The organism is Vibrio sp. qd031 (assembly GCF_002100145.1).
GTDB lineage: Bacteria > Pseudomonadota > Gammaproteobacteria > Enterobacterales > Vibrionaceae > Vibrio.
In genome coordinates this window covers 57,672-149,041 of the sequence record NZ_JXQD01000008.1, presented here as the reverse complement: position 1 = coordinate 149,041, position 91,370 = coordinate 57,672, and the positions used below count along the sequence as shown (strand labels likewise).

The following is a 91,370-nucleotide window of genomic DNA, read 5'->3' as shown; positions in this document are numbered from 1 at the left end:
GTTGATAGGCAGGGTGTGTAAGTGCTGTGAGGCATTGAGCTAACCTGTACTAATTGCCCGTGAGGCTTAACCATACAACACCCAAAGGGTTTTGATTGGACTCAAATAAGAATATTGAATGTGTGGCTAATTGGTTTTCATCTTTTTTAGAAAAAGATAAAGACAAAAACTTTTAAATAGCTTTCCGAATTATTAATTTTTGCTTTTGGCTTTTTTCGAAAAAGCTGAAGACAAATAAGAGATTTTTCTCGATGACCATAGCATTGTGGACCCACCTGATTCCATGCCGAACTCAGAAGTGAAACGCAATAGCGCCGATGGTAGTGTGGGGTTTCCCCATGTGAGAGTAGGACATTATCGGGATTTAATATCATTGTACTGAAGCACGTTAAGATAAGACTTTATTGCAATAACAATTTGTGGAGAGATGGCTGAGTGGTCGAAAGCACCGGTCTTGAAAACCGGCAACCGTTAATAGCGGTTCTAGGGTTCAAATCCCTATCTCTCCGCCACTATTCAAAACCCCAGCAGAAATGCTGGGGTTTTTGTGTTTTTGGGGAGTAACCTCCTCGCTCGACACCCTAATACACATCTTAGTTTCCTATGTCACTCGAAGCGACAATTGAGTGCTCTTTAAAAGCCACCTTAGTCGAACGGACCTATTCCTTCTGGATTCGCTACCATGAGGTTTAACGCTGTCGCGTAAAACCGCACGGTATCGAGGTAACGTCGCACAATATCGACTTGATACCGTCCCGTTTTGCGCTAGCGAAACGTAACGGTAGCAATGCGTAACCACCAGATTGGTATGAAAAAACCTAATGTATAGACATAAAAAAACACAGCCCAATGGCTGTGTTTCTCTAGTTAACTTATGATGCTATCGCGTTAACTAGCATCCACTAAAGCCAATGCCTTTTGAGCGACTTCATTAGCGGCATTGGTAAAGTTCTGCTTATGCAGTGCATCACTTAAATAAGCGTAATCCTTGGTATCACTTCGCACTTTAAGTGCCGTTTCAAAGGCTAGCTGCGCAGCACTCCAATCTTCCTGATGCAAGTGCAATTGACCCAGCGCACTGAAAGCATCGGCTTGCTCAGGATGCTTAGATGTGTACTTTTCTAAATCCTTGATGATTGGATGACGATCTTTGAGTTGTAGCTCCGGAATGAGCTGAAATAGAGCCGGTTCAGGGTGCTTAGCGATGGTTTCCTTAATTAAGGTGTAAGCTGTACTGTCGGCATGTCGCTCGATCAGTTGACGTACAAAGGCCTCAATGAGTACAGGATCTTTGCGCTGTTTGCGTGGCATGCTGTCCCAATATTTAATGAGCCCATTCGTGCCCTCTAGGTTCGCCACATCTTTCAGCTTTCCACTTTGTGACAGTTGAGTCAGTCTCAATTGTTCTGGTTGCTCGAGTAGATGTTTTTTGTCCAGTGATGGCAACAATTCATACAAGGGCTGCCACAGTTCTAGTTTCACGTAGCACTGTTTAATTAACTTGAGTAGTACTGGATTATCGGGATACGTATTACGTAGGGTGCTTAATACATCAAACGCGTTTTCGTACTCTAATACACTGATGTGTTGCTTGGCCTTAGTTAGGCCGACTGCCAATGTTGAATCAGGTTGCTCTGAGGCCTTTTCCAAGTGCTTATCTCGCTCGGGAATCTTGCCTTGAGCGTGTGCCGCTTCTGCAGCCACTAAATAACACAGCAGAGGCTTATCGTGATGGTTAGACCAACGGGTCACTTTCTTTTCTGCGGCCTTCCAATCGCCTTCTACGAGCTTAATGATGCCTTCGTTTGTATAGCGGCGTGCTCGTTTAAGTTTGCGAACACTGAAGTAGTTCCATGTTGCGCTGGTATAGCGAAATGATTTCTTAACTAGGGTCTCTACTAAGAACAGCAAGGCGAGCAAAATAATCACCAGGATCACAAGCGTAGTCACGCTCATTTCTAGTGTTTTATCCGCGATTGATATCAGCACATAACCTTGTTGACCCGAAAATTGCGTTCCTACAAATAGGCCGGCCGCTAAGATCGCAAATAGGAATAGAATACGTATCATGATGCCTCCTTGCTGCCTAAGGTAGTCACGTCTTTACGTAAACGTACGCGGATGATCTCTTCTAAGATCGGTTGAGTACTAAGTTTGCTTGGATACTCGATGGAGACATCTTGATCTAAGAGTGCTTTAACTTGTTTTTGGAAGCTTTGAACTTTGGCATCATCTTGCGCAAAGTATACCGCAGACCACTCCAGAACTGTGTCGATTGACGTTCGATACAGCTCATCTTGCTCTTGATAAACACCTCGGATCGCGGTTTCAAGCTTCGCTTTGGCATTCTCGCGCAGATAGAAGTGCTGTTGAGGTGACAGCAAAGGTACGGCGCTGCCATCACGGACTCGATAGGTGATGAATTGATCTGAAAACGCTTTTAATGACGACATTAGATTATCTTGCCAGTCGGTAATGTCACTGGAGACTTCTTTAATGGCAACTTCTTCGGCTTCCGGTACAACTGCATTGGCGAGGGGCAAGGCGTCGATGGTTTTTTGCAAACTTATCAGTTTAAGAACCAGACCATCTTTATCATAGACGGGGGTCGAGCGAAGCTCGGTTAAGTCGTCATTAATGTGTTGTCGTAATTCAGTCAAGCTAGGATCGTTTAAGGCGGCAATTCGTTGGTCCGCGCTTTCCATTAAGTGCGTCGCAGTAACGACATCGTGTTCTAAGTGAAGCTTGCTAGAAGCTAAATTGACTAGGTAATCAGCTTCTGCCAGTAACCAGTCGTTAGGACGGCGACCTTTTACGTCGGTGACGGCGGACTGCAACGCTTCAATGCTTTGCTGCTGCTGCGTTTGCGTCACTTCTACTCGGCTGACCATTTCAGATGTTTGCGCGGTAAGATCTTTACTCGCGTCATTCACCGATTGACTCAGTTGTTGATTATTACTGGTAATCGAGTTTTTGATTGTCGCTAACTCTTGGCTCAGTTGTTGGTTTTGCTGTTGCAAGTACCAGTAGCCGTATGCCGCGGTTAAGATCGCGATAATCAGCGCAACCCACGCAATCTTGTTGCTAGGCTGCTTTTGTTTGTCTGCATCAGGCGTCTTAGGCTTAGGCTGTGATTTAGGTTTATCAGCTTGAACCGATGAGGCGTTTGACTGGTCTTTATTTGCGGTGCTTTTCGGTGATTCCTTTGCCGGAGTGGTGTCTTTCTCGGTTGTTTTGGCATCTGAAGCGGACGTCGGGGTCACGTCAGTGTCTTTGGGCTCGGAGGCGTTTGTTTTATCCGTCATACAGGAGTCCTATAGTGATTCAGCGAGCAATGTGCTGCAACAAAGTTTGGTTATCGGCTTTATGAGTTATGATTATTTGGTTAAAGCCATAATGCTGTGCCAATTTACTTATCCTAGCGCTAGTTACAAAAAGTTGCCGTGATTGCAACCAAGCTAATTGATCTAGATTGGCTTTTTTTATTAACAATTTCAATTGTTCTGCGCTGGTAACAACCAGCTTTTCTACACCTTGAGCTTGCCAGTGTCTAAAGTGAGACTCGCTATCCCATACAACAGGGTACCTTTGGTAGCTCTCTATGTATGAGACATGAGCGCCTCGGCTGGTTAATGTTTTATACAGTAATTCCCGCCCACTATTACCGCGTAAAATAACTATAGAGCGCCCATCAACACTGCGCAATTTAGGGTGACTTAATAAATGTTCGCTGTCTTCGATAGTGGGATGCAGCACCGGTTGCTTGGTAAACTGTTGCAAACAGTACGCGGAAGATTTACCCACTGCCATGTAACAAGCAGAGGTTGGCCAAGAAGAATGGTGAGTGGTTATCCACTCATTGAGGAACATGGATGCTGGCTTGCTGACTGAGATGATGATGTCGGCTTGGGACAGTTGTTCGATGCAACTCTCAGACAATGATGTGGACTGGGAAAACTCAATCAGCGGAAAGGCGATAGCCTGTATGCCTTGCAAAGCGAGCTGCTGCGCTAATTCGTTGGCCGCTTGTTGCGGCCTTATGATTAGCACACTCATTAATTACGATTCCTGTTCGTAAAGTCGAGTCAATATCTCCCTTGCACCTTCATCGAGTAGCCGATTGGCAAGAGCCACACCTAATGATTCGCCTTGTGATTTCGGGCCTGAAATCTCACCACGAACAATCACGCTGCCATCGGGTTCACCAACCAGGGCGCGCAAGTGTACGGTGTCGCCATCGATAGTAGCATAACTGCCAATAGGGACCTGACACCCCCCTTCTAGAGTTAAGTTCATTGCTCTCTCACACAATACACGCTCAGTCGTTTCTTGATGTGATAATGGAGCGAGCAATGCCAATATACGCTCGTCATCTAGGCGGCATTCAATACCTACCGCACCTTGCCCCACTGCTGGAAGCGATTGCTCTGGTTCTATAAACGATTGAATTCGCTGTTCTAGTTTAAGGCGCTTTAGACCTGCGGCGGCCAGAATGATAGCGTCGTATTCCCCAGCATCAAGTTTGGATAAACGAGTGCCTACATTACCTCGAAGCTCTTTAATAATAAGGTCGGGGCGTCGTTCTTTGAGCTGACATTGTCGGCGCAAGCTACAGGTACCGACTGTCGCTCCTTGAGGGAGTTCCTCTAAGCTATCAAAAGTATTTGAGACAAATGCATCGCGCGGGTCTTCACGTTCACAGATTATTGCTAGCCCAAGGCCTTCAGGAAAGTCCACTGGAACGTCTTTCATTGAGTGAACGGCGAGATCGGCGCGGCCTTCGAGCATCGCGACTTCAAGTTCTTTCACAAACAGCCCTTTGCCGCCCACTTTGGCTAAAGGCGTATCCAAAATGATGTCACCCTTAGTGACCATGGTGACCAACTCAACATTAAGTTGAGGGTGATGCTTTTCCAGTTCTGCTTTAACGAATTCAGCTTGCCAAAGAGCAAGAGGGCTTTTTCTAGTCGCAATACGGACCGTATTAGTCGAGTGAGGCATGATGGTTTGTATGGTCAATTAGGTTGGTTTTATCCTAACATTCAGAGCAAGAAAGTGTACTTTTTCAGAGCTTTGTTGCGGCGTTTTTTGAGCAATAGGCTTAGCCAAATGATCTAGTGTGATGTGGATCTCAAAAACTACTTGAGTCTATGCGGTGCTTGAGGCAAGATGATGCCCGACTTTAAGCACGGATGCTCGAGACGAATTCTTTACCTGATGGCTAAAAAGTGTTACATTTGTCACGTTTTCATGGTCAATTCGGTGGAGGTTTATTCAACTTTGGCGTTTTGGCCCAGATAGGAAATACCTTTGCAGTCATTCACTAAAAGCATGATTCATCGTTTAGACTTGCTGAACGAGCAACGCGTTGCTCGTGCGCTTGCGTTGATGGACACCAGTGCGCAAAGAGTATTCCACCTTATCCCAGCACTATTTCACTATCAACACCCTGCATTACCAGGCTTTGTCGACGGTGACACCCCTTTTGGTATTCCAGACTTTCAGCTTGATGAGACAGCTCAACAGTTGCTTGATTCTTTGGTTGTCACCGATAACACACTTAAAGCGCATAATGAAACTCAAGTCCTAGGTCTTTACACCATGGGCAGCACATCATCTATTGGTCAGTCTACGACCAGTGATATTGATGTATGGGTGTGCGTGTCATCGCTAATGTCGTCAGAGCAAAAATCGCTACTCAGTCATAAGTGTACATTGTTGTCTCAATGGGCTTCAGAACAGGGCGTAGAAGCAAGCTTCTTTGTTATGGACGAAATGCGTTTTAAGGCGCAACGTTCAGAAGCAATGACCGGCGACAATTGTGGCTCTAGCCAACATATACTCTTACTCGACGAGTTTTATCGCTCGTCTATGCGAGTTGCAGGCTATCGATTGTTATGGCAAGTCGTTCCACCAGAAATGGAAGAGTGCTACGACGACTATATTCAGCAGTTATGCGACAGTAATGCCATTGATTGCAGCAAATGGATTGACTTTGGTCGATTAAACTCTATTCCAGCTGAAGAATACTTCGGCGCCAATTTGTGGCAACTGTACAAGAGCATCGACTCTCCATTTAAGTCGGTTCTCAAAGCTATATTGTTGGAAGCGTATTCTTGGGAATACCCTAACACTCAGCTTTTAAGCCTTGATTATAAGCGCCGATTCTTCGCTCATGAGCCAGATCTGTACAGCATGGATGCCTATTATCTAATGCTAGAAAAGGTAACGCGTTATTTAGAGCGCACTGGCGATCACACCAGACTTGAGCTTGTTAGACGCTGCTTCTATTTAAAAACCAAAGAAAAAATCACGCGTGAGCCGGAATCTGGCTCAGTGGCGTGGCGCCGTAAAGCTCTGAAAGAGCTAACCGCTCAATGGCACTGGCAACATGACACACTTGAGTGGCTAGACAATCGACGCAGTTGGAAGGTAGAAGACGTTAAAAGCATGCATCATCAGTTGCTAGAAGCCTTGATGCTTAGCTATCGAAACCTTATCCAGTTTGCACGTCGTAACAAGATAACCTCGGCCATTAGCCCGCAAGATATCAGCATTTTAGCCCGCAAGTTGTACGCAGCGTTCGAAGCCTTACCGAGTAAAGTGACTTTGTTGAACCCTCAGATCGCGACCGACTTACACGAGTCTGATTTGACCTTCATCCAAGTGAATCCGGGCACAGTAAACAAACATGGCTGGTACCTTTACAAGCAACCTTTAATTGCGGATCGCATCATTGGCCAACCTAAGATTGCGCATGACGAAAACCTCTCTAAAGTGGTCGCTTGGTCATTCTTTAATGGCTTAATTACGGAGTCCACTCGTCTGCACTCGGTAGTCAAATCGTCCGACATCGATATTGATAAGTTTTATCAGATGGTCAGCGATCTAAGAAACACCTTTTCGCTTCGTAAACGAAGAGCGACGATGGAAGCGTTGGCCAGCCCATGTGAAATTAGCCAGCTAGCACTGTTTATCAATTTTGAAAACGACCCAACCAGTCGTTTAAGCAGTAAAGACGCCAAGCTTGACCCACGTAAAGTGGATGTCTTTTCGTATGGCAAACAGAAGCAGTGTCTTATTGGCAGTGTCGATGTGGTGTATCGCAACTCTTGGCATGAAGTTCGGACAATGAGTTTCAAAGGTGAGCACAGCTTGCTTGACGCACTAAAAATGCTGCTAGGAAAAATGCACCAAGGTGCGATTCCTCCAGAATCATTGGATGTATTTAGTTACAGCCAGAACCATCGCAGCCTTATACGAAATTCGGTCTATCAGCTGCTTGCTGAGTGTGTTCGTCTGCGTTTGCAACCGGTGGAAGAGAAAGCGCAACGTGGCTACAAAACAATCGGCTTGGGCCAGCAGCGTTATGGACTGTTTTTCGAACGTCGAGGGGTCTCTGTACAAGCTCTCGTTGGCGGCGTCGATTTTTACCGCTCTGTGGCTGACCAAAAACTGAATGGCTCACTGTTTACCAAAATGGATCGCGATCAGTCGTTCGAGCTGCCACACGCTATCGAAACGTTTGCCAGTGAAGGGTTGATTCAGTTTTTCTTTGAAGACACTAGCGATGGATTTAACATTTATGTGCTAGGTGAGAAGAACGAAGCGGAAGCGTATCATCAGCTTACTGATAAGCGCACAGATAAAAGTGAAGTCATTGCATCAATCAATCAACACTACACCGACATCAACAATGACGGTGATGTGAGTATGGCTAACTTCAATCTACCTCAATATTACCAAATCATTCACCCTGAACAGGGCGAATGTTATGTGGTGCCTTATAGTACGGACTTTGAAATAGAGTCTAGGCCCTCACAAGCCGTTGGTTTGTAAGGCTACTCTGGCCAGTCTATTGGCTCATCAGCGTGTTTAACACACTCTTGCTTCACCAATTCAATGAGCTCCAACCCTGACTTTGAACAAATCCAAGCGTCCGACTGCAATGAAAAATGATAGCCTCCCGATTTGGACGCTAACCAAATTTCTCGCATGGGCTCTTGCTTGTTGATCACAATCTGACTGCGGTCTTCAAACTCAAGCGTAAGCACGTTACCCGTCGCTTCATAATCGATATCGGCACCCGATTCATCGATCATTTCTTCGATTTGGGTCAGCAGTGCATCCGCTAATTGGTGAAATTCACTCTCCTTCATGCTTTGTCCTATTGCTTTTCTTAATGGTGGTGCGATTATAAAGGCACTATATCACTGAAAAACAATATTGAATATCAGGCCAACATGAGAAAACTGTACATCATTGTCAGCTTAGGGTTGATGATAGGGCTTACTGGCTGCGGCCAGACAGGAGCGCTCTATCTGCCTGACGACACACAACAATCGCAACCACAACCAGATTAAAGGACAAATCGTTTGGACTACTTCAATTATCAGCAGGACGGTGAATTGTGGGCCGAACAGGTACCCTTGCGCCAAATTGCAGACACCTATGGCACACCAACTTATGTATACTCGCGTGCAACCTTAGAACGTCACTGGAACGCGTTTGATCGTTCCGTGGATGGGCACCCTCATTTAGTGTGTTATGCGGTTAAGGCTAACTCCAACTTAGGGGTGCTAAATACGCTGGCTCGTTTAGGGTCGGGGTTTGACATTGTTTCTATGGGGGAGCTTGAGCGTGTACTTGCCGCCGGTGGTGACCCTAAGAAAGTAGTGTTTTCCGGCGTAGGTAAAACGGAAGACGAAATGCGTCGCGCTTTGCAACTTAACATTAAATGCTTCAATGTCGAATCTGAACCTGAACTGGAAAGGCTGAATAAAGTCGCCAGCGAAATGGGGGTTCGCGCGCCAATTTCATTGCGGATTAATCCGGACGTTGACGCTAACACTCACCCGTACATATCCACAGGGTTGCGTGACAACAAGTTTGGAATTGCCTTTGATCGCGCACCAGAGGTGTATGCGTTTGCTCACGGATTACCGTCACTTGAAGTGATGGGGATTGATTGCCACATTGGCTCGCAATTGACCGACTTGGCACCGTTTATCGATGCAACCGACCGACTATTGGGCTTGATAGACAAGCTACAAGCCAGTGGCATTGCAATCCGACATTTGGATGTTGGTGGTGGTTTGGGCGTGGTGTATCGTGATGAGTTACCGCCGCAGCCGTCTGAGTACGCGAAAGCCTTACTGTCTCGACTGGAGAACCATCCCGAGCTTGAGCTAATCTTTGAGCCTGGGCGAGCAATTGCTGCGAACGCTGGGGTGTTGTTGACTAAAGTTGAGTTTTTAAAACACACCGAGCACAAAAACTTTGCCATTATTGATGCAGCAATGAACGACTTGATGCGACCAGCTCTCTATTCCGCTTGGCAGGATATTGTGCCTGTGGCCCCAAGAAAAGGCGAAGCACACACTTATGACTTAGTCGGCCCAATATGTGAAACGGGCGACTTTATTGGTAAAGACCGTGAGCTGGTACTGCAAAATGGGGATCTATTGGCAGTGCGCTCTGCGGGGGCGTATGGCTTTGTGATGTCATCCAACTATAATAGCCGCCCACGTGTCGCGGAAGTTATGGTGGATAAAGAAGCGACTCATTTAGTTCGTCAACGCGAAACACTTTCCTCTTTGTGGGAACTCGAATCGATTTTACCGGAGTAATGCGTCGTAATGCACTTTCACTTTTCTAAAATGCACGGACTGGGTAATGACTTTTTGGTGGTGGATTGCATCACCCAAAACGTGTTTTTTTCCGCTGAACTGATTAAGCGAATGGCCGATCGCCATACTGGCGTCGGGTTTGATCAGTTACTGGTGGTTGAAGCACCGTATGATCCTGAAACTGACTTTCATTACCGGATATTTAACGCCGATGGCAGTGAAGTGGAGCAGTGTGGTAATGGTGCGCGTTGTTTTGCGCGTTTTGTGACCATGAAGGGCTTAACCAATAAACGAAGCATTAAGGTCAGTACCAAAAAAGGCAAAATGATACTGAATTTAACTCAGGACAACTTGGTGTCTGTGGATATGGGGGTTCCCGAGTTCGAACCGAAACGCATCCCATTTAATGCAAAACAGAAAGAAAAAACCTATATTTTACGTACTGGTGAAAAGACTCTGTTTTGCGGTGCTGTATCTATGGGTAATCCTCATGTTGTCACCACAGTTGAGGATATTAATACCGATGATGTCAGCGTTTTAGGGCCAGAGCTCGAGTCACACGAACGTTTTCCAGAACGAGTTAATGCGGGTTTTATGCAAGTCATCGATCGCAAGCATATTGCACTACGAGTGTATGAACGCGGCGTAGGCGAAACTCAAGCCTGTGGCAGCGGTGCATGCGCTGCGGTGGCCGTTGGCGTTATTCAAGGACAGCTCGACAGTGAAGTGAACGTTACTTTGCTGGGGGGTGAGTTGACCATTAAGTGGGAAGGCGAAGGGAAGTCATTGTTTATGACTGGCCCTGCTACCCACGTTTATGACGGACAGATAAGCTGCTAATCATGAGTCGAGTTAATACACAAAACCAACCCCAAGAGCCTCTGAGTACAGAAGAAACCGATCTTGTTGTGGCTGAGTATCTTGAACAGCACCCCGGTTTTTTTGAGCGTCACCCAGAGCTGCTAGAAAGGTTGAATATACAAGCTAAAGACACGGGTACGGTGTCGTTGTCTGGGATCCAGTTGCAACGACAACGTAAGCGAATCCAAGAGCTTGAAGAAGAAGTGACGGACCTCATGTCTCTCGCTTCGGCTAACGACAAAACCTTCAACGAGTTTATGTCGCTGCAGCAACAAGTATTGAGTTGTGAGCGTGGCAGTGACGTGATTAATGCGATTGCGACCAAAGCACGCGATCTCAAGCTGACCGCCCATGTGGCACTTGTCGGCAGCGAGCATTTACCACTTTCGGCAGAAAGCTGGCATCGGTTTCAGCAAAATAATCTGCACGGTAAGTCAGCGTACCTTGGTCGATTGAAACAAGGGGATCGCAGTGCGTTGTTTGACACGCTTCCTTCCTCGGTGATCCCAGAGCTGGGATCCTACGTGATTTTGCCATTGGATAAGGCGGGTTTACAAGGGTGCTTGGTGTTTGCAAGTGAAGACGGTGGGCACTTTAGGCCAGAACAAGACACGCTGTTTTTGCGTCACTTAGCATTAGTGACTGCCCACATGCTTGCCGACCTACCGTGGAAGTAGCCGGTGACTAGGGCTAATGCGCAAGCAATGATGTCACATCAGTGGGTGACATCATTTCTTGAGTATCTCATCAACGAAAAAGGCTACAGTCCCCTAACTCAAGCCAACTATAAAACTCAACTTAATGCGATCGCAACGTTAAGTGATGAGTTGGGATTAACGAGCTGGGAACAGTTGGATGTTAATTGGATAAAACAGTTGGTGGCCAAAAGCGCTCGTAACGGTCTTTCGAGTCGTTCTATTGCCCTTCGATTGTCGGCACTTCGCAGCTTCTTTAACTATTTAATGCTCACCGATCAAGTCACTGTGAACCCAGCCCAAGCGGTCAATGCACCGAAACAATCCAAACCGCTGCCCAAAAACCTAGACGTCGATGAAGTGTCTCAGTTGCTGGAGGTTAGCGACAACGATCCCCTATCTATTCGTGACAGAGCGATGATGGAGCTGCTGTATGGCACTGGAATGCGCCTCAGTGAGTTGGTGGGCCTAACAGTGAGTCAAGTGACGGATGGTCGCGACGAAATTCGCTTGCTCGGAAAAGGCAACAAAGAGCGAATGGTTCCCTTTAACGGCGAAGCGAAACGATGGGTGGATAAGTGGCTAACTGTGCGCCCACAACTGTTAAAGACGCCGCAAAGTGCGCTGTTTTTGTCTAAGCTTGGTCGACAGATCTCTACACGCCAGGTGCAAGTAAGGTTAAAAGAGTGGGGCCTAAAGCAGGGGGTGACCAGCCACATTACTCCCCATAAACTGCGTCATTCGTTTGCGACACATGTATTGGAGTCCAGTCAAAATCTGCGGGCTGTTCAAGAATTACTAGGCCACGAAAACCTGTCTACGACGCAAGTATACACGTCCTTGGACTTTCAGCATTTAGCGTCTGTCTATGACAGCGCACATCCTAGAGCAAAGCGTAAAAAGACCGATCAGTAATTCGGCCTGTCACAATGATTATTGGCACACCATAGAAGGCACTTGCTATGAAGTTTTACCGCTCTTTACCTCCTTTAACGGCCATCACTTTCGATTTAGACGATACCCTCTACGACAATCATAGCGTTATGCTTCGCTTGGAAGCTCGCTTTCTTGAGTGGCTAAACGACAATGCCGCACAGATGAGGCGATGGGACCGGATGCATTGGCGAGTATTGAGAGAGCATGCTCTGCGACGAGCACCATCACTAAAAAATGATATGACCGCACTTCGTATTGCTACGATTGAGGCTGGGTTATCAGAGCAAGGCTATACTAAGTCTCACATTGATTCGATTACGACTGCTGCAATGCAGCGTGTGTATCAATGGCGAAATGAGGTTGAGATTTTACCTTCAACACATGACGTGCTCTCCAAGTTAGCTAAAAAGTACCCCTTGGTGGCAATTACAAATGGTAATGTAGACTGTCACGCTATAGGACTCAGTCATTATTTTGCTTATACTTTCAGTGCGGGACCCGATGGAGTGGCTAAGCCAGAACCACACCTGTTCAACAAGGCCGCGAAGGCGCTCAGCTTAAACCCTGAGGGTATTTTACATGTTGGTGATCACTTAATTAGCGATGTTGCGGGTGCCAATGCTGCAGGGTTTAAGTCAGCCTGGCTAAACACCAGTAATCGTAGCTTACGTCACTCGCTGAATGTTGAGAGTCTACCGGATATTGAGCTTAGCGACCTTCGTCTGCTACTTTCGTTGTAATTTACGTGATTTCGACCTAAGAAATCGTTTGCGTAAGGCGAATCTGGTAAGCTTTTCTTGGAACAAAACGGATAATCAGGCATAGTTATAGTATATCATACTGATAAGAGTCACCATGCATAGTCGATCACTAATATTTCAAAGTATTCATGAGCTTAATGAGCATTTAGAGCAGACTGTGATCCACAGAGATGCAGATTATCTCGTTCAGCTTTTTGCTGCATGTAGCGCCGACCAAGCCAAACAGTACTCATCTGCGTTAAAAAGCGCGATCCCTAACGCCGTCATCGTTGGCGCAAGCGCTCAGTTTACAATTGCGCAAGGGCGCACGCTTGAGAAACAGTGTGTTGTGCACATCACTCAGTTTGATACAAGTGAGCTCTTCGCCTATCACACACCGATAATGGACGATATTGTCGATACCTGCAGTGATATTGCACCGATGTATCGTCGACACAAAGATCGAAAAGCGCTTATTGGTTTTGCCGATAGTATCAATGCAAATGACTACCCGCTGTTTTCTCAACTCACCCGCAATGAGCCAATGTTACCGATCTCTGGTGGTGTGTCACATGAGGTGGATGGAGAAAGCTGGGTATTGCTCAATCAGACCACTTACCAGCGCCACTTAGTCACTGTGTTGCTATGTGGTGAGCAACTCAGTGTTGAGCGTCAGTGCTTCACTGAATGGCACCCAATAGGCCGAGAGTTTGAAGTTACAGAGGCTGAATTTGGGCGAGTGTATTCGCTGGATGGACAACCACCTCTTCATTTTTACAAAAAATACCTCAATCAAGGCCACCCTGTAGCCTATGAGGTCGCTCGTGATTTCCCGCTACTTAAGAATACTCAGTCTGGTCAAGATACCTTCATCCCAACGTCAATATCGGCCGATGGCAGTATGGACTTTATCGGTGAGTTGAAACAGGGGGATCGAGTTCGATTTTGCTACAACCACCCCAGCTTAACTCTAAACCAAGTTAATGGCGCAGTTAAACAACTCAAACGATTTTCTCCGCAAGCACTATTTGTTTATAACTGTCTGTCGCGTCTAGACTTTATGGAAGGGGACGAAGAGCTAGAAGTGTTTGATGACATTGAGGGAGTAAAGGCGCAGGGTTTTTTCTGCATGGGGGAGTTTTTTTATACTGCGGGTCAGCACAGCATTATGCATCACTCTATGACGTTACTCGCGTTGAGTGAAAGAGAAACCCCGTTAATCTCTCAGTCTTTGATCAGTGAACAAGCTCAAGAGAAAAAGGAAAATCTTCCACCGCTCTTTTCTCTCATTAAAAATGCATTGGATGATGTCGATACCATGCAGCAGCAGATGGAGAAGAGACTAAAAGCACAATCTGATTCACTGCTGGCCAGTTACCGCATTGACCCTAGAACTGAGCTGCCTAACCGCACCGTTCTAAAGCAGCGCCTAGAGCAATTTACAAATAACGACCACCTTATATCGGTCAAAGTGACGAACTTCCCGCAGGTAAATGAAAAGTATGGCTATGAGATCGGCGACTTACTGCTAAAAGAATTGACCGCACACATTAAACAAACCATCGCTCAGCACGTTCCTAACGGAGGGGTGAGTTTATACAGCCTTGGGATCGCAGAGTGGGCGCTGGTGTTTAACTCTCAAATGAGCCAAGAAAAAATTAAAGAATATTTTATCGGCTTAGCGGATTACACAGAAAAAATAAATTTCGAACCAGTAGGCCTGCCTGAAATGGATTACCTATCGGTTTCGGTTCGCGGTGGCTTGATTTCAAGAGATAATTTCCCGGTAGATTCACCGGACGAGCTGCTGTTGAAGTCGATAGAATCGAGACGGTTTGCCACAAAAAATCACCAGTTTATTGTCAGTGCCAATGAGCTACGCAGTGAAGAACGCCAACGACAAGAAGAGTTTGGTTGGCTCAACAGCGTGAGCCGCGCGGTTCAACGGAAAAATGTCGTCTCTTACGCGCAAGGTGTGGTGAGTGTTGAAAGCAATCAACTGGCATTTTATGAGTGTTTAGTTCGTATAGAGGAAGAAGGCAAAATTATTATGCCTGGGCAATTTCTGCCTGTGATTGAAGGGACGCACCTGTATGCTCGATTGAGTCATCAGATGATCAAAGAGACCTTTCGACATATGCGTAATCGCACCGAGTCGTTTTCGATAAACTTGTCGCCGCAAGATATGCTCAGTAACCGCACCATGTATTTACTAGAGCAAGAAGTCGCGCAGCTTAAAGACCCATCGCGATTTGGTGTGGAAGTGTTGGAGACAGAACAGATCAAAGACTACAATCGAATGCGTGAGATTTGCGATCATTTTCGCGCTATGGGTGTAAGAATTGTGGTGGATGATTTTGGCTCCGGGTATTCCAATATCGATGAGATCATCAAGTTAGAGCCGCATATCATTAAGGTCGACGGCAGTTTGGTCCGCAATATCGATCGCGATCCAAAGCAGCGTGCTATTACAGAACAACTGGTGAACCTATGCCGGGTGTTTAATGCCCAAACGGTTGCCGAGTTTGTCCACAATAAACAGGTTGCCGACATTGCAACCGATATGGGATTTGACTTCCTACAAGGCTTCTATTTCTTTGAGCCAAAACCTACTGAACTGATTTAACTAAGATCTTAGAGCGTGACCGCTTCGGTCTGCTTGATAGGCAGCAAAATAGTACTTCATCGAGTGAGACAGAGCGTGGGCTTGTTCCGTCTGGTTATGCAGTTTTAAAAGTTCAATGCCGATTTCACAGGTGCAGACGCTATTGGGCTTTTGATTGCGTCGCAACGTAAACTCGCTGCTGTGTTCCAATTCCAAGTGAAAGGTTGGTAGAGCCTGCAACCAAGGACTTTGACGCCACATTTTACCGGCTTCCTGCCACGTAGCATCCAATACAATATACAGTGTATTGGATTGGGTAAGGCTTGGTGAGCTTACCGGTTGGCTATTCGGTGTAGGAAACAGTAACACGGGATTAGCGTGGTTGTTTATAGCCTCTAGCAGTTCAACAGGCGGCGTACGCCTATCCCAAGTAAACGATGCACATCGTGTCAGTTGCCATTGCAGCAATTTAGCGCTGTTGGTGGCACGAGCTAACTCATTGGGGTGCTGGATCAACAACAAGTCAAAATGATTGTCTAGTGGCGTCATCATTGCGCACACACATTGATGACGCATCCCACATTTTGGACAAGTCATGACAAGCCCTTATTGGTCGCTGTAGCGATCGCTGAAATCAACATTTGAGCCCACTATTGCGGCTTCTTAAACAGCACAATACCACCTTGTTGCAGTGGGTAGGTCGTCCCATTGACGGTCTCTTGTTGCGTCGAAATTTGATCACCGCTGCGAGTAAACACACGTTGTGCGACCAGTCGTTGTCCTTGGTGTGAGGTACTCACCACTTCCACTTGATTCGCGCTTTTTGCTTGCCAATATCCGAGTTCTCGAGTGCTGGCGCTGCCATCTGAATAGTCATACTGCGTGATTGCGCTATGATCGGGGTACAGCGAAACATTGATGGTAAAACCGAGGCTCTCTGTACTTTGCGCCGCATAGTCCCCGTACCATTGCGTGTCTAACGGTTGGTTACTCGGAATGACGCACCCTTGTAATGTCTCACCGGAGATTTTGGCTTGGGCTTGCCAGCCATAAAGAGAATCACTCATAGCATCGCGGCACCAACCGCGAGTCAGTGCTAACTCACCCTTGGGTTGGTCAAAGCGAAAAGTCGTTTTGTTCTGAGATGAACGGACCTCTGCAATTGGAAAGGTTTGAGCCTCAGAGCCCATTCTTTGATAGGTAATGAATTCGTTGTCCCATTTCATGATCCAGTTAGGCTCGTTACCAATTGCTCTGGCCGGTTGGGGCGATTGATTGCAGCGCTGTGGGTTTTCTGCCGACACTAGGTTGGCAGCCGTGACTTTAAATTGAGCAGGAAAGTCTGTGCTAAGCACGGCTTGGCCTACGGGTGCTAATACACCTTCTAGCTCCGCATACAATGGCTGATAGGGCTCACGAGTCAGCAGCTGCAGCTCTTTTGCAACCTCAGGTGCCAAAGAGACCCAGTACTGCTGATTAGAGCCACAAGGTTGGAAGCTTCGCATTTCGTGGCCTATCACCAACTGCCCTCGCAATATAACCAAACTGTCAGCAGTAGACAGTGCGTCTGGGGCGACATCAGATTGAGTCACGTTGGTTAAACCGCTAGAGGAAGACCCAGCAGTAGGTGGTGTGCTTTGAGAACACGCACTGAGAACGGCGATGGCAATAACGGGAAAATAGTAACGCATTAGCTTCCTACAGACATTCAATTTCAATATTGTGTTAGTTTAACAGGTGATCCGCTAAATAGTGAGCAACAGCGTCATCAGCGTGGCTGCCAATCACCTCGTTAACAGGCAGTGCTTGTTTTACTTTTGGGTGAGAGGTCTGCATCACTTTGCCGTGCTTCGCCATACTAAGCATCTCAACATCATTCATCCCGTCACCAAACGCAATACAGTTGTCGAGTGAGTAGCCTAGTGACTGCGCAACGGCTTTTAACGCTTCACCTTTTGATACTCCGCTTGCCATCACTTCTAAGCATTGTGGCGTAGAAAATGCGACTTCAATGCGTGCACCAAACCGTTGGTTTAATTGCGTTTCATAATCGACTAAATGGTCATGATCATTGTGGGTAAAGAAGAGCTTAGCAATACCTTGGGTTGGCGCTGCCTGTTGCTCGAACACCTTGTAGGAGTACCCGGAGTCCTTATGAAACTGTTTGAAATAGTCAGTTTCTTGGTTGATCATCCATTGGTCATCTTTATAGATATGAACCACGGTATCGGCGTCGTTCTCAAATAAATCCACGATAGGTTGAATCAAATCTGCGTCAACATCTTTGCTGTACATCAGTGCGTCGTTGAGGTCATGGACGCGAGCGCCGTTTGAGGTGATCATGTGTGCAGGAATCCCTGCGGTTTCTCGGATCGACGCGACATCGACATGATGGCGGCCCGTCGCGAAAATAAAATGAAACCCTTGAGCGTGAAGCTGCTTTAATATCTGTTTGGTGTACGCAGATAACTTATGATCCGGCGCCAATAAGGTGCCATCGAGATCCGATGCAACAATGCAGATATTTTCTAAATTGGGAGTAAGAGAAGTCATAACTAGGCCTTGAGTAGCAACATCAAAGACCTAGTTTACTCTAAAACGCCTGACGCAAAGAGGGTAAAGCGTCATTTCCTCTTTTGTGTGTCTAGTCAGCGGTGTCAGTGTGGTGTTCAAACCACTGCAGTACTTCATTCATCGCCTGATTTCGCATTTTGTCTGCTTCAACTAGCAGTTCGTGGCGAGCCCCTTTAATGACGATCATTTTTGTGGAGGCTGGTGCGTGAACCATAAATTGAGCATGGGCTCGATTGTCGACGACCAAATCTTCTTCGCCCTGCATTATCAGCAGCGGTAGCGGAATCTTCGCTGCATTCTCAACACACAACTTGGCCCCATCCATCGCTTGCCAGACCCAGTGCGAGGTTGGGCCACCCATCTGTATCTGCTCGGTATTTAGGTGCAGTTCATCGGCCCATTCATAACGCACTTTTGAGTGACTTAAGGTGTTGTTCTCAAAAGGTTGAGGGTCAAAGCCAGATTGCCCTACAGCGTAGTGCGTCGTGGGGATGAGTTTTGCCATCCATTTCGACAGACCTCGCGCGATAGGCTTGAGAGCTGCAGGCAAATAGATACCAAACATTGGCGCGCTTAGTGCCGCAGCGTTGAATGCCGAGCAGTCGTGAGTTTGCAAAAAGCGTGTTGTGATAGCACCGCCCATTGAGTGCCCAAGCAAGAACCTTTGTTGATAGCCGCCAAGGTCGAAATGATCGATCATGTTGCTGAGATCTCTAACATAGTGGTCAAAATCTTCAACATGGCCCATTTGAGCGTTGTGTGCGACTCTGTCTGAAAGGCCTTGACCACGATGATCAAATGAATAGACATCGTACCCTTGTTGAAACAGGTCAAAAAACAGTTCTTGATATTTGAGTACGGTCTCAGTGCGCCCATTCACCATCACAATGGCTTTGCTGTGTTTTGGCGAGGTGAATTTTACCCAATATAGATTTTTGTTTTCGATGGCTGGTAAAAAGCCCTGTTCGCGGGCGGCCCAGAACTCGGCGATTGGGCCTTGCATTTGACTGATAAATTGCGCTTCTTGTGTGAAGTCCTGAGAATGATCCAGCGACATGGTAAGCAAATCCTTTTCGTTTTAACGGCAAGAGCATATCATTGTCACCATTAAAGAAACATGAAGGATATCAAGATGACACTTTCTGTATGGCTTGCGTATGTGGCAACAGCGATCGTTTTTAGTCTTGCACCAGGCTCAGGTACGGTCAACTCCATCTCTAATGGCATTAACTTTGGTGCTCGCCGCTCTCTCGCTGCCGTCGCGGGACTTCAAGTTGGATTAGTGTGTCATATTGCATTAGTTGGTGCCGGCATAGGGGCGTTGGTGGCCCAATCGGCAACCGCGTTTACGGTCATTAAGTGGGTTGGCGTCGTCTATTTGGTGTGGCTTGGCATCCAAAAATGGCGAGAAACCAGTGGCATGTCAGTCACCGATAGCCACGAACAGTTAAGCTCAACAACGCTTTTTCGTCAGGCTGTACTCGTTAACTTGACCAACCCTAAGTCGATTGTTTTCTTGGTTGCGCTATTTCCGCAATTTATCGATCCCAGCCAACCGCAGTTTGTTCAGCTACTCATTTTAGGCGTAACCACGGTTGTCATCGATGGTGCCGTTATGATTGGCTACACGACGCTTGCCTCGCAGTTACGTCGTGCTGTTCAGTCGCCACGTTGGATGCGCTCACTCAACCGAGTGTTTGGGAGTATGTTTATTGGCTGTGGAGCCTTACTTTCTTTGGCGAAAAGCTAACTTTTTCTGCACGTTTGTTTACGGGGGCACCCTCTGCCCCTTTATGAACTCTTTGTGACAATCCTCTAATTTCTATTGACAAACCCCCCTTAATATCAGATATATACGCATATCCATATATGGGGGTATTTCTGTGTTACCACACCAACTGTTTAAACTTCTGTCAGACGAAACACGGCTACGCTGTTTGCTTTTAATTGCGCAGCATAAAGCGCTGTGTGTCTGTGAGCTGACTGCTGCGCTCGGAGAAAGCCAGCCTAAGATATCAAGGCACTTGGCCCAGTTGCGTCAATCTGGCGTTGTCACGGATGAACGACGTGGGCAGTGGGTGTATTACCACTTGTCTCCACACCTACAACCTTGGCAGGCAAAGGTGATAGAACAATTACACCAAGCGGATGATCTACTGGCGAATTATCAAGATGATCATCAGCGCCTAAACAATATGGCCGATCGGCCTTGTCCCTAATAGTTTTTAAAGAGATCTGATTATGACGATTAAAGTAGGTATTAACGGTTTTGGCCGTATTGGTCGCCTTGCAATGCGCGCAGCGTTTGATTGGCCAAATGTAGAGTTTGTACTGATCAACGATGTTGCTGGAGACACTAAAACTCTTGCGCACCTGTTGGAGTTTGATTCTGTGCAAGGTACTTGGTCTCACCCAGTACAAGCGGATGGCGAGTATATGATTGTGGCTGGCCAAAAAATAAAAACCACTCAGCAGCGTAATATTGACGCGGTGGATTGGTCAGGATGTGATGTGGTGTTAGAAGCGACAGGTGTGCATCGCAAAACTGAGTTTTTGCAAAAGTACCTCGATCAAGGTGTTAAGCGAGTGGTTGTTTCAGCACCGGTTAAAGAGGCTGGAGTAGCAAACATTGTTGTCGGTATTAATGATGACATTTTTGATCCAGCCCAGCATCGTATCGTAACGGCAGCATCATGCACGACTAACTGTATTGCACCTGTCGTTAAAGTCATCAATGAGAAATTGGGCATTGAGCAGTCGTCATTTACGACCATCCATGATTTGACCAACACTCAGACAATCTTGGATGCGCCGCACAAAGATTTACGTCGTGCCCGCGCGTGTGGAATGAGCCTTATTCCTACCACAACTGGTTCGGCGACAGCGATTGTAGAAATCTTCCCTGAGCTTAAAGATAGAATTAACGGACACGCTGTTCGTGTGCCACTGGCTAATGCGTCACTCACAGACATTATTTTTGACGTTAAGCGCGATACAACGGCGGAAGAAGTGAATGCCTTGCTTGAAGAAGCCTCTAAAAACGAGCTGAAGGGTATTCTTGGCTTTGAAGGTCGTCCTTTAGTATCGATTGATTATCGTGGCGATCAGCGCTCTACCATCGTTGACGGACTATCTACGATGGTGGTTGGCAGCCGCATGGTCAAAATTTACGCTTGGTACGATAACGAGATGGGCTACGCCACTCGTACGGCCGAGTTAGTTGTTAAAGTTGGATTAGCGGATAAATAGGAGTTTTTATGACACACCCTACATGGCAACTGAACGTCGATGACGGCGCACTTATTTTAACGCCTTGTCCAGGTACTAAAGAGTTGGATCTTGATGCATCTCTGGCACAGCTTAAGCAAGATGGTGTCACTGTGGTTGCCACTGCATTGAGCCACGAAGAAATGAACAGTAAAGGCGTGAGCTCATTAGGTGAGCAAGTTAAAGCACTCGATATGAGCTGGTTGCACTTACCTATAGAAGATGACTGCGCACCCGGTGACAGCTTTTCTCAGCAATGGGCAGACGCTTCGCCAGTGATTCAACAAGCGTTGAACAACGGTGAAAAGGTGGCGATGCATTGCATGGGCGGTTCAGGCCGTACTGGACTGCTTGCCGCTAACGCTTTGCTCGAGCGTGATTGGCCATTGGCTAAAATCAAAACCGATGTTCAAGCATTGCGTCCAGGTGCATTCACCAAACCAGTTCAAATCGACTACGTCGATACGCTGGCAAAGACCTTTAAGTAGTAACCAATAACACAGTGGGGCTATAAGTAATGAGTTTGGCGAGTTTAGATCGTAATATCCGCCAGTATATGTTGGTGACGTTCAACTATTGGAACTTTACCATCACCGATGGTGCACTACGCATGCTGGTGGTGCTTTACTTTCATGACCTAGGCTATGGCACTTTAGCGATTGCCTCACTGTTTCTGTTTTACGAATTCTTTGGGGTTGTGACCAATTTAGTGGGCGGATGGTTAGGTGCTCGCCTGGGGCTTAACCGAACGATGAACCTTGGACTGGCGATGCAAATTGGTGCGCTGCTGATGTTGGCAGTGCCTAATGCTTGGTTGACGATCCCATGGGTTATGGCTGCTCAAGCCTTCTCTGGCATTGCCAAAGATCTCAACAAAATGAGTGCCAAGAGTGCCATCAAATCGTTGGTGCCCAATGACCAGCAAGGGGCACTTTACAAGTGGGTTGCTATCTTAACCGGTTCTAAGAACGCACTGAAAGGCGCAGGCTTCTTTATTGGTGGTTTGCTGCTGAGCGTTATAGGGTTCCAGTACTCTATGGTGCTTATGGCTTCAGTGCTCGCCTTGGTGTTTGTTGGTAGCATCATTTGGCTAGAGAGCGATTTAGGCAAAGCCAAAAGTAAACCAAAGTTCAAGCAACTGTTTTCAAAGTCTGACAGCATCAATGTTCTCTCACTTGCTCGCATGTTCTTGTTTGGGGCGCGTGATGTCTGGTTTGTGGTGGCTCTTCCGGTATACCTTGGTACGGTATTTGGTTGGGAGCACTTATGGGTGGGAGGATTCCTCGCTACATGGGTCATAGCCTATGGTTTCGTTCAGGGCTTTGCGCCTAGAATTACCGGCAGCTCTCGTGGCAAAGTGCCAGACGGTGCTGCAGCGATGGGCTGGGTTGCCGCGTTAGCACTGGTTACTGGCTTGATCGCTTACTCTGTCCAAATCCAATGGCACCCTCAATGGATTATTGTGATTGGGTTGCTCATATTTGGCGCTATTTTCGCGGTTAACTCTTCGATTCATTCTTACTTGATAGTAAGTTACGCCAAAGGCGATGGTGTCTCGATGGACGTTGGGTTTTACTATATGGCCAACGCGATGGGACGCTTAATTGGCACCGTACTCTCTGGGTATTTGTTCCAAGTTGGTGGATTAAGCTTGTGTCTTTGGGTCTCGTTTGGGTTCCTGGTGACAACAACCTTAGTCTCCATAAAATTGCCACGACACGATCACTAGCCGCTAAGCATAGTTGTGCAAGGCAATATAGGCTCTGTCAGAAATATATGGTAATTTTTTAGGTACTCTCCGATTTACGACTGGCCTTATGAAACAACGAGTGCTCTTTTTTGATCTCGCCCGCTGCGTGGCAGCGGTTGCGGTGATCGCAATCCATGTATTGGCTCCATACCGACATCAGCTTGGCGACATTCCATTTAATGAATGGTTTTTTGCCATTAGCGTCAACTCTGTAAGTCGCTGGGCCGTACCTGTGTTTATACTTATTACCGGCGCCCTGATGCTGTCGGATACTCGGCCCTTTGATCTCAAATATTATGTGGCTAGGCGCTTAGGCAAAGTACTGATCCCATTTGTAATGTGGTCGCTGTTTTACGCATACCTATCGGGTTGGAGCATTAATGGCTTCGATGCCGGTCATGCAATGGAAGTGGCAAGCAATGGACTCACTCATTCCACCTATTACCATTTGGGCTTTTTTTACTACTTCATTCCACTCTATTTTGTGATCCCATTCTTCCAATGGTTTGTGAGACGCTTTGACGATGCCGCACTATATGCAATTACAGGGATCTGGCTGCTCACTACTTTGTTGTATTTACTGCGTATAGATGGACCTTGGAGCAATCAGATGTGGCTCTATTCTGGTTTATTGCCTTTGGGGTATGTTTTGTATCAAAAGATCCCTGTAACTCAAAGCAGCGTCATATTGCTTCTCTGTGCGGGAATGCTTTCGTTTGCGGTGACTATTTATATGGTCGCTACGATGAGTCTAGAAGCCGACAAGTACAGCTTTGGTCGATGGTTATCGTATAAAACATTAAATACGATCGTGGCTGCGAGCATGGTATTTATATTATGCCGATATTTTGGAGAAGGCCTTAGCCAAGGTACCAACAAACTCGTAGGATTCATCAGTAAACACAGCTTAGGGATCTATATTTTACACCCGATATTTTTATGGCCAATGAAAGAGATGGGTTGGTATCAGGGGCATCCAGTGTGGGTGATCCCATTGTGGGTAGTGATCAGTGGAGCACTCGCGCTTTCTTGCAGTTGGTTATTGTCTCGATCGTCTAAAACGCGTTGGCTGCTACCTTAACGCGTAGGGTTTAGACGTTGTTGCGTTACTGTTTGTGGCGGGAAAAGTGAATGAACTTGCCACCTTGGTAGGTGAGTTCACCTTTGTCGCCAGGGGATAGTGCGTGGTAATAGTGAACGCCAACTTGAAACTCACGCTTAGGTCCCAAGCGTCCTTTTTGCACATAGATCCAGTACTCTTTGTCTTCTTCGCCGATAGCTGCATCGTCTATATCAACACTCTGTTTATCGATGACGACGACTGTTGCGCACTGTTCTGGTGCTTGCTGTCCAAGTATGTGTTTTTGATAGAACCGACTGAACACCCAAAGTCCCAAAGCAATCAATAGAGCTATGGCAACAAGAAAGTATAGAGGCACGATGCTGCTCCTCGCTGGTAGTGAGTATTGCCAGTGTAATTGTCGTGTGATCGAGAGAAAAGAGTCGATGTGAGCTTTTTGCGGAACTTCTGGCGACTTCACATTCTAATAGGTTAAAATCAATACAGTTTTATTTTACTGCCGCAAAAGCGTGGTATTCTAAAATGCCAATGACAACAAAGGAGTGCTTATGTCAGACATTGAACTTGTAGTGAGTCGATCTCGCCGACTTGAAGCGCTGCTTAAATCTCAGTTTCATGCGGAAGGAAAAGGCTTACATCAGCTGATTAATAGCGTTGAAGAGCGCTTACCGCACGATATCATCAAAAAACTTCGCTATATCGCTACGATTCGCAATAAAGTGGTTCATGAAGAGTACTATACATTGGACGACCCAGAGGCGTTTAAACAGGCTGCTCGTGAGTGCGAGAAAGAGCTGACGCCAAATAGTGGCAGAATCATTTGGGGAGTAGCCATCGCCCTGGTGATCCTACTTACCGGAGCCGCGCTAGTCTTTTATTATAACAATTGGCACGCCATCAAACTTGATTGATGCAGATAATTGACTCATTACGAAAAAGGGGTATGCCATGGCATACCCCTTTTTCGTAATAGGCAGTAGATTGTTCGCTAAGTCGATTAGACCAGTGCTGGAATACTCATGAAACCAATGGTCAGAACGATCATTACCAATCCTTTAACTTGTGATTGTGTCATATATCCTCCTGTAGAATTTTTGTGCGCTGTATAAAAAATACCTAATACGGTTAAACTTTGCAAGCTTTTATTTGATTTTATTGATAATCACTCATAAATTGGGTTTTAAAATGATATGCAAACGTTTGCTTTTTCGTTGTTTGTTTTTTTATTGGCATTTAAACTGTTGATATATAATGTATTTAATAGGTTGTCTTTAAGTTTGGTGGGGTTGTGAGTCTATTTGGTTCCTTATGTGACTGAATGGTCTATTTATGTGGGTTATTTTTCTTGTTATTGATACTAACTCGCAACTAAAGGTGTCAAATTTCAAACTTGGGCCTATTTGTGTGGAGAAAGTAAGGTTAGTCGATAGAATTGATCACTAGCCTTTAAAATTGGCTTTTCGATTTGTGGTGAATTTTAACTGTATGTTTTTTAATGATTAAATGTGGTTATTTATTTGGGTTAGGCACGTTTTAAATGAGCTGTGTTTGCCAATTTCAATAGTTAGTCAGTGCTTATAGATAGATTCTGGGAAGTCAGAGAAGTAGCTGAATTTTTTTATGGTTATACCGGTTGGCTCAAAAATAATGAGATATTGATCAATCCTAAGTACAAAAGCGGTGAATGCTTTATCGAGCTTCACTACACTAGGCGACCTACAAGCATGAGAACGTCACAGTGATTTGGATTTTTTATATTCTATTCGCGCTAGCTCAAATCGTTAGTAATAATCGCAATAGCGCAATTGGTGGGTTCAGCCTGTTGGTCATGACCCCTTCACTGATCGTTACTGCGCTATTGGTTACCCCTGAAGCGTTTTCAACGTCTGCACCATTGTTCTGGGTTATTACCGCTTTGCTGTTTGGCTACTGTGGAGAGTGGGTGTTAAAGCTCAATGATTCAGCGGTACCCTCTATGTTTCTCCTGCACACCATCGCTTACATCTGTTATAGCAAAGCTATTTGGATGCAACTCGATACTATGGTTAGTTGGTGGTTGCCTATTGTGGTGATAGCAGTTGCTGTCATAGTGATCCTGCTATTACTTCCTGTATTGGATAAAGTGCTACTGCCCGTAATTATAATGGGGATCATGATGTTGCAGCTGTTGTCTGTGTCTGCTCAAGTATGGTTATCTGAACCCAGTTTGCAGCATGTGTTCGCCATGATCAGTAGTGTGCTATTCATCCTAGCGGGACTCTTTTTCGCGATTTCAAAAAATCCTTATGTCGCGCATCAGCGCAGGTATTCACGTTTAACCATGACATGCTATTGCTGTGCGCAATTGGGCATGGTGGTTTCACTCGTTTAGAGTCATTTTCAATCGTTAGTGGCAGTGGTACACTTCGCGCATATTAAGTATGAGGTTCCTATGACACACACCACATTGTCCAGTCTACATGGGCATACGATATTGAAAAAACTGACAGAAACTCCGATGACGTTGAGTGAGCTCAAATCTTGGCTCGATGGCGAGTATGGATCGTCATATCAATTTCACACTTGCAGTCAAGATAGACTGTCGTTTGACGCGATCATTACTTTTTTCCAATCACGCGAAAAAATTGTTGAAGTAGACGGTAAGTGGCAAACCCAAGCGCATCGAGTGTGCAACCACTAATTTAAACAGCAATTTACGACGCCGAGTCTGGGAGAGAAGAATGGACATATTGTCAGCTGCAACCATGATGTTTTTGATCATGGATCCACTGGGCAATTTGCCTATTGTCCTATCCATCCTAAAACACCTCGATCCCAAAAGACGTCGTAAAGTGTTAGTTCGAGAGCTATTATTTGCTCTTGCGATACTCATGTTGTTTTTGTTCGCTGGGCAATCAATCCTTAAGTTTTTAAATGTACAACCAGAAACATTGAGTATTTCGGGTGGTGTTATCCTTTTTGTTATTGCCATTCGAATGATCTTTCCTCAACCCGGAGGCGTTGTATCTCTGGCGGCGGGTGAGGAACCATTTTTCGTCCCCATGGCAATCCCTATGATTGCTGGCCCTTCAGTGATCGCTTCAATCCTATTGCTCTCCAATCAATATCCAAATCAAATGCTTGAGCTATCTTTGTCGGTGTTTCTCGCTTGGTTTGCGACCTTTATTATTTTGATGTTCTATAACTTTTTCCATAAGTTGCTGGGTGAACGCGGCCTGAAAGCCATCGAGCGACTGATGGGGTTACTACTGATTATGATCTCCACGCAAATGTTGCTTGACGGCGTAAAAAGCTATCTAGGTTAGGTTTATAATAATCCATGCAAAGTATAGCTCTGCACTACAGGGTGTTTCGTGGTGTTTATTGCTGATTAATAGTGCCATTGCTAGTTATATGGGTCTGTATTTTTGTATTTGGTAGGGTTTGTTTCTAAACTGTTACTGGCTTCAGGTGAATGGTTATGCACATTGCATTTACGCCTAAAAACGGCCAATTAGCGTTGTAACTAGAACCTCGATCACAGCGTAAACGTTTGCTTTTTTGCACTTCAGAATAAAAATTCATGAAAACCTACGAATCAAGCATCAATCGTGCCTAAAATCTGTACAAATTTAACTTTTTAGCGATTAAATGTTGCTTTTCTGTGAGTTATTTGCCAGATTGTTCTGCCATAGATAAGAATCAGAAACTATTCTGACACAATTATTAGTTGCAGACAGAGCAGGAAGCTGCCGGCAGTAGAGGTCTGGTGCATGTCACTATTAGAAGTAAAAAACCTTCGGATTGAATACCCGTCGCGTCATGGCGTTCTCGCCGCAGTAAAGTCGTTAAGTTTCAACATCGAGCGAGGGGAGATCGTGGGTGTTGTTGGTGAATCTGGTGCGGGTAAATCGACAGTAGGAAATGCTGTGATTGATTTGCTGAGCCCACCAGGGCGCATTGCCAGTGGCGATGTGTTTCTTGACGGTGAAAAAATATCGGGACTCACCCCCGAGCAGATGCGCAGCGTTCGAGGGTCAAAAATAGGGTTCATTTTCCAAGATCCTATGACCTCGCTAAATCCATTATTTACTGTCGAGCATCAGCTAACCGAAACCATTCATGCCAATATGAATGTCTCGCAAGACGAGGCGTATCAACGCGCCCTTTCTTTAATGAAGCAAGTTGGCATTCCGCAGCCTGAGAATCGTTTAAAACAGTATCCCCATCAGTTTTCTGGCGGTATGCGTCAGCGTGTGGTTATTGCGATTGCGCTTGCTGGCGAACCCGACCTGATCATTGCCGATGAGCCGACTACGGCACTAGATGTATCCATCCAAGATCAAATACTGACACTGATCCGTGATTTATGTATTGAAAATAATGTCGGTTGCATGCTTGTCACTCACGATATGGGAGTCGTATCTAACGTAACCGATAAAGTCGCGGTTATGTACCGTGGTGATTTGGTTGAGTTTGGTCCAACAGCGAAAGTGCTTGGCGATCCAGACCACTCTTATACCCGTAGTTTGATTTCTGCGGTTCCACGCTCTGACGCAAAGCTAGACCGTTTTCCATTGGTCAGTTACATCGAAGAAGCAACAGAAATGGAGCCTCTAGATGTGAAAAACCACTGGTTAGGACAAAGCCAGGACGATCGTGAGTACACGGGCCCATTGCTTAATGTAGAAAACGTGAGTCTTCGTTTTGTCACCAAAGATTCTTTGTTTGAAAGTCGTCGCGAATATGTGCAAGCGTCGAATGACGTGAGCTTTGAAGTGCACGAAGGTGAGACATTCGGGTTAGTCGGTGAGTCGGGTTCAGGGAAATCGACCATCGCTCGTGTTATCGCGGGACTCTACGAGCCTAATGAAGGCAAAGTCACCTTTGAAGGCATTGACATGACCGCGCTTAAATCTGAAAAAGAGCGTCGTCCGTTGCGTCGTCAGATGCAGATGGTGTTCCAAAATCCGTATACGTCAATGAACCCTCGAATGAAGATCTTTGACATCATTGCTGAGCCAATTCGATTCCATAAACTCACTCGCAATGAAGCCCAAACCCGTGAAATCGTGAACGACCTGCTTGATCATGTTGGGTTGGGCCGTATGGCCGCGGTGAAATATCCACACGAATTCTCTGGCGGACAGAGACAACGTATTTCCATTGCTCGCGCATTAGCGACTCGTCCACGTCTTTTGATTTGTGATGAGCCAACGTCTGCATTGGATGTATCCGTACAAGCGCAAATTCTTAATTTGTTGAAGGATTTGCAAGATGAGTTAAATCTTACCATGTTGTTCATCAGCCACGATTTACCGGTTATTCGACAGATGTGTGACCGAATTGGGGTGATGAAAATGGGGACCTTGCTTGAAGTTGCGCCAACAGAAGCGCTGTTTGAGTCTCCACAGCATGAATACAGTCAGCAACTTATTTCGTTGATGCCTGAATTTAAAGGGCTACGTAACGAAGACCCAATTACTGAATCTGCTGCCGTTTAGCAGGTTTGGTGAGCGCGTGAGCGCATTAAAAATTACAGAAGCAAACACAACTAACAGGGAAGACATTCCCGCATAAGGAGTTATGCAATGAAAACCATTAAGAGCAAAATTGCTTTAGCACTGGCTACAGCTGGTCTAGCATTTAGCGCTGCAGCAGCAGATATTACAGTTGCTTACGATGCCGATCCGGTATCATTAGACATTCAAGAGCAGCTATCGGGCGGCATCATACAGCTTGCTCACATGACGTTTGACCCATTGGTTCGTTTTAACGCGAGCATGGAGTTTGAACCTCGTTTGGCTGAATCTTGGGAACGTGTCGATGACACCACTATGCGTTTTAACCTGCGCAAAGGCGTTAAGTTCCACTCTGGCAATGACTTTACTGCTGATGACGTGGTATGGACGTTTGACCGTCTTAAAAAGTCTGCGGACTTCAAAGGCATCTTCGCTCCACTCGTATCACTGACTAAAGTAGACGATTTCACGGTTGAGATTAAAACCGATGGCGTTTACCCATTGGTAGAAAACGTTGCGACGTACATTTTCCCAATGGACAGCAAGTTCTACACAGGTACTGACGCAAACGGTGCTGACAAAGGCGATATCGTTAAGCACGGTAACTCTTTTGCATCAACCAACTTGTCTGGTACAGGTGCCTTTAAAGTGGTCTCTCGTGAACAAGGCGTTAAAGTTGAATTTGAACGTTTTGACGGCTACTGGGATACAGCATCAGAAGGTAACGTAGACAAGCTAACGCTTGTGCCAATCAAAGAAGACGCAACACGTGTTGCTGCACTTCTCTCTGGCGACGTTGATATGATTGCACCTGTAGGTCCAAACGACTACAACCGTATCGAAAGCGCGAAGAACGTAGACCTGTTCACTATGCCTGGTACTCGTATCATCACGTTCCAAATGAACCAAAACAGCAACCCTGCACTTAAAGATGCGCGTGTTCGTCAAGCGATCACATACGCTATCAATAACCAAGGTATTGCTGACAAGGTTATGAAAGGCGCAGCAACAGCGGCAGCTCAACAGAGCCCTGTAGGTTACGCGGGTTACAACGATGCACTTAAGCCTCGCTTTGACCTAAACAAAGCTAAGATGCTGATGAAAGAAGCCGGTTACGAAAACGGCTTTACGCTAACTATGATGGCGCCAAACAACCGTTACGTAAACGACGACAAGATTGCACAAGCTTCTGCTGCAATGCTGTCTAAAATCGGTATCAAAGTGGACCTTAAAACTATGCCTAAAGCACAGTACTGGCCAGAGTTTGATAAGTGTGCTGCAGACATGATGATGATCGGTTGGCACCCAGATACAGAAGATTCTGCAAACTTCACTGAGATCCTAGCGATGACTCGCAATGCGGAGACAGGTAAAGGTCAATACAACTGTGGTTACTACTCTAACTCTGAAGTTGATGAGCTAGTAGAAATGTCTAACAAAGAGACTGACCTTGCTAAGCGTAGCGACATGCTGAAGAAAGTTGAGCAAATCTTGTTCGATGAGGCAGCGTTTGTTCCTCTACACTGGCAGGATCCTTCTTGGGCTGCGAAAAGCAACGTTGATATTAAACCAATCATCAACGGCATGAACTTCCCTTACTTTGGCGACCTAGTTGTTAAGTAATGGACTGGCTGAATAAGCCAAAAAATAGGTAATAAAAGGGGGAACTCGGTTCCCCCTTAATTTGCCAAGTTAGTGAATAAAAGTTTAAAAAGACACTACGTCGTTTTTTGGTGCTTAGCCTTTTTTCAGTCGGGTTAGGTGCCATTTTTAAGACTGAAATTATTCTCAGATTGAAACACAAAGGGGCAAAGGAATGTTTTCGTTTCTGGTCAAACGCCTATATCAGGCGCTGATAGTGATGTTTGTGATCAGCTTGGTGGCCTTTGCCATTCAAGACAACCTAGGTGATCCATTGCGTGAGTTGGTTGGTCAATCCGTTTCGGAGGCTGAACGTCAAGCATTGCGTGATGAGCTGGGGCTTAATGATCCCTTTATAACCAAATACGCACGATTTTTAGTTAACGCAGTGCAAGGTGACTTAGGCACTAGTTACACCTTTAAACGTCCTGCGGTCGATGTCATTCTAGATAAACTCCCTGCTACGCTGGAGTTGGTTATTGGCGCGACAATTATTATTGTCGTACTGTCCATTCCGCTTGGGGTCTACGCGGCAATTCATCCAAAAAATTGGTTTACCAAGTTTGTTATGGCGATGAGTTCAGTGGGTATATCGATTCCTGTATTTTTAACCGCCATCATGTTGATGTATGTATTCTCCATCGAACTCGGTTGGTTCCCGTCCTATGGACGTGGAGAAACCAGCGATATTCTTGGCTGGGATTCAGGCTTCTTTACCTACGACGGCCTTATGCACTTGGTTCTGCCAAGTATTGCTCTCGCGTCGATAATGCTGCCATTGTTTATCCGTTTAGTTCGCTCTGAAATGTTAGAAGTGCTCAGTTCTGAATACATCAAGTTTGGTAAAGCTAAAGGCTTAGCGCTGAATAAAATTTATTATCAACACGCGCTGAAAAATACCATGCTTCCAGTGCTTACTGTCGGTGGTGTGCAAATAGGTACTATGGTGGCGTACACCATTTTGACCGAGACAGTATTCCAGTGGCCAGGAATGGGCTTTCTATTCTTAGATGCGATTAACCGCGTAGATACGCCACTTATTACTGCGTATGTTATTTTCGTTGGCCTTATTTTTGTCGTAACCAATACCATTGTCGATCTTCTGTATGGGGTGATTAACCCAACCGTGAATCTAACCGGAAAAGGAGCCTAATCATGGAACACGCAGTAAAAGCTCCGAGTCGCTGGGAACGTTTTAAGAACTCTGATCTCGTGTACTACTTCTTACGAGACAAAGTGGCGATGTTCAGTGCCGCCGTATTTGCCTGCTTTTTGATAATGGCATTGTTTGCTCCAATCCTGTCGCCGACCGACCCTTATGATCTCAGCTCGATTGACATTATGGACTCCGAGCTTCCACCATCTTGGATGGAGTATGGTGAAGAGCGCTTTTTGTTGGGTACCGATGAGCAGGGCCGTGACATTTTCTCGACCATTCTCTATGGTTCACGACTGTCGTTGACCATTGGTTTCCTTGCGGTGGGCTTGCAGCTCATCTTAGGCATCATTATTGGGTTGTCGTCTGGCTACTTTGGTGGTCGAATCGATAGCTTTTTGATGCGCTTTGCGGACATTCAGCTGTCGTTTTCAACCATGATGGTGGCAATCATTGTCTCAGCGATTTTCAAAGCGAGCTTTGGTAGTGAGTTCTACAGTCAATACGCAGTTATCATGTTGGTAGTGATTATCGGCATTGCGGAATGGCCACAGTATGCGCGTACGATTCGCGCCTCAGTATTGGCAGAGAAGAAGAAAGAGTACGTAGAAGCGGCTCGCGTGATGGGTTTTAAAGCCCCACGTATTATGTTCCGTCATATTCTGCCAAACTGTTTGTCGCCCATCCTAGTAATTTCAACGGTTCAGATAGCTAACGCCATTATGTCGGAAGCGGCGCTGTCATTCCTAGGCTTAGGATTGCCAGTAGAGCAGCCGTCATTGGGTGCCCTAATCAGTACTGGCTTTAAGTACATTTTCTCTGGTGCTTGGTGGATCACGGTGTTCCCTGGTGTGGTACTCATCTTGTTGGTGCTGGTGATTAACTTACTGGGTGACTGGCTCAGAGACGCATTTAACCCTAAGATTTACAAGGGTTAGTCAACAAAATTAAACAATAAAACCGGAAGCATATGTGTTTCCGGTTTTTTTATATGTAACGAAGTGGAACCATCAGTTTGGCGGATGTGGTATGTAAATTGTATAGCTGAGGCAGATATTACAAAGAAAGAGTAAGGAACTCGGATGTACAGAGCACTGCTCTGCCTTACAGCATTTTGGTTAGCAAGTGGCACTGCTCAAGCCAATGTAGGACAGTTTTATTTCGAATTTGCCAATGAAGATAAAGGGTCAATGACCAATGCATCAGAAAATATATATGGCCCTGATGTGTCAGACGGCGGTATGACCGCCTCTAGTTACCTATCATACAGTTACCCTTTAAGCAGCTATGACTATGTGACCTTTTTTATGGATCAGGCTGCGTATACTCCCAGTAGGGAAAATAAGCGTGAAGAGACCGTACAGGAGGGGGATCGGCCGTTTTCCAGTTACTTTGCACTAGGCGTGAATTATCGCTTTCGCTATGGCCCTTATGTCAATCAAATCGGTGCACGTATGGTCGGAGCCGGCAAATATGGATTTGGCTCAAGCATCTTGAATGGGCTACACAATCTAGCTGGCAAGGACACTTATCACGGATGGAAAGATGAGGTCGACGATAAAGTCGGTGGAGTTCTAGAGTATCGTCTGGTTGGGCGAAGCTTAGGGTTCTGCCAAATGATCTGCGCAGAGGTCAATCCACACACATCCATCGCCTTAGGTAATATGCTCAATCAAGCGGGCGTGGGCGCGACTGCGAGGATCGGCAACCGGTTGCCGGAAGACTTCGGCCCGGCAGATTTTAGTTTGTTCAGTAAGGGTATGCATTACATTCCGTTTAACGGTTTAACTTGGGAAGCGTATGCGGGTATTGAAGGTCGATACGTCGCTGAAAACTACTTCTTAGAAGGCGATACCAAGATTACCGGTGAGTCGATTGTGGATATGGAGCGCTTGCAATCCGATATTCAAACAGGCATCTCTATTGGATATATCTCTTACGACTATAGCGCTTTGATGAGTTTGGTTCTTATTCATCGTTCCTCCGAATTTAGCGGGCAACAGTCTCAACAGCTTTTGCGTTTTGGGTTGGGGTTGCAGTACTAAACTCTCACTTTTGTCACGGCTACGTTCCTCAACACAGTGTACTATTTTATGCTTAATGGATGCGTATACAAAGAGGAAGCCGTTGATGAGAATAGAGTGGATGTCGACATTCATAGTCAGCTTATCGATGTTTGCCGCTGTGAGCTTTGCACAACAGCACGAGATTAACGAATGCTTGGTTGAGCCAAGTATTGATCAAGTGACTCTAAAGTTGGATCCTGAGTGTCCTTTAGGTGAAGGGTTGTGGGGCGATGTTCCACCACGTCATGCTGATTCGATACTGTGGATCCAGTGTCGCTTCGATCAGTTTCCTATGTCATCCCAAGCCTATGCGTTTCTTTACGCGAATGTCTCAGAGACGATTGTCGAGCAGCATGACGGTAAAGGGTATCGATGCTTAATCGGGCCGTATATCGACCATCAGCAAGCTTCGCTAGAGCAGCGCCACTTAAAAGCCCACCCTCATTTTAATACCGTGTTTTTGCGAGAAGTGAAACGCCTTTAGCAGAGTGAGTGATATGACATCACTCACTCAATTGCGACGCCCTAGCGCTGCTAACGCATGGTAACAAATTACTGTTTATATTCTTTTCTGGAAAAGTTCTGGGAATCTAGTGATAGCAAGCTATAAGAGCATTTTTCCAGAGAAGACAAAAAGTGGGTTAAATATTAAGAAAATTTAAGTCTGGAAAATCGATTTTCCAGACTATTGAACATTTCTAAAAGGTAACGTTCCAGAACAATTTTGCGGTCGGAACCATCAGCAATATAAATCCAGAAACATACAGTAGAGTGGTCAGGGCTCTAAGCTTACATCGGCTGTATACAGTACAGTTCCAAAAGTGATTGTGAAGATCTATTGCGAGAGTTCTTAGTACTGAGGCATCTATATTGTCAGTTGATTTTGACGATGATTCAAATTGTGAAATATTGATGAAAACCTCATGCCTTTTCTTTTTATCACCGTACTCTTTTTCAACAAAAGAGGACAGTCCCAATAGTCTAGATAGAGTAATATGTTCAATGTTTTCTTGTACATATTCACGATTAGAACGGTACTCTTTAGCAAGTGAGGGAGCTGACAAACTGTATAGCCCAGATGCTAGTGCAATAGCGATCAAACCAAAGTAAAGAAAGTAACTGTTGGAAATTGTAGCTTCAGCTACTTGTGTGGAACCCACCCCAAGAACGGATGAGGTTAACTTGAACCACTCTTGAAATTTTTCACTAAATATAATCATGTATCCAATGATTGGCGTCAACATAGTTAGCTTAACTGTGTTGCTTTCCCCTAAAACTCTCAATGCTTTCCAGCTAGGTATTAGATACTTCATTATTTGTTTTCTCTTCCATAATAAGCTGCGGTTAAGTCTGCTGCTAGAGATCTAATTTTGGAGTAGTTAGAGCGTTTAGATGCGTTGATAAGGGAACTAACGTTCTTATTTTTAATTGTTAATTGATCAAGCTTATATTTTTTTACTACGTCATCTACCCAGTTTTCACTCGGTCTAGAAATCGAAAGTTTGTTTAGAATCCTAGTGTCACTTGGTAAAACATGGTTTAGATAGTATTCCCAGCGGTCAGGGGTAAGCATGTCTAGTAAGTATTGTGCTTTAGGTTTCGCTGTGTGAGATGTCCCATATGGGTTACCAAGCACAACACAAAGTAATGCTGATACGCACGCTGGAAGAGCTGGTGTAGGGATGGTCGTGCCTAGATTGGCTAGATTTTTGACTGGCGCTGATTCATTGTAAAAATTATCCATGCCTTCATGAGCTTTTATAATTTCATCTGCAGCTTTAACGAATGAATCGCTTCTTAGGTTTTCAGGAACATAGTCAAATCCATGTACCTTGAGCAATGTTTTCTTGAGTCCACTTACAGATATGCTTTTTCCAGCAGCAAAACTTTCAGCATAAGTATGACCAACTTGCCATTTTTCAGAGTCTAGTAAACTTGGCCATATAAGTGGAATTAGTAGATTACTGTTGGCTAGAGCATGCTCCAAGGGAGCGCCATTGGATTTCTTCGCCGCATTCATTAAAACGCTTATTGTGAGCTTATAGAAAAAGTATGGAGAGCTTTTTAGCATGTCAACTTTAGGGTCTGATTCCAAGAGTGTCTCTGTTTCTAAGGCTTCACGAAATTCGATAAAAGGTGTTGCTACAGGAATCTTGGGTTTACCTAAAACAGCTTTTACGCACGCTTTCAGAGACATAATAGCCTCTTCTTTGTTTATATTTTGCTGTTCACTCTCTGCCATACCCAGAGCTGAGAAATGGGCTATTAGCTCATGCGAGTGCCTTAACCTCATTGCTTCTGTTGAGCTAATCATCCCTAGCTCTTCTGCGATTTTAATCGATTCTCTTGTTGTAATAATATCATTGATATCATCATCTTCGGTGATGTCAGCTTTACCTAGCATTTCACCGATTAGACTGACACCGACATTCGATAGTTCTGCTTTTAGTGCATGAATTGTTCGAGACCAAAGGTAGTTCATCCCCATTTCATAGAAACCGTTATCTAAAGCAAAAGATATTTGATGTTTATCCTTTGAATTTAGCTGTAGAGCACAATCTGCAATTTCAGCAGCACTAACTGCTGTTTCAGGAATAGTGACGAGGTTATCTGGCTGCCAGAGTGCAATATTACTCATTATCAGCTCCTTTAAATTGAGTTAAACCATCTTGCGATTGCATATAAGCTCCACAAAGCTCCGTCTCAAGTTTTGAGCACAGTGCTTTAAATGCACGACTTCTTGCTCCCCCAAAAGAAGTCGTGGACGAGGATTGAATAAAGAAATTAAAACCGAGTAGCTGGGCTTTTTGATTAAAGATAACTATACCATCAGTGTTTATCATACTTTCGAGGATGTGGCTAAAGCTGATTAGTGCACCAGCTTCTTTATCTTCGCTGATACATAAAGTTACGAGTTTGTGGAAATCTATTACAGGTGATAATGGTATCCCATCTCCATTGAAAGTTGCTGGAGTTTGTTCAGAAGTCGACACCGCAATCAAACATCCATGGCTTTTTTTAATTGCCTCTGATAAAGAATCTGATAGTACTTTATGCACGAACTCTTTGTTTTCATCGAGTTCATTTGTGATGCAGTCTACGAGCTTTGATAGTTGGCTTTGTGTTGAGGTATGTTCGTTAGTTGCTGGACTTAAGGATATGTATAAAGTTGAACCTTTATTAGATCTTACTTCCACTTGGTCTTGTGTAACTTGATGGACTTTAATTGTGTTGTAAGGGACATCTGTAGTAAGAACTACTTCATCGATCGAAGTCGCAATAGGATTGGTATCACCTCTAAATATACCGAAGCATACCTGCCCACCTTCTTGAGCTATATAAATGCACCAACCGTTATTGGCGAGAGGTGCACATTTTTTTAGGGCAGCTCTTATAGCGCTAGATAAGTTAGCTTCTGTACCAATTTGCATTGAATCTGCACCAGGTAACATTTGGAGCGCAAGTTTAATATTGCTAGTGAGATATACTTTGGGGTGCAGCTTTGTGCCTTCTTCTTGATATCTGGAGATGTTGAAAACGAGCTCGGTCAGCGCTGTATTCTGTTCATCAGCACAGGTAGAAATAAGAGAAGTGTGGCAGAAGCTCTTCGTACTATCTAACAGTTTTGAGTGCAGGTTGATATGGGTCATTATTCGCAGTATATCCGTTCATATGCATGGAGAATGATATACCACAACCGACTAGTTTTAATAGTACTTAGCTCAAGCAATATCAAACTAGCTACCAGTGTCTAGCTCAGAGATGTAGTTGAGTAAAGCTTCTTGTTGTAGTGGTGTTAGTCGGTTTATCGCAATGGCTAAATGAGCAGATATTTCATCTTCACAAAAAAAGTAATTCAATGGCACACCAAGCTCATCTGCAATTAATTTTAGCGTCTGCACATCTGGTGTATGTTTCCCTTTTTCGTATTGGTTCATTCTCGGACTTGCAGAGCTTTCATCCATACCTATTCGCACTCCCAAGGCTTTCTGAGAGAGTTTTGCTTTTTTACGCGCTTCTTTGAGGCGCTGTGGGATTGGATTTTGGATTGACACTTATGGTTCATATCTTAAAGTTCAACTTAACTAAGATTTTCTTAGTTTTACTGATTTCTGTATACTAAGCAATCCTTAGTTTTTGATGGTGTTAGTAATACATGAAACGTTCTATGAAGATCAGTTCAGAGATGTACAAGTTGTTGATTGAAAGAACATTGGATGGCTTCTCAGTAATTGAATTAAGGGATGAGTTTATTGTTCTAAGAAGTTCTCCCATTGATCCTGATGAAGCGCGCAAAAAGGTTTATCGACAAATCTTACGGTTTATAAAAAAAGGTTGGCTTAGAAGTGAAGGGAGCGGTCGTCAAAAAAGATACTTTCAGACAGACACCTTTAAAGCTCTCAATGTGGCGCCAAAGTCAGGAAATGTAGATATTGAGATTGATTCGAGCCGTGACTACTCGGTGTTAGTGAGTGAGTGCAATCAATGTAAAGGGGAACTAGAGATTGTTTTGGGTGAGATTGATGAATACCACTCCCTCAAAGCTAGATTTCCTGAACTGGAACCCAAACTAATCACGCTTCTTGGAGAAGCAAAAGAACGTTCAGCGTACCTACTGGGAAAAGTTAATGGCTTAACAAATATTCTGAAGGTTCTCTATGAAGGAAAACAAGCATGCTGAGAGCTTGGCAGAGAGAGTGTTCTGAACGGGCATTAAGAAAATTTAAAGATAACCATCGTCACTTCTTTTGCCAAGCCACACCAGGGGCTGGTAAAACTGTGCTGGCAGCCACGATTGCTTCAAGATTGTTGCAAGATGATATGGTCGATCTTGTGTTGTGTTTTTCTCCGTCGTTAACTGTTTCGAATGGAATAAAAAGAACCTTCTCGAACACTCTTAATTGCACTTTTAATGGTGGGTTAGGTTCAATTGGGCAGTCGCTAACCTATCAATCAATTCAATTTCTTAGTGATGAATTTTGGCAAACTCTCCGTAACCGAAGAGTGTTCGTAGTCTTTGATGAGATTCATCATTGCTCAGGTTCGGATGTAGAAAATGCAAATGTTTGGGGACAACAAGTACTTACAAAGATTCAGGGACTTGCCACCTACACACTCGCTATGTCAGGAACCCCGTGGCGGTCCGATGCTTTGCCTATCGTGTTGGGTGATTACAGTGACCCTGAGGGGCAGCTTCAGGTCGACTATCAATATACGTTGAAGCAAGCTATTGCTGATAAGGTTTGCAGAATTCCAAAGTTGGTCCTAGTAGACAATGAGCATTTGTCGGTAATCAGTGATGAAAAGGTTGAATCATTTTCCTCAATACTAGAGATGCTCAAACAGACTAAAACCTCGTACCAAAGTGTCATTCACAATCAAGAAGCGATGGAATACTTACTTGGACTGGGGTGTAAAAAGCTTGCAGAGCTCCGCTCCCAATCTCCAGATGCGGGAGGATTAGTTGTTGCGTCTTCCGTTCAACATGCACAAAACATTGCAAAGATACTGTCTCAAAAGTACTCGCAAACCGTCTCAATTGTCACATATCGTCATGAAGAACCTTTAGTTGAAATTGAACGTTATCGCCGGAGTCATACACAATGGATTGTAAGTGTTGGAATGATCAGCGAAGGCACAGATATTCCTCGCCTCCAAGTTTGTTGTCACATTAGTTCGGTCAAGACAGAACTGTACTTTAGGCAAGTGCTTGGGCGTATTCTTAGAGTTAATGGCTCAATAAACCAGCAAGCGTGGCTCTTCACTTTCGCAGAACAAAACCTTATAGAGTTTGCAGAGCGGATAGAACAGGACATCCCAGGTTCTTGTGCGTTTATGAGTACCCCCAAAGATATGAATATCGAGCTACCTTCCATTAAAACTCAAGGTCTTGGTATAACATCGAGGAACATCGTTGAAACAAGCGATAATACCTTTCAATGGGGCAAACCTGCTATTTCTTCTCTTACGTCGACCTCAAGAATAATTGGAGATGAACTAAGACTCGGTAAGTTTAAAGAAAGAGTTCTTTCTGCTTTTCAGTAGGCATTGCAAGGTTGTATTTTCTTTAAAATTAGTAAGCGTATTCAAATGCTTGACAAGGTAAGCAATCAAGTTTTTATTTTTATGGTATCGTTCTAGTATTGTTTTACCTAATGAGTTAAACGTCAAGTTGGAAGATGAAATGAAACCAAGGGTTCAGGCCCTTGTGCTTAGTGGTGGTGGGGTTCGTGGTTTATATACTATTAAGCTTTTAGCTGAAATTGAGGCGAATCTCTCGAAGGGAGACCCTAATTACAACATAGCAAAACACTTTGACATTATATCAGGTACATCTATTGGTGGTATTTTGGCTTTAGGGCTTGCATCAGGAAAAACCGCGCGCAGTTTACTAGAGCTCATCGATTCAAAAAGGTGTGAAATCTTTCCTAGCCCCAAAAATAACTTTTGGGCGAGAATTCGGCGAACGAAAAATCAAGCATTCGGTACCGCTTTTAGTCCTCAAGCGCTGAAGGACGTAGTTGTTGGTTCTATAGGTGATATAAAGTTAAGAGATCTGCGAACTAAGGTTGTTATCCCTGCGGTAAATGGAACTACAGGACGTCCTAAGGCATTTAAGACGCCACACCATAAAGAGTTTACATTTGATGGTGAGAGGTTAGTGAGTGATGTAGCAATGTCTACTAGTGCTGCCCCTACATATTTCCCTGCTCATTCTTCTAATGATGGACTTATGCTTGATGGTGGGTTATTTGCGAATTTACCCAGTTTTATTACATATCATGAGTTGGCGTGCAGCCGCTTTCTTGGAATAGACCCAGAACATATACATATGATGTGTATCGGAACCATGGGAAGTAAGAAAAGGTTAGCAGCTAAATCGACAGGAGATAAAGGGTATCTTAATGAGTGGTCTAGTGGACAAGACTTATTAAGTTTAATGATGGATGTATCAGAGTATTGGCAAGTTACGATGGCTTCTCATTATTTAGGTGATAGGTTAGTTCATATTGATGACCCAAACGTGCATGAAATTGACCTTGCAGATTCAAGTGAAGAGTCAGCGAACCTTTTGAAACGTTACGGTGCAGACCGTGCTCAAAGCTCATTAGGTGATGTAAGTGTGAAAAGCTTTTTTTCTCATCAGGCTCCAAAGCCACAGTTCTATGATACGACAGGCGGAAAAATATGAATTTTGATATATCAAAAGCATTAAATCATCCTAAAAATGGCTTTATCGCCGAGATTACTCCCGAGCCGGAACAGTTCAAAAAACTGAGAGTTATTCGAGAAGAAGTTCGAAATGAGTTAAGAGATAAGTTTACTGAGCTATCAAGTAGTTTCAGTAGCATCAATGGTCAAATGTGTTACATCTCCAACTCATCAACGCTTTTCTTATCAGAAGATTTAAAGAAGTTATCCAGCGAGCAAAAGAAATCTTTGCAAAAATTAAAGCCGAAGTTTGCTTCACAAGGATCATTTGTCTACAAGACCATGAATTCACCTTGCCAAGCTCCGCAACAAATGGATTTGGATGATGGTATTTACTTGCCTATTGATATGTTTGAAGATAAGCCATTGATAAGCAAAGATCTATTTTTTAGTTTTGTCGACAATACACTATTGAATTTGGCTAAACGGAAAGGCTGGGCTTTTTCAGATAAGAAAAATACGTGTGCGCGCTTGATTATTGATGATGTAACACATGTAGATGTTCCGCTTTACGCTGTACCAAAGCAACGACATGAAGCCATGCTTGAAAAAGCAGTCATGAACGCTTTTGATGGTGTCTTAACTAAATCAGACACAAGAACTAGGCTAGAACAAAATGAAGTCAATTTGGCGCTTAGGAATGCAGAATCTTGGACAGTTAGTGATCCCGCAGTCCTTAATGATTACTTTAAACAAAACTTTAAATTCTATAAAGATCTCGTTGGAGGTGAAGATGTTTGTCGTCGAGTATGCAGGTATTTAAAAGCATGGCGTGATCATGCTTTTAAATCAGGTGGACCATCTTCAGTAGCATTAATGACGAGTGTAGTTCTTTCTTTTCAACAAATGTCTAGGTCGCGTTCCATGGAAAAGCTAAGTGATGGTGAAGCTTTATTGGAATGTGTCAAATGTTTACCAGATCAGTTGCTAAACGGTATACCTAATGATGCAGAGAAAGACAAAGGTGAGCTGTTATTTCCAAAAAAAGAGATGTCAAAAACCGAGATTGATGAAATATACGAGTCTGCAGTAGAACTACATGAATCTTTGCAGAGTGCGATTAGCGCGAAAACGAAAAATGATGCAATCATGAAGCTTAAAAAGTCATTTGGAAGTCGTTTTCCTAGTTTGTTAGATTTACTAACGTCGACAAGCTCTGTCGCGGCTGCAATACGTTCACAGCCTGCAAAAGCTCAACCCCAACCTAATGTGGTTAATCAGGACGCTGGGTAATGGGGAAGCTACAATTAGCAGCCAAAGAATTTTTAGCTCATGGCTATATATTCCACCCAAAATTTGGAGGAGATGACTACTGCTTTAGTAAGAGTTTTTCTAAAGCTTCTGGAATATACACAATTAAGTTTGAAATAACGGAAGATTCATTTAATCGAGCCCCTTTCCCAATAGTTGAATCATTGCCAGAACAACTACGTAATCGGAGGCTTCCACATTTACTCTTAGGGAAGTACTGCTGCTTATTTAGTGATACGTCTATCATAGATCCTATGGATATCAATGAGTTAGTTTCGAGCTGGTTACACAAAGTAGAAGAAGTTATTGAACTATGGGAGTCTGGAGATTATAGCGGGGATTATGTTGCTGAGTTTAGTCTTTATTGGGGGGGAATCCCTACGTACCTTTTAGAAAGTACAGAGCTCAACAAAAACTTGGATGTATATAGCTTTGAAAGAGAGGCTATAAACGGAATTAGCTCTACGGAGTATGTTGTTGCATCTGAGCGAAAGATAGCTGAGAAGTGGGCGCATAGTAGAAGTGCCGTAGGACTTATTGAGTACCGTAACTCAGCTGTATTTGTGAAATTAACTCAAGCTCCATACATTCACTATGATCATCCGTGGCCACCAAAGTCCCTCGAAGATTTTAGTAACTGGCTCTTAATGGCTAGCAATGAGCCTCTTGTACTAGAAAGGCTTCTAGTTGCTTTAGCGAAACTAGGTAAATGGAGTAAGGATTGGAATACTTTTGTCAATGTTATTTTTCAATATGAGAAAGAATTTTTTGGAGTATCATTTAATTTACCGACGGAAATGCGTAAAGCAATTGTCAATCATTATGGGCCTAAATCACGAAGAGGCCGTGGGAAGCAAGCTCGAGACAAGCTACGCAAGAGAATATTTGATAACTCTAGAGAGAAAATATTCCCTCTCGATGTAATACCATGCTCTCCCGATTATGTGATAGAGCGAAACCGAGCAACTTCTTCTCCTATTTTGAGTAATAAGAGAGTTGCTCTCATTGGGGCTGGAACAATTGGTGGTTATTTGGCTCATAGTATATGTCAGGTTGGTGCTGGACATGATTCAGGCCATTTAGTCATTTATGATAATGATGTGCTGAAAGTTGGTAATGTAGGTAGACATATACTTGGAATAAAGTTCATAGGTGAAAGAAAGAGCGATTCACTTAAACATTATATAGAAGAGCAAGGTCTTGATTTGGATATACGGGCTGAGGGTAAATTTAACTTGAGCTCAGATTTATCCCGTTTTGATTTAATTTTGGATGCTACAGGAGATCAGGCTTTTTCTCTGAATTTATCTTCTAAGGTTTCTGAGTATAGATCTCAAGGTGGGAAAATTCTTCTCATCCATAGTTGGATCTCTGGTTACGGGCATACAGCGAAATCCATGTTAGATGATGGTGTTAATGGTTGCTATGCTTGTCAGTTCGACTATTCAAAGGGTTCAGTCAAAACCGAACTTTATCCTTCCTTTGCAAATGGAAAGGAGCCTGATGTCTCTCATCTTTTCAAGAGATCTTGCGGAGAAAATCATTTACCTTTCGGTTCAGAGGCAAGCATGTTGGCTGCTTCATTAGCTGTCCAGTTATTGAGGGATAGGAATAAGAAAGCCCCTAGCCTCCTGATGAGGAGAGTATCCAATGAAGCTATTGAATTAAAGGACAAGAAACTTAAAAAAAAATCGGATTGCCCATCATGCAGGAGTTAATTTTAGTCGCCGAAGATGGTACTAAAGTTTTAGTCGAAGCGGGAGCTCTGAGTCCAACACTGAAATATAGACAATTCGAGACTTCATCAAGAGAAGCAGGAGGGATTCTTATTGGTGAATATCGTGGAGATGACCTTCGTATTCTTTCTGTAACGGAGCCTGGTGAGTTAGACCAAAGGAGCCGGTGTAGATTTGGTAGGCGCAGTCCACATCACCAGAAAGCTGCGAATAAAGCTTGGTTAGGGTCAGGTTTTATCCAGACCCATATTGGTGATTGGCATACTCATCCACAAGATTATCCATTGCCTTCACCTCTAGACTATAGTGAATGGCGAAAAAAGTTACCTCAAAGGCCTGTGCTACTGGTGATTCTTGGTCGTAAGGCAAATTGGTATGGAATGTGGAATGGCGGGGGCTTTATCGATGTCACCGAGTATGAGTTTTAGTTCTTTTTAGCTCGTAATGACCATGGGTTAGCCTGTCCGTATAGTAGTTCCCATTTAAGATTTTGAAGTCATCATGGTTTAGCTTTAGTACAGCTGTTCCATCGTAAGATGTATCTTTGTTTCCGTTTTTTTGGGTTGGTGTGTTTCGATAGATATAATACAAAATTGGTCTACCTGATTCAGGATCTTTTTTGGGTTTTGCCAATAAAGTACTCGACTCGGAATCTTCTGAGACAACCTCCATACTTATCCTTACGAAGTCTTGTTTAATATATGCTGTAGCATAAGCGATCCCACTATCTTTCTCCGAATTCCAATGAATAGACATTTCCCATTTCCCGTTTAGGTCTGGGAAAAAATAGTGGTTCAATTTTGGGAACGTGCGCCATAACCACCTCCATCCAAAAGAGAACAAAAGTATAAGTAAAAGGTTCAGTCCCGTAGCTCCTTTTAAAGCCATAGCAATATTGGAGAGTATGCTGACATCGGGCGTGTACAAAGCAGTTAGGAGGGCTGCGATTATTGCAGCATATAACACAGCGACGATTGCAATTATTTTACTTATTGGTATCAGGTTTATCATATTTTATGCCAGCATTTTGAGTAAACTGTATTTCCATGTTCAAAAATTATAATACCATTACCTCTGGTTAGAACTCCGGTTAGTAATACACCTTGAACGTATGAACCGAATAAAGCAGCCATAAATCTACCTCCGAGAGCCTTTGAATAATCAACGCTAGCATTTGATATGATCGGCGGAGAAAAATATTGAGCAACATGAGACATTTCAAAATCTTCGGAAATAAAGTGAAAGCCATCGTGATACTCGCTACTGTAGCTCGAGATTTCAAGTAAATCTGAGACCAAACCGTTTGGATTTATTTTGAAGTTTTGCCGATGAAGAGGGAATATGGGAATGTTTTTTATATCCTTATAAACTACCAAACCAACACCAGAAAAATCATGATTCGCAAGATGCTTCACTTGGGTTAAGGTGTCTAAAAGCATAATTAACGTTTCTTGTGAACGGATTTCTAACATATCAATAGCAACTAGTCTTTATGTGGTGGTTTGTGCGAGATTATTGTAGCGTCTAATTCGGCGACTTGATATTGGTATTGTTGGATTACCAGAGCTAGTTGGTTATGCTGACTCGCCATGTTGGCAAGCTGAGTTTTGAGCTCAGTAACCTCGGTTCGATACTTTTCTTTTAGTCTCTTTTCTTTTTTTAACTGTTCACGAAGAGATGAGATTTTCTCTTCATATAGAGAGCTATTTTTGTTGTTGCCATGTTTCTTCAAAGAGTGCTCTTTGATTTTACTTACAATCTCTGGGTAGTAATAAACAGATCCGCTACCCAGACCTGCTTCTTCTTCAACTGCTTTTACAGAAAGCTTTTGTGCAGAAGATACTATTTGGGGTTTTCCTTGAAGTATACGTTGTAGCGCTTCTTCTATTTTAGCTCTTGTTATACTAGAGTTGCCCATGATCTGTCCCCTTGAGGTCAAACTTTTTAAAAGGAATCTTAAAGTAGTGCATCACTCTTTCGGTGGCACGAATCTGGGTTATGTAGTGGCTTTCAATTGAAGATGTTAATCGGTTAATTGAATCTAGGTAAATAACTTGTTCTGACGCCCATTTGTGTCGATGTATCCAGTTTTGGGCTTTATCCTCGTCAATAAGTTGGTTTTCACATTTAAAACAGCTCGCAGGGGATGCAACTTTATCCATGCGACACTCATAGCCGGCAAGGCAATATGAGTGGAGCGTTCCAACTAAATCAATCACTCCCTTTTCAACAAGTTCTTGTATTTGTTCTCTGGTTTTTAGGTCTGAAGGGATAGACCCTCGTTCTTTCATTATCTCAAGACCTCTTTTGCCGTATAGCTTTTCGCTTGAATTAAACCAGCGATACACGTTATCTATGATCACCTCATTGGCGACAGATCTTATAAGCTCTTTAAGCTCGGAATCTTTTTCTATTCCCCTTAACTCTGCGGCCGTACTACCTTCCCCGTACCAATCAGTTGTTGGAATATCGAGGTGTTTGAACTGGTCTTTAACAGCAGTTAGAGAGCAAAGGTTATGCCGCCGTACGAATACTGCATAAGTTCGGCGAAATTGGTGGGTTGTGACACGCCAAACTTTTCCTAGTTGAATCTTTTTGTCAGCGTGCAGAGGATTTCTATTCGGGTTGATTAGCTTAAATTCATCAAGAACTTGCTGGTTAACAATTGCACCTGCCTCTTGAGCTATCAAGTCGAAGTGATACCTTAAGTGCCCCTCATACATTAATTTTGGCTCTTCACTTTTTCTTGATTGAGTTATCCAAAGACAGCTAGCTTCATGATTTTTCATTGGATTAGGGCTTGAGAATAATTCGACTCGCATGTGTCGTGTTAAGGCCTCTGCTAACTCAATAGCTTTACCTGTAACAGGAGATGTAACCCACTCGGTCAATTGTCCTCTTCCTTGAGTCATTTTGTGGTGATAAGACTGAAGTGTGTAAATTGTTTTGCCATTGAATATTCGAGTTTTGAAGCTATCTGAGTGGAGTCCATACAACTCATTTCTTCGCATTCCCGTGAATGCTGCACATAGAATGTAGCAAGCAGTCAAAACTTTGCTAAACCAACCCTGCATGTGCGACGCTGTGGGGATATAGTATTTTTCGATAGGTGAGCCAATTAAAAAAGATTCAATGATGTTCTTGTACGGTATGGGTTTGGATTTATTAATTTCAATACGGTAATCAGGAGAGTCGTAGCTCAGCCATTTCCATGTGCCAGAATCTATCTTTTTATCGATGAGTTTTTTCCCTATTGTATAATTGAGTCTCATCTCTGAGGCTAGTTCGCTTAACAGTTCTTTGTGAGGGTGTAACTCTTCAATGAAATCAATGCACCAAGAGTATATTTTTTCCATAACTGATGTCGGCATAGCATAGAATTGATCTGATTTACTTTTTGTGGGGCAGCAGTATTCTGACGCGAGTTCTCCTGGCCCTTGATCTGTAGGAAGTTCTAGTGAGAAAGGTAAATATTTGAATGATTTTTGCACTTTCCCGAGAGCTGCGAATATGTGCTGTGCGCTTATAAAGCTATAGTTCAAGGCTTGAATATGATTGCAAAACTCATAAAAAAGTACGGGATGGGATAGGTTTGAAATGCTATCTAACTTCAATCTGTCTAAGTACTTGTAGATTTGTGTCAACTTACTATGAATTGCTATTAGAGAAGTTGGCTTCAGCGGTGACGAGCGACCTTGCCCGGCGGATGTATATATCCAAATGAAGCAGATTAGCTTGATCTCATTAGCTAATGGTTGTGATGAGATGTCAGAAAACGTTATCTTATATTTGTTGGTAATTTTTCTATCAACATAAGCGGTTAGATCCCATTCTTCATCACCAAAAAAACTGACAGTGGCCCCCGAAAAGTTCTTGGTTACTGGTATTTTGTAAAGAGACGAGAAGTCATTTTTTCCATATAGGTCAAGGATATGTAGATGCCCGTTTTGGTTTTCTTTTAGAACCTTACTACTCGGAAGCTCTAGTAATACTCTCATTATTGACTCCTAAAACAGGTCATTAATCCCTTCTGGCCATAAACAATGTCGACCTTCTTTTTTAAGCTTGTTTTGGGCTTTTCGTCGTATAGCAGGATCGATCTTAAAAATAGCTATTTCGATCTTGTCTACTAAGTCTCTAAAGTTTCTTTCGAATTGCTGTCTATTCGAGTGATTTGCAAGAGAGTCGTTTACAGCCTCTTTAAAACTCATCAAGCACCAAATATCTTCGACTTCTTCAAGGATCACTTGGTTGGGACAGCTAAAGCATTTCAAGATATCTGAACAAGCTAGGTGCTCGACATCTAAGTCTTTTGGGCTGAAGTTCATTTTTCTTCTGTAGCTACCAGCTTGGGTACCAAAGGGGTCTTTGCAACCAGAACCTATGATTGTCGCCTGTGGTTTCTTTTTAAATGATGAGTATTTTTCTAGGAACTCGTCATATGGAAGTACCTCAACTTCCAGTTGTTGCTTCGCATAATTTTTTGACTCAGCTAAGTCAGAACAACGAGCAACTGCTTCTAGCGTATGAGCAGCAGCCTGTAATTGCTTCTTGTTTTCTATGGGACTGCCTGTTGTGTAATGACGGCTTAATGTTTGAGGAGTGTTGCCGAGTAGGTTTGCGACACCAATTGCATCTCCCGTTAAATCCAAATAACGAGCACTACCTGAAGCTCTGAACCTTTTAGCCATTGGTCGTAGTGGTTTCCCGTAATCATCAATTGGATTGAAATATTCAAGCAGCCAATTGGTTATGTCACGAAGGTTTGAGGATTCAAGGGCGGTAGCCTTTCCTCTACTAACCTTAAAAAAGAGGTGCTCGCTATCAGGGGCTATTAGGTTACTGAGGTCTAGAAGCTTTCTGATGAATCTTAGTGCATGTTTAGGGACATGCTGACTGTTGTTTTCACCAATCGAAATAGTCACATACTTGTTAGCTCTGGCTTTAAGTATGCTTTGAGAATATACGATATTATCACTCAGGTCTGACTGCTTAAATTTTTTCATTTTCAGAATGGTAGTGCTATTGCCCCATGTGTAATACGACATCAAGAAGTATCCCAGTGTGAAGCACTTAGTTATTGCTCCAGCGACTTGGCAGTTGCGACCTTTAAGCTGGATAGATGCAAACTTATCTCTTGGCTGGGCGTTCAGGTAGAGAGGGAGGTTGGAAGCTATTTGCTTATAAAGCTGATTGAAAAGTGGTTGGATAAGCTTCAGAAGAGTTTTTATCTCTGTATCTGAATAAGCTTCTGTTGGGTTTGACTCTCGGCGGAATAGCCCATGAGGAGAGAACCACTTTTCGACAGGGTAGCCCAAGAGCTTTAATAGGCATCGTATTGCGCTGTTATGCTTTTGTGCTGTATTTACAGGCATGCTTCCTAGTCTAACTTTTTCAATGAGGTGCTGCTCCCAAGCATTCGCGGCCTCCTCTGATTCGGGGTTGAGCATCCGGTTGTCTGTAAAATTTATATATCGAGTTAAATCATGGAAATAACCAAACTTCGTCTGGTCAGAATATTCTTGGTTTCTTCCCAGGGTATCTGCCCACTTGTGAACTAGCTTGTCGCGGTTAGCGAATTTTGCCTTTTCAATTTGTTTTTTTGGGGGAACTCCAAGGTAGCGAAATCGATTGAAATCAAATGACTGATATTTAGATATACCGATTTTGAGGCTTACTACCAATTCTGGATGGTGTGTTATTTCATTCATATATTGCTTCCTCTAGTATTTGGTCTAAAAAACTAGTGGCATTCTGAACGCTCTTTTCTCTCTCCAGATAGTCTACATATCTCCATATGGTGCTTTCGCTGTTGTGCCCCATCCAGGCCATCATTTGCATAACTGCATTCTTTTGTAGTCCATACTCAAGCAATGAAGATAATCGGTAGGTGCAGTAAGTTGCTCTGAGGTCATGAGTTCGGTGTTTAAACTGCACGGAATGATTTACTTCTATGCTTTTTTTTAGTCGTCGGAAAGATTGCTGTACATTGTTTGTGTTGAATGGAGTTCCATTTTTTGTAACTAGCAAGAATGGGCTTTCTTTTCCTTTTAGGCGTTTCTTTCGCCTAATAGATGTTGCGTAAGAGTGGAGTAAAACAGCTAACTTTGCTGGGATTTCTACTTTTCGCTCTTTACTATATTTCGTAACAACGCTGTTTGCGGGTCCTATCGCAACTTCTTTGTATAAGCCTACTCGGAGTTCATTAAGGGCAAGAGAATGGGGGAAAGTACAGGCTTCATTAATTCTTAGCCCAGAGTGAATTTGCAATAACTGATGTAACACAAACTCAATGCCAAAGTTGGTTAACTCGAGGGCGTATAGTCGAACTTCTTCTTTACTTAATGGATTCAATGACTGAATGTTTGCACGTTTTGGAACTTTAATACGTAGGTCTGTACTTGTTACAAGAAACTGAGGACTTAGATGTCTCATCATCCCCTGGTTCTGCACTTTAACCAGCTCATACTCAAATGGTTTAGCGTGCTCAGTCACATGTAAGAGTCGATGGGCAATACACCATTCATAAAATTTGATGACATGAAGCATGTACAAGGATGCGGTAGAAAATTGAATTTCACCATTTCGAGCACTGCTGAGTAAATCATCATTTCTAAAGCGGTAGGTTGGACGTAGATATTTCGTAGATGGAAAATCATCCCATCTCAGTTGTTTCGCTTCCAAAAATTGCCAGTATCTTTTAATCGCTCGAACTACAGAGTTTAAATCTTTGGATCTCCGGATATTTACTAAATAGTTCATCCATAGGTTAACAGGCATCAAGTATTGATGATCGGAACTATAGAAGGTTGGAAACCCCTTTAGTGCAATGGAAGGGGTATCTGGTGATGCTTGCGGGTATATTCTGGGAACATTAACTGGTGATGAGTCAACGACGTAAACCATAAAAAATACCCTCAAAAAAGATAAGACTTTAATGAGGGTAGTTCAGTTTTCCAGACTATGAAAATCTACAGTTTAGTTTTCCATAAAAAGATCTACATAGTAACAAATTCCTCAGAACCCGTTGGGTGGATCGCGACGACGGAGTCAAAGTCGGCTTTGGTTGCGCCCATCTTCATGGCAACACCAAATCCCTGGATCATTTCATCAACGGTAAATCCAATCCCATGCAGACCGACAATGGTTTCTTCGTCACCAGCACAGATGAGTTTCATTTTGCAAGGTTGGCGGTGTTTAGTGACAGCGGTATACATCGCGGTAAAGCCAGAGGTGTACACTTTGATATTGTCTTTGCCGTATTTCTCTTCTGCTTGCTGCGTGGTTAAACCAATGGTGCCGATCGGTGGGTGACTGAACACGACGGTAGGAACAAGCTCGTAATCCATCTTAGCGTTGGTTTTACCGTTGAACAGACGCTCTGACAGTTGACGTCCGGCTTTAACCGCTACAGGGGTTAGTTCTATTCCGCCTTCCATAATGTCGCCGACACAGTAAATGCCATCCACATTGGTGGTTTGGTACTCATCCACTTTGATGTAGCCGCGCTCGTTAGTTTGTACACCAGTTGCAGCAAGGTTTATCGCATCGGTTGCAGGATGGCGACCAATCGCCCAGATCAGCTGATCCACATTGTGCGTGTTGCCGTTTTCTAGGTGAAGAGTCAGGCTACCGTCGGCTTCCTTAACCACTTCTTTTGGTACGGAATGAGTGTGAAGCGTTGGACCCTCTGCTTCCATCACTTCAACCAAGGTGTCGATGATCATTGGATCGAAGCTGCGAAGCGGGGATTCTTTACGGCAGAACAAATGGGTTTCAGTACCCAGTGCGTGCAATACACCGGCAATTTCCACAGCGATGTAACCTGCTCCAATTACCGCAACGCGTTTTGGTTGCTCTTGCAGCTCAAAGAAGCCATTTGAGTCAATACCATGCTCAGCACCAGGAATGTTTGGAATGCTTGGACGTCCGCCAACGGCGATCAATATATGGTCGGCGGTATAATGCTCACCATTGACTTCAACAGTGTTTGCGTCGACAAACTTAGCAAAACCACGGATCACATTGACTTTATTGTTGCCTAGGACACGGTCGTAAGATTCATGAATACGGCCAATATAAGCTTGGCGACTTTCAACCAATTTACTCCAATCAAAGCCTTTGACTTCAACATCAAAGCCGTAATCTTCTGAGTAAAGGTTGATCGCTTCGGCAACTTGCGCGCCATGCCACATGACCTTTTTCGGTACACAGCCTACATTGACACAGGTGCCACCGAGATCTTGGGCTTCAATCAGCGCAACTTTCGCACCATACATCGCCGCACGGTTTGCCGAGGCTATGCCTCCTGAGCCGCCACCAATACAGATATAATCAAAATGTGTCGCCATGTCCTTTCTCCCAGTCAAGGCTATGTTTATCGAGTGTAAAAGAATTAATTGGGGAGACGGGGTAGGTTTTCAAGCCCCGCCTGCTTAACTTTGCCGTAAGCTGTTAGTCTGTTCAGTTATAAGATAAAAGTGATGGTGTGTACGATACCCACTTGCGCGCAGACCCCACTTTTGATCATAGTTATTCCGGAACCACCCACTCAACGTTAAAGTGCCCGGTAGCCGGAGCAATCACCTCTTTAAGGTAAGGCAGTATTTCTTGCATTTGGCCTTCCAGCTTCCAGGGAGGATTAATAACGATCATCCCCGATGCGGTCATACCTCGCTCGTTTGTGTCAGGGGAGACGCCTAACTCAATCTGTAAGATTTTGCGAATACCTAGGCCTTTCAATCCCTCAAGCATATCGTCAATGTCGTAGCGATTTACCACTGGGTACCAAATGGCATAAATGCCGGTGGCCCAGCGCTTGTGACTTTGCGCTATTGCGGTAACGACATCCCGATACTCTTTGGCCAATTCGTAAGGTGGGTCTATCAACACCAAACCGCGACGCTCTTTAGGGGGCAAGCTTGCTTTTAACCGAGAAAACCCATCTTCTTTATAGATGCTTACTTGTCTATCACGATGAAACTCTTGCTCTAGAAGTGGAAAGTCACTGGGGTGCAGTTCGGTTAATGTCATGCGATCGTTGCGACGAAGCTGCGCTCTCGCGACACGTGGTGAGCCCGGGTAATAACGGAGTGAACCATCTTTATTAAGAGCTTCAACGCTTGATAAGTAGCTGTTTAGCGCATCGGGTTTGTTGGGCGCAAGCCAGACGCGTTCAATACCTTGTTTGTATTCCCCCGTTTTTTCGGACCATTCGTGGGTGAGGTCATAGCGCCCAACTCCCGAATGAGTGTCATGATAAACAAAGGGCTTCTCTTTTTGTTTTAGTGAATCCAATATAAGGCTTTGAACAATGTGTTTTACCACGTCGGCGTGATTGCCAGCATGAAAACTGTGACGATAACTGAGCACAGGCGCTCCTAAAGCGTAAAGACGATGGCACAGATTATACGCCACTATTGATTTTTCACCACAGCGTCTACATTGTATGTAGTAGCCCATCCATTCATCGACTATTGCACGATGTTATTTGGAAAAACAACTGGATAAGGATTCTCTATGTCAAACCCTCTGCTAAGCATCACCGATCTCCCTCCCTTTTCGAGCATAAAGCCAGAGCATGTTAAACCGGCAGTAGAAAAAGCCATTGCCGATTGCCGCGCCACAGTAGAGCGTGTGCTCGACAGCAACCAAACACCGACATGGGAAAGCATTTGTGCGCCACATTTAGAAACCGAAGACACATTAAGTCGTTTGTGGTCGCCGGTCAGTCACATGAACTCTGTACTGAACAGCAACGAATTACGTGAAGCTTACGAAAGCTGCTTGCCTTTGCTGTCGGAGTACAGCACTTGGGTTGGGCAACATAAGGGTCTGTACGACGCGTACAAAAGTATGCATCAGTCCGAAGACTTTGCCACACTGCCTCAAGCGAAGCAGAAGACCATCACTGATATGTTAAGAGACTTTGAATTGTCGGGTATTGCTTTGCCCGCCGATGAGCAGCATCGCTACGGTGAAATCAGTAAGCGCTTGTCCGAGCTTGGCTCGCAGTTTTCCAATAATGTCCTCGACGCGACTATGGCGTGGAGTAAGCACGTCAGTGACGTTAAAGAGCTGTCGGGAATGCCTGAGTCGGCATTGGCGGCAGCAAAAGCGGCGGCAGAGGCCAAAGAACTTGATGGTTACCTTCTAACATTGGAGATGCCGTCTTATATTCCTGTGATGACCTATGCCGATAGCAGCGAATTGCGTCAAGAAATGTATGAGGCTTTTGTCACTCGTGCATCGGATCGTGGCCCTAATGCGGGAGAATGGGATAACAGCGAAATCATCACAGAAGAGCTAAAGTTGAGACATGAAATCGCTCGCTTACTTGGATTTTCTTCGTACAGCGAGAAGTCTCTAGCGACCAAAATGGCGGAGACACCAGAGCAAGTCTCTGGTTTTCTCAATGATCTAGCTAAAAAAGCCAAACCTCAAGGCGAACGTGAAGTTGAAGAGCTTCGCGAATTTGCCAAGCAAACATTTGATGTGAGTGAGCTAAACCTTTGGGATATTGCTTACTACAGCGAAAAACAAAAACAGAAATTGTTTAGCATTTCTGACGAGCAATTGCGTCCCTATTTCCCTGAGCAGCGGGTGGTTTCAGGGCTGTTTGAAGTCGTGAAACGTGTCTTTGGCATGCAAGTTGTCGAGAGACAAGGCGTCGATGTCTGGCACGAGTCGGTAAGGTTTTTCGATATCTTCGACAGCCAAGACGAGCTGCGAGGCAGTTTCTACCTCGACCTTTACGCCCGCGAACACAAGCGTGGTGGTGCATGGATGGATGAGTGTCGAGTACGCCGCGAAACACTCTCTGGTGAGATCCAGTCGCCCGTGGCGTATTTAACTTGTAACTTCAATAAGCCAGTCGGAGATAAACCCGCACTGTTTACCCACGACGAAGTTGTAACGTTATTCCATGAATTTGGGCATGGAATACACCATATGTTGACCAAGATTTCGGTAGCGCCGGTGTCTGGGATTAACGGGGTACCTTGGGATGCGGTAGAGCTTCCGAGTCAATTCTTGGAGAACTGGTGTTGGGAAGAGCAAGCACTAGCCTTTATCTCAGGTCATTACCAGACTGGCGAGCCACTTCCTAAAGAGATGCTCGATAAAATGTTGGCCGCCAAGAACTTCCAATCGGCGATGTTTATTTTGCGTCAGCTCGAGTTTGGTTTGTTTGATTTCACCTTACACAACGAGTACGACCCTGAGGTTGGAGCCAAGGTACTAGAGACATTAGCCGAGGTAAAAGCCAAAGTGGCCGTGCTGCCAAGTCTAGAATGGAACCGCTTCTCGCACAGCTTTAGTCATATCTTTGCCGGCGGATACAGCGCAGGGTATTACAGCTACTTGTGGGCGGAAGTACTCTCTTCTGATGCGTTTTCACGCTTTGAAGAAGAAGGCATCTTCAATACAGAGACTGGGCAAAGCTTTTTGCAAAACATTTTGGAGATGGGAGGCAGCGAAGAGCCAATGGAGCTGTTTAAACGATTCAGAGGACGTGAGCCGCAGATTGATGCCATGTTGAGACATGCGGGCATTGCTGCTTAATTGTTAACGAGTAAGAAAAGTGAAAAGTCGTTGAGACTTTTCACTTTTCATTTAACGCTACTTTAAGGCTCGACGTTTCGATTGATGGGATTTTGCAGTGAGATCAGTGTTTCGGTTGACTGCACTTCGTCAATGGCCTGCAACTTATCGATCAACACGTACTGCAGCTCTTCAATAGAGCGGCACATCAATTTGACAAAAATATTGTATGCCCCTGTCGTATAATACGCTTCAACGACTTCATCAAGAGCGTTGAGCTTTTCCAAGGCCGAGTGGTAATCGCGGGCGGCGTTCAGATTTATGCCGATAAAACAGCATACGTCATACCCCAGTTTTTTAGGATTCACCAAAACCTCTGTTCCTTCAATGATCTCCGCCGCTTTCATTTTTTCGATTCGAACGTGAATGGTTGCAGGGCTGACTTCAAATTGCTTCGCCATTTCAGCGTACGGAGTGCGTGCATCATTCATTAAAGTTTTAAGAATTTTCTTATCCAACTCATCTAAGCGAGGATGACGATCCATGGTGCGATGCTCTCTAGGTGACGACAATAGAAGCTCTAGGGTACACTTGCAGGCAAACCCGAGCAAACCTCAAGTGACTGGATTGAAAATTCGCCTACATGCTAACGATGTTGAGCAGCAGCAACGACTCACCCAATTGGCCCAAAAGTGGCAGTTGTGCCACGACGATACGGCGCTTTTCCAGCTGCAATATAGCTCGGATGAGCCCGCTAAGCTTGAACTGGTTAAACGAGATGAACCAAAGCTTGGCGCGATCAGTGTCGACTTTGTTACCGGTGCGGTCGCTCATAGACGTAAGTTTGGCGGTGGAAAAGGTCAATCTATTGCGAAAGCAGTAGGGCTAAATAAAGGTGTAACACCTACGGTTGTGGATGCAACGGCAGGTCTGGGTCGGGATGCGTTTGTATTGGCGTCATTGGGATGCACCGTACAGATGATTGAGCGCCACCCTGTGGTCGCTGCGCTATTGGATGATGGGTTAGCCCGCGCACGCAATGATAGCGAGATTGGCGAGTGGGTGACACAAAGACTGTCTCTGGTAAACGCATCGAGTATCGAGCAGCTTGCAATAGAGTCACAGCCTCGACCAGAGGTGATATATCTTGATCCGATGTACCCGCATCCAGAAAAAAAGAAATCGGCTCAAATCAAAAAAGAAATGCGCGTCTTCCAAACGTTGGTGGGAGCCGATCATGACGCAAGTTTACTGTTGGAGCCTGCATTAAAATTGGCGACCAAACGTGTTGTGGTGAAAAGACCTGATTATGCCAATGTACTCGACGGTAAAGCCCCCTCAATGTCGATAGAGACCAAGAAAAATCGATTTGATGTCTATGTACTCGCTTCGATGAAGTGATGAGTCTAAGCCATATTTAAACCGTTCCTCGCAGCAGTACTTGCATTATCATCAATTTGCAATACAATCGAAGTAAGAATCATTCTTAATATCGTTTGGCGTTGGTGTAGGTGAGTTGTATGGCCAAAAAGCTGTGTAAGTACAGAAAAGAGGTTGTGGCCCAGTTGGGCGAGATAGAATCGCTGGTCTCGCAGCCACAGTTTGCGTGTAAAAGTTGCGCCCGCGTTGCTAATAGCGCTGAAAACCTGTGCACCGCAGTGCCTATGGGAATGGCTTTAGAGCGCCCAGTATCTCTTGTAGCGGCCAATCAAACGTTCGATATTGAACACGATGCCGTGCAACATTTTACCCCGCCTTCTGCGCCGGAACTGACGCTGTTGAACAGCAAAAAAACACCTAAGACGTCCAAAAAGCAAGCGAAGAAGCTTAAGAAACTTAGAAAACAAGTCGCCAAATCGGCCAAGAAACTGGCTAAAGCGCAACGACGTTTAATTAAAAATAGTGGAACTCCACAAGCGCGCCCAACCCCAGACCAAGCTAACCCAGCCACAATTGCTAGGCTGCATTAAGTCTGCGGTTTCGACGCCGCTCTCTATTTGAGGGTCAGTGTTTGATCGGTACTATCAGCATGTCGACAGGGGTTGAGTTGATCAGTTGTCGAGTCGATGACACGATTCTGCTCCAGAAGTCTTGATGATGTCCACACACCAGCAAGTCCACTTTACGCTCTGAAATTGCCTCAACAATTTCATCACTGAACTCCCCATGACTGACTAACGTATGTTTAACAGGTACGTCCGCTTGTTGAGCAAGATGTTGCAGCTTTTCGTGAGCGGCAGCATTGGCATGGTTTTGGGTGTCTCGCATATTCAGGTCAATTAACCCGGTGTACAGCTCAGAATGGTTAATATCAATATGAATGAAAGAGACCTCAGCGTTGACTTCTTTGGCCAAATTGACCGCTTTATGAATAACAGTTTGGCTATCGTCGGTTAAATCAACCGCGACTAAAATGTGTTGGTAGCTCATAGTGGCATCTCCCAATGATCAATAACCTGCAATACTTTAAATCCTAGCAGCTTTTGTTTTTTGTAAGCATTGTATGTGCCTCATTTTGGGCTAATTATTGCAAAATTTGACGTTCATTTGATGCAGTTCAAATTGGCTCAGCATTTTAGTTAGTGAGTAAATTTGCCTTCTGCGGCCCTCTCAAAAAAGTGATATAGTGTCCCTAATACAACATTAAAAGGAGTCTGTCGTGTTGTCTCAATCTATGGTCGAAAAATTGAATGAGCAAATTAATCTGGAATTTTTCTCATCCAATCTATACTTACAAATGAGTGCTTGGTGTGAAGATAAAGGTTTTGAAGGTGCTGCAGAGTTTTTGCGCGTTCATGCCGCCGAAGAAATGGAGCACATGCAGCGTCTCTTTACCTACGTAAGTGAGACGGGCGCATTACCCATTCTTGGTGCCATCGAAGCCCCAAAACACGACTTTATTAGCCTTGGTGATGTGTTCCGCGAGACTTACGAACACGAATGCATGATCACCGAACGCATTAATAAATTGGCTCACGTCGCGTTTGAAAGCCAGGACTACTCAACCTTTAACTTCTTGCAATGGTATGTTGCTGAGCAACATGAAGAAGAAAAATTGTTTAAAGGGATCTTAGATAAGCTAGAACTTGTGGGTGAAAACGGCCAGGCGCTATTTTTTATCGACAAAGATTTAGCGGCAATGGCTAAACAAGGATCGTCTTCAATTATGGATGCGTCGGCGGCAGAGTAGCTAACATAAATCTCTGCTGATCTCTTACCGCGTATCTGTGAAGATGTAGGGAGGATAAGATGATCAGCGGCGATTTAATCATATTTACATTATTACTTGTTACCACCATCAACTTCAGTCGTTACGTAACCAGTTTGCGTGCGCTCCTGTTTCTCATGCGAGAAGCTCACCCTTTGTTATATCAGCAAGTCGATGGCGGCAGTTTTTTCACAGCCCATGGCAACGTCTATAAACAGGCACGCCTTTTTCATTACCTAAAACACAAAGAATACAGCGAGCATCATGACTCTGACTTTGTTGCGAAATGCGATAAGGTACGAGAGCTGTTTGTGGTGAGTTGCGCCTTGTTGTTGGTGACCTTATTCGTGACTTTAGTGGTCATTTAGTACTTTAGTAGGTAAAGGCTTAAAATCGAGAACCCCTCGTAATGTTTGGTTGGCTATCATAGAAGCGCGTCTACATGTAGGGACACAAATATGATAGATAAGTTTGCATTGCTGTTTTCAGTCACCGGGGTTCTAGTGACTCTCTGGTTGATGTTTACCAATACCGATTGGTCAAAAGACAATAAGAAGTCAGACGTCAAAGGTAAAAAACGCTGATGTCTGATCTGCTGATTGTTATGGTCATTATTGCTTTCGCTATTGTTGGGATATCACGCCCAGCTGTGGCTTATGCCGGCTACATTTGGGTAGACATCATTACTCCTCAAAACATACTGTTTGGTTTTCTAGCAGGACAGCCAGTCTCTTCTGTTATGGCCGCGCTTTTGTTTCTCTCCTTGTTGTTCAATGCCAATAAACTCGCTGCTCCTCGTTCGGCATTCATTCCCGCCGTAATTGTGATATTTTCGATCTGGGTTACCATCACCACGTTTGCTCTCGCGTTATTTCCAACGGCGGCTGCTAACAAGTGGGATTGGGCGATAAAATCCATATTAATGACATCCATTGGCATGTTCGTGATTCGTGATCGACGCGATTTGAATATGTTTCTATGGATATTGTTCTTCTCGTTTTGCTTTTACGTGATTGCGGTTGGAGCAAAAACAGCCGCCGGTGGCGGAGGTTATGGACGACGTTTAGTCTCGGGAGGGAATAACAGCGGATGGTCAGAAAGTTCAATGCTCGCGTTAACCGTGCTTATCGTGATCCCGCTTAATAAACATTTGCGAGAGCACTACACCTTTTTTCCTCCTCAGTTCAAACGACCATTTTTGTGGTTTGGTCTAACGCTGCTGGCTGTATTCGCGATGATCGGTACAACAGCGCGCAGTGGCTTGATCACTTTAGCGGGGTATATAGGTTACCGTAACCTGTCACCATCACGGATGTTGTTTTTTGTTCCAATCATCGTTGCGTTTTCGATTGTGTCAATAGGCTTTATGCCTGAGCATTGGGTCGAGCGGATGATGACCCTAAAAGACATTGAATCAGACAGTTCGGCGATGGGGCGTATCGTAGTTTGGTTGTGGACGTTTGATTTTGTCGCTGACCATTGGGCTGGTGGTGGGTTTGATGCGTACCGCGCTAATCATGGACTGCTTGGCGATTACCATGAGTCATTTAGGAATTATCTAGGGATAAAAGCCTTCCATAATTCTTTTATAGAAGTGCTTGGTGAGCAAGGTTTTTTCGGGTTGTTTTTGTACGTGAGCTTACTTTTTCAGTCGTACAGGCTTAATAGAAAAGTGTTAAAAACAGCGCCAAAAAATAGCTATCATGCATCCCTCGCTCAATGTCTCAATAGTATGCTAGTCATGTACTGTATTACAGGTATGTTTATCGGCGTCGCGTACCAACCTTTGCCATTTATTATCATTACTCTGTGTGTTATCAACTACTCGGTGTGGCAACGTGAACAAGAGTCGGTAGAGTCCACCTTGAGCATTAATAAACTTCCCCTCAATAAACGTAAGCAAGCACTGATGCAACAACGAGGTAACTCACAGTTTTAAGTTCTGCTATTATTGCTTCTTTTAAAAGGCTCGCAGATGTCGAGTCTGATAGGTGAAGAGATAAGTCGTGGAAAAATTTGATGTGGTTATCATCGGTGCCGGTGCCGCTGGATTGATGTGTGCTGCGCAGGCGGGCAGGCGTGGACGCAAAGTATTAGTGATTGACCACGCGAAGCGCCCCGGACGAAAAATCCTTATCTCTGGAGGCGGTCGATGTAATTTCAGCAATTACGAGGTCTCGTCTCACAACTTTATTTGTCAAAATCCTCACTTTGTTAAATCGGCGCTGTCTCAGTACACCAACTGGGATTTCATCTCGATGGTGTCAAAATACGGAATTGAGTTTGAAGAGCGCGATCACGGTCAGTTGTTTTGTGTCGACTCGGCAAAGCAGATCGTCGACATGTTACTAAAAGAGTGTCAGCAACCCACAATCGTTCAGCGTTATCAAACCGCAGTCACGCACATAGAAAAACAGCCCAACGGCTTTACACTCATGGCCAATACACAAGCCGTTGAGTGTGAGTCACTGGTGATTGCAACGGGCGGGTTGTCGATGCCAAAACTGGGTGCAACACCGTTTGGGTATAAAGTCGCTGAGCAATTTGGCCTAGAAGTAAAGGCAACCACAGCCGGACTTGTTCCCTTTACTTTGCATACGCACGATAAAGAAGCGCTGTCTGAGTTGTCAGGCATTGCCATTCCATGCGAGATGGAAGCGCAAGATGGCACTGTATTTAAAGAAGCTCTGCTGTTTACGCACCGCGGCCTATCGGGCCCGTCGGTGCTGCAAATATCGTCGTATTGGAAGCCAGGTGAGGCTATATCGATTAACCTCGTTCCGGATCATGATATTCAACAGTTGTTGGATAGCAGTAAAGAGATGCACCCAAATCAGAGTCTAAAAAACACCCTAGCGAAAGTCTTACCAAAACGTTTAGTGGAAGCCTTAATTACGTTAGAGTTATTTGCGGATAAGCCACTTAAGCAATATACAGTGTCGCAGCTACAACAAGTTGTACATACCCTTGAGCACTGGACCATCAAGCCAAATGGAACGGAAGGGTATCGCACCGCCGAAGTGACTATGGGTGGAGTAAACACCGATCATCTTTCCTCCAAAACCATGGAGTGTAAGCAAGTCTCTGGGCTGTATTTTGTGGGCGAAGTGATGGATGTAACAGGTTGGCTAGGCGGCTATAACTTCTCTTGGGCGTGGTCGAGTGGCCATGTAGCAGGCCTAAACTGTTAAGGTTTGTGTAGAGACAATAAAGTTTGCCCGTAAGCAATAAAGTTTGCCCGTAAGAGCGTTTTGAGATAATAAAGTTTGCCCGTAGTGACTGCTGTTACTATGATTAGACTAGGCAGACTTTGTTGGATTAAGTATGGGGCGTAGCCGAAAAATCGAGTCGTTGGATGATTATCGACGGCACTTAAAGAACAAATACGGTATAGGCCAAGGCGTTAACTACAAGCCTTGGCTTAGGATTCAGGATGTAAAATCTAAAGGTAAACGCTCACTGATTTATGGTAGGAAATCTCAAAGAGACCATCATATGATGTCCTCGATAGAAAGTGAGCACTTTTATCTTGCTGAGTTTTCGAGCCGTGTAGTTGATATCAGAGAGCAATTTCCTCTCTTCCCTCTAAATTTTACGCAGAAAGTTGCTAAAACCCTTGGGGTTAAACACCCTACCCACCCTAATACGAAAGAGCCGATTATCATGACAACGGATCAGTTGCTCACGATAGACTCTCCTCAAGGCACTACATATCATGCAGTTTCTGTAAAACCTGAAGATGACTCGGGTGATCTACGCGTCCTTGAAAAAATAGATATTGAGCGAGTTTGTTGGGAATTGCTTGGTGTTAAGTTTAGTTATTTTACGGGAAATGAACTAACGAGAGTTCAAAGCGGTAATCTTCACTGGGCTACATCCCCTTTTCGCGAGAACCCGAAGGTCTTTTCCTGTGATCAGGTTGATTGCGCTCTCTCTGTTTTGGCGACAGGGCAGTACTTTATTGAAGATCTATGTAATCAGCTAATCTCAATGAACATAACATCTAATGATGATGCTTTATTGTTAATTCGCTTCCTCATAGCCGATAAATTTATTGATGTTGACCTATCAACTAACATCTCTGAATCTGGGCTTATTAATGTGAAGTATGTAGCTGAACAGCCAGGAGGTATTTTATATGGAGCTTCCTAGAAATAGCGTTTGGAATGTGAATGATTCGGATCTGCTTGAAGATGGGCTCTATCGTTTGTTGGAAATCATGCAGGATATTGAGTCCGTCATTTTATTCTCGTTAGAAGTTGCAACGGTAAGACCTATAGCTGTTTCACTAGAAGGTTTCATTGAGCTCGTTTCTAGCCGTAAAGCTAAAAAAGACCGCTATGAATTGCCAGCTTACCTTTTAGTTGATGAAGAGAACGTTCCGGTTGAACATATTGAGCGCCGAGATAAAAATTATAATTTAATTAAAGGTGTTATATCAGATAGTACTTTTCTTTTTGATTATGCGACGAAGAAGCGCTCACCTCAACTTGCTGAATATTCAAAAAAAATTAATGTTGACCGCAAGACTTTAGCTCGACTACTTTCTCAATTTTGGCGAAATGGGCAGGACAAAATGGGCCTGTTACCCGCATTTTCGAAAAGCGGGGCTTCTGGGCGAGAGCGGACTCCAACAACGACACCACTAGGTGCACCGAAACAACCAAGAACTATAGCTGTTGATAGAGCTGCTAAGTATATTGTGAGTGATGATGACAAAAATAAATTCAAAAGAGCGTTAAAAAAATACTACCTTAAAGAGTCAGGTCTGACACTAGCAAAAACCTATGGCAACTTGCTCAAAGATAGCTATTCAAATGAGATAAATTTGGCTGAGGCCTGCGGTAGGCCGCCTTTAGTCCCAACCCCAAAGCAGTTTAGTTACTGGCGAACAAAACTATTTAGTAAAGAAGAAATAATCAAGCAACGAACGTCAGAGAACGACTTCCTCAGAAATAAAAGAGGGGCTTTGGGTAGCATTACAGATCGAAGCTATCTGCCTGGTGTTCACTTTGAAATTGATGCAACCGTTGCTGATGTGCATATCGTATCTGAACTTGGATCTCAGTATGTTTTAGGGCGACCGACGATATATATCGTAGCTGACAGAGCGAGTCGAATGATAGTTGGTATGCATGTATCGCTCTATCATGCTTCTTGGCGTGCAGCACGTCAGGCATTAGCTAATAGTTTCATACCTAAATCTACTTACTGTAAAAGCTTTGGCGTAGATATTGAAGATTCAGAGTGGCCTTGTGCTCATATTCCTAAAGAGTTGGTCTGTGATAATGGAGAAATGATTGGAGTCCAACCAAAGAAAGCGTTGACTCCAATGACGCAATTATCATTTACTCCCCCATATAGGCCTGATTGTAAAGGGGTAGTAGAGAAACGATTTGATATTATCAATAAAGAAGTACTTCATGAGTTACTTGGTACAACGAGAGGTGGGCAGGTTGTACGAGGTAGTCGAGATCCTAGAAAAGATGCGATCTATACACTTAAGGAAGTTACAGTTGAAATAATAAAAGCGGTACTGGAGCATAATCGTTCAATTCTTGATGGTTTAGCCTTTTCTAGCCCTTTACTTATTGAGAATGACCTATCTCCGACCCCTCTTAACTACTGGAAAATACACCTCGCAAAGCATAGGCATGAGCTTCAGTCAGCTAATAGTGATGAAGTTATAGCGAGATTGTTGCCGTCAGCTGAAGTCAGCATGACTCGAAGCGGAATATATTTTAATGGTATGTATTATACATGTTCAGAAGTTGAAGAACTTAATTTGGCATCGGTCGCTAGGTCATCTGGGCGCTGGAGACTAGAGGCGCGTATTGATGAAAATACAACGAATTACATCTATGTTCGCTTAGATAAAAACAAGGAGTTCATTAGGTGTAACTTGTTGCCTAGAAGTCGAATGTTGGGTGATAAGTCTATGTATGAATCTGACTTTATACTGGATTGGCTTGATACTAAGAAAGAGTTAACACCAATATCAACGACCTCAATTGACGACCATAAACATCGCCAAGAAGTAACCCGTCAAGCAAAGAAAAGAAGCAAAGATGCAGATAAGGTCTCTTTTAGGGATAAAACTGCTAATACTCGTCAACGTCGAAAAGAAGAGCTAGAAGCCACCACCAATATGATTGCATCAACTTCTGAACCTTCAGCCATTAACAAAGAGTCTGCTCCCTTGTCTACCAGTAACAAAGTAGTTCCATTACCCAAAGGCCCTAAAAGAAGAACGAGTAGAGGTGAGTCATGAGAATTGAGTCTGCAGTGTATCAAGATGCAATTCTTCCAGAGCATTGCGGTAATCCGATTATAGAGGCCCTCCCAGCAAAAAAAGCTTGGGTAAGCGTTATGGAAGATTTTAGTAATTACCCAGATTTGTCGGAAGAAATAGCTGATCATCCTGATCCATTAGTTCGTGATGAGTACCTAAATCGTATTGAAGAGATTAGGCAGCCACTGACTGACTATGAAGCATGTTTCCGCGCTGTTGAAAGAGCCATAAAAAAGGGTTATTCGGCCAAAAATCCATTAAGTCCCACAACTGCTCAATATTTGCATTATTTGGTTGATGAGAGACCCGATATTGAACCGAGAACAGGGTACTTTCAACCTAAAGGGGATGGACTGACTCTAGTCGGTGAAAGTGGTGTTGGTAAAACCTCTATGGTTGAGCAAGTTCTAGAGTATTTTCCGACCGTAATTGTGCACGAATCATACAAAGGCCAGCGACTTGACATAGGAAAACAAGTTGTCTGGATAAAAGTGGACTGCCCAAGCAATTCTAGTGTGAGGGATCTGTGTGAAGAGATCCTTTCAACACTAGATTTGACTTTAGAGAGAAAAAGAACAAAACCTGCAGGGACCATCGGGGAACTCATTAGACAATTGGAGCGTTCAATCAAATCGAGTTTTCTGGGCATGCTCGTGATTGATGAAATGCAAAACTTAAAGTTTAAAAGAACTGGTGGTGAAAATAATTTATTGAGGTTTTTGCATCGACTGATGAACAAGCTAGGTGTTCCACTCTTCTTTGTAGCAAACCCTCCGTTTGATCAGTCTTTGATTAAAGAGCTCAAAGCCGCACGACGAGCTGAAAGCGGCTACCACCATACAATGTCTGTTTTAACTAGGGACAGTGCCTCGTGGAATGCGTTTATAGATCAACTTTGGCAGTACCAATGGACAAACGTTTACACAGATCTTACTGAAGAGCTGAATGACGCTCTTCATTCTTTGTCTGTTGGTAATATCGATATGGCAAGTCGCACTTATAGAGAAGCCCAGCGTTTAGTTATTGGCTCGGATGATGAACGCATTACACCTGCGACTTTATCTGCTGGTAATACGGTTGCTTGCGGTCTTTCAAGGCAGACAGAAGAAGTGGACAACTTAAAAGCAGCTTTTACTCGTTTACCCAAAGGTAAACGACGTAACCCTCAGAGTAACGAGGAAGCAATTGTTAAAGTTGTTGATAAAACAGGTGATGTCACCAAACCACAGCACCCAGAGTTTGCCTCTAAGCTTATAGAGTTGGTAGGAGCTGTAGATTTGCAAGAAAGGATTAAAGACCCTGATTTATTTCAACAAGCAGCTGACTTAGAAGACCCTATGGGCTACTTAAGGTCTCGTAATATTGTTCTGGACGATCCCCTCTCGGAGCTGTCCTATACTTAGTTAAGGAAAATTGCTATCAAAGAAAGAGGCTCATCATGCGCTTACCAAAGGCATTACCAGATGAGTCTTTATATAGTCGTATCTGCAGAAGCTATATTATGAGTGGCTTATCCAAGGGCCAGTATTTTCAAGTTGTTTTTGATAACCATAGAGCATCTGTACACCCATACTTGATAGCTCGATTGGGGTTACTCAGTAAAGTCTTTGATGAGTCTGCGGAAAACATGTGGCTGCATCAAACACTAGCACCACTATTTGCTCACTTCTTACCTAATCATGCACCAAAAATAAGAGATTTAGATATACGGCCAAGCCAGTTAACTCGAGCTTGTCAGGTAGTAACCTTTAGAGAAAAGGAACATCTCAACATAAAGTACTGTTCAAGATGTGCTGAACATGAAATTCATAAATACGGTGTTTCCTATTGGCACTGTGCCCACCAAGTCTCAGGTGTTGAAGCGTGTTCAGTGCATGGAGTTTGGTTAAATCATATAGCATTGCAAAATCGAAATCACTTGACCATGTCTCTGCTTCCAAAAGCTGATGAGGAAAGCTCTTCATGTCCAGATGTCGCGGCAAGCTTTGCAGATTTTTGTTGCACATATCTGCATAATATTAGGATTGGGGATTTGTCACCCCCAGCCAGAGATAGAAACTTCAAGCTCAAGGCAAATGGTTCAGTTACACAATGTGGACGTATTAGAAGGAAACGTATCTGCAAAGAGCTACATGAGCTGGCAACACAAATTTTACCTAATAATCACTATTTACTTCCTAGCTCTACTGAGGATTTTTCTTACTGGAGTGCTGTTTTGTCCGGAAGCGATAACCAACATCCTTTCAAGCAGCTAATTTTGGACTTTTATCTCAGAAGACCTATAGAGGGGCATCGCATCAAGCCTTCACTTAAAGCCGATTTTAAAGGTCGCTCTGCTGAGCTTGAAGTGAGTTGCTGTGATTTCTTGAATCAAGGTTTATCTATGGCTGAGGTGAGTCGAAGGTTAGGTAAGAGTCGTTGTTATGTAAAAGGTATAGCTCTAAGAAATAACATACCAGTGAATCTCAAACCTCGAGTGATTACTGATGGGCTTAAAAGGGATGTTATTAGTATGGCTCGCAAAGGCTTTCACCGCCAAGCGATTACAAGAAAGCATCAAGTTTCAGAGGGTAGTATTGAACTCATTATCTCCACAACAGAAGGGTTGGTGGAGTGGCGCAAGCTATGCAAGCGACAATCAATGTCACGCCGATATAAAGCTCAAATCACAAGATACCTACTTTCGAATCCTCGGGCGAAAATAAAAAACGTTAAATCTAAGTGTGAAGCTGCTTATTTTTGGCTGTATAACCATGAGAACGATTGGCTTAAAGACCACCTACCAGCCCCACAAGAATTTCAGTATGTTAATAGCGTAGATTGGGTGCAGCGCGATAACGAGCTTTCAAAGCAAGTAGCTAAAATTCTATCTAAATCCACTCGCAAGCTATCTCGAACAAAGTTAGATTGTGCTCTTGGAGGGCACGGTTGGCTCACATCAAAACTTGAAAAAATGCCAAAGACGAAAGAGCTACTTAAGAAGAATAACCTGCTCAGTTCAAATGCTTAGGGTTGGCGACCTTCACCCCAAATAGATTCATGTTAATATGCCCGGTGTTGCGGAATAACGGATTGACAGGGCTTATGGACTTAAAAAATACAAGTAGTTTCTCTTTTCTTGCCGAACACGACCCACTTTTTGTTGAACTAGCCTCAGGTGCTGAGCGTGTTTTTTCCAGTGACCCTAATACGACGTTAATCAAACTCAGACAACTGGGTGAAGCGTTGGCTCAACACATTGCAGTATTGGTCGGGGTCGAGTTTGATGAGAAAACTACGCAAGCAGACCTTTTGTACCGTCTCAATCGTGAAGTTAAATTCGAGCCAGTGGTACGTGAGCTTTTCCATACCTTACGTATTGAGGGCAACAAAGCGACTCATCAGTTTAAAACACAGCATAAAGAAGCCCTTGATGGGTTAAAAGTAGCACGAGCTCTTTCAATATGGTTTCATCAGTCTTTCGGTAAGCAAGGTACCGCCTTTAAAGCCGGGCCTTTCGTACCTCCGTCAGACCCAAGTAGCGATCTTCGTTTACTTCAATCGGAAATAGAGAAGCTAAAAGCCGATCTGACTCAAGCGAATGTTGAGCTGGACTCCAGCAAGCAATTTAATGATCTGATAAATCGGGAAAAGGCCGAATACGAAGCACTTGCGTTGGCGATGGATGAAGAGTCAAAGCAACTGTCAGAACAAGCAAAAGTGCATGAGCAGGCGCTATCACAGCAGCAAAAAGAGTACGAATCCAAGTTACAAGAGCTACAAAAACAGCTTGAGCAACAAGGTGAAAAAGCTGCTTTGGCACAAAAGCAGCAGGTGAGCAGTAACACTCGTAGCGCCAGTCAGCAAATCATTCTGAGTGAAGAGCTTACCCGAATTCTTATTGATCAGCAGCTAATCGAAGCCGGTTGGTCTGCCGACAGCCAAGAGCAAACTTTTAAAAGTGGCGCTCGCCCAGAGAAAGGCGTCAATAAGGCCATTGCTGAGTGGCCAACAAAGCACAATGGCAAGGGGGGCCGTGCAGACTATGTGCTGTTTCATGGCCTGACACCGATTGCGGTAGTCGAAGCAAAGAAAGAAAACACCAATGTGGCGGGTAAAATCCCGCAGGCAGAACGTTACAGTAAAGGCTTTACGGTCGAAGGTAACTTACAAGGGGCTTGGGAGCTAGCGGGTCAAACTGTCGCTTGGCCAGATGACTCAGATGGCCACTACAAAGTTCCTTTTGTATACTCCTGCAACGGCCGTCCATATATCCCACAGCTAGCTGAGCAGTCAGGCACTTGGTTCCGAGATGTACGTGAGCCTAGTAACACTAAGCGTGCTTTGCAGCAGTTTCATACGCCTGATGGCCTGCTGGACCTACTGAAACGAAGTAAACAAGAAGCAGAGCAAATCTTGCAACAGGAAGGTTTTGCTTACCTAAAGCTGCGTAATTACCAAGAAAAGGCCATCACTGCTGTCGAAAATACCTTAGCGAAAAATATTCGCAGTGCTTTGTTGGCCATGGCGACTGGTACCGGTAAAACCCGAACCATCATTGGCTTAATGTATCGATTCCTGAAGGCTGAGCGTTTCAAGCGCATTTTATTTTTGGTTGACCGGACAGCTCTTGGGCAGCAAGCCATAGACTCATTCAACGAAGCCCCACTTGAGCAAAGCCAGACTCTTTCCAAGATCTACAATGTCGCAGAATTGGGAGATATGGCTGCTGAAGCGGAAACTCGGGTGCAAGTTGCCACCGTTCAGGCAATGGTTAAGCGCATATTTATGTCGGATAACCCACCACCTGTGGATCAATTTGATTGCATCATTGTCGATGAAGCGCACCGTGGTTACACCCTAGATCAAGAAATGACCGAGGGTGAATTAGCTACAAGGGATGCAAGTCAGTATCTCTCGAGTTATCGCCGAGTTTTGGATTACTTTGACGCGGTCAAGGTCGGGCTAACTGCAACCCCAGCTAAGCACACCAGCGAGATTTTCGGTAAGCCGATTTACACCTACTCCTACCGTGAGGCGGTTGCCGATGACTGGTTGATCGATCATGAGCCTCCAATCAGGTATGAAACCTTGTTGACTCAAAAGGGCATAGAGTTTGAGAAAGGGGCGGAAGTCTCTGCCATTAACACTCAAACCGGTGAAGTAGAATCGTCGGAGCTTGAAGATGAACTGAAGTTCGAGGTCGATTCGTTTAACCGTCGCGTCATCAATGAAAATTTCAATAGGGTGATTTGCGAGCAACTGGTGCAGGAGCTTGATCCATTTGGTGATGAGAAAACCATGATTTTCTGTGCCACCGATCTCCATGCTGATATGGTTAAGCGGTTGTTGGATGACGCTTTCAAAGAGCTCTACAACGGCGAGTACAATCAGGCGGCAGTTGCTAAAATCACTGGCCAAAGCGACAAAGTCGATCAGTTAATTCGTCAATACAAAAACGAACGCTACCCCAACATTGCGATTACAGTTGACTTACTGACGACTGGCATCGATGTACCAAAAATTTGTAACCTAGTTTTCCTACGTCGGGTAAAATCTCGCATCCTCTATGAGCAAATGGTTGGCCGTGCCACCCGCCGTTGTGACGAGATAGGTAAAACCGTATTCCGTATCTACGATCCGGTAGATATTTACGCTGCGCTAAGTGAAATCAACACCATGAAGCCGTTGGTGAAAGATCCCAATATCACCATCGAGCAATTAGTTGATGAACTTACCGACCCTGAAAAGTTGGAGCAAGCCCTAAGTAGCCCAGGTGAGCAGCAGGGAGAGTCCCACGCAGATGTGGTACTTAGTCAGCTAAGCCAAAAACTAATGCGTGTACTACGTAAAGCGGAGAAAAAGGCGGAATTTAAGCCTGAGCTCAAGCAAAAGCTGGATGAGCTACAAGAGATGTGGGGGGTTGAGCCTAAGCTGTTGCATAAACACTTACACCAACTGGGGCCTAAACAAGCTGCACAGTTCGTGAATCAGCAGAGCGGCTTACTCAGTCAATTGGCTGAGGTATCATTGCTAATCGGTAGCGAAAGAAAACCAGTGATTTCAGATCATGAAGATGAAATTCGAGACCGTAGTCAAAGCTATGGTGCACATCAACGCCCAGAGGATTATCTAGACAGCTTTAACCAGTTCATCAAAGAGCAGCTGAATCAGTCGGCGGCCTTGGCTGTGGTTGTAAATAAGCCTCGCGATCTTACTCGTGAACAACTTAAAGAGGTTCGCTTGTTGCTTGATGGTGCTGGTTACTCTGAAGCTAAATTGCAAAGCGCGGTACGCAATCAAACCAGCCAAGACATTGCAGCCAGCATTATCGGTCATATTCGTCGTGCTGCCTTTGGTGAGCCCTTGGTGCCATTTGAGCAGCGTGTTGCTCAGGCAATGGATCGCATTTATACCACTCACCAATGGATGCCTGCACAGCGTAAGTGGCTCGATCGCTTAGCTAAGCAATTGGTACATGAAGTCATTGTTGACCGTGAGTTCGTCAACCAACGTTTTGCTGATCATGGTGGGGCCAAGCAATTGGATAAAATTTTAGTGAACCAGCTAGACACCGTTCTGGCTGAGTTAAGTGAAGCGATGTGGCCTACTCAAGTCGCGAGCTAAACCCGGAACAGATTAAATGCCTCCGCCAAATGTCATGGCATAAGTAGGCAAAATAGGAAGTAAGATGACTAACGATAATATCGTACAAAAACTGTGGAACCTTTGTGACGTGCTGCGTGATGATGGCATTAACTATTCGGACTATGTCACCGAGCTAGTACTACTGTTGTTTATTAAGATGGTGCATGAGAACACCGAAGCAGAAACGTTAGACAAACATACTTTGCCAGAGGGATGTCGTTGGACTGATCTGAATAGTAAATCTGGCCTGAACCTGCTGAACCATTACAAGCAGATGCTGTTAGACCTGTCTAAAGACAGTGACCCTTTGATCAGCGCCATCTATGCTGATGCGCAAACCCGTTTACGTGAGCCGCGCCACCTAGAGCAATTGGTAAAGTCTCTGGATCAAATCAAAGACTGGTTTAGTGATGAGAAAGATGGTCTTGGTAACCTTTATGAAGGCTTACTGCAAAAGAATGCGAATGAAACCAAATCAGGTGCTGGTCAGTATTTTACGCCTCGTGCTTTGATTGACTCTATGGTGCGCTGCATGCAACCTCAGCCTGGAGAAGTGATACAAGATCCAGCTGCAGGTACCGCAGGCTTCTTGATTGCAGCCGACCGCTACATGAAAGGCAAGACCGATGACTACTTTGACTTAGATGCAAAGCAGCAAGCATTCCAAAAGAACAAAGCGTTTATTGGGGTTGAGTTAGTACCATCTACACGCCGCCTAGCGCTGATGAACTGCTTGCTGCATGGAATGGAAGGTGACGATGAAGGTGTGGTGCATTTAGGAAATGCGTTGGGTCAGGTTGGTGCGAGCTTAGAAAAAGCCGATATCATTCTAGCCAACCCTCCTTTTGGTACTAGTAAAGGTGGGGAGGCATCCATTACTCGTGATGATTTAACCTATCCAACCAGTAACAAACAGCTAGCGTTTTTACAGCATATCTATCGCAACCTAAAGCCAGGTGGCCGTGCAGCGGTGGTATTGCCCGATAACGTGCTCTTTGAATCTGGAGTAGGCACCGATATTCGCCGTGATTTAATGGACAAGTGTAACTTACACACCATCTTGCGCTTGCCTACCGGTATCTTTTATGCAGCAGGGGTGAAAACTAATGTGTTGTTTTTCAATAAGGGTAGCGCCACCGATAAACTGCAAGAAGAAAACTGTACCGAGAATACTTGGGTATATGATCTGCGTATCAATATGCCAAGCTTCGGTAAGCGTACTCCGTTTAATGAGTCGTACCTAAAGCCATTTGAAAAGGTTTATGGTGAAAATGCTAATGGTCAATCTGAGCGTAGAGAGGGGGAATGGAGCTTTAACGCAAAGCAGGTTGAAACAAGCTCAGGCGATGAAAATAAAGGAGTTGATGGCAAGCTAGCCCACAGTCGTTGGCGCTGTTTTAGCCGTGAATGGATTACTGAGCATAAAGGTGACTCGTTAGATATTAGTTGGCTGAAAGACAAAGACAGTGTGGATGCTACAAGTTTACCTAAGCCAGGAGTTTTAGCTAACAAAGCCAAAGAAGACCTAACTATTGCCATAGCAGAGTTAGATGCATTGCTTGTTGAATTAGGCGAGGGTGATAAGTGATGAGTAAGGTAGGCTTGTTAGAAGGCTGGACATCAACGCCTTTGGAAAATGTCGTTGATATTCTTGATTCTCAGCGCATCCCTGTTAATAGTTCTCAAAGACAAGCTCGTATTGAGGGAAAGTCACAAGACGAACTGTATCCGTACTATGGTGCTACTGGAGAAGTCGGTAAAATTGATGGTTATATTTTTGACGAAGAACTGGTTGCTTTAGGTGAAGATGGTGTCCCTTTTCTTGAGCCTAGTAAAGCGAAAGCATATTTTTTAAAAGGAAAGACTTGGGTAAACAACCACGCGCATGTTCTAAAAGGTTCAGAGGGTGCTACTTACAATAAGTACCTACTTCACTTTCTAAACCAGTTTGACTATCAGGGGTATGTGAATGGTGGTACACGTCTAAAGCTTACTCAAGCAAATATGCGGAAAATACCTATAATTTTTCCAGCTTTAGCCGAACAAAAAACTATTGCAGACAAACTGGACACCTTGCTTGCACAGGTTGCCACTACGAAGTCTCGTCTTGAAGGCTCGCTAGAAACCTTAAAACAGTTCCGCCAGTCGGTACTGGCTGATGCGATGAGCGGTAAATTGACGGATAATTGGCGTTCAGATAATCCTTCGCTCAATTCAATCCAATTAGAGGAAATTAGTACTTATTGGGTAAAACAGTATAAAGCTAGCGGTAAGAGAGCTCCAAAACTCAAGTTGCATGAGACGGACGCTTTGGAAGGGCTACCTAATACGTGGTTAGATACCAAGATCGGGAATGTTTTTGATGTGCATGTGGGTGCGACTCCAAGCCGAAGTGTTAGTGAATACTGGAATGGTAATGTTAACTGGGTGAGCAGTTCAGAGGTTGCTTTTTGTCGAATTTCATCAACTAAAGAGAGCATTACTGAGTCAGGACTTAGCAACACCTCCACTAACTTACATCCTAAAGGCACTGTTATGTTGGCGATGATTGGGCAAGGAAAAACTAGGGGGCAGGTTGCAATCCTTGATATTGAGGCGTGCCACAACCAAAACACGGCAGCACTTCGAGTACCTAAAGGTTTCGTAGTTTCAGAGTTTTTATATTTCTTTTTGACAAAGCAATATGAAGAGACACGAAGAATAGGTGGTGGTAACAACCAGAAGGCTTTGAATAAGAGCTTTGTGCAGTCCTTGCCATTCCCGTTACCCCCAGTAGAAGAACAGCAAGAAATCGTCAATCGTGTAGAAAAACTCTTTGCTGGCGCTGATGCTACTGAACAACAAGTCAATCAAGCACTTGAACGTGTTAACAACCTCACGCAGTCAATCTTTGTCAAAGCATTTCGAGGTGAACTAACCGAACAATGGCGCAAAGATAATCCTGAGTTGATCTCAGGCGAGAACTCTGCCGAGGCATTGCTTGAAAAAATTAAAGCTGAGCGTGTGGCAGCCAATCCGAAGCGTAAAACAAGGAAGAAAGCGGGATGAGTGAGAAGCTGCAAACCGAGGAGGTGTTAATTGGCCAACAACGTGGTTTCAGTGATTTCGTGGTTTATGTCGATGAAAGTGGCGATCACAGCTTAACTTCTATTGATAAAGACTACCCAGTATTCGTGCTGGCGTTTTGCATCTTCTACAAAAGGCATTACTTATCCAATGTTGTACCACAGCTACAGCAACTCAAGTTTGACTACTTTGGCCAAGATTTGGTGATTCTGCACGAGCATGAAATTCGCAAGGAGAAGGGGGATTTTACCATCTTTAAAAACCGTGCCGACAAGATGCAGTTTATGGGACGTTTGAGTAAGGTTATTGATAGTAGTAACTTTATTCTTGCCTCCTGTGTGATTGAGAAAAACAAGGTTAAAAACCCCACAGAGCTTGGTAACCCTTACCATGTGGCACTTAAGCACTGCTTAGAGACCTTGTATGATTTGGTAACTGAAAAAGGGCAGCAGCAGCTAGAGACGCACGTTATTGTTGAGTGTCGTGGTAAAAAAGAAGACAACGAGCTTGAACTAGAGTTTCGCCGCATCTGTGATGGTGAGAACAAGTACCAAAAAGATCTGCCTTTTAAGATCCGCATGGCATCAAAAACCTCAAACTCCGCTGGATTACAGCTGGCAGATCTAGTTGCAAGGCCAATTGGCCGACATGTCTTAAAGCCAGAGCAAGCTAACCAAGCATTCGATATTTTACAGAAGAAATTTTACTGCGAAGGTGGCCGTTGCGCTGTCGGTGAGGGATATGATCAGTGGGGGCTAAAGCACTTTCCTTAATCAGGATAGTTACTTGGAGGGATTTCCCAAGCTCCAGATAGCGAAAAACCTCGATGATACTCACCGAGGTTCCAACGCCGACCGGGCACTCCCAATCCACTTGCGCTTAGTATAGTGGACGGGTCGGCAAAAATTCAAGCAGTATTTATCACATTTTGTAATGAGGCTAACAATGGTAATGGTAAAGGATACGTGTTTGTGAGGCTACTCTCATTAAAACTGGATGGTCGATATAAGGGCCTTAAAAACCAGTACTTTGATTTTCATTGTACTCAAGGCAATATCGTAGCGTTGATTGGGCTCAACGGCTCTGGTAAGTCGCAGCTATTAGAGTTGATCGCCGAGGCATTTGCGTTTCTAGAGCGAACACAGCGCAGCGACTTTAAGGTTAAAGCGCCGCTTGGTTTTGGTTTCGAACTAACCTACCAGTTAGGCGGAACCACGGAGCATAGTGCAGGTAGTGCCGGAATGGAGTGCGGTAGCCCACTTGCGGTGGCGGGGGGAAATTCTAACCCTAGATTCAAAGTTACATTAGGCCAGGCATCTAAAGAGCCTAAAGCTTTCATTTGGCTTGCAGATACTTGGAGTGAGATTCGAATCGAGGAGTTAGAACTACCGTTCATTGTGGGATACTCATCTGGCCAGAATGAAAATCTGCAACGCAGCTTTATGAAAAATGCGGTGCAGTATTTTGAGGTGCAACGTATTAGGCTTAAGCGCCGAAAGGCTTTAGCAGGCAAGCTTGAAGACTTTCAACATGCTGAAATTAACCGACAATACCTAGATAAATACCCGCATATTTTCTCTCCAACAGAAGGAGAGGCATTTGAGCAAGATGGCTATCTTGCTCTGCGGGAAGCAGATACCCCAATTAGCCGAGCAATCTACTTAGACTACGATAGTGCAGGCTTAATGCTCGCCTGTTTGGCAGTGCTTCCGGTTGATGATGTTGAACATTTTTTGAGTGAGGTGACGTTTAAGCATCCTACTCGGATAACTTTACAGTATGATTTTCGCGGCGGTGTAGCTGAAGAGGATGCTATCCGTGATATCAGGATGCTGATGCGTATTGCAGGAGAAAGTAGCTTTAACCCTATCGGAAGAGAAGCTACGTCAAGTCAATACGATACTTATGAGCTTGAGTATCTTGCTGGACAAATCACCCTCGACCTAACAAATCAAAATGTGGCAGCAGATCTGCGAGAATCGAACTATGGTGACCCAATAACTTTATTTCGCCGGCTTTATAAGTTGCAGCAGCTAGGCGTTAAAAATTTACAGTACGCTTTGCGATTGCAATTGCAGAAAGACAACTTTCTTGGAACGGTGAAAAAACCGCTTAAGACCAAGCTGCCGTTATCGATCACTGAGCTAGTTTTGTCTGATGGTAATGACAGAACTGTATGCTTGGATGATTTATCAGATGGTGAGGCACAGTTAATTGAAGTACTTGCCACCGCAAGGATTTTTAGCGCAGAGCGAACCTTGTTTTTGTTCGATGAGCCGGAAACTCATCTTAATCCCTCATGGCGTACGTATTTCCACAATCATCTGAGCAAAGCGATGGTGCTTTCAGGTGATAGCGAAGGACAAGCTCAGGTATTTTTATCGACGCACTCCCCATTTATGGTGTCCTCACTGAAGAAAGAAGATGTGCTGCTCTTCGAGCGTGATGAGAGTGGTCAGATCCAGATGCAGCCTATTGGCAGTCAGACCTATGGTGCCTCTTTTGAAGTGTTGATAAAAAATCACTTTGGTTTGCAATCTCTTATCTCTCAAACTGTGGTTGAAGAAATTAGAGAGCAGTTGAAACAAGGTGATGTACAAGCACTACGGTGGATTCATGAGAACTTGGGAATGTCGCCAGAGAAAGCCTACTTAGTAAGGAAGTTGAGCCAGTAATGCTCTTTTTAGTTGATTCAGAAACACCAAGGTTTCAAGTTTTCACTGTGCTAAATGATGAACTGCTTGGTTTTCTTGAGCGTTCAGTGCCGGATGGAGAATTTCGTAGAGAACTGTTTAATGAAGGTGCAGTAGGCCAGGCTTGTTGGGATAACGCAAAAGGAAACAATGCCCGCGCTAAAAATGACTTGACGCGGGATAAGTTTGAAAAATTTTTTATTGAGTTTCAACAAATATCTGCTGATGAACGTAATAGGCTGCACACTGTTTTTATCCAAAGCCAAGACTTACCAAACTTTTTTAGTGTTCCAAGTCTGGACGCTTTGGATGGCTTTCCAAATGAATTGAAGAAGAGACTAAAAGCACTTACTTCCCACTTATATACAGCAACTAAGGATCTCCAGCCGATTATTGACGAATGCGGTGGGGTGAATATTAGTAATCACTTTAGGCAGTTTCAGCAGCTGAATGGAAATGTCTGTAAGGCTTGTGGAATGGCACTTCTTAGCCCTATCCGAGCTAACATACAAGATGCGGAGCAGTGGAGAGCTGACTACGACCATCAGCTATGTAAATCGAAGTATCCATTCTTTGCTGTCCATCCTGACAACCTAATTCCTATTTGCAACACCTGTAATCAAGATGCAAAAAAGGCGAAAGATATCTTTAAGTCTAAGGGGGGCGGACAACGCCCGGCATTCTTCCCTTATCAAGAATGCTCGCATCAACATGTCGCTATCGAGTATTCTAATGAGCGAGATCCAGAGCCCCGTATCGAATTAATTTGGAACACTACTGTCCCTGCTGTACTAGATAAACTTAATGGTTGGGATGATGTATATGAGATAAAAAATCTAGTCGAAGGAAGATACAGCAATATTTCAGCGATGATAATAGATGAAATAAATCCAACTAGCTTTCAAGAATTCAACGAACAACTCGGAGTGAAGTCAAGACAACCTCAGCAGGATACTCTTAAGAGGCGAGCGAACTCTTTTTGGGATCATAAATTTTATAGCCAATTAAACCTGTTAGATGACTCAGATAAAGAATCGATATGGGAAAAAGTTCGTTTTAGTTTAAATCTTGGAGAAGATGGCGCAAACTTCATAATTGATGGCGCCTAGCTGTAAGGATGGTCTGCCCATAGCCCATAGCCCATAGCCCATAGCCCATAGCCCATAGCCCATAGCCCATAGCCCAGAGCGTAGAAGTGGTAGAGCAGAGTTCATTTTTCTGAGTGATTTTAATAATGGTATTATCCCCACTTCCTAGCGAGCACATATACAGCTACTTATTTCGATCTTATCAAGTTCATCATGTGAGTAAGGCAGCTCGAACAATATTTAACTTGGATGGTGACTTTAAGCAGAGATTAGGTTTTATTAGCTACGAGTATATTGAGTCGTTTGTTCCTGATATCCCTGAGATGCCGGCAGAATTAAACCATACTAGTAGTGCTGCTGAGTTAGAAAAGTATGTTTGGTGGACGAGGCTTGTAAGGCCTGTCGCTAATCGCTCAGGTTTTTTGTTCTCTGAACTCTATTCACCATCTCATACTCTAGTTATTGAGGGAAAGAGAAAAGCAGGCCTGTATTTTTCAGCAAGAGACCCAGACAAGAGATATCCTGAGCCAATCAAATACTGCACATCTTGTATTGATGTGTTTATTAGACAGTTTGGTACGGCATATTTAGTTACTGATTGGCTTGGTCCTGTAGAACATTGCCCTGCTTGTCAGAATCGTTTGATGACAGGCTCTTACACTAATGCAAAAACCGCATTTCAAGCTCTGACTGAAATTTTTCAGGGAAGGCATCATTTGAAGGCATGTGACACTCGCCCACTGAGCACGGTATAGTACGCAATAAGTTCATTGGCCCCCTATTCTGTCTGATAGGTAGTAAAATAGAACTGTAGCAGTTCTTACGGGCAAACTTTATTGTCTAATTTACCTCTTACAGGCAAACTTTATTGGTGCCGCACAAGGTTGCGCTAAACCTAATTGAGTGTTTGCCGATACTAAAAGAACAGGCGATAGCCGAGTCGAGTATATTGATGGCACTGTTTTAGCCTTAGAGGTGTATAAGCAGAGGGCAATGGGTGTGGTGAAGCAATGAAAAAAATACTAATAGGATTGCTAATTCTGCTGTTTATTGCCGGTGGTGCAGGGGCGGTGTACTATTTTTTCTTTTATCAGAACCCATCTGAAAGCGACGATGCCGACGAGCCTATGGTTGAGGTATCGGAGTCAGCCGCATTTGAGGAAGACCCACAACCTATTCCATTTACCGAATACTTTGTTATTTCTCCTGGGGTTGAGGTGTTTGCTAAACCGACCTTTGAGTCTCAAGTGGTCGGTAAAACCGAGTTGCGTGAAGTGGTAAAAGTGTATGAAGAGCTCAGCCGATGGTCTCGAGTGCAGTCATGGGTGAATGAAACCACCGGTAAAAGCCAATGGATTTACAATGAGCATTTATCGTTGGAAAACCCTGGCGACACTGTGCAAGAACGCTACCGGGACATTAAGCAGTTGATTGTTCGAACCGATGACTTTGAGCAAAATGAGGCGCGTTTTATTGAACTTACCGATCAGGTTTTACAGTCTCAGCAGTGCAGCCAAAGCGACCTAGAGCAGCTTCAAGGTTGGATTCGATCTTTCAATTATCCTGACGAGCCCATCTATTACAGCTATTGCGGCGGGTTAGAGGTGGAAGACAAGCTCTACATTAACCTCGATAATGGCGATATATTTCGCTAAACCGTATTAAGCGGCTCGTTTTTTGGGTAACTGCTGAATGACTAAACCGGCGACAATTAACGCCAAACCTACCACTGTGGCAGGGTGAATCGCTTCACCTATGATTGTGGCTAACAGCATTAACGAGATAAACGGCGAAATAAATATCAGGTTGCTGATCCGCGCCGTGTTATTGGTCAGCTTCATTGCGCTTACCCAAAGCACAAAAGTGATCCCCATTTCAAACAGGCCTACATAGCTCACGGCAAGCCACGCTGAAGTTAGCGATGGCCAGCCTAACCCTTCTATCCAAGCCAAGGCAAAAGCGATAGGTAGCGCCACTAAAAAGCCCAATAAAACGCCCACAACAGGGTCGGACTTGTTCTTGGTGTTCAGTATCCAATAACCGGCCCATAAAAGTGTAGATAACAGCGCTAACCCCACTCCCGTTGGGCTATCAAATTGCAGACTCAATACATCCCCTTGTGTGGCAATCACCAAAACGCCGAGATAGCCAAACGCACAGGCAACCCAGTCTTGCGCTCGAATCTTTTGCTTCAAAAAAACTGCCGCCATTAACGTGAGTGTGATTGCCCAACTGTAATTGATTGGCTGCGCTTGTGAGGCGGGCAATAATTCATAGGCCTTGAATAAAATGAGGTAGTAACACAATGGGTTTATGAGCCCGAGCAACAAAAAGTAGAGCGGGTTGGCCACAAAGGTTTTACCAATCAAAGACAGCTTTCCTTGCCACGCACACACCCCTAAAAGAGACACTGCAGACACAAAACTGGCTGCGGCGACCATTTGAGTCGGTGAAAAGTGTGAGAGGGTAATTTTGAATGCAGTGGCGACAGTAGACCATAAAAGGACCGCGGCAATAGCGTACACGAAGGCGCGTTGCTCGTTTTTCATTAAATCGCTCTCTTAAGTCTGGACATTTATCCAGTGGTTTTATTAGGATGGCACACACTCACGAATTTTACCCCCAATATTGAGAAATGCCATGGACTTCCTACTGTTATATCAAAATGAATTAGCCGCCAGCGCGGGCGGACTCATCGCCGGCTTTGCGGTAATGGCACTGTGGATGAAAGTGAGACATAAAAGAGAGCTCGCGCAGACGCTGCATGATCATCAATTACACGTTCAGACTATTGAAGCCGAGCTTCATCAGATGGATGAAGCAAAAGATCTCGATGCAGCCCAAATTAAAACCCTGCATGGGCAAGTGATGGGGTATGAGCAACAGGTAAAGTATCTTGAACTGGAACAGCAGCGCGGCGTTGAACTTGCACAAAAGCTAGAGAGCAGTGAACAGCAATTGGCCGAAGCCAGAGCGCAGCTTCGCGAACAGCACGCAAGTTTTGACGCGCAGCTGCACGCGAGTCGAGATAAGCTGCAATTACTAGAACAAGCAGAGACCATTTTAAAGCAGCAGTTCGAGCAGATCGCCAATCAACTGTTTGAAACCAAAACCGCCAAAGTGGACCAGCAGAATAAGCAAAGCCTTGCAGCACTGCTTGGGCCGTTATCTGTGCAAATTGAGTCGTTTAAAAAGCAATTTAATGATGGTGTGCAGGCGGAGGCGAAAGAGCGTCATACCCTCACTCATGAAATTACCAAACTTCAACAGCTAAACTCGCAAATGGCGCAAGAGGCGCTGAACTTGACCAATGCGCTTAAGGGCGACAACAAGCAGCAAGGTAATTGGGGCGAGGTGGTGCTGGCTCGAGTGCTTGCGGAATCTGGGTTGCGAGAAGGGCACGAATACCATACCCAAGTCAGTTTGCAAGATGAGGCGGGTAAGCGATTGCAACCAGATGTGGTGGTTTCGCTGCCTGGTGAAAAGCAGGTGATCATCGATTCTAAGATGGCGCTGGTGGCTTTTGAGCGTTACTTTAACGCTGAGCAAGAAGCACAAAAAAGCGTGGCACTGAGCGAACACATACAAGCATTGCGCGCGCATATTAAAGGGCTCAGCCGTAAGGATTACCATAAGCTCAACGGCGTAAAAAGTTTGGACTATGTACTGATGTTTATACCGGTCGAGCCTGCATTCCAGCTTGCCGTTGAGAAAGATCCTAGTTTGGTCTCCTATGCCATGGAACACAATATTCTGTTGGTTAGCCCAACCACGTTATTGGTGGCGCTGCGCACCATCGATAACTTATGGCGCAACGAACGTCAGAATCAAAATGCTGCTCTAATCGCCGAAAAAGCCAGTAAGCTTTACGATAAACTGCGCTTGTTTGTCGACGACATGGAAGGGGTGGGTGCTGCATTAGATAAAGCAAAAGCGCAGCATGAAGGCGCGATGAACAAATTGGCCACGGGCCGAGGAAATGTGATTCGCCAAGCCGAGAGCTTTAAAGAGTTAGGTGTTGAGACGAAGCGACCTATCTCACCAAAATTGAGTGAATTGGCACAAAATGAGTTATCGCTACAAAGACAAGTGTCAGAGGATACAGTAAACTAACCGCTTGCAAGCCGCCTAGTGCCTGTCACTCTTTAGGTGAGGCAGATAAATCGGCCCAATATGGGACACCCTGTAGTAGAGATATAAGATGGAACTGAATGTGAATCAAGCCAGCGACCAAACCCAAACAGACACCACTCACTTTGGTTTCGAGACCGTTTCGACCGAAGAAAAAGTGCATAAAGTGGCCGAAGTGTTTCATTCGGTAGCGGCTAAATACGACATTATGAACGATCTTATGTCGGGTGGCGTTCACCGTTTATGGAAGCGCTTTACGATAGATTGCAGCGGTGCTCGCCCAGGGCAACGTATTCTTGACCTCGGTGGAGGTACCGGTGATTTAACCGCCAAGTTTTCTCGAATAGTCGGCGATAACGGTCATGTGATTTTGGCTGACATCAACAACTCAATGCTCAATGTAGGCCGTGACAAGCTGCGCGATACAGGCATTGTGGGTAATGTCCATTATGTGCAAGCTAACGCCGAAGAGTTGCCTTTTCCTGATGATTACTTTGACTGCATTACCATCAGCTTTTGTCTTCGCAATGTCACCGATAAAGACAAAGCTTTGCGGTCTATGTACCGAGTGCTGAAACCGGGTGGTCGTTTGCTCGTACTCGAGTTTTCCAAGCCAATTTTGGAGCCGCTGTCAAAAATCTACGACAATTACTCGTTCCATATTTTACCTAAAATGGGCGAACTCATTGCGAACGATGCAGACAGCTATCGCTATTTAGCCGAATCCATCCGCATGCACCCTGATCAAGATACCTTAGAAGGAATGATGCAGCAGGCGGGATTTGAACAAACCAAATACTACAATTTAACCGGTGGCATCGTTGCACTTCACCGTGGCTACAAGTTTTAATGACAGGAGTCATGGATGTCGATTCAACGAGAGCTAGACGCAATGGTGACGGCGGTTATTGAAACCGGCATAAATCTAGTCATCAAGCAGCAGTCAGACGCACAAACAAGTCTGGCTCGCCTTAAAGGTAAGGTACTCAAGTTACACCTGCAAGAAATTAACAAATCGCTCTATTTAGTGTTCAGTCAGCAAGTTGATGTCTTGGCTCGATTTGAAGGTGAGGCAGACTGCTCGCTGGGGCTCTCGGTTAGCACTTTAGGGTTGATCAGAGATAAAGCCCAGCTAACCCAACTGATCAAGCAAGACAAACTGATCTTAGAGGGAGACCTCTCGGTTGCACAAGCTTTTGCGCAGTTACTGCAAGACAGCAAGCCCGATATTGAAGAATGGATGTCTAAATACACGGGAGATATTGTTGCTCATACCGTCGTGTCTACCGCAAAGGGAGCCGCATCGTTTGTTGTCGATCGCGCAAAGCGCAGTCAACGCCATGTTGGATTAGCGATTACCGAAGAGTGGAAAATCGCACCTCCAGCGCTAGAGCTTGCGTATTTTTGCGATCAGGTGGATGCCACTCACCAACAAATGGTGCAGCTAGAACAACGCTTACAAAGACTCAGTGACAGTGTTAGTGCTAAGGACGCCTCATGACGCCAACAGAGTTGCGCCGCTTATATCGCATCATTAAATGTTTACTCAATTACGGCATTGATGAGCTTTCCCCTGATCACAAACTGACTCGACTCCCAAACCTCGCGCGAAAATCTCTGTTTTGGCTCAATAACAAACACAAACATAAAGTCTTGGGCGAGCGTTTACGACTTGCACTGCAAGAGCTGGGTCCCGTGTGGATTAAGTTTGGACAAATGATGTCCACGCGTCGCGATCTGTTTCCTCCTCACATTGCTGACGAGTTAGCGTTGTTGCAAGACCAAGTGGCGCCTTTTGATGGTGTGTTGGCCAAGCAGCAGATGGAAGTAGCGCTAGGTGGTGCGATAGAAACGTGGTTTGATGACTTCGATATTGAGCCGTTAGCGTCAGCGTCCATAGCTCAGGTGCATACTGCTCGAGTTAAGCAGACCGGACAAGAAATTGTTCTGAAAGTGATCCGCCCAGACATTCGACCAGTGATTGATGCCGACATAAAGTTGATGTATCGCTTGGCAAAAATGGTAGCGAAAATACCAGAGGCTGCTCGTCTAAAGCCTGTGGAAGTGGTCCGTGAATACGAAAAAACATTGCTCGACGAGCTGGATCTGCGCAGAGAAGCGGCGAATGCCATTCAACTAAGACGCAACTTTGAAGGCAGTGAAGAGCTGTATGTTCCCGAAGTGCTGCCAGACTTTAGCAGTGAAACCTTAATGGTTTCAGAGCGTATCTACGGCATTCAAGTGTCAGACATTGAAACCTTGCAAGCCAATGGCACCAATATGAAGTTGTTGGCGGAACGTGGAGTCAGTGTTTTCTTCACCCAGGTATTTAGAGACAGCTTTTTCCATGCTGATATGCACCCCGGTAATGTGTTTGTTAAGCCACAACATCCTGAAAATCCAATGTGGATCGGTCTGGATTGCGGAATTGTAGGGACGCTCAATACTGAAGATAAACGTTATTTAGCCGAAAACTTCTTGGCATTTTTCAATCGTGATTATCAACAAGTTGCACAGTTGCACGTCGATTCTGGTTGGGTGCCTGCTGATACCAATGTGCAAGAGTTTGAGTTTGCCATCCGCATGGTGTGTGAGCCTATTTTTGCAAAACCGCTGTGCGAAATCTCTTTTGGCCATGTGTTACTCAATCTGTTTAACACCGCAAGGCGCTTCAATATGGAAGTGCAGCCTCAGCTCGTTTTGTTGCAAAAAACGCTACTGTATGTCGAAGGCCTTGGACGGCAGCTTTATCCACAATTGGATTTGTGGGATACCGCTAAGCCATTCTTAGAGCAGTGGATGAAACAACAGCTTGGCCCACAAGCGGTGATTAAAGCGGTAAAAGAAAAAGCGCCGTTCTGGGCAGAGCGATTGCCAGAGTTTCCCGAGTTGGTGTACGACAATTTAACACAGATGAAACGTTTTTCTGGCAATGTAGAGCGTTTCTACAGTAATTATCATCAAACCAAGCAAAGACACGCTAAAGGGCAATTTTTATTTGGTGTTGGTGCGACTTTAATCGTATGCTCTAGCATACTTTTTATAGGAAATTTCGAATCATTAGCGTACATAAGTGCTGGTGGTGGTAGCGTATGTTGGCTAAGTAGTTGGCTAACGTATCGTAAAAGATAGGTATAGAGGGAAATATCATGGGTATTAGTTGGCCGCAGTTGTTGATCATTGCAGTGATTGTGATTTTGTTGTTCGGAACTAAAAAGCTCAGAAACATTGGCGGTGATCTCGGTTCAGCAGTAAAAGGCTTTAAAAAAGCGATGTCCGATGACGAAACTAAACCCGCATCTAAAGACGCTGATTTCGACAAGAACATCGAGCATAAAGAATCCGCTACCGCTGAAGACCTAGACAAAGATAAGCAAAAAGAGCAAGGATAATCTGTGTTTGACGTAGGCTTTTGGGAACTGATCTTAATCTCGATTTTGGGCTTAGTGGTACTAGGGCCGGAACGACTTCCGGTCGCTATTCGCTCGGTGATGAAATTCATCAACTCGGCCAAATCTATGGCCAATAATGTAAAAGATGAATTAAATCATGAACTCAAAGTGCAAGAGATGCACGATAACTTAAAAAAAGCCGAAAAAATGGGGATGGAAGAGCTTGATCCAGAGTTGCGTCGCTCCGTTGAAGAGTTAAAGGCGGCAGCGCAATCTGTGACAAGACCTTACGCAGACAAATCTGCGTCATCTTCACTAGCTTCGTCTGCGTCAGAGACACAAGCTCAAAGCAGTAGGTCTGCGGCCAGTCAGGTAAAGCCTGACTCAGCGGCAAAAACAGACTAGCGATACCTTCAAGGTTTTAAGAAAATTATGTCAGCAAACGACTCTGTGGAAAACACTCAGCCGCTCATTAGCCATTTACTGGAACTGCGTGATCGCTTGATAAAGGCGATTGCCGCAGTGTTGGTCGTGTTCATTGGATTGATCTACTTCTCCGGTGATATTTACGAATTTATTTCTAAACCGCTAATTGACAGGTTGCCTGAAGGAGCAACAATGATTGCCACCGATGTGGCTTCACCCTTCTTCACGCCGTTAAAACTTACCCTTATTGCATCAGTGTTTGTTGCGGTGCCATTGATTCTGTATCAGGTCTGGGCCTTTGTTGCACCGGCGCTGTACAAACACGAGAAAAAGCTAGTCATGCCACTTCTTTTCTCAAGTTCATTGCTGTTTTATTGCGGTGTGGCGTTTGCTTACTTCGTGGTGTTTCCATTGGTGTTTGGCTTTTTTACCGCGATTTCACTAGGTGGCGTCGAATTTGCTACTGATATTGCTAGTTATCTGGACTTTGTACTGGCGCTGTTTCTAGCATTTGGGATCGCTTTTGAAGTGCCGGTTGCGATTATTTTGCTGTGTTGGACCGGTGCCACCGATGTTCCATCGTTAAAGAAAAAACGCCCTTATGTGGTAGTGGCAGCGTTTATCGTTGGCATGATGCTAACCCCACCAGATGTGATTTCACAGACGCTTTTGGCGGTACCGATGCTGATTTTGTTTGAGGTTGGTCTGTTGTTTGCTCGCTTTTATACCAAGCCGCAACAAGATGCCAAAGAGTAGGGGGCATACGCATTGAATAAAGGGCCATATCATTGAGTGATATGGCCCTTTTTAGTGTTTAAAGCGAAAGGTTAAAGAGACTCAGCGTATTGTGGGTTGTGATCGCATCTATGTCAGACACCGGTGTATCACGCAGTTGAGCGACTTTTTCTGCCACTAAACTGGTGAATGCTGGCTCATTGCGTTTACCTCTGTGAGGAACAGGCGCTAGATAAGGGCAGTCCGTTTCTAGGATGACCCATTGCATGTCGAGGTGAGGGATCACCACATCCATCCCACCATTTTTGAATGTAGAGACGCCACCAAGTCCTAAATGAAACCCTACATCGTTTATCGCTTTAGCTTCATCCAGCGTGCCACCAAAACAGTGGAACACGCCACGTAGTGAACCGTCTTGTTCCGCTTTGAGCAAGGCGAGTGTTTCTTCAATCGAATCACGGGTATGGATGACGACCGGCAAATCACGCTGTTTTGCCCAGTTAAGTTGAGTGATAAAGGCGCGTTCTTGTTCGTGGCGAAATGTTTTGTCCCAATAGAGATCAATACCAATCTCACCCACAGCAATAAACTCTCTTTTGTCAAACCATGACTCTATGGTCTTCAATGTTTGGTCCACATTGCCATCAACGTAGCATGGGTGCAGCCCCATCATGGCATGACACACATCTGGATACGCCGCTTCCGTTTCGAGCATGGGTGAAATGGAGTCGAGGTCGATATTGGGTAATAGAATTTTTTGAATGCCTTGCGCTTTGGCTCGCGCCACCACATCGTCTCGGTCTGCGTCAAACTCAGTGGCATAAATATGGGCGTGTGAATCAATCATAGCCGTCTCATTAGTCCTGTTATTGAGCAATTATACCCTAGTATGGCAAGGCGGCTAATAGAGGATTTGTTTGCGCGAACAAGATGCCTATTCCGATCAGCTTTTTGCCCTTTTTCGCAGCTCTCTACATTAAGCAGTGGTATGATGCAGGCAGTGTTAATATCCCATTTGGCAAGGAGCTGTCATGGCCGTATCAATAAACAATCAATTCCCAGAGCGACGTATGCGCCGATTGCGCAAACACGACTTTAGCCGTCGATTAGTGGCAGAAAATACCCTAACCGTGAACGATCTTATCTACCCAATGTTTATTCTAATGGGAAAAGACCGTCGTGAAACGGTCGATTCGATGCCTGGAGTTGAAAGACTGTCTATTGATTTGATGCTGCTAGAAGCAGAGCAACTTGCCAAACTCGGTGTTCCAGCGATAGCGCTATTCCCTGTGGTAAACCAAGACGCCAAGAGTCTGTGTGCGTCAGAAGCATTTAACCCTGAAGGTCTGGTTCAACGCGCGGTACGCTTGCTAAAAGAACATGTGCCTCAAATCGGTGTGATCACGGATGTTGCCCTAGATCCGTTTACTACACATGGTCAAGACGGCATCATCGATGACGAGGGCTATGTATTAAATGATGAAACCACCAAAGTTCTCATTAAACAAGCGCTGTCACACGCAGAGGCTGGCGCAGACGTTGTTGCTCCGTCAGATATGATGGATGGTCGTATTGGCAAAATTCGTGACGCCCTAGAAAAGGCCGGTCATGTAAATACACAAATTATGGCTTACTCGGCAAAGTATGCCTCGCATTACTACGGTCCATTTCGTGATGCAGTCGGATCAGCTGCGAACCTTAAAGGTGGTGACAAGAAAAACTACCAGATGGATCCTGCAAACAGCGACGAGGCGCTCCATGAAGTGGCTATGGACATCAATGAAGGTGCAGACATGGTGATGGTGAAACCTGGTATGCCTTATCTTGATGTGGTTCGACGAGTGAAAACCGAACTGCAAGTTCCAACGTTTGCCTACCAAGTGTCGGGTGAATACGCAATGCACATGGCCGCTATTCAAAATGGGTGGTTAAAAGAGCGAGAAACTGTGATGGAATCGCTGTTGTGCTTTAAGCGTGCTGGCGCCGATGGCATCTTGACTTACTTTGCTAAGCCAGTTGCCCAGTGGTTGGCTGAAGTCGACGCGTAAGCATGAGTCACTTAGAGATTCGAAGCGCCTCTATAGAAGAGGCGCTACCCGTACTGCAAGCCATCCCAGAGTTTGCATCTCCTGTCACCAATAGTGATGTGAGCGCTCGACTAGACGGCAAGCGCTCACTTATTTTGATTGCGTTTGTTGATGGTCAAGCGGCTGGCGTAAAGATAGGGTATGAGCAAAGTGGCCACCAGTTTTACAGCTGGCTAGGCGGCGTACTGCCCTCTGCAAGAGGCTATGGTGTGGCACAGGCTCTTCTTAATGAGCAAGAAAAGTGGGCCAAGCAGCAAGGTTATCGGTCTATTAACGTTAAGACGCGTAATCAGTTTCCTCAAATGATCCATATGCTAGTGAAAAACCGATACCTCATTGTGGCCACCGAAGCGCATCCCAACCCACTGGAAAACAGGCTCTATTTTCAAAAAAATCTTTAGCCTCGCCTCTCGCCTCTCGCCTCTCGCTCCTCGCCTCTCGCCCCTCACCGCGCAGCATCCCCCGTCGGTTGGTAAAAAATAGTTGAACAACTTGTCGCCACAGGCTTGACATGATAATGAGAATTGTTATTATTTACATCGAGGCTTTGGTGAACGCACTTGCACGTGACTTTTCACCAAATCATTCACGATGCTTCCAGTTTGAGCTCTTACATTGAGCCGCTATTTACGGTGATCGGTTTTCGGTCACCGTTTTTCTTTTTTTGAGTCCGGTCACGAACTTTTTCTTCCTTTAAATCATCATCTTGATCCGTATCTAAAACTTTTTTCCACATGCTTCGATCATTTGGGGATCTGCGCGATTGTTTGAATTTGTATTTTAAGTCGTTGTTATAAATGACTTTTGTTGGTTTATTTGATTTTGGTAATGGTAACGATCTATCGGTTGCCACTTTTTGCTAACAAAGTTATCCACAGTAGGCGAATGGAGTCAGTTCACGGTTTTGTTTTTTGGTGATGAAAAATAGGGCGCTTAATTCGATTGAGATAGCCAGCAACCGCAACTCGTGGCATCCTTTAGCGCTACAGTAAATGACGACGCGGAAAACAGTGCTATGGCGAACATTCCTGATAACCCATTGATTTTAATTGATGGCTCTTCTTACCTCTATCGAGCTTTCCATGCTTACCCTGAATCAATGAGTAATGGTGATATTCAAACCAACGCAATCTATGGTGTGGTCAATATGCTGCGCAGTATGATGAAGCAGTTTTCATCTGAGCGCATAGCCGTCATTTTTGACGCCAAAGGCAAAACGTTTCGCGACGATGTGTATCCGGAATATAAAGCCAATCGTCCATCTATGCCCAATGAGTTGAGAAGCCAAATAGAGCCACTGCATAACATCATTAAAGCAATGGGGTTACCTTTGTTGGTCATTCCTGGGGTCGAAGCCGATGATGTGATTGGAACGCTCGCCCA

86 protein-coding genes, 1 tRNA gene and 2 rRNA genes (1 of these 89 only partly in view) are annotated in these 91,370 nt (G+C 44.5%); 62 read left to right on the top strand and 27 right to left on the bottom strand.

The window, feature by feature from the left end:
• From ST37_RS05340 to ST37_RS05330, 3 genes are all read left to right on the top strand, one after another.
• A 23S ribosomal RNA gene (locus ST37_RS05340) occupies positions 1–74 on the top strand; the annotation flags it as partial.
• Positions 75–247: 173 nt separating this feature from the next.
• Positions 248–363 (top strand): 5S ribosomal RNA (gene rrf / locus ST37_RS05335).
• Positions 364–421: 58 nt separating this feature from the next.
• Positions 422–512 (top strand) — tRNA-Ser (locus tag ST37_RS05330).
• Between the two features lie 376 nt (positions 513–888).
• On the opposite strand, the gene ST37_RS05325 is transcribed toward ST37_RS05330, so the two are convergent.
• The 4 genes from ST37_RS05325 to hemC are packed head-to-tail and all read right to left on the bottom strand — an operon-like array spanning position 889 to position 5,001.
• On the bottom strand, positions 889–2,070 hold the full coding sequence (locus ST37_RS05325) for a heme biosynthesis HemY N-terminal domain-containing protein (RefSeq protein WP_084884420.1): 1,182 nt from the start codon (positions 2,068–2,070) through the stop codon (positions 889–891).
• A complete protein-coding gene (locus ST37_RS05320) occupies positions 2,067–3,305 on the bottom strand; it encodes a uroporphyrinogen-III C-methyltransferase (RefSeq protein ID WP_084884417.1) in 1,239 nt (412 codons plus the stop codon). The genes ST37_RS05325 and ST37_RS05320 overlap by 4 nt, the downstream gene beginning before the upstream one ends.
• 19 nt (positions 3,306–3,324) lie before the next feature.
• The gene (locus ST37_RS05315) at positions 3,325–4,056 is read right to left on the bottom strand and encodes a uroporphyrinogen-III synthase (RefSeq protein WP_084884416.1); all 732 of its coding nucleotides are present in this window, start codon (positions 4,054–4,056) and stop codon (positions 3,325–3,327) included.
• 3 nt (positions 4,057–4,059) lie between these two features.
• Positions 4,060–5,001 carry a hydroxymethylbilane synthase gene (gene hemC, locus ST37_RS05310; RefSeq protein ID WP_084884414.1) on the bottom strand — a complete coding sequence of 314 codons (942 nt, stop codon included), beginning with the start codon at positions 4,999–5,001 and terminating at the stop codon, positions 4,060–4,062.
• A 309-nt stretch (positions 5,002–5,310) separates the two neighbouring features.
• Here hemC and ST37_RS05305 point away from each other — a divergent pair, with 309 nt between their 5' ends.
• Positions 5,311–7,839, top strand: a complete 2,529-nt coding sequence (locus ST37_RS05305; protein WP_084884412.1) for a class I adenylate cyclase — start codon at positions 5,311–5,313, stop codon at positions 7,837–7,839.
• A gap of 2 nt (positions 7,840–7,841) precedes the next feature.
• On the opposite strand, the gene cyaY is transcribed toward ST37_RS05305, so the two are convergent.
• Positions 7,842–8,159 carry an iron donor protein CyaY gene (cyaY, locus tag ST37_RS05300; RefSeq protein WP_084884411.1) on the bottom strand — a complete coding sequence of 106 codons (318 nt, stop codon included), beginning with the start codon at positions 8,157–8,159 and terminating at the stop codon, positions 7,842–7,844.
• A gap of 216 nt (positions 8,160–8,375) precedes the next feature.
• Here cyaY and lysA point away from each other — a divergent pair, with 216 nt between their 5' ends.
• From lysA to ST37_RS05275, 6 genes are all read left to right on the top strand, one after another.
• Positions 8,376–9,629 carry a diaminopimelate decarboxylase gene (gene lysA, locus ST37_RS05295; protein WP_084884409.1) on the top strand — a complete coding sequence of 418 codons (1,254 nt, stop codon included), beginning with the start codon at positions 8,376–8,378 and terminating at the stop codon, positions 9,627–9,629.
• 9 nt (positions 9,630–9,638) lie between these two features.
• The gene (dapF, locus tag ST37_RS05290) at positions 9,639–10,469 is read left to right on the top strand and encodes a diaminopimelate epimerase (RefSeq protein ID WP_084884408.1); all 831 of its coding nucleotides are present in this window, start codon (positions 9,639–9,641) and stop codon (positions 10,467–10,469) included.
• A gap of 2 nt (positions 10,470–10,471) precedes the next feature.
• The gene (locus tag ST37_RS19705; RefSeq protein ID WP_143698132.1) at positions 10,472–11,167 is read left to right on the top strand and encodes a DUF484 family protein; all 696 of its coding nucleotides are present in this window, start codon (positions 10,472–10,474) and stop codon (positions 11,165–11,167) included.
• Between the two features lie 27 nt (positions 11,168–11,194).
• Entirely contained in the window at positions 11,195–12,100 is a 906-nt protein-coding gene (gene xerC / locus ST37_RS19700; RefSeq protein WP_143698133.1) for a tyrosine recombinase XerC, read from the top strand.
• Positions 12,101–12,147: 47 nt separating this feature from the next.
• Positions 12,148–12,861, top strand: a complete 714-nt coding sequence (locus tag ST37_RS05280; RefSeq protein WP_084884406.1) for an HAD-IA family hydrolase — start codon at positions 12,148–12,150, stop codon at positions 12,859–12,861.
• A 115-nt stretch (positions 12,862–12,976) separates the two neighbouring features.
• A complete protein-coding gene (locus ST37_RS05275) occupies positions 12,977–15,487 on the top strand; it encodes an EAL domain-containing protein (protein ID WP_084884404.1) in 2,511 nt (836 codons plus the stop codon).
• Here the strand turns inward: ST37_RS05275 and ST37_RS05270 are convergent, their stop codons facing one another.
• The 4 genes from ST37_RS05270 to ST37_RS05255 all read right to left on the bottom strand — a co-directional run bounded on the left by ST37_RS05270 (position 15,488) and on the right by ST37_RS05255 (position 19,097).
• Positions 15,488–16,063 (bottom strand): DTW domain-containing protein, encoded by a 576-nt coding sequence (locus ST37_RS05270; protein WP_084884402.1) that lies wholly within the window; start codon positions 16,061–16,063, stop codon positions 15,488–15,490.
• A 53-nt stretch (positions 16,064–16,116) separates the two neighbouring features.
• A complete protein-coding gene (locus ST37_RS05265) occupies positions 16,117–17,157 on the bottom strand; it encodes a hypothetical protein (protein ID WP_084884400.1) in 1,041 nt (346 codons plus the stop codon).
• Positions 17,158–17,191: 34 nt separating this feature from the next.
• Complete coding sequence (locus tag ST37_RS05260) at positions 17,192–18,019, bottom strand: Cof-type HAD-IIB family hydrolase (protein ID WP_084884399.1); 828 nt, start codon at positions 18,017–18,019, stop codon at positions 17,192–17,194.
• A gap of 91 nt (positions 18,020–18,110) precedes the next feature.
• Complete coding sequence (locus ST37_RS05255; protein WP_084884397.1) at positions 18,111–19,097, bottom strand: alpha/beta fold hydrolase; 987 nt, start codon at positions 19,095–19,097, stop codon at positions 18,111–18,113.
• Between the two features lie 75 nt (positions 19,098–19,172).
• Between ST37_RS05255 and rhtB the strand changes: the two genes are divergently transcribed.
• The 6 genes from rhtB (at position 19,173) to ST37_RS05225 (ending at position 24,138) form a co-directional block, all read left to right on the top strand.
• Complete coding sequence (gene rhtB, locus ST37_RS05250) at positions 19,173–19,790, top strand: homoserine/homoserine lactone efflux protein (RefSeq protein WP_084884396.1); 618 nt, start codon at positions 19,173–19,175, stop codon at positions 19,788–19,790.
• A 133-nt stretch (positions 19,791–19,923) separates the two neighbouring features.
• Entirely contained in the window at positions 19,924–20,259 is a 336-nt protein-coding gene (locus ST37_RS05245) for a metalloregulator ArsR/SmtB family transcription factor (RefSeq protein ID WP_084884394.1), read from the top strand.
• 22 nt (positions 20,260–20,281) lie between these two features.
• Positions 20,282–21,289: an ArsJ-associated glyceraldehyde-3-phosphate dehydrogenase gene (locus ST37_RS05240; RefSeq protein WP_084884392.1), complete on the top strand. Its 1,008-nt coding sequence runs from the start codon at positions 20,282–20,284 to the stop codon at positions 21,287–21,289.
• 8 nt (positions 21,290–21,297) lie between these two features.
• Positions 21,298–21,795 carry a cyclin-dependent kinase inhibitor 3 family protein gene (locus ST37_RS05235; protein WP_084884390.1) on the top strand — a complete coding sequence of 166 codons (498 nt, stop codon included), beginning with the start codon at positions 21,298–21,300 and terminating at the stop codon, positions 21,793–21,795.
• Between the two features lie 68 nt (positions 21,796–21,863).
• Positions 21,864–23,036 (top strand): organoarsenical effux MFS transporter ArsJ, encoded by a 1,173-nt coding sequence (arsJ, locus tag ST37_RS05230; protein WP_242426226.1) that lies wholly within the window; start codon positions 21,864–21,866, stop codon positions 23,034–23,036.
• Between the two features lie 88 nt (positions 23,037–23,124).
• Complete coding sequence (locus tag ST37_RS05225; protein ID WP_084884387.1) at positions 23,125–24,138, top strand: acyltransferase family protein; 1,014 nt, start codon at positions 23,125–23,127, stop codon at positions 24,136–24,138.
• A 25-nt stretch (positions 24,139–24,163) separates the two neighbouring features.
• Here the strand turns inward: ST37_RS05225 and ST37_RS05220 are convergent, their stop codons facing one another.
• Positions 24,164–24,496 carry a DUF2500 domain-containing protein gene (locus tag ST37_RS05220; protein WP_084884385.1) on the bottom strand — a complete coding sequence of 111 codons (333 nt, stop codon included), beginning with the start codon at positions 24,494–24,496 and terminating at the stop codon, positions 24,164–24,166.
• A 190-nt stretch (positions 24,497–24,686) separates the two neighbouring features.
• On the opposite strand from ST37_RS05220, the gene ST37_RS05215 reads away from it, so the two are divergent.
• From ST37_RS05215 to ST37_RS05170, 10 genes are all read left to right on the top strand, one after another.
• Entirely contained in the window at positions 24,687–25,049 is a 363-nt protein-coding gene (locus ST37_RS05215) for a DUF4145 domain-containing protein (protein ID WP_084884383.1), read from the top strand.
• Between the two features lie 827 nt (positions 25,050–25,876).
• A complete protein-coding gene (locus ST37_RS05210) occupies positions 25,877–26,509 on the top strand; it encodes a lysoplasmalogenase family protein (RefSeq protein ID WP_084884382.1) in 633 nt (210 codons plus the stop codon).
• Between the two features lie 60 nt (positions 26,510–26,569).
• Positions 26,570–26,818, top strand: a complete 249-nt coding sequence (locus tag ST37_RS05205; RefSeq protein ID WP_084884380.1) for a YecH family metal-binding protein — start codon at positions 26,570–26,572, stop codon at positions 26,816–26,818.
• 40 nt (positions 26,819–26,858) lie between these two features.
• On the top strand, positions 26,859–27,443 hold the full coding sequence (locus tag ST37_RS05200) for a YhgN family NAAT transporter (protein WP_084884379.1): 585 nt from the start codon (positions 26,859–26,861) through the stop codon (positions 27,441–27,443).
• Between the two features lie 447 nt (positions 27,444–27,890).
• Complete coding sequence (locus ST37_RS05195) at positions 27,891–29,621, top strand: ABC transporter ATP-binding protein (RefSeq protein ID WP_084884377.1); 1,731 nt, start codon at positions 27,891–27,893, stop codon at positions 29,619–29,621.
• Positions 29,622–29,708: 87 nt separating this feature from the next.
• Positions 29,709–31,262 (top strand): ABC transporter substrate-binding protein, encoded by a 1,554-nt coding sequence (locus ST37_RS05190; RefSeq protein WP_084884375.1) that lies wholly within the window; start codon positions 29,709–29,711, stop codon positions 31,260–31,262.
• A 193-nt stretch (positions 31,263–31,455) separates the two neighbouring features.
• The gene (locus ST37_RS05185; RefSeq protein WP_084884374.1) at positions 31,456–32,433 is read left to right on the top strand and encodes an ABC transporter permease; all 978 of its coding nucleotides are present in this window, start codon (positions 31,456–31,458) and stop codon (positions 32,431–32,433) included.
• Positions 32,434–32,435: 2 nt separating this feature from the next.
• Positions 32,436–33,374: an ABC transporter permease gene (locus ST37_RS05180; RefSeq protein ID WP_084884372.1), complete on the top strand. Its 939-nt coding sequence runs from the start codon at positions 32,436–32,438 to the stop codon at positions 33,372–33,374.
• A gap of 144 nt (positions 33,375–33,518) precedes the next feature.
• Positions 33,519–34,481, top strand: a complete 963-nt coding sequence (locus ST37_RS05175; RefSeq protein WP_084884371.1) for a lipid A-modifier LpxR family protein — start codon at positions 33,519–33,521, stop codon at positions 34,479–34,481.
• Positions 34,482–34,566: 85 nt separating this feature from the next.
• Complete coding sequence (locus ST37_RS05170) at positions 34,567–34,986, top strand: hypothetical protein (protein WP_084884369.1); 420 nt, start codon at positions 34,567–34,569, stop codon at positions 34,984–34,986.
• A gap of 214 nt (positions 34,987–35,200) precedes the next feature.
• Here the strand turns inward: ST37_RS05170 and ST37_RS05165 are convergent, their stop codons facing one another.
• From ST37_RS05165 to ST37_RS05150, 4 genes are all read right to left on the bottom strand, one after another.
• Entirely contained in the window at positions 35,201–35,815 is a 615-nt protein-coding gene (locus ST37_RS05165) for a hypothetical protein (RefSeq protein WP_084884367.1), read from the bottom strand.
• On the bottom strand, positions 35,815–37,140 hold the full coding sequence (locus ST37_RS05160; RefSeq protein WP_084884366.1) for a hypothetical protein: 1,326 nt from the start codon (positions 37,138–37,140) through the stop codon (positions 35,815–35,817). The genes ST37_RS05165 and ST37_RS05160 overlap by 1 nt, the downstream gene beginning before the upstream one ends.
• Positions 37,133–38,152 carry a hypothetical protein gene (locus ST37_RS05155; protein WP_084884363.1) on the bottom strand — a complete coding sequence of 340 codons (1,020 nt, stop codon included), beginning with the start codon at positions 38,150–38,152 and terminating at the stop codon, positions 37,133–37,135. Before ST37_RS05155 ends, ST37_RS05160 begins: the two co-directional genes overlap by 8 nt.
• Positions 38,153–38,239: 87 nt before the next feature.
• On the bottom strand, positions 38,240–38,557 hold the full coding sequence (locus ST37_RS05150) for a helix-turn-helix transcriptional regulator (RefSeq protein ID WP_084884362.1): 318 nt from the start codon (positions 38,555–38,557) through the stop codon (positions 38,240–38,242).
• A 101-nt stretch (positions 38,558–38,658) separates the two neighbouring features.
• On the opposite strand from ST37_RS05150, the gene ST37_RS05145 reads away from it, so the two are divergent.
• The 6 genes from ST37_RS05145 to ST37_RS05120 all read left to right on the top strand — a co-directional run bounded on the left by ST37_RS05145 (position 38,659) and on the right by ST37_RS05120 (position 45,129).
• Positions 38,659–39,183, top strand: a complete 525-nt coding sequence (locus tag ST37_RS05145; RefSeq protein WP_143698131.1) for a hypothetical protein — start codon at positions 38,659–38,661, stop codon at positions 39,181–39,183.
• Positions 39,177–40,547, top strand: coding sequence for a DEAD/DEAH box helicase family protein (locus ST37_RS05140; RefSeq protein ID WP_084884360.1), 1,371 nt, complete (start codon positions 39,177–39,179; stop codon positions 40,545–40,547). The genes ST37_RS05145 and ST37_RS05140 overlap by 7 nt, the downstream gene beginning before the upstream one ends.
• Positions 40,548–40,686: 139 nt before the next feature.
• On the top strand, positions 40,687–41,694 hold the full coding sequence (locus tag ST37_RS05135) for a CBASS cGAMP-activated phospholipase (RefSeq protein ID WP_084884358.1): 1,008 nt from the start codon (positions 40,687–40,689) through the stop codon (positions 41,692–41,694).
• Positions 41,691–42,947: a cyclic GMP-AMP synthase DncV-like nucleotidyltransferase gene (locus ST37_RS05130; RefSeq protein WP_084884357.1), complete on the top strand. Its 1,257-nt coding sequence runs from the start codon at positions 41,691–41,693 to the stop codon at positions 42,945–42,947. Before ST37_RS05135 ends, ST37_RS05130 begins: the two co-directional genes overlap by 4 nt.
• Positions 42,947–44,683 carry a ThiF family adenylyltransferase gene (locus ST37_RS05125; RefSeq protein WP_084884355.1) on the top strand — a complete coding sequence of 579 codons (1,737 nt, stop codon included), beginning with the start codon at positions 42,947–42,949 and terminating at the stop codon, positions 44,681–44,683. The genes ST37_RS05130 and ST37_RS05125 overlap by 1 nt, the downstream gene beginning before the upstream one ends.
• On the top strand, positions 44,671–45,129 hold the full coding sequence (locus tag ST37_RS05120) for a Mov34/MPN/PAD-1 family protein (protein WP_084884353.1): 459 nt from the start codon (positions 44,671–44,673) through the stop codon (positions 45,127–45,129). The genes ST37_RS05125 and ST37_RS05120 overlap by 13 nt, the downstream gene beginning before the upstream one ends.
• On the opposite strand, the gene ST37_RS05115 is transcribed toward ST37_RS05120, so the two are convergent.
• The 8 genes from ST37_RS05115 to ST37_RS05080 form a co-directional block, all read right to left on the bottom strand.
• Positions 45,110–45,712, bottom strand: coding sequence for a hypothetical protein (locus tag ST37_RS05115; protein ID WP_084884352.1), 603 nt, complete (start codon positions 45,710–45,712; stop codon positions 45,110–45,112). The two genes, ST37_RS05120 and ST37_RS05115, sit on opposite strands and share 20 nt — an antisense overlap.
• A complete protein-coding gene (locus ST37_RS05110; protein WP_084884350.1) occupies positions 45,709–46,173 on the bottom strand; it encodes a hypothetical protein in 465 nt (154 codons plus the stop codon). Before ST37_RS05110 ends, ST37_RS05115 begins: the two co-directional genes overlap by 4 nt.
• Before the next feature lie 11 nt (positions 46,174–46,184).
• Positions 46,185–46,619, bottom strand: coding sequence for a hypothetical protein (locus ST37_RS05105; protein ID WP_084884348.1), 435 nt, complete (start codon positions 46,617–46,619; stop codon positions 46,185–46,187).
• The gene (locus ST37_RS05100) at positions 46,606–48,699 is read right to left on the bottom strand and encodes an integrase (protein ID WP_084884347.1); all 2,094 of its coding nucleotides are present in this window, start codon (positions 48,697–48,699) and stop codon (positions 46,606–46,608) included. Before ST37_RS05100 ends, ST37_RS05105 begins: the two co-directional genes overlap by 14 nt.
• Before the next feature lie 9 nt (positions 48,700–48,708).
• Positions 48,709–50,412, bottom strand: a complete 1,704-nt coding sequence (locus ST37_RS05095; protein WP_084884345.1) for a hypothetical protein — start codon at positions 50,410–50,412, stop codon at positions 48,709–48,711.
• Positions 50,405–51,607: a site-specific integrase gene (locus ST37_RS05090; RefSeq protein WP_084884343.1), complete on the bottom strand. Its 1,203-nt coding sequence runs from the start codon at positions 51,605–51,607 to the stop codon at positions 50,405–50,407. Before ST37_RS05090 ends, ST37_RS05095 begins: the two co-directional genes overlap by 8 nt.
• A 92-nt stretch (positions 51,608–51,699) precedes the next feature.
• The gene (gene gorA / locus ST37_RS05085; RefSeq protein WP_084884341.1) at positions 51,700–53,052 is read right to left on the bottom strand and encodes a glutathione-disulfide reductase; all 1,353 of its coding nucleotides are present in this window, start codon (positions 53,050–53,052) and stop codon (positions 51,700–51,702) included.
• A 181-nt stretch (positions 53,053–53,233) separates the two neighbouring features.
• Positions 53,234–54,073, bottom strand: a complete 840-nt coding sequence (locus ST37_RS05080) for a 23S rRNA (adenine(2030)-N(6))-methyltransferase RlmJ (protein WP_084884339.1) — start codon at positions 54,071–54,073, stop codon at positions 53,234–53,236.
• Positions 54,074–54,220: 147 nt separating this feature from the next.
• Here ST37_RS05080 and prlC point away from each other — a divergent pair, with 147 nt between their 5' ends.
• Positions 54,221–56,263 (top strand): oligopeptidase A, encoded by a 2,043-nt coding sequence (gene prlC / locus ST37_RS05075; RefSeq protein WP_084884337.1) that lies wholly within the window; start codon positions 54,221–54,223, stop codon positions 56,261–56,263.
• A gap of 62 nt (positions 56,264–56,325) precedes the next feature.
• Here prlC and asnC read toward each other — a convergent pair whose 3' ends face one another.
• Positions 56,326–56,787 (bottom strand): transcriptional regulator AsnC, encoded by a 462-nt coding sequence (asnC, locus tag ST37_RS05070; RefSeq protein WP_084884336.1) that lies wholly within the window; start codon positions 56,785–56,787, stop codon positions 56,326–56,328.
• An 82-nt stretch (positions 56,788–56,869) separates the two neighbouring features.
• Between asnC and ST37_RS05065 the strand changes: the two genes are divergently transcribed.
• Together ST37_RS05065 and ST37_RS05060 are read left to right on the top strand one after the other, a co-directional pair.
• On the top strand, positions 56,870–57,643 hold the full coding sequence (locus ST37_RS05065; protein WP_084884434.1) for a class I SAM-dependent methyltransferase: 774 nt from the start codon (positions 56,870–56,872) through the stop codon (positions 57,641–57,643).
• Between the two features lie 119 nt (positions 57,644–57,762).
• On the top strand, positions 57,763–58,212 hold the full coding sequence (locus ST37_RS05060) for a hypothetical protein (RefSeq protein ID WP_084884334.1): 450 nt from the start codon (positions 57,763–57,765) through the stop codon (positions 58,210–58,212).
• A gap of 34 nt (positions 58,213–58,246) precedes the next feature.
• Here the strand turns inward: ST37_RS05060 and ST37_RS05055 are convergent, their stop codons facing one another.
• On the bottom strand, positions 58,247–58,672 hold the full coding sequence (locus tag ST37_RS05055) for a universal stress protein (RefSeq protein ID WP_084884333.1): 426 nt from the start codon (positions 58,670–58,672) through the stop codon (positions 58,247–58,249).
• 229 nt (positions 58,673–58,901) lie between these two features.
• Between ST37_RS05055 and ftnA the strand changes: the two genes are divergently transcribed.
• The 17 genes from ftnA (at position 58,902) to ST37_RS04975 (ending at position 80,871) form a co-directional block, all read left to right on the top strand.
• Positions 58,902–59,432, top strand: coding sequence for a non-heme ferritin (gene ftnA / locus ST37_RS05050; RefSeq protein WP_084884331.1), 531 nt, complete (start codon positions 58,902–58,904; stop codon positions 59,430–59,432).
• A 59-nt stretch (positions 59,433–59,491) separates the two neighbouring features.
• Complete coding sequence (gene uspB / locus ST37_RS05045) at positions 59,492–59,818, top strand: universal stress protein UspB (protein ID WP_084884330.1); 327 nt, start codon at positions 59,492–59,494, stop codon at positions 59,816–59,818.
• A 90-nt stretch (positions 59,819–59,908) separates the two neighbouring features.
• Positions 59,909–60,034, top strand: a complete 126-nt coding sequence (locus ST37_RS20345) for a hypothetical protein (RefSeq protein ID WP_277922132.1) — start codon at positions 59,909–59,911, stop codon at positions 60,032–60,034.
• A complete protein-coding gene (locus ST37_RS05040) occupies positions 60,034–61,389 on the top strand; it encodes a putative O-glycosylation ligase, exosortase A system-associated (RefSeq protein ID WP_084884328.1) in 1,356 nt (451 codons plus the stop codon). Before ST37_RS20345 ends, ST37_RS05040 begins: the two co-directional genes overlap by 1 nt.
• Before the next feature lie 67 nt (positions 61,390–61,456).
• Positions 61,457–62,641 carry an NAD(P)/FAD-dependent oxidoreductase gene (locus ST37_RS05035; protein WP_277922131.1) on the top strand — a complete coding sequence of 395 codons (1,185 nt, stop codon included), beginning with the start codon at positions 61,457–61,459 and terminating at the stop codon, positions 62,639–62,641.
• 133 nt (positions 62,642–62,774) lie between these two features.
• On the top strand, positions 62,775–63,602 hold the full coding sequence (locus ST37_RS05030) for a TnsA endonuclease N-terminal domain-containing protein (protein WP_084884326.1): 828 nt from the start codon (positions 62,775–62,777) through the stop codon (positions 63,600–63,602).
• Positions 63,589–65,721 (top strand): Mu transposase C-terminal domain-containing protein, encoded by a 2,133-nt coding sequence (locus ST37_RS05025; protein ID WP_084884324.1) that lies wholly within the window; start codon positions 63,589–63,591, stop codon positions 65,719–65,721. The genes ST37_RS05030 and ST37_RS05025 overlap by 14 nt, the downstream gene beginning before the upstream one ends.
• Positions 65,718–67,145, top strand: coding sequence for an ATP-binding protein (locus ST37_RS05020; protein WP_084884322.1), 1,428 nt, complete (start codon positions 65,718–65,720; stop codon positions 67,143–67,145). The genes ST37_RS05025 and ST37_RS05020 overlap by 4 nt, the downstream gene beginning before the upstream one ends.
• Before the next feature lie 35 nt (positions 67,146–67,180).
• Positions 67,181–68,752: a TnsD family Tn7-like transposition protein gene (locus ST37_RS05015; RefSeq protein ID WP_084884320.1), complete on the top strand. Its 1,572-nt coding sequence runs from the start codon at positions 67,181–67,183 to the stop codon at positions 68,750–68,752.
• 74 nt (positions 68,753–68,826) lie between these two features.
• A complete protein-coding gene (gene hsdR / locus ST37_RS05010; protein ID WP_084884319.1) occupies positions 68,827–72,348 on the top strand; it encodes a type I restriction-modification system endonuclease in 3,522 nt (1,173 codons plus the stop codon).
• Between the two features lie 64 nt (positions 72,349–72,412).
• Positions 72,413–73,957, top strand: a complete 1,545-nt coding sequence (locus ST37_RS05005; protein WP_084884317.1) for a type I restriction-modification system subunit M — start codon at positions 72,413–72,415, stop codon at positions 73,955–73,957.
• Positions 73,957–75,417, top strand: a complete 1,461-nt coding sequence (locus tag ST37_RS19695; RefSeq protein ID WP_143698130.1) for a restriction endonuclease subunit S — start codon at positions 73,957–73,959, stop codon at positions 75,415–75,417. Before ST37_RS05005 ends, ST37_RS19695 begins: the two co-directional genes overlap by 1 nt.
• On the top strand, positions 75,414–76,208 hold the full coding sequence (locus ST37_RS04995; RefSeq protein ID WP_084884315.1) for a DUF3800 domain-containing protein: 795 nt from the start codon (positions 75,414–75,416) through the stop codon (positions 76,206–76,208). Before ST37_RS19695 ends, ST37_RS04995 begins: the two co-directional genes overlap by 4 nt.
• A 198-nt stretch (positions 76,209–76,406) precedes the next feature.
• Complete coding sequence (locus ST37_RS04990) at positions 76,407–78,110, top strand: AAA family ATPase (RefSeq protein ID WP_084884313.1); 1,704 nt, start codon at positions 76,407–76,409, stop codon at positions 78,108–78,110.
• A complete protein-coding gene (locus tag ST37_RS04985; protein WP_084884311.1) occupies positions 78,110–79,237 on the top strand; it encodes a hypothetical protein in 1,128 nt (375 codons plus the stop codon). Before ST37_RS04990 ends, ST37_RS04985 begins: the two co-directional genes overlap by 1 nt.
• 194 nt (positions 79,238–79,431) lie before the next feature.
• Positions 79,432–79,971: a hypothetical protein gene (locus ST37_RS04980; protein ID WP_143698129.1), complete on the top strand. Its 540-nt coding sequence runs from the start codon at positions 79,432–79,434 to the stop codon at positions 79,969–79,971.
• 255 nt (positions 79,972–80,226) lie between these two features.
• On the top strand, positions 80,227–80,871 hold the full coding sequence (locus tag ST37_RS04975) for an SH3 domain-containing protein (protein ID WP_084884307.1): 645 nt from the start codon (positions 80,227–80,229) through the stop codon (positions 80,869–80,871).
• A 6-nt stretch (positions 80,872–80,877) separates the two neighbouring features.
• On the opposite strand, the gene ST37_RS04970 is transcribed toward ST37_RS04975, so the two are convergent.
• Entirely contained in the window at positions 80,878–81,765 is an 888-nt protein-coding gene (locus tag ST37_RS04970) for a DMT family transporter (protein ID WP_084884305.1), read from the bottom strand.
• Positions 81,766–81,856: 91 nt separating this feature from the next.
• Between ST37_RS04970 and rmuC the strand changes: the two genes are divergently transcribed.
• The 7 genes from rmuC to tatC all read left to right on the top strand — a co-directional run bounded on the left by rmuC (position 81,857) and on the right by tatC (position 87,921).
• The gene (gene rmuC / locus ST37_RS04965; RefSeq protein WP_084884304.1) at positions 81,857–83,329 is read left to right on the top strand and encodes a DNA recombination protein RmuC; all 1,473 of its coding nucleotides are present in this window, start codon (positions 81,857–81,859) and stop codon (positions 83,327–83,329) included.
• A gap of 88 nt (positions 83,330–83,417) precedes the next feature.
• Positions 83,418–84,197, top strand: coding sequence for a bifunctional demethylmenaquinone methyltransferase/2-methoxy-6-polyprenyl-1,4-benzoquinol methylase UbiE (gene ubiE / locus ST37_RS04960; RefSeq protein WP_084884302.1), 780 nt, complete (start codon positions 83,418–83,420; stop codon positions 84,195–84,197).
• A 15-nt stretch (positions 84,198–84,212) separates the two neighbouring features.
• A complete protein-coding gene (locus ST37_RS04955; RefSeq protein ID WP_084884301.1) occupies positions 84,213–84,848 on the top strand; it encodes an SCP2 domain-containing protein in 636 nt (211 codons plus the stop codon).
• Entirely contained in the window at positions 84,845–86,479 is a 1,635-nt protein-coding gene (ubiB, locus tag ST37_RS04950; protein WP_084884299.1) for a ubiquinone biosynthesis regulatory protein kinase UbiB, read from the top strand. Before ST37_RS04955 ends, ubiB begins: the two co-directional genes overlap by 4 nt.
• Before the next feature lie 14 nt (positions 86,480–86,493).
• Positions 86,494–86,739, top strand: a complete 246-nt coding sequence (tatA, locus tag ST37_RS04945) for a twin-arginine translocase TatA/TatE family subunit (RefSeq protein WP_084884297.1) — start codon at positions 86,494–86,496, stop codon at positions 86,737–86,739.
• Positions 86,740–86,742: 3 nt separating this feature from the next.
• Positions 86,743–87,144, top strand: a complete 402-nt coding sequence (tatB, locus tag ST37_RS04940) for a Sec-independent protein translocase protein TatB (protein ID WP_084884295.1) — start codon at positions 86,743–86,745, stop codon at positions 87,142–87,144.
• Positions 87,145–87,171: 27 nt separating this feature from the next.
• Complete coding sequence (gene tatC, locus ST37_RS04935; RefSeq protein WP_084884294.1) at positions 87,172–87,921, top strand: twin-arginine translocase subunit TatC; 750 nt, start codon at positions 87,172–87,174, stop codon at positions 87,919–87,921.
• Positions 87,922–87,979: 58 nt separating this feature from the next.
• On the opposite strand, the gene ST37_RS04930 is transcribed toward tatC, so the two are convergent.
• Positions 87,980–88,747 carry a TatD family hydrolase gene (locus ST37_RS04930; protein ID WP_084884292.1) on the bottom strand — a complete coding sequence of 256 codons (768 nt, stop codon included), beginning with the start codon at positions 88,745–88,747 and terminating at the stop codon, positions 87,980–87,982.
• Positions 88,748–88,931: 184 nt separating this feature from the next.
• Between ST37_RS04930 and hemB the strand changes: the two genes are divergently transcribed.
• A complete protein-coding gene (gene hemB / locus ST37_RS04925) occupies positions 88,932–89,948 on the top strand; it encodes a porphobilinogen synthase (protein ID WP_084884290.1) in 1,017 nt (338 codons plus the stop codon).
• A 2-nt stretch (positions 89,949–89,950) separates the two neighbouring features.
• Positions 89,951–90,388: a GNAT family N-acetyltransferase gene (locus tag ST37_RS04920; RefSeq protein WP_084884288.1), complete on the top strand. Its 438-nt coding sequence runs from the start codon at positions 89,951–89,953 to the stop codon at positions 90,386–90,388.
• 209 nt (positions 90,389–90,597) lie between these two features.
• Here the strand turns inward: ST37_RS04920 and ST37_RS20340 are convergent, their stop codons facing one another.
• Positions 90,598–90,723, bottom strand: coding sequence for a hypothetical protein (locus tag ST37_RS20340; protein ID WP_277922129.1), 126 nt, complete (start codon positions 90,721–90,723; stop codon positions 90,598–90,600).
• 279 nt (positions 90,724–91,002) lie between these two features.
• Here ST37_RS20340 and polA point away from each other — a divergent pair, with 279 nt between their 5' ends.
• Positions 91,003–91,370, top strand: the beginning of a protein-coding gene (gene polA / locus ST37_RS04915; protein WP_084884286.1) for a DNA polymerase I. It continues 2,434 nt past the right edge of the window; only the first 368 of its 2,802 coding nucleotides appear in the window; the start codon lies at positions 91,003–91,005; the stop codon falls past the right edge of the window.

Coding starts and splice junctions, on each gene's coding strand:
- ST37_RS05325 (WP_084884420.1), bottom strand. CDS start 2,070: ATGATACGTATTCTATTCCTATTTGCGATCTTAGCGGCCGGCCTATTT.
- ST37_RS05320 (WP_084884417.1), bottom strand. CDS start 3,305: ATGACGGATAAAACAAACGCCTCCGAGCCCAAAGACACTGACGTGACC.
- ST37_RS05315 (WP_084884416.1), bottom strand. CDS start 4,056: ATGAGTGTGCTAATCATAAGGCCGCAACAAGCGGCCAACGAATTAGCG.
- hemC (WP_084884414.1), bottom strand. CDS start 5,001: ATGCCTCACTCGACTAATACGGTCCGTATTGCGACTAGAAAAAGCCCT.
- cyaY (WP_084884411.1), bottom strand. CDS start 8,159: ATGAAGGAGAGTGAATTTCACCAATTAGCGGATGCACTGCTGACCCAA.
- dapF (WP_084884408.1), top strand. CDS start 9,639: ATGCACTTTCACTTTTCTAAAATGCACGGACTGGGTAATGACTTTTTG.
- ST37_RS19705 (WP_143698132.1), top strand. CDS start 10,472: ATGAGTCGAGTTAATACACAAAACCAACCCCAAGAGCCTCTGAGTACA.
- xerC (WP_143698133.1), top strand. CDS start 11,195: ATGATGTCACATCAGTGGGTGACATCATTTCTTGAGTATCTCATCAAC.
- ST37_RS05280 (WP_084884406.1), top strand. CDS start 12,148: ATGAAGTTTTACCGCTCTTTACCTCCTTTAACGGCCATCACTTTCGAT.
- ST37_RS05275 (WP_084884404.1), top strand. CDS start 12,977: ATGCATAGTCGATCACTAATATTTCAAAGTATTCATGAGCTTAATGAG.
- ST37_RS05270 (WP_084884402.1), bottom strand. CDS start 16,063: ATGACTTGTCCAAAATGTGGGATGCGTCATCAATGTGTGTGCGCAATG.
- ST37_RS05265 (WP_084884400.1), bottom strand. CDS start 17,157: ATGCGTTACTATTTTCCCGTTATTGCCATCGCCGTTCTCAGTGCGTGT.
- ST37_RS05260 (WP_084884399.1), bottom strand. CDS start 18,019: ATGACTTCTCTTACTCCCAATTTAGAAAATATCTGCATTGTTGCATCG.
- ST37_RS05255 (WP_084884397.1), bottom strand. CDS start 19,097: ATGTCGCTGGATCATTCTCAGGACTTCACACAAGAAGCGCAATTTATC.
- rhtB (WP_084884396.1), top strand. CDS start 19,173: ATGACACTTTCTGTATGGCTTGCGTATGTGGCAACAGCGATCGTTTTT.
- ST37_RS05240 (WP_084884392.1), top strand. CDS start 20,282: ATGACGATTAAAGTAGGTATTAACGGTTTTGGCCGTATTGGTCGCCTT.
- ST37_RS05235 (WP_084884390.1), top strand. CDS start 21,298: ATGACACACCCTACATGGCAACTGAACGTCGATGACGGCGCACTTATT.
- arsJ (WP_242426226.1), top strand. CDS start 21,864: ATGTTGGTGACGTTCAACTATTGGAACTTTACCATCACCGATGGTGCA.
- ST37_RS05225 (WP_084884387.1), top strand. CDS start 23,125: ATGAAACAACGAGTGCTCTTTTTTGATCTCGCCCGCTGCGTGGCAGCG.
- ST37_RS05215 (WP_084884383.1), top strand. CDS start 24,687: ATGTCAGACATTGAACTTGTAGTGAGTCGATCTCGCCGACTTGAAGCG.
- ST37_RS05205 (WP_084884380.1), top strand. CDS start 26,570: ATGACACACACCACATTGTCCAGTCTACATGGGCATACGATATTGAAA.
- ST37_RS05200 (WP_084884379.1), top strand. CDS start 26,859: ATGGACATATTGTCAGCTGCAACCATGATGTTTTTGATCATGGATCCA.
- ST37_RS05195 (WP_084884377.1), top strand. CDS start 27,891: ATGTCACTATTAGAAGTAAAAAACCTTCGGATTGAATACCCGTCGCGT.
- ST37_RS05190 (WP_084884375.1), top strand. CDS start 29,709: ATGAAAACCATTAAGAGCAAAATTGCTTTAGCACTGGCTACAGCTGGT.
- ST37_RS05185 (WP_084884374.1), top strand. CDS start 31,456: ATGTTTTCGTTTCTGGTCAAACGCCTATATCAGGCGCTGATAGTGATG.
- ST37_RS05180 (WP_084884372.1), top strand. CDS start 32,436: ATGGAACACGCAGTAAAAGCTCCGAGTCGCTGGGAACGTTTTAAGAAC.
- ST37_RS05175 (WP_084884371.1), top strand. CDS start 33,519: ATGTACAGAGCACTGCTCTGCCTTACAGCATTTTGGTTAGCAAGTGGC.
- ST37_RS05170 (WP_084884369.1), top strand. CDS start 34,567: ATGAGAATAGAGTGGATGTCGACATTCATAGTCAGCTTATCGATGTTT.
- ST37_RS05165 (WP_084884367.1), bottom strand. CDS start 35,815: ATGAAGTATCTAATACCTAGCTGGAAAGCATTGAGAGTTTTAGGGGAA.
- ST37_RS05160 (WP_084884366.1), bottom strand. CDS start 37,140: ATGAGTAATATTGCACTCTGGCAGCCAGATAACCTCGTCACTATTCCT.
- ST37_RS05155 (WP_084884363.1), bottom strand. CDS start 38,152: ATGACCCATATCAACCTGCACTCAAAACTGTTAGATAGTACGAAGAGC.
- ST37_RS05145 (WP_143698131.1), top strand. CDS start 38,659: ATGAAACGTTCTATGAAGATCAGTTCAGAGATGTACAAGTTGTTGATT.
- ST37_RS05140 (WP_084884360.1), top strand. CDS start 39,177: ATGCTGAGAGCTTGGCAGAGAGAGTGTTCTGAACGGGCATTAAGAAAA.
- ST37_RS05135 (WP_084884358.1), top strand. CDS start 40,687: ATGAAACCAAGGGTTCAGGCCCTTGTGCTTAGTGGTGGTGGGGTTCGT.
- ST37_RS05130 (WP_084884357.1), top strand. CDS start 41,691: ATGAATTTTGATATATCAAAAGCATTAAATCATCCTAAAAATGGCTTT.
- ST37_RS05125 (WP_084884355.1), top strand. CDS start 42,947: ATGGGGAAGCTACAATTAGCAGCCAAAGAATTTTTAGCTCATGGCTAT.
- ST37_RS05120 (WP_084884353.1), top strand. CDS start 44,671: ATGCAGGAGTTAATTTTAGTCGCCGAAGATGGTACTAAAGTTTTAGTC.
- ST37_RS05115 (WP_084884352.1), bottom strand. CDS start 45,712: ATGATAAACCTGATACCAATAAGTAAAATAATTGCAATCGTCGCTGTG.
- ST37_RS05110 (WP_084884350.1), bottom strand. CDS start 46,173: ATGTTAGAAATCCGTTCACAAGAAACGTTAATTATGCTTTTAGACACC.
- ST37_RS05105 (WP_084884348.1), bottom strand. CDS start 46,619: ATGGGCAACTCTAGTATAACAAGAGCTAAAATAGAAGAAGCGCTACAA.
- ST37_RS05100 (WP_084884347.1), bottom strand. CDS start 48,699: ATGAGAGTATTACTAGAGCTTCCGAGTAGTAAGGTTCTAAAAGAAAAC.
- ST37_RS05095 (WP_084884345.1), bottom strand. CDS start 50,412: ATGAATGAAATAACACACCATCCAGAATTGGTAGTAAGCCTCAAAATC.
- ST37_RS05090 (WP_084884343.1), bottom strand. CDS start 51,607: ATGGTTTACGTCGTTGACTCATCACCAGTTAATGTTCCCAGAATATAC.
- gorA (WP_084884341.1), bottom strand. CDS start 53,052: ATGGCGACACATTTTGATTATATCTGTATTGGTGGCGGCTCAGGAGGC.
- prlC (WP_084884337.1), top strand. CDS start 54,221: ATGTCAAACCCTCTGCTAAGCATCACCGATCTCCCTCCCTTTTCGAGC.
- asnC (WP_084884336.1), bottom strand. CDS start 56,787: ATGGATCGTCATCCTCGCTTAGATGAGTTGGATAAGAAAATTCTTAAA.
- ST37_RS05060 (WP_084884334.1), top strand. CDS start 57,763: ATGGCCAAAAAGCTGTGTAAGTACAGAAAAGAGGTTGTGGCCCAGTTG.
- ST37_RS05055 (WP_084884333.1), bottom strand. CDS start 58,672: ATGAGCTACCAACACATTTTAGTCGCGGTTGATTTAACCGACGATAGC.
- uspB (WP_084884330.1), top strand. CDS start 59,492: ATGATCAGCGGCGATTTAATCATATTTACATTATTACTTGTTACCACC.
- ST37_RS20345 (WP_277922132.1), top strand. CDS start 59,909: ATGATAGATAAGTTTGCATTGCTGTTTTCAGTCACCGGGGTTCTAGTG.
- ST37_RS05040 (WP_084884328.1), top strand. CDS start 60,034: ATGTCTGATCTGCTGATTGTTATGGTCATTATTGCTTTCGCTATTGTT.
- ST37_RS05030 (WP_084884326.1), top strand. CDS start 62,775: ATGGGGCGTAGCCGAAAAATCGAGTCGTTGGATGATTATCGACGGCAC.
- ST37_RS05025 (WP_084884324.1), top strand. CDS start 63,589: ATGGAGCTTCCTAGAAATAGCGTTTGGAATGTGAATGATTCGGATCTG.
- ST37_RS05020 (WP_084884322.1), top strand. CDS start 65,718: ATGAGAATTGAGTCTGCAGTGTATCAAGATGCAATTCTTCCAGAGCAT.
- ST37_RS05015 (WP_084884320.1), top strand. CDS start 67,181: ATGCGCTTACCAAAGGCATTACCAGATGAGTCTTTATATAGTCGTATC.
- hsdR (WP_084884319.1), top strand. CDS start 68,827: ATGGACTTAAAAAATACAAGTAGTTTCTCTTTTCTTGCCGAACACGAC.
- ST37_RS05005 (WP_084884317.1), top strand. CDS start 72,413: ATGACTAACGATAATATCGTACAAAAACTGTGGAACCTTTGTGACGTG.
- ST37_RS19695 (WP_143698130.1), top strand. CDS start 73,957: ATGAGTAAGGTAGGCTTGTTAGAAGGCTGGACATCAACGCCTTTGGAA.
- ST37_RS04995 (WP_084884315.1), top strand. CDS start 75,414: ATGAGTGAGAAGCTGCAAACCGAGGAGGTGTTAATTGGCCAACAACGT.
- ST37_RS04985 (WP_084884311.1), top strand. CDS start 78,110: ATGCTCTTTTTAGTTGATTCAGAAACACCAAGGTTTCAAGTTTTCACT.
- ST37_RS04975 (WP_084884307.1), top strand. CDS start 80,227: ATGAAAAAAATACTAATAGGATTGCTAATTCTGCTGTTTATTGCCGGT.
- ST37_RS04970 (WP_084884305.1), bottom strand. CDS start 81,765: ATGAAAAACGAGCAACGCGCCTTCGTGTACGCTATTGCCGCGGTCCTT.
- rmuC (WP_084884304.1), top strand. CDS start 81,857: ATGGACTTCCTACTGTTATATCAAAATGAATTAGCCGCCAGCGCGGGC.
- ubiE (WP_084884302.1), top strand. CDS start 83,418: ATGGAACTGAATGTGAATCAAGCCAGCGACCAAACCCAAACAGACACC.
- ST37_RS04955 (WP_084884301.1), top strand. CDS start 84,213: ATGTCGATTCAACGAGAGCTAGACGCAATGGTGACGGCGGTTATTGAA.
- ubiB (WP_084884299.1), top strand. CDS start 84,845: ATGACGCCAACAGAGTTGCGCCGCTTATATCGCATCATTAAATGTTTA.
- tatC (WP_084884294.1), top strand. CDS start 87,172: ATGTCAGCAAACGACTCTGTGGAAAACACTCAGCCGCTCATTAGCCAT.
- ST37_RS04930 (WP_084884292.1), bottom strand. CDS start 88,747: ATGATTGATTCACACGCCCATATTTATGCCACTGAGTTTGACGCAGAC.
- hemB (WP_084884290.1), top strand. CDS start 88,932: ATGGCCGTATCAATAAACAATCAATTCCCAGAGCGACGTATGCGCCGA.
- ST37_RS04920 (WP_084884288.1), top strand. CDS start 89,951: ATGAGTCACTTAGAGATTCGAAGCGCCTCTATAGAAGAGGCGCTACCC.
- ST37_RS20340 (WP_277922129.1), bottom strand. CDS start 90,723: ATGTGGAAAAAAGTTTTAGATACGGATCAAGATGATGATTTAAAGGAA.